General features: G+C 38.5%; 108 protein-coding genes (1 of these 108 only partly in view). 57 read left to right on the top strand and 51 right to left on the bottom strand.

The genetic code is table 11. The features are described 5' to 3' along the window. The first annotated feature begins 205 nt into the window (after positions 1-205). The gene (locus F936_RS06995; protein WP_004643428.1) at positions 206-676 is read left to right on the top strand and encodes an AnBLUF65 family BLUF photoreceptors; all 471 of its coding nucleotides are present in this window, start codon (positions 206-208) and stop codon (positions 674-676) included. Here F936_RS06995 and F936_RS19200 read toward each other — a convergent pair whose 3' ends face one another. From F936_RS19200 to F936_RS07025, 6 genes are all read right to left on the bottom strand, one after another. Next, a complete protein-coding gene (locus F936_RS19200) occupies positions 677-1,000 on the bottom strand; it encodes a hypothetical protein (RefSeq protein ID WP_004643427.1) in 324 nt (107 codons plus the stop codon). It abuts the gene before it with no gap. Positions 1,001-1,534: 534 nt separating this feature from the next. Continuing rightward, entirely contained in the window at positions 1,535-2,140 is a 606-nt protein-coding gene (locus F936_RS07005) for a LysE family translocator (RefSeq protein WP_005046155.1), read from the bottom strand. A 50-nt stretch (positions 2,141-2,190) separates the two neighbouring features. Further along, positions 2,191-3,024, bottom strand: a complete 834-nt coding sequence (locus F936_RS07010; RefSeq protein WP_005046158.1) for an AraC family transcriptional regulator — start codon at positions 3,022-3,024, stop codon at positions 2,191-2,193. Positions 3,025-3,149: 125 nt separating this feature from the next. Beyond that, positions 3,150-4,511: an MATE family efflux transporter gene (locus F936_RS07015; RefSeq protein WP_005046159.1), complete on the bottom strand. Its 1,362-nt coding sequence runs from the start codon at positions 4,509-4,511 to the stop codon at positions 3,150-3,152. Between the two features lie 1,075 nt (positions 4,512-5,586). Beyond that, entirely contained in the window at positions 5,587-6,867 is a 1,281-nt protein-coding gene (locus tag F936_RS07020; RefSeq protein WP_005046163.1) for an OmpP1/FadL family transporter, read from the bottom strand. 152 nt (positions 6,868-7,019) lie between these two features. Further along, positions 7,020-8,456 (bottom strand): efflux transporter outer membrane subunit, encoded by a 1,437-nt coding sequence (locus F936_RS07025; protein ID WP_005046165.1) that lies wholly within the window; start codon positions 8,454-8,456, stop codon positions 7,020-7,022. 127 nt (positions 8,457-8,583) lie between these two features. On the opposite strand from F936_RS07025, the gene F936_RS07030 reads away from it, so the two are divergent. The 4 genes from F936_RS07030 (at position 8,584) to F936_RS07045 (ending at position 14,319) form a co-directional block, all read left to right on the top strand. Continuing rightward, on the top strand, positions 8,584-9,204 hold the full coding sequence (locus F936_RS07030) for a TetR/AcrR family transcriptional regulator (protein ID WP_004643418.1): 621 nt from the start codon (positions 8,584-8,586) through the stop codon (positions 9,202-9,204). Positions 9,205-9,286: 82 nt separating this feature from the next. Further along, complete coding sequence (locus F936_RS07035; protein ID WP_005046167.1) at positions 9,287-10,411, top strand: efflux RND transporter periplasmic adaptor subunit; 1,125 nt, start codon at positions 9,287-9,289, stop codon at positions 10,409-10,411. After that, complete coding sequence (locus tag F936_RS07040) at positions 10,408-13,473, top strand: efflux RND transporter permease subunit (protein WP_005046169.1); 3,066 nt, start codon at positions 10,408-10,410, stop codon at positions 13,471-13,473. Before F936_RS07035 ends, F936_RS07040 begins: the two co-directional genes overlap by 4 nt. Before the next feature lie 39 nt (positions 13,474-13,512). Continuing rightward, positions 13,513-14,319: an oxidoreductase gene (locus F936_RS07045; protein ID WP_003650788.1), complete on the top strand. Its 807-nt coding sequence runs from the start codon at positions 13,513-13,515 to the stop codon at positions 14,317-14,319. A gap of 50 nt (positions 14,320-14,369) precedes the next feature. Here the strand turns inward: F936_RS07045 and F936_RS07050 are convergent, their stop codons facing one another. Next, complete coding sequence (locus F936_RS07050) at positions 14,370-14,744, bottom strand: winged helix-turn-helix transcriptional regulator (RefSeq protein ID WP_005046171.1); 375 nt, start codon at positions 14,742-14,744, stop codon at positions 14,370-14,372. Between the two features lie 109 nt (positions 14,745-14,853). On the opposite strand from F936_RS07050, the gene F936_RS07055 reads away from it, so the two are divergent. Further along, positions 14,854-15,603, top strand: a complete 750-nt coding sequence (locus F936_RS07055; protein ID WP_005046174.1) for an NADPH-dependent F420 reductase — start codon at positions 14,854-14,856, stop codon at positions 15,601-15,603. Positions 15,604-15,727: 124 nt separating this feature from the next. Here F936_RS07055 and F936_RS07060 read toward each other — a convergent pair whose 3' ends face one another. Both F936_RS07060 and F936_RS07065 read right to left on the bottom strand, forming a co-directional pair. Beyond that, positions 15,728-16,201, bottom strand: coding sequence for a hypothetical protein (locus tag F936_RS07060; protein ID WP_005046176.1), 474 nt, complete (start codon positions 16,199-16,201; stop codon positions 15,728-15,730). Positions 16,202-16,319: 118 nt separating this feature from the next. Then, positions 16,320-17,405, bottom strand: coding sequence for a hypothetical protein (locus F936_RS07065; protein ID WP_005046179.1), 1,086 nt, complete (start codon positions 17,403-17,405; stop codon positions 16,320-16,322). A gap of 238 nt (positions 17,406-17,643) precedes the next feature. Here F936_RS07065 and F936_RS07070 point away from each other — a divergent pair, with 238 nt between their 5' ends. Then, positions 17,644-18,267: a TetR/AcrR family transcriptional regulator gene (locus F936_RS07070; RefSeq protein ID WP_005046181.1), complete on the top strand. Its 624-nt coding sequence runs from the start codon at positions 17,644-17,646 to the stop codon at positions 18,265-18,267. A gap of 22 nt (positions 18,268-18,289) precedes the next feature. On the opposite strand, the gene F936_RS07075 is transcribed toward F936_RS07070, so the two are convergent. Beyond that, positions 18,290-19,309: an AraC family transcriptional regulator gene (locus F936_RS07075; protein WP_005046183.1), complete on the bottom strand. Its 1,020-nt coding sequence runs from the start codon at positions 19,307-19,309 to the stop codon at positions 18,290-18,292. Between the two features lie 107 nt (positions 19,310-19,416). On the opposite strand from F936_RS07075, the gene F936_RS07080 reads away from it, so the two are divergent. Then, complete coding sequence (locus tag F936_RS07080) at positions 19,417-21,657, top strand: fatty acid desaturase (RefSeq protein WP_005046187.1); 2,241 nt, start codon at positions 19,417-19,419, stop codon at positions 21,655-21,657. Between the two features lie 114 nt (positions 21,658-21,771). Here the strand turns inward: F936_RS07080 and F936_RS07085 are convergent, their stop codons facing one another. After that, positions 21,772-22,923, bottom strand: coding sequence for an alpha/beta fold hydrolase (locus F936_RS07085; protein ID WP_005046190.1), 1,152 nt, complete (start codon positions 22,921-22,923; stop codon positions 21,772-21,774). A 360-nt stretch (positions 22,924-23,283) separates the two neighbouring features. Here F936_RS07085 and gltS point away from each other — a divergent pair, with 360 nt between their 5' ends. After that, positions 23,284-24,519, top strand: coding sequence for a sodium/glutamate symporter (gene gltS, locus F936_RS07090; RefSeq protein ID WP_003650798.1), 1,236 nt, complete (start codon positions 23,284-23,286; stop codon positions 24,517-24,519). A 209-nt stretch (positions 24,520-24,728) separates the two neighbouring features. Continuing rightward, positions 24,729-26,555, top strand: a complete 1,827-nt coding sequence (locus F936_RS07095; protein WP_005046193.1) for a monovalent cation:proton antiporter-2 (CPA2) family protein — start codon at positions 24,729-24,731, stop codon at positions 26,553-26,555. Positions 26,556-26,680: 125 nt separating this feature from the next. Here the strand turns inward: F936_RS07095 and F936_RS07100 are convergent, their stop codons facing one another. Then, entirely contained in the window at positions 26,681-27,514 is an 834-nt protein-coding gene (locus F936_RS07100; protein ID WP_005046196.1) for an SDR family NAD(P)-dependent oxidoreductase, read from the bottom strand. Between the two features lie 50 nt (positions 27,515-27,564). Then, positions 27,565-27,942 carry a DoxX-like family protein gene (locus F936_RS07105; RefSeq protein ID WP_005046200.1) on the bottom strand — a complete coding sequence of 126 codons (378 nt, stop codon included), beginning with the start codon at positions 27,940-27,942 and terminating at the stop codon, positions 27,565-27,567. 847 nt (positions 27,943-28,789) lie between these two features. On the opposite strand from F936_RS07105, the gene F936_RS07110 reads away from it, so the two are divergent. After that, positions 28,790-29,344: a TetR/AcrR family transcriptional regulator gene (locus F936_RS07110; protein WP_005046202.1), complete on the top strand. Its 555-nt coding sequence runs from the start codon at positions 28,790-28,792 to the stop codon at positions 29,342-29,344. Between the two features lie 93 nt (positions 29,345-29,437). Here the strand turns inward: F936_RS07110 and F936_RS07115 are convergent, their stop codons facing one another. Together F936_RS07115 and F936_RS07120 are read right to left on the bottom strand one after the other, a co-directional pair. Then, on the bottom strand, positions 29,438-29,845 hold the full coding sequence (locus F936_RS07115) for a tautomerase family protein (RefSeq protein WP_005046204.1): 408 nt from the start codon (positions 29,843-29,845) through the stop codon (positions 29,438-29,440). Then, complete coding sequence (locus F936_RS07120; protein ID WP_004643395.1) at positions 29,836-30,153, bottom strand: carboxymuconolactone decarboxylase family protein; 318 nt, start codon at positions 30,151-30,153, stop codon at positions 29,836-29,838. The genes F936_RS07115 and F936_RS07120 overlap by 10 nt, the downstream gene beginning before the upstream one ends. Before the next feature lie 93 nt (positions 30,154-30,246). Here F936_RS07120 and F936_RS07125 point away from each other — a divergent pair, with 93 nt between their 5' ends. From F936_RS07125 to F936_RS07145, 5 genes are all read left to right on the top strand, one after another. Beyond that, the gene (locus F936_RS07125) at positions 30,247-31,131 is read left to right on the top strand and encodes a LysR substrate-binding domain-containing protein (protein WP_005046206.1); all 885 of its coding nucleotides are present in this window, start codon (positions 30,247-30,249) and stop codon (positions 31,129-31,131) included. Between the two features lie 278 nt (positions 31,132-31,409). Further along, positions 31,410-32,018: a paraquat-inducible protein A gene (locus tag F936_RS07130; protein WP_004643393.1), complete on the top strand. Its 609-nt coding sequence runs from the start codon at positions 31,410-31,412 to the stop codon at positions 32,016-32,018. Beyond that, positions 32,015-32,824 (top strand): paraquat-inducible protein A, encoded by an 810-nt coding sequence (locus tag F936_RS07135; protein WP_005046208.1) that lies wholly within the window; start codon positions 32,015-32,017, stop codon positions 32,822-32,824. The genes F936_RS07130 and F936_RS07135 overlap by 4 nt, the downstream gene beginning before the upstream one ends. A 7-nt stretch (positions 32,825-32,831) precedes the next feature. Continuing rightward, a complete protein-coding gene (locus F936_RS07140) occupies positions 32,832-34,499 on the top strand; it encodes a PqiB family protein (RefSeq protein WP_026070287.1) in 1,668 nt (555 codons plus the stop codon). Further along, on the top strand, positions 34,489-35,196 hold the full coding sequence (locus F936_RS07145) for a PqiC family protein (RefSeq protein WP_005046211.1): 708 nt from the start codon (positions 34,489-34,491) through the stop codon (positions 35,194-35,196). Before F936_RS07140 ends, F936_RS07145 begins: the two co-directional genes overlap by 11 nt. Before the next feature lie 59 nt (positions 35,197-35,255). Here the strand turns inward: F936_RS07145 and uraH are convergent, their stop codons facing one another. Beyond that, complete coding sequence (gene uraH, locus F936_RS07150) at positions 35,256-35,657, bottom strand: hydroxyisourate hydrolase (RefSeq protein ID WP_005046214.1); 402 nt, start codon at positions 35,655-35,657, stop codon at positions 35,256-35,258. Positions 35,658-35,668: 11 nt separating this feature from the next. After that, a complete protein-coding gene (locus tag F936_RS07155; RefSeq protein WP_080595422.1) occupies positions 35,669-36,136 on the bottom strand; it encodes a GlcG/HbpS family heme-binding protein in 468 nt (155 codons plus the stop codon). 125 nt (positions 36,137-36,261) lie between these two features. Here F936_RS07155 and F936_RS07160 point away from each other — a divergent pair, with 125 nt between their 5' ends. From F936_RS07160 to F936_RS07205, 10 genes are all read left to right on the top strand, one after another. Next, positions 36,262-36,933, top strand: coding sequence for a heavy metal response regulator transcription factor (locus F936_RS07160; RefSeq protein WP_005046218.1), 672 nt, complete (start codon positions 36,262-36,264; stop codon positions 36,931-36,933). After that, on the top strand, positions 36,930-38,333 hold the full coding sequence (locus F936_RS07165) for a heavy metal sensor histidine kinase (RefSeq protein ID WP_005046220.1): 1,404 nt from the start codon (positions 36,930-36,932) through the stop codon (positions 38,331-38,333). Before F936_RS07160 ends, F936_RS07165 begins: the two co-directional genes overlap by 4 nt. Before the next feature lie 96 nt (positions 38,334-38,429). After that, the gene (locus F936_RS07170; protein ID WP_005046221.1) at positions 38,430-38,993 is read left to right on the top strand and encodes a lipocalin family protein; all 564 of its coding nucleotides are present in this window, start codon (positions 38,430-38,432) and stop codon (positions 38,991-38,993) included. A gap of 120 nt (positions 38,994-39,113) precedes the next feature. Next, positions 39,114-40,085, top strand: coding sequence for an acyl-CoA desaturase (locus F936_RS07175; RefSeq protein ID WP_005046222.1), 972 nt, complete (start codon positions 39,114-39,116; stop codon positions 40,083-40,085). Continuing rightward, on the top strand, positions 40,082-41,344 hold the full coding sequence (locus F936_RS07180) for an NAD(P)/FAD-dependent oxidoreductase (RefSeq protein WP_005046223.1): 1,263 nt from the start codon (positions 40,082-40,084) through the stop codon (positions 41,342-41,344). Before F936_RS07175 ends, F936_RS07180 begins: the two co-directional genes overlap by 4 nt. Before the next feature lie 21 nt (positions 41,345-41,365). Continuing rightward, on the top strand, positions 41,366-42,157 hold the full coding sequence (locus tag F936_RS07185; RefSeq protein WP_005046224.1) for a DUF1365 domain-containing protein: 792 nt from the start codon (positions 41,366-41,368) through the stop codon (positions 42,155-42,157). Beyond that, positions 42,154-43,353 carry an SAM-dependent methyltransferase gene (locus F936_RS07190; protein ID WP_005046225.1) on the top strand — a complete coding sequence of 400 codons (1,200 nt, stop codon included), beginning with the start codon at positions 42,154-42,156 and terminating at the stop codon, positions 43,351-43,353. The genes F936_RS07185 and F936_RS07190 overlap by 4 nt, the downstream gene beginning before the upstream one ends. A gap of 29 nt (positions 43,354-43,382) precedes the next feature. Further along, positions 43,383-44,162: a DUF1295 domain-containing protein gene (locus F936_RS07195; protein ID WP_005046227.1), complete on the top strand. Its 780-nt coding sequence runs from the start codon at positions 43,383-43,385 to the stop codon at positions 44,160-44,162. 8 nt (positions 44,163-44,170) lie between these two features. Next, entirely contained in the window at positions 44,171-45,220 is a 1,050-nt protein-coding gene (locus F936_RS07200; protein ID WP_005046228.1) for an SAM-dependent methyltransferase, read from the top strand. A 29-nt stretch (positions 45,221-45,249) separates the two neighbouring features. Continuing rightward, positions 45,250-46,578 carry a sensor histidine kinase gene (locus tag F936_RS07205; RefSeq protein WP_005046229.1) on the top strand — a complete coding sequence of 443 codons (1,329 nt, stop codon included), beginning with the start codon at positions 45,250-45,252 and terminating at the stop codon, positions 46,576-46,578. Here F936_RS07205 and F936_RS07210 read toward each other — a convergent pair. From F936_RS07210 to F936_RS07220, 3 genes are read right to left on the bottom strand one after another with little or no spacing between them, the layout of a single operon-like run. Then, positions 46,575-47,270, bottom strand: coding sequence for a response regulator transcription factor (locus F936_RS07210; protein ID WP_005046230.1), 696 nt, complete (start codon positions 47,268-47,270; stop codon positions 46,575-46,577). The genes F936_RS07205 and F936_RS07210 overlap by 4 nt on opposite strands. Positions 47,271-47,287: 17 nt before the next feature. Beyond that, positions 47,288-47,782 carry a chalcone isomerase family protein gene (locus F936_RS07215; protein ID WP_005046231.1) on the bottom strand — a complete coding sequence of 165 codons (495 nt, stop codon included), beginning with the start codon at positions 47,780-47,782 and terminating at the stop codon, positions 47,288-47,290. Further along, on the bottom strand, positions 47,749-48,321 hold the full coding sequence (locus tag F936_RS07220; RefSeq protein WP_005046234.1) for a nuclear transport factor 2 family protein: 573 nt from the start codon (positions 48,319-48,321) through the stop codon (positions 47,749-47,751). The genes F936_RS07215 and F936_RS07220 overlap by 34 nt, the downstream gene beginning before the upstream one ends. A 249-nt stretch (positions 48,322-48,570) precedes the next feature. Here F936_RS07220 and F936_RS07225 point away from each other — a divergent pair, with 249 nt between their 5' ends. From F936_RS07225 to F936_RS07260, 8 genes are all read left to right on the top strand, one after another. Beyond that, positions 48,571-49,323, top strand: a complete 753-nt coding sequence (locus tag F936_RS07225) for an aspartate/glutamate racemase family protein (RefSeq protein ID WP_005046236.1) — start codon at positions 48,571-48,573, stop codon at positions 49,321-49,323. A gap of 136 nt (positions 49,324-49,459) precedes the next feature. Beyond that, positions 49,460-50,446 (top strand): quinone oxidoreductase family protein, encoded by a 987-nt coding sequence (locus F936_RS07230; protein ID WP_005046238.1) that lies wholly within the window; start codon positions 49,460-49,462, stop codon positions 50,444-50,446. 11 nt (positions 50,447-50,457) lie between these two features. Beyond that, entirely contained in the window at positions 50,458-51,306 is an 849-nt protein-coding gene (locus F936_RS07235) for a TauD/TfdA dioxygenase family protein (protein ID WP_005046240.1), read from the top strand. A 60-nt stretch (positions 51,307-51,366) separates the two neighbouring features. Further along, positions 51,367-52,419: a beta-keto acid cleavage family enzyme gene (locus F936_RS07240; RefSeq protein WP_005046242.1), complete on the top strand. Its 1,053-nt coding sequence runs from the start codon at positions 51,367-51,369 to the stop codon at positions 52,417-52,419. Between the two features lie 117 nt (positions 52,420-52,536). Then, positions 52,537-53,886, top strand: coding sequence for an MFS transporter (locus tag F936_RS07245; protein WP_005046244.1), 1,350 nt, complete (start codon positions 52,537-52,539; stop codon positions 53,884-53,886). Continuing rightward, positions 53,883-54,539 carry a DsbA family oxidoreductase gene (locus F936_RS07250; RefSeq protein ID WP_005046246.1) on the top strand — a complete coding sequence of 219 codons (657 nt, stop codon included), beginning with the start codon at positions 53,883-53,885 and terminating at the stop codon, positions 54,537-54,539. Before F936_RS07245 ends, F936_RS07250 begins: the two co-directional genes overlap by 4 nt. 14 nt (positions 54,540-54,553) lie before the next feature. Next, entirely contained in the window at positions 54,554-54,862 is a 309-nt protein-coding gene (locus tag F936_RS07255; RefSeq protein WP_080595420.1) for a Rieske (2Fe-2S) protein, read from the top strand. After that, the gene (locus F936_RS07260) at positions 54,855-55,865 is read left to right on the top strand and encodes a YeiH family protein (RefSeq protein ID WP_005046250.1); all 1,011 of its coding nucleotides are present in this window, start codon (positions 54,855-54,857) and stop codon (positions 55,863-55,865) included. Before F936_RS07255 ends, F936_RS07260 begins: the two co-directional genes overlap by 8 nt. Before the next feature lie 109 nt (positions 55,866-55,974). Here the strand turns inward: F936_RS07260 and F936_RS07265 are convergent, their stop codons facing one another. Further along, complete coding sequence (locus F936_RS07265; protein ID WP_005046252.1) at positions 55,975-56,985, bottom strand: AraC family transcriptional regulator; 1,011 nt, start codon at positions 56,983-56,985, stop codon at positions 55,975-55,977. A 291-nt stretch (positions 56,986-57,276) separates the two neighbouring features. On the opposite strand from F936_RS07265, the gene F936_RS07270 reads away from it, so the two are divergent. From F936_RS07270 to F936_RS07305, 8 genes are all read left to right on the top strand, one after another. After that, the gene (locus F936_RS07270) at positions 57,277-57,882 is read left to right on the top strand and encodes an RBBP9/YdeN family alpha/beta hydrolase (RefSeq protein ID WP_017390038.1); all 606 of its coding nucleotides are present in this window, start codon (positions 57,277-57,279) and stop codon (positions 57,880-57,882) included. 102 nt (positions 57,883-57,984) lie between these two features. Beyond that, positions 57,985-59,814 (top strand): DUF1302 domain-containing protein, encoded by a 1,830-nt coding sequence (locus F936_RS07275; protein ID WP_080631704.1) that lies wholly within the window; start codon positions 57,985-57,987, stop codon positions 59,812-59,814. 69 nt (positions 59,815-59,883) lie between these two features. Beyond that, positions 59,884-60,294 (top strand): PH domain-containing protein, encoded by a 411-nt coding sequence (locus F936_RS07280; protein WP_005046261.1) that lies wholly within the window; start codon positions 59,884-59,886, stop codon positions 60,292-60,294. Positions 60,295-60,364: 70 nt separating this feature from the next. Continuing rightward, entirely contained in the window at positions 60,365-61,738 is a 1,374-nt protein-coding gene (locus F936_RS07285; RefSeq protein ID WP_005046264.1) for a PQQ-dependent sugar dehydrogenase, read from the top strand. Positions 61,739-61,915: 177 nt separating this feature from the next. After that, entirely contained in the window at positions 61,916-63,193 is a 1,278-nt protein-coding gene (gene salA, locus F936_RS07290) for a salicylate 1-monooxygenase (protein WP_003652528.1), read from the top strand. 42 nt (positions 63,194-63,235) lie between these two features. Continuing rightward, positions 63,236-64,591, top strand: coding sequence for an MFS transporter (locus tag F936_RS07295; protein WP_005046270.1), 1,356 nt, complete (start codon positions 63,236-63,238; stop codon positions 64,589-64,591). A gap of 90 nt (positions 64,592-64,681) precedes the next feature. Continuing rightward, positions 64,682-65,572, top strand: a complete 891-nt coding sequence (locus tag F936_RS07300; protein ID WP_005046273.1) for a LysR family transcriptional regulator — start codon at positions 64,682-64,684, stop codon at positions 65,570-65,572. Between the two features lie 147 nt (positions 65,573-65,719). Then, positions 65,720-66,871 carry a sterol desaturase family protein gene (locus F936_RS07305; RefSeq protein ID WP_005046275.1) on the top strand — a complete coding sequence of 384 codons (1,152 nt, stop codon included), beginning with the start codon at positions 65,720-65,722 and terminating at the stop codon, positions 66,869-66,871. 38 nt (positions 66,872-66,909) lie between these two features. On the opposite strand, the gene F936_RS07310 is transcribed toward F936_RS07305, so the two are convergent. Next, a complete protein-coding gene (locus F936_RS07310; RefSeq protein WP_017390036.1) occupies positions 66,910-68,112 on the bottom strand; it encodes an MFS transporter in 1,203 nt (400 codons plus the stop codon). 134 nt (positions 68,113-68,246) lie between these two features. Between F936_RS07310 and F936_RS07315 the strand changes: the two genes are divergently transcribed. Together F936_RS07315 and F936_RS07320 are read left to right on the top strand one after the other, a co-directional pair. Further along, on the top strand, positions 68,247-68,819 hold the full coding sequence (locus F936_RS07315; protein WP_005046279.1) for a TetR/AcrR family transcriptional regulator: 573 nt from the start codon (positions 68,247-68,249) through the stop codon (positions 68,817-68,819). 446 nt (positions 68,820-69,265) lie between these two features. After that, positions 69,266-70,564, top strand: coding sequence for a dicarboxylate/amino acid:cation symporter (locus F936_RS07320; RefSeq protein WP_003652519.1), 1,299 nt, complete (start codon positions 69,266-69,268; stop codon positions 70,562-70,564). A gap of 167 nt (positions 70,565-70,731) precedes the next feature. On the opposite strand, the gene F936_RS07325 is transcribed toward F936_RS07320, so the two are convergent. The 11 genes from F936_RS07325 to F936_RS07375 all read right to left on the bottom strand — a co-directional run bounded on the left by F936_RS07325 (position 70,732) and on the right by F936_RS07375 (position 81,201). Continuing rightward, positions 70,732-70,935 carry a hypothetical protein gene (locus tag F936_RS07325; RefSeq protein ID WP_003652518.1) on the bottom strand — a complete coding sequence of 68 codons (204 nt, stop codon included), beginning with the start codon at positions 70,933-70,935 and terminating at the stop codon, positions 70,732-70,734. Positions 70,936-71,290: 355 nt separating this feature from the next. Continuing rightward, positions 71,291-72,022 carry a hydroxyacylglutathione hydrolase gene (gene gloB, locus F936_RS07330; protein WP_005046281.1) on the bottom strand — a complete coding sequence of 244 codons (732 nt, stop codon included), beginning with the start codon at positions 72,020-72,022 and terminating at the stop codon, positions 71,291-71,293. Positions 72,023-72,181: 159 nt separating this feature from the next. Then, positions 72,182-72,877, bottom strand: a complete 696-nt coding sequence (locus F936_RS07335) for a methionine ABC transporter permease (protein WP_003652516.1) — start codon at positions 72,875-72,877, stop codon at positions 72,182-72,184. Further along, positions 72,874-73,899, bottom strand: a complete 1,026-nt coding sequence (locus F936_RS07340) for a methionine ABC transporter ATP-binding protein (protein ID WP_003652515.1) — start codon at positions 73,897-73,899, stop codon at positions 72,874-72,876. Before F936_RS07340 ends, F936_RS07335 begins: the two co-directional genes overlap by 4 nt. 75 nt (positions 73,900-73,974) lie before the next feature. Continuing rightward, entirely contained in the window at positions 73,975-74,847 is an 873-nt protein-coding gene (locus F936_RS07345) for a MetQ/NlpA family ABC transporter substrate-binding protein (protein ID WP_005046283.1), read from the bottom strand. A gap of 489 nt (positions 74,848-75,336) precedes the next feature. Next, positions 75,337-76,620, bottom strand: coding sequence for a phosphoribosylamine--glycine ligase (gene purD / locus F936_RS07350; protein ID WP_003652511.1), 1,284 nt, complete (start codon positions 76,618-76,620; stop codon positions 75,337-75,339). 125 nt (positions 76,621-76,745) lie between these two features. Continuing rightward, on the bottom strand, positions 76,746-78,320 hold the full coding sequence (purH, locus tag F936_RS07355) for a bifunctional phosphoribosylaminoimidazolecarboxamide formyltransferase/IMP cyclohydrolase (protein ID WP_026055600.1): 1,575 nt from the start codon (positions 78,318-78,320) through the stop codon (positions 76,746-76,748). An 85-nt stretch (positions 78,321-78,405) separates the two neighbouring features. Then, on the bottom strand, positions 78,406-78,675 hold the full coding sequence (gene fis, locus F936_RS07360; protein ID WP_001086304.1) for a DNA-binding transcriptional regulator Fis: 270 nt from the start codon (positions 78,673-78,675) through the stop codon (positions 78,406-78,408). 376 nt (positions 78,676-79,051) lie between these two features. Further along, positions 79,052-79,897 carry a zinc-ribbon and DUF3426 domain-containing protein gene (locus F936_RS07365; protein ID WP_005039578.1) on the bottom strand — a complete coding sequence of 282 codons (846 nt, stop codon included), beginning with the start codon at positions 79,895-79,897 and terminating at the stop codon, positions 79,052-79,054. A gap of 13 nt (positions 79,898-79,910) precedes the next feature. Then, positions 79,911-80,816: a 50S ribosomal protein L11 methyltransferase gene (gene prmA / locus F936_RS07370; RefSeq protein WP_005039579.1), complete on the bottom strand. Its 906-nt coding sequence runs from the start codon at positions 80,814-80,816 to the stop codon at positions 79,911-79,913. Positions 80,817-80,970: 154 nt separating this feature from the next. Further along, positions 80,971-81,201, bottom strand: coding sequence for a hypothetical protein (locus F936_RS07375; RefSeq protein WP_003652499.1), 231 nt, complete (start codon positions 81,199-81,201; stop codon positions 80,971-80,973). 232 nt (positions 81,202-81,433) lie between these two features. Between F936_RS07375 and mnmG the strand changes: the two genes are divergently transcribed. Then, positions 81,434-83,314, top strand: coding sequence for a tRNA uridine-5-carboxymethylaminomethyl(34) synthesis enzyme MnmG (gene mnmG, locus F936_RS07380; RefSeq protein WP_005046288.1), 1,881 nt, complete (start codon positions 81,434-81,436; stop codon positions 83,312-83,314). Between the two features lie 376 nt (positions 83,315-83,690). On the opposite strand, the gene F936_RS19440 is transcribed toward mnmG, so the two are convergent. Continuing rightward, positions 83,691-84,698: a helix-turn-helix transcriptional regulator gene (locus tag F936_RS19440; RefSeq protein WP_003652496.1), complete on the bottom strand. Its 1,008-nt coding sequence runs from the start codon at positions 84,696-84,698 to the stop codon at positions 83,691-83,693. A 227-nt stretch (positions 84,699-84,925) separates the two neighbouring features. On the opposite strand from F936_RS19440, the gene F936_RS07390 reads away from it, so the two are divergent. Genes F936_RS07390 through F936_RS07405 form a run of 4 tightly spaced genes read left to right on the top strand, consistent with a single transcriptional unit; the run spans position 84,926 to position 88,628 of the window. Next, the gene (locus tag F936_RS07390) at positions 84,926-86,476 is read left to right on the top strand and encodes a circularly permuted type 2 ATP-grasp protein (protein ID WP_005046291.1); all 1,551 of its coding nucleotides are present in this window, start codon (positions 84,926-84,928) and stop codon (positions 86,474-86,476) included. 22 nt (positions 86,477-86,498) lie between these two features. Beyond that, on the top strand, positions 86,499-87,095 hold the full coding sequence (locus F936_RS07395) for an alpha-E domain-containing protein (RefSeq protein ID WP_005046294.1): 597 nt from the start codon (positions 86,499-86,501) through the stop codon (positions 87,093-87,095). 2 nt (positions 87,096-87,097) lie between these two features. Continuing rightward, positions 87,098-87,877 (top strand): transglutaminase family protein, encoded by a 780-nt coding sequence (locus F936_RS07400; protein WP_005046296.1) that lies wholly within the window; start codon positions 87,098-87,100, stop codon positions 87,875-87,877. A gap of 16 nt (positions 87,878-87,893) precedes the next feature. Continuing rightward, positions 87,894-88,628 (top strand): proteasome-type protease, encoded by a 735-nt coding sequence (locus tag F936_RS07405; RefSeq protein ID WP_003652490.1) that lies wholly within the window; start codon positions 87,894-87,896, stop codon positions 88,626-88,628. Positions 88,629-88,687: 59 nt separating this feature from the next. On the opposite strand, the gene alr is transcribed toward F936_RS07405, so the two are convergent. The 12 genes from alr to ppsA all read right to left on the bottom strand — a co-directional run bounded on the left by alr (position 88,688) and on the right by ppsA (position 101,092). Next, positions 88,688-89,758 carry an alanine racemase gene (gene alr, locus F936_RS07410; RefSeq protein WP_005046298.1) on the bottom strand — a complete coding sequence of 357 codons (1,071 nt, stop codon included), beginning with the start codon at positions 89,756-89,758 and terminating at the stop codon, positions 88,688-88,690. Positions 89,759-89,789: 31 nt separating this feature from the next. Further along, positions 89,790-91,235, bottom strand: a complete 1,446-nt coding sequence (dnaB, locus tag F936_RS07415; protein ID WP_003652486.1) for a replicative DNA helicase — start codon at positions 91,233-91,235, stop codon at positions 89,790-89,792. A 198-nt stretch (positions 91,236-91,433) separates the two neighbouring features. Next, on the bottom strand, positions 91,434-91,880 hold the full coding sequence (rplI, locus tag F936_RS07420) for a 50S ribosomal protein L9 (RefSeq protein WP_003652485.1): 447 nt from the start codon (positions 91,878-91,880) through the stop codon (positions 91,434-91,436). An 8-nt stretch (positions 91,881-91,888) separates the two neighbouring features. Beyond that, positions 91,889-92,116, bottom strand: coding sequence for a 30S ribosomal protein S18 (gene rpsR, locus F936_RS07425; protein WP_005046300.1), 228 nt, complete (start codon positions 92,114-92,116; stop codon positions 91,889-91,891). An 11-nt stretch (positions 92,117-92,127) separates the two neighbouring features. After that, on the bottom strand, positions 92,128-92,511 hold the full coding sequence (gene rpsF / locus F936_RS07430; protein ID WP_003652481.1) for a 30S ribosomal protein S6: 384 nt from the start codon (positions 92,509-92,511) through the stop codon (positions 92,128-92,130). A gap of 184 nt (positions 92,512-92,695) precedes the next feature. Further along, complete coding sequence (cyoE, locus tag F936_RS07435; protein ID WP_005046303.1) at positions 92,696-93,574, bottom strand: heme o synthase; 879 nt, start codon at positions 93,572-93,574, stop codon at positions 92,696-92,698. 10 nt (positions 93,575-93,584) lie between these two features. Next, on the bottom strand, positions 93,585-93,914 hold the full coding sequence (locus tag F936_RS07440; protein WP_005039594.1) for a cytochrome o ubiquinol oxidase subunit IV: 330 nt from the start codon (positions 93,912-93,914) through the stop codon (positions 93,585-93,587). Further along, positions 93,914-94,534, bottom strand: coding sequence for a cytochrome o ubiquinol oxidase subunit III (cyoC, locus tag F936_RS07445; RefSeq protein WP_005046306.1), 621 nt, complete (start codon positions 94,532-94,534; stop codon positions 93,914-93,916). The genes F936_RS07440 and cyoC overlap by 1 nt, the downstream gene beginning before the upstream one ends. 4 nt (positions 94,535-94,538) lie before the next feature. Beyond that, positions 94,539-96,530 (bottom strand): cytochrome o ubiquinol oxidase subunit I, encoded by a 1,992-nt coding sequence (gene cyoB / locus F936_RS07450; RefSeq protein ID WP_005046308.1) that lies wholly within the window; start codon positions 96,528-96,530, stop codon positions 94,539-94,541. Between the two features lie 3 nt (positions 96,531-96,533). After that, the gene (gene cyoA / locus F936_RS07455; RefSeq protein WP_003652473.1) at positions 96,534-97,568 is read right to left on the bottom strand and encodes a ubiquinol oxidase subunit II; all 1,035 of its coding nucleotides are present in this window, start codon (positions 97,566-97,568) and stop codon (positions 96,534-96,536) included. 316 nt (positions 97,569-97,884) lie between these two features. Further along, positions 97,885-98,640 carry an RDD family protein gene (locus tag F936_RS07460; protein ID WP_003652472.1) on the bottom strand — a complete coding sequence of 252 codons (756 nt, stop codon included), beginning with the start codon at positions 98,638-98,640 and terminating at the stop codon, positions 97,885-97,887. Between the two features lie 64 nt (positions 98,641-98,704). Continuing rightward, entirely contained in the window at positions 98,705-101,092 is a 2,388-nt protein-coding gene (gene ppsA, locus F936_RS07465; RefSeq protein WP_171066146.1) for a phosphoenolpyruvate synthase, read from the bottom strand. Between the two features lie 147 nt (positions 101,093-101,239). Between ppsA and ppsR the strand changes: the two genes are divergently transcribed. The 5 genes from ppsR (at position 101,240) to pgaD (ending at position 108,432) form a co-directional block, all read left to right on the top strand. Beyond that, the gene (gene ppsR, locus F936_RS07470) at positions 101,240-102,076 is read left to right on the top strand and encodes a posphoenolpyruvate synthetase regulatory kinase/phosphorylase PpsR (RefSeq protein WP_003652470.1); all 837 of its coding nucleotides are present in this window, start codon (positions 101,240-101,242) and stop codon (positions 102,074-102,076) included. A 386-nt stretch (positions 102,077-102,462) separates the two neighbouring features. Next, on the top strand, positions 102,463-104,904 hold the full coding sequence (pgaA, locus tag F936_RS07475) for a poly-beta-1,6 N-acetyl-D-glucosamine export porin PgaA (RefSeq protein WP_005046313.1): 2,442 nt from the start codon (positions 102,463-102,465) through the stop codon (positions 104,902-104,904). Then, a complete protein-coding gene (pgaB, locus tag F936_RS07480; protein WP_005046315.1) occupies positions 104,904-106,730 on the top strand; it encodes a poly-beta-1,6-N-acetyl-D-glucosamine N-deacetylase PgaB in 1,827 nt (608 codons plus the stop codon). The genes pgaA and pgaB overlap by 1 nt, the downstream gene beginning before the upstream one ends. Next, positions 106,730-107,977, top strand: coding sequence for a poly-beta-1,6-N-acetyl-D-glucosamine synthase (gene pgaC, locus F936_RS07485; RefSeq protein ID WP_005046317.1), 1,248 nt, complete (start codon positions 106,730-106,732; stop codon positions 107,975-107,977). The genes pgaB and pgaC overlap by 1 nt, the downstream gene beginning before the upstream one ends. Beyond that, positions 107,974-108,432 carry a poly-beta-1,6-N-acetyl-D-glucosamine biosynthesis protein PgaD gene (pgaD, locus tag F936_RS07490; protein WP_005046319.1) on the top strand — a complete coding sequence of 153 codons (459 nt, stop codon included), beginning with the start codon at positions 107,974-107,976 and terminating at the stop codon, positions 108,430-108,432. The genes pgaC and pgaD overlap by 4 nt, the downstream gene beginning before the upstream one ends. Positions 108,433-108,470: 38 nt before the next feature. Here pgaD and F936_RS07495 read toward each other — a convergent pair whose 3' ends face one another. The 5 genes from F936_RS07495 to F936_RS07515 all read right to left on the bottom strand — a co-directional run bounded on the left by F936_RS07495 (position 108,471) and on the right by F936_RS07515 (position 112,588). After that, positions 108,471-109,034 (bottom strand): NAD(P)/FAD-dependent oxidoreductase, encoded by a 564-nt coding sequence (locus F936_RS07495; RefSeq protein ID WP_005046321.1) that lies wholly within the window; start codon positions 109,032-109,034, stop codon positions 108,471-108,473. A gap of 148 nt (positions 109,035-109,182) precedes the next feature. Next, positions 109,183-110,187, bottom strand: a complete 1,005-nt coding sequence (locus F936_RS07500; RefSeq protein ID WP_005046323.1) for an LLM class flavin-dependent oxidoreductase — start codon at positions 110,185-110,187, stop codon at positions 109,183-109,185. 133 nt (positions 110,188-110,320) lie between these two features. Continuing rightward, a complete protein-coding gene (locus tag F936_RS07505) occupies positions 110,321-110,833 on the bottom strand; it encodes a glycine zipper domain-containing protein (protein WP_003652460.1) in 513 nt (170 codons plus the stop codon). Positions 110,834-111,069: 236 nt separating this feature from the next. Continuing rightward, positions 111,070-111,489: a glycine zipper domain-containing protein gene (locus tag F936_RS07510; protein WP_003652459.1), complete on the bottom strand. Its 420-nt coding sequence runs from the start codon at positions 111,487-111,489 to the stop codon at positions 111,070-111,072. Positions 111,490-111,685: 196 nt separating this feature from the next. After that, positions 111,686-112,588: a LysR family transcriptional regulator gene (locus tag F936_RS07515; RefSeq protein WP_005046325.1), complete on the bottom strand. Its 903-nt coding sequence runs from the start codon at positions 112,586-112,588 to the stop codon at positions 111,686-111,688. A gap of 119 nt (positions 112,589-112,707) precedes the next feature. Here F936_RS07515 and F936_RS07520 point away from each other — a divergent pair, with 119 nt between their 5' ends. From F936_RS07520 to prmC, 3 genes are all read left to right on the top strand, one after another. Beyond that, entirely contained in the window at positions 112,708-113,547 is an 840-nt protein-coding gene (locus F936_RS07520; RefSeq protein ID WP_005046327.1) for a type 1 glutamine amidotransferase domain-containing protein, read from the top strand. A gap of 293 nt (positions 113,548-113,840) precedes the next feature. After that, positions 113,841-114,929: a peptide chain release factor 1 gene (gene prfA / locus F936_RS07525; protein WP_003652455.1), complete on the top strand. Its 1,089-nt coding sequence runs from the start codon at positions 113,841-113,843 to the stop codon at positions 114,927-114,929. After that, positions 114,929-115,343: the 5' portion of a peptide chain release factor N(5)-glutamine methyltransferase gene (prmC, locus tag F936_RS07530; RefSeq protein WP_005046329.1), read on the top strand. It continues 398 nt past the right edge of the window; only the first 415 of its 813 coding nucleotides appear in the window; it begins with the start codon at positions 114,929-114,931; its stop codon lies off the right edge, out of view. The genes prfA and prmC overlap by 1 nt, the downstream gene beginning before the upstream one ends.

Raw genomic sequence — 115,343 nt, forward strand, 5'->3', positions numbered from 1 at the left:
CTAATCACTAATCACTAATCACTAATCACTAATCACTAATCACTAATCACTAATCACTAATCACTAATCACTAATCACTAATCACTAATCACTAATCAGTCATTTGTTAATGCTTAGCGTATGAAGAAATATAAATTATCAGGAATAGATATGTTAGATTGGAAAATCTTTAGATAAAGAAATTTTATATTTCACGGAATTGTTAATGAACGTTCGACTGTGTTATGCCAGCCAACGAAACGAAAAAAATGAAGATTTACTGCAAGATTTACGTGATATCCTAACAGAAGCTCGAAATTTCAATGACTTGAATCAAATTTGTGGCGTGCTCTATTATGCTGATAATGCTTTCTTTCAATGCTTAGAGGGTGAACAAGAGTTAGTCGAGCGATTATTTGAAAAAATTAAAAATGATCAAAGACACTACAATGTTAAATGGCTATGTACATATTCCATTGAGAAGAATTCTTTTCAGCGTTGGTCGATGAAATATGTACAGCGTAATACAAATATTGAATCTTTCTTTTTAAGTATGGGAGAAACTAGTTTTAACCCCATTCGTCTTGATGAGCAGAATTTAAAAATTTTCTTAAATGAATTATCAATTGCTGAGCAAAGCAAAATTAATACTGTTAAGAAAGTAGGAATGGTTAAGCGTGGGGTGAACCCTTTCTAGCTATTTGGCTATCACCGCAATATGGATAGTCTTGAGTTTAGGAATTATTTTAGTCATAACAAGATAGACAATAATTGAACTTGCGAGCATTAATACCACTTCTAAACTTTGGCTAATAACAAACATTGCCCAGTAAAAAAAGCTAAATAAGGCGAGACATAGTCCGCTACCTTTGAAATACCAAGTAATAAATATTCCAAAAAGTGCAGAAGAAAGCAGAAGGTTGGTTGTCTCGTTCATTCCTAGGTAGTTAAAGAAAATAATCAGTAAGCATAAAGCTAACATTGATAGTAAATATACAAATATATTTTTTGCAATAAACATTTTCTATATCCTATCTGATGACTAAAAAGTTATATTTCCTCTGTTTCTAGAGGAAATATAGTACACATTAATTTTTTGAGATTCTTTTCCTATTATTAGGAGTTTTTATATTAATAAAGATAATGTTACCGATTCTCCAGATCTCTTCATTAATATTCAGCTTTCTATTTAATAGTAAAGAGTGCTTATATGTACTGAAATTAATTATAGGAAAAACAATTGCTTATGATGTAAGTTTTGGCTTACATAGTTGTGAGAAATTACCTACATTTGTTTAAAAAATAGACAAAATTTACAGAATAATATTTAATATATATTTATATTTAACAATGGCTTATTTGGTTTTGTTGTTAGGTTGATTTTTACATAAATAACAAAAAGTAACATGTGTTTTAGGGAGCCTGTTTCTCAAAATAAAAAATATTAGGTCATTAAATGAGTATTAATTAAAAAGTTATTTTATGAAATTATAAGAATAAGTAGTTTTTAATATAGAAAATTAATAATAAAAATTTATATGACCTAATTTATACATTAAAAAGTAGATAGGACTGGCAACCATACAGAGATGAGTAGTGTTAGCGCCATCATTTTATTAAAAATGTTCATATGCTTTGTTTGTGAAAATAATCGATTGCTTAGCCTACCCGCTAAGGCCCACATGTAAAGGCAAGGAATAGCTATAACGAAAAAAATGAAGGATAAAATTGAGACATTTATCCAGATATCTTTACCTTGTTTTGTGTAGACACTAATCACTGCAAAAGCCATCATCCATGTTTTAGGATTAATTGCTTGCATGAAAAAGCCAGTAATGAAACCAATTGGACCTTTTTCTTTGTCTTGTTCGAAATGAATAATTGGGTTGTAGTTATATAATTTCCAAGCCAACGAGGTTAGCCAGATTAAACCAATGAGTGTCATTATTTTTTGAATAATTGGGTAAGCCAGAAGGGTTGAACCCAGTCCAATGCCAACGATGAGCACAAGTAGGGCAGCCCCGATGCAAGAACCTAAAATGACAGGAAACGTTTTAGAAATTTTATAACGGCTACTTAAATTTAAAATTATAAAATTAGTTGGACCGGGAGTAATTGAGGCAACAATAGCAAATAATGAAAATGCAGTGAGGTTTTCCATCTTGTCTACTTGAATTAATAGGGAGAGATAAGATGAAATAATTAAGATTTTTAATCTTGAAGATTTGTGCAGATTTTTCTATAGGCCGCAGGTGTTAAACCATAGCAGCGCTTAAACCAGCGACTTAAATGACTTTGGTCAGCAAAGCATAAATCTGAAGCAACTTGTGCAGGAGATATGCTTCTGGCGAGTAAATCACGCGCTCGTGTAAGTCTGAGTTGAATGAGATATTGATGAGGTGCTAAGTGAAAAGTTGCTTTAAAAATGCGGTGAATATGGTATCTGTCTAGGCCTATCATGCGAGCGATGTCTTCAAGCCCTATATCTTCAAATAGATGATCATGCAAAATATCTCGGATTTGGTGTGCGATTCGAGGTGTGTGAGTAGAAGATGATTGGTGAGCTTTTTTTAACCATTTCCCTTGTGCGATATGATGAATAAGTAGGTCTAGACTATTATCTTTGACAATATTCATTTCTTTATAGTGCAGATGCTGGAATGCTTGAGAAGTAATAATAGCGAGCTGTTCATCTGACTTTAATGGTGCATCAATCACTAACTCGTAGTGATCAGGGCTATTATGAAATAAACCTTGGATACGTTGTTTCAACCAGTCTGGATGTAGGTAGAGCATTTGGTAGGTAAAGCCATCAGATGCAGGAGCATGGCCATCATGGATTTCTTCTGGTTCAAGCATAAAGACTTGTCCCGCATGACTATTGATTTGCTTTTTACGACAATGAAATTGTTGAATGCCGGATTCAGTTACACCAATTAAATAGCTCGAATGCCAGTGGGGATCATAAGCATGACCAGTAAAATGGGCACGGATTGTTTCAATACCTGTATTGGTATCTTTTGAAATATCCACCCAGTTACTCATAAGAATCCACCCATAAATTTTTAAGTTTTGCCCTTAGAACGGTACAAAAGAGGTGAGTATAGTTCTAGAAGATTTGTGCAAAATCTTTAAGAAAGTTGAGCAATTTTTTTGAACTCAATGCAATTTTATCTATGGATAAAATTTGCCAAGCAGGACACCAAACCAAATATCAAAGCACTCAGGCCAATAACTTGAAAGAAAGTGGATAAACTTGCATCAAAATATAGAACAGCGATACTTCCGAGAACGGCTGCAATAATCATTCTGATGGTACCAGCTAAGATAGGGCCTAATAATCGTTTTGAACCTTGGCCTGCAAAATAAAGTGCCATACCTATACCTATTGCTCCGTAAAAAGGCGCAACATGCTGCAAGTAATTCGTTCCAGTCTGAAGAACAGATGGATCATGACTGAAAAAACCAAGCCAAATGGAAGGAAAAATACTAAAGAAAAGTCCTATTGAGCCAGTAATAAGAAATGTAATAAAAACCCCGATCCATGTGATATGACGTGCTCTTTGAAATTGTCCAGCTCCATAATTAATACCTACCATGGTCATGATTGCTGAACCGATGCCGAACATAAGCGGAACTTGCACGTAGTCTAGTCGGGAAGCAATACCGTACCCCGCGATTGCATCAGAACCAAATTGACCAACTAAGGTTGTTATGATGACAACAGTTAAATTGAGTTGAATTATTCCAATAGCAGACAGTGAACCAATACCAAGAATATCTTTGAAGAACTGAAAGTTGATAGGCTTGATCGATAATTTGATAATGCTATGTGTTGTTCGCATATGTCTAATTAAGCATATGATGGCAAAAATATAATAACTTAAGACAGCGAGCCCAGCTCCAGCTACACCCAATGAGGGAATGAATCCCCAACCAAAAATAAAAATAGGTGATAGGGGTAAAAGTAGTACTCCACCTAGAAGCGTTATGCGGGCCGGAGTTTTTGTATCACCTGCACCACGTAATGCGGCTGAGAGTAGGGCTACAGCCCATATAAGGGGGGAACCTATAAAAATAATATTGGAATATTTTAGGGCTGCATCTAAAGCTAAGCCAGTAACGCCCATTAAGTGATATATCATCTGGGCTGAGGTGAGCATAACAATACTAAAAACTCCTCCCAAAATGCCAGCAAGAATTACACCATGCCAGACAAGGGATTGGGCATCTTCTGATCGACCTGCTCCAGAAGCCCGAGCAATTGCTGAAGCTAGTCCTCCACCAAATCCACCATTCGCTAGCATTTGCATGAGCATAAGAATTGGGAACACTACGGCTACGCCAGCTATTACATCCGTTCCTAGAGAGCTAACAAAATATGTTTCTAGTAATCCAATCAGGGTTTGTACAAGCAAAACAGCTATGGTGGGTAACGCCAGTTTTAGCATTACTTGGGGAATTGGTCCGTTTAAGATCGCATGATTTAAATCATGTGTATTTAACGGCTGGCGTACTGATTGTTCCCGCATAATAATTCTCGCTTTATAAACTGCTACAGCAGCAAGGGCTGAATCAGTTTGTACCTGTACTTTTCTATCCGTGAATTGCAAAGCATTAGCTCATATTGGTAAGACAACGAGAGTTTTAGACAATATATTTATCCAATGTTTTGAATAATTATTAATAGTGACTATATTATTATATGGTCACTATTTGTCAATAATAAATAGGTCGAGTTAAACTGTCATTTTCAAAAAAGGGCCAAATAAAAATATGAATCTGGAAAAGAGTAGTTATCTTCTCCCGACGGGAGGACCAGAAGATCATGAGGTAAGAGATCAAATCCTAAGTGCTGCTACAGAGCACTTCAGTCGCTATGATTATAAGAAAACTACAGTTTCTAGTTTTGCAAAATCTATAGATTTTTCTGAGCTGATTTGTATAATTTAATTAATTTATGATTTTTAATCAGTAATTTATTGCGAGATAAGAAGACAAAAAATTATTGCACGAAATGATGCAAGAACGATGTGGTTTTGTTTGTTTTAAAAGAAGGAATTGAGTTTTTAAAGCAGTCAAAGTGACTTTCCTAGTGATCAACTTATTTATATCCATTATTTTGTAATAGAGAATTAATCATCAATGCGAATGTACTAAGGCTACTTTTTGATCTTGTATTAAGAAATTTATCGCCTTAATCGGTTTGTGACTTATTATTGATTTGGTTATTTTTAAATAGTTTCTTAAAAATTTTACAGGACGTTGGTTCTCATATGCTTTAGTGCCTTATTCCATTTACTGCAATATATTTAATTCCATTATTTTCGTTAAGTTGTGCTGATAATACTAAACAATACACAAATGACCCACGAGCTTTCACTGATAAGATATAAGTAGGATTGGAGAGTCTTAAATACATAAATCTAAAGATTTCTAAGGCCAAGAATTAAAGCAATTAATAAGCAGGACAAAACCGTGAAAGAACAAAGAATAAATTTAATAGACTGAGACCTGTACGTTACAGAACTCAGTCTAAAAAGCCGTTAAATCAAGCCAACTAACTTTTGGGCTCAGGTCATCTAAATGTTTTTTTAATATCAATCATTAGAACTTATAGCCCATTTTTAATCCATATGCGATGGCATGATTATCTTTAAACTCCGCAACATAATTTGGTGTATTAAATTGCGCACTAGTTTGTAACTTGGCATCACCTAACCAGAAATATTTTACCCCACCTGAAATAAACGTTTGTGGTGTTGGGCTGAATTGAGCACCTAAGCCAAGATTCCAATATCCTTCTGTGGGCCCTAATGCAGTCACAAGGTTACCTGCCCCAGAATCCCAACCTACAGAAATATTTCCTGTCCATTGGTCATTTAATTTACGGCCTATACCAATATTTGCTGACCATTGGTCATCACTATAGGCAGCTAGATCAAATCCATTTGGTTTGCCAACTGAGGGCCCTGCGATTTCTGAAGCTACACCGAATGCATAAGGGCGGATTGTGAAATCTTTCCAGTTCACCCAGCGCGCATTTGCAAATGCAACTGTATTCGCCATGATACCTGTTTGAAAATCTAGATTAACAGATTGAGGCGTAATAATTTTTGTTTGCTCCAAGCCATTATTCATATTAATAAAAGTGCCAATATTTTGCCCTAATGTTGCAATAGAACTCTCATTAATTGTCATTTCATGATCAATTTCAGAGCGATAAGTAACAGATGCTTTTAATGCAATTTCTGGAATTTGATATGCAATACCACCTAACCAGCCAACACCGCCAGTTTCTTTAATGTTGAGATTATATCCACCAAAGCTGTTATTCCCACCAAATGCTAAGCCACGAAATTGAGCATCACCTTCAATTGTTTGGTAAACGGGACCTGCATAAAAATTAAAATTTTCATTTGGTTGGTAGCCAAGCAACATTGAAATACTTTGGGTTTTTACTTCAACTTCCAGTGACTCTGTACCATTATGAAATAGTCCTAAGCCACCTGCCGCAACTGATGCTGTATCAGAAAGTGCATAAGTAACATCTGCGCCAAATGGTCGGTCATAAATTAGACCAAAAGAGAAGTTGTCTGTTACTTGTAGTTTTAGTGCAGCGCTAGGGAAGTAATAATCATCCCCCATGTCACTAATATTTGTATTTTGTAAACCAATCACGCTTGGTGGAGTTGCATTTGGTGAATATTCATTACGCACTTTACCTGAAACGTTTGGATCTAATATAGAAATACCCGCTTCAAAGTAATTACCTGGTTGCAAGAATGCAGAGATAGACTGACCTGAGCGGTCTAGAGATGCAGCCAAGGTCCCCGTCATTGGTAAAGTTACTAAAATAATTACTGTACCGAATGTTTTAAATTTCATTTGTGTCTTTCCTTGAAGTGAAAATGTTTGTTGGACATTTTGTGTTTATGTTTCCTAGAGAATTTGGTTAATCGAAATGAAATCATTGCTCCTGTAGGTATGAGGTTAATCCACCATCTCATTCAGTGATTTTAAATTTTTGAAATTTCATATTAATAATCATTGGGTTGCCAGCCGCCACCCAGTGATTTATAAACTGCAACAGCAGCAAGGGCTGAATCGGTTTGTACCTGTACTCTTCTATCCGTGAATTGCAAAGCATTTGAATTTGCTTGTAATACTTCTATGCGACTGTTAATTCCTTTTTGATAAGCAATTACAGCGATTTTCTGTGCATGGTGTAGCGCATTTTCACCATCTTGAAGTGCTACAAGTTGTTCTTGTCTTTTAGATAAAGTTGATAATGAGTTCTCTACATCTTCCGCTGCATGTAAGACGGCTAATTGGTAGGCTGCAAGCTTTTCGGCTTCTTGTCCCTTAGCTAAGCGAATTTCTGCATTAATTCGACCAAAATCAAATAAACGCCAACGTAAGCCTAATAAGCCAGCAGCCTGATTGGCTCCACTTGAAAATAAGTTTCCACTTGCTGTGGTTGCGCTACCTATCAAACCGCCTAAAGAAACCTTTGGGTAATATTCTGCAATCGCACTGCCAATACGTGCATTTGAAGCTGCCAGTTGCCTTTCAGCCATGATGAGATCTGGTCGTCTACGTAAAAGATCGCGGGGTGTTCCTGTTTCTGTAATGTTAGGAATAACTGGAATTGGTTTTACTTCCGCTAGTTCTGCTCGGTGAGTTCCTGGTACGGTTCCAAGCATGACGTCGAGTGCATTCATGGCAATGTCTAGATTCATTCCAAGTGCGGGAACTACGGCTTGAACTTGAGCAACATTTGCTTTAGCTTGTTTGACCTGAAATTCAGATGCCAATCCTTTGCTATATAAAAGTTGAATAATTGAAAGAAGTTTTTGTTGCGTTTGTAATTGTTGCTGGGCAATGTCTAATCGAGATTGTAATCCTCGAATATTAATATAAAGATTTGCTGTTTGTGCTGCGACCATTAAACGAACTGCTGATGCTCCTGCATTCGAAGCCTGATAGTTTGCTAGAGCACTTTCACGGTCTCTTCGAAGGCCTCCGAAAATATCTAATTCCCAAGTGGCACTTAGGTTTGCCTCATAAGAACTACCATGTCGGTCAAAATTAGGCATTGAATTTAAAACTTGCCCCAGTGGAGTTTCAACGGATTGGTAAGCTTTAGCTGCTTGTGCGTCAACACTACCTATTGGGCGTAAAGAAGCATGGACTGCCGATAAGCCTGCTTGAGCTTGAGTCACACGGGTATATGCTTGGGTCAGATCCAGATTTTGTTTTAATGCTAATGTGACATATCGAGTAAGTTGAGGGTCATTAAAACTTTTCCACCATACTTCAATATCTGCTTTGGTTTCGTCACTTGGTGAGTTTAAGCGAGCGCCAAGATATTGCTCGGGTAGAGATATACTAGGACGTTTATAATTAGGACCTACGGTACAAGCAGCAAGAATGCTGGTGAGTATTGGTAGGAGAACGATAGATCTAGATAACATATTTTCCCCAAGGCGAGATTTTGAACAATGGCTTAATTGTGACTATAATACAATTTAGTCACTTGTTGTCAATATCAGGGGCCAAGAGTTAAACTACTACTTTCACACAAAGGTTTAAATTGAAAATATGAGTAAAGAAAAAAGTAGTTATCCTGTTTCAAAGCGAGGACCGGAAGATCATGAGGTAAGGGACCAAATCGTGGTTGCTGCTACAGAGCATTTCAGCCGCTATGGTTATGAGAAAACTACAGTTTCTGATCTTGCAAAATCTATAGGCTTTTCTAAAGCTTATATTTATAAATTTTTTGAATCTAAACAGGCGATTGGCGAGATGATATGTGCCAATTGCTTGCGTGAAATTGAAGATGAAGTTAATGCTGCCATTCAAGAAGCTGAATATCCTGCTGAAAAATTGAGAGTGCTTTTTAAAGTAATTGTGGAAGGGAGCCTTCGTTTATTTTCTCAAGATCGTAAGCTCTATGAAATTGCAGTTTCTGCGGCCTCTGAGAAATGGGATGCTACGGTTGCTTATGAAAATCGAATTCTTAAAGTACTACAAAATATTATTCAAGAAGGTCGTCAAACTGGTGATTTTGAAAGAAAAACACCTATTGATGAAGCAGTTAAGGCTATTTATTTAGTTATGAGACCTTATCTACATCCATTACTTTTACAACATAGTATTTCATATAACGCTGATGCTCCAGTGTTGCTTTCTAGTCTTGTGCTGAGAAGTTTATCGCCATAATAAATTTGTGACTATTGACTAAATTGGTCACTTGATTAAAAATGAGTCTCCTGATTAATTTCTTCAAGGGGGGGACTCTAATATGCGTTATCGTCGCCTTATTCCATTTGCTGCAATATATTTATTTCCTTTTTTCTTGCTAGGTTGTGCTGAAAATACACAATCTGACCCCCGTACTTCAGCACCATTAGTACGAGTCGCAACTGTGCAGGAAGAAATTACTTCTGACTCAAGAGCATTTACAGGCACGATAGGCGCACGGGTAGAAAGTGATCTTGGTTTTCGTGTCTCTGGCAAAGTAATCAAACGGTTTGTTGAAGCCGGTCAGACGGTAAAACGCGGACAGTTACTGATGCGTATTGATCCGGTTGATTTAGAACTTGCTGCCAAAGCTCAGCAAGAAGCTGTAGGCGCAGCCAAAGCACGTGCTGAACAAGCAGAAAAAGACGAAGCTCGATATCGTGATTTGCGTGGAAGTGGAGCTATATCTGCTTCCGCCTATGATCAGATTAAGGCAGCAGCAGATACGGCGAGAGCACAACTAAGTTCAACGCAAGCTCAAGCTAAAGTCGCATTAAACGCCAGTCACTATGCCGACTTAACAGCCGATGGTGATGGCACAATTATGGAAACATTGGTTGAACCAGGGCAAGTTGTAAGCGCAGGTCAAACAGTAATTCGTTTAGCTCATTCTGGTCAAAGAGAAGCAGTTATTCAGCTTCCCGAAACTTTACGCCCTGCAATAGGAGCTATTGGTCAAGCCACTCTCTTTGGTAAAGAAAATATCAGTGTCCCAGCTAAGCTTAGACAGTTATCAAATACAGCAGATCAGCTCACTCGTACTTTTGAAGCACGTTTTGTATTAGACGGAGATTTGGCAAACGCTCCTTTAGGTTCAACCGTCACTGTACGTATTGGAGCTCAAAATCAGAGTTCACAACATTTTTTACAAGTACCGATTGGTTCACTACTTGATAAAGGAAAGGGAGCAGGAGTATGGGTAATTAATGGAAAAACTCAGAAAGTAACGTGGCGTTCTGTTGTTGTAAAACAGGTTGATGATGAATATGCGTATGTAACTGGCAATATTCAGCGTGGAGATCAAATTGTTGCTCTAGGTGCACATTTACTTCGAGACGGCGAGTTAGTCCGTATTGCATCACAGGCAAATAATCCTTCAATTGGAAATGAAGGAGGACACTCATGAGTGAGAAAGGTTTTAACCTGTCAGCTCTTGCTGTTCGTGAACGGGGTATCACTCTATTCCTGATTTTTTTAATTTCAATTGCAGGCATTGTTGCATTTTTTAAGTTAGGTCGAGCTGAAGACCCAGCCTTTACAGTTAAGGTCATGACCATTGTGACTGCTTGGCCCGGTGCAACTGCCCAAGAAATGCAAGATCAAGTTGCTGAAAAAATCGAAAAACGGATGCAAGAGCTGCGTTGGTATGATCGAACAGAAACCTATACAAGGCCTGGGCTAGCTTTTACGACACTAACCTTACTTGATAGTACACCTCCATCTCAAGTTCAGGAGGAGTTTTATCAAGCGAGGAAGAAAGCAAATGATGAAATGAGCAATTTACCTTCAGGGGTAATTGGGCCACTTGTTAATGATGAATATGCGGATGTGACCTTTACTTTATATGCTTTGAAGGCAAAAAATGAAGCACAAAGATTGTTGGTGCGTGATGCAGAAACAATTAGACAGCAGCTACTTCATGTCCCTGGGGTAAAAAAGGTCAATATTATTGGCGAGCAACCTGAACGTATCTATATTGAATTTTCACATGAGCGCTTGGCAACACTAGGCGTAAATCCACAAGATGTGTTTGCTGCACTTAATAATCAGAATGTACTTACTCCAGCTGGTTCTATTGAGACCAAAGGTCCTCAAGTTTTTGTCAGATTGGATGGTGCTTTTGATAAGTTACAAAAAATTCGAGACACACCTATAACTGCTCAAGGTCGTACCTTGAAATTGTCAGATATTGCGACTGTTAAACGTGGTTATGAAGATCCTGCAACATTCATTATTCGTAATGATGGAGAACCTGCTTTATTGCTAGGTGTAGTCATGCGTGAAGGGTGGAATGGATTAGACCTTGGTAAAGCATTAGAGAACGAAGTTGGCTCAATCAATGAAGATTTACCCCTTGGTATCAGCTTAAATAAGGTGACCGATCAAGCGGTAAATATTAGCTCGTCGGTAAATGAGTTCATGATTAAGTTCTTTGCAGCATTACTTGTGGTGATGTTTGTAAGCTTTATCAGCATGGGATGGCGAGTTGGACTTGTTGTTGCTATGGCTGTACCGCTCACATTGGCTATTGTTTTTGTGGCGATGTTGGCAACGGGCAAAAACTTTGACCGAATTACACTGGGCTCTCTTATTCTTGCCTTAGGACTCTTGGTTGATGATGCCATTATTGCCATTGAAATGATGGTCGTCAAAATGGAGGAGGGCTTTAGTCGAATAGCTGCTTCGGCTTATGCATGGAGCCACACCGCAGCACCTATGCTTTCTGGAACATTAGTCACAGCTGTTGGATTTATGCCAAATGGCTTTGCCCGATCTACGGCTGGTGAATATACCAGCAATATGTTTTGGATTGTCGGCATAGCCCTTATTGCTTCATGGATTGTTGCAGTCGTTTTTACACCTTATTTGGGTGTGAAAATGTTACCTGATTTTAAAAAAGTCGAAGGTGGACACCATGCAATTTATGACACACCACGATATAACCGTTTCCGTCAAATTCTTGAACGTGTGATTGCGCGTAAATGGCTTGTTGCTGGTAGTGTTATCGGATTATTTGTTTTGGCAATAGGTGGAATGACATTGGTAAAAAAACAATTTTTTCCAATCTCTGACCGACCTGAAGTACTTGTTGAAGTACAAATGCCTTACGGTACATCGATTACGCAAACTAGCGCTGCTACAGCCAAAGTTGAAGCTTGGTTATCTAAGCAAAATGAAGCAAAGATTGTGACATCGTATATTGGTCAAGGCGCCCCTCGATTTTATTTATCCATGGGACCTGAGTTACCAGACCCATCCTTTGCCAAGATTGTGATACGAACTGATAACCAAGAAGAACGGGAAGCCTTAAAACATCGCTTAAGACAAGCTGTTTCGAATGGGCTTGCTTCTGAGGCGCAGGTACGTGTTACACAACTGGTCTTTGGACCATATTCACCCTATCCAGTGGCTTACCGTGTTACAGGGCCAGACCCAGAAAAATTGCGTGTAATTGCAGCTCAGGTTCAGCATGTTATGAGTGCTAGCCCAATGATGAGAACTGTAAATACCGATTGGGGAACTCGTACACCAGCCCTTCATTTCACATTACAGCAAGATCGCTTACAAGCAGTTGGTCTCACCTCAGCTTCAGTGGCACAGCAACTACAATTTTTGTTAACAGGTATTCCGATAACATCTGTGCGCGAAGATATTCGTACAGTACAAGTTGTTGCTCGTTCTGCGGGTGATATAAGACTGGATCCTGCAAAAATTAGTGATTTCACACTCACTGGGGCAAATGGACAACGTATTCCTCTGTCACAAATTGGTAAGATTGAAGTGCGGATGGAAGAGCCTGTCATACGCCGTCGAGATCGCGTACCAACAATAACTGTTCGTGGAGATATTGCTGAAGGATTGCAACCACCTGATGTATCTACAGCAATTACCAAACAGCTTCAGTCAGTTATAAAAAATCTACCGAAGGGCTATCGCATCGTTGAAGCAGGTTCTATTGAAGAGTCGGGTAAAGCTACTAAAGCCATGCTTCCTATTTTCCCGATCATGTTGGCAATGACTTTGCTCATTATCATTCTTCAGGTGAGATCTATAGCTGCAATGATTATGGTGTTTCTCACCAGCCCGTTGGGATTAATCGGTGTGGTACCGACGCTTCTATTATTCCAGCAGCCTTTTGGTATCAATGCCTTGGTTGGGTTGATTGCATTGTCTGGAATTTTAATGCGAAACACACTCATCTTGATTGGTCAAATTCAGCAAAACAAGCAAGCTGGACTCGATCCGTTGGATGCCGTTGTGGAGGCGACAGTACAACGTGCCAGACCCGTCATATTAACGGCCTTGGCTGCTATTTTGGCTTTTATTCCTCTGACTCATTCGGTGTTTTGGGGAACGCTAGCTTATACATTGATTGGTGGAACACTGGCTGGAACCATTTTAACTTTGGTTTTCTTGCCGGCTATGTACTCAATCTGGTTCAAAATCAGAGTCAAACCAACAGCTTAATCATCAGATTCTTAAGTTTAAAAATTATTCGGAATTAATATGTCAAACTCACAAGTAGTGGTAATTACCGGTGTTTCATCAGGAATTGGTCAAGCCACAGCAGAAAAATTTGCAAAAAAAGGCCATAAAGTATTTGGAACAGTCAGAAATAAAGTAAAAGCCCAACCTATAGAAGGGGTTGAGCTCATTGAAATGGATGTGTCTGATGAGGACTCTGTCCAACTTGGGATTCATTCTATTATTGATAAGGCTGGGCGTATTGATATCTTAATTAATAATGCTGGAGCAAGCCTGACTGGGGCAGTAGAAGAGACCTCTATAAAAGAAGCAGAATTTTTATTTAATACGAATGTATTTAGTATTCTCCGTACGATACAAGCGGTATTGCCATATATGCGAATACAACATTATGGAAGAATCATAAATATTAGCTCGGTATTGGGTTTTCTTCCTTCACCTTATATGGGGGTATATTCTGCAACTAAACATGCAGTTGAAGGATTATCCGAATCTTTAGATCACGAGCTTCGTCAATTTGGGATTCGCGTGACATTGGTGCAACCTTCTTTCACCAAAACCAATCTAGATAAAAACGCACCTGTAGTAAGTTCTAAAATTCCTGAATATGACAATGAACGTAATTTAGCTACACAGGCCATATCGAATCAGATTAATCATGCATCCCAACCGGACGGTGTTGCCGATACGATCGTTACGGCAGCATTGAATGATTGGCAAATGCGTCGTACACCATCTGGACAAGCGTCTTTGTTAAGTAAGTTACGTCGCTTCATGCCAAGTGGCCCCGTTGATAAAAGCATTAGAAAGACTTTCGGTTTGAAATAACTTATTTTTATCTTATAAAAACTAAGCATAAAATTTATGCTTAGTTTTTATTATTTTGAGTCGCTATTTAATTTTTGATTTTTAAATTCTGCCCATTCAATAAGTGCTTCCATTGAAGGACCAAGTGCTAATCCTATTTCACTAAGCTCATATTCAACTTTAGGGGGAACTTGTGGATAAACAGTACGTTTAATAATCTCATCTTGTTCTAATTGTTTAAGTTGCTGAATCAACATTTTCTGATTAACGCCTTCGATAAGTTTTTCTAGTGTAGAGAAACGTAGGGGTTGTTTTGCTGCAAAAAGTTGACAAAGGATAATTATTTTCCATTTTCCTTCAATAACTTTAAGGGCTTCAGAGGTGATTTTTGCCCATACTATCCGCTGTTGAGGATCTTCACAATTCCAGTCACGTGCTGCTTTCATACTTACCTTTTAGGAATATACTTACTTTTTTGTGTGTACTTCCTATTATCTCAGCTTGTCTTTAAACTTAAAAGTGTTAACTGTATTAAATTTCTCAAAAGGCTGATATATGAAAATAGGTATTGTTGGAGTTGGTAATATTGGAAAGACCCTTGCACGTCTTTTAAAGGAAGCAGGTCATACTATATATGTTGCAAATTCTAGAGGTGTGGACGGTGTAAGAAAAATTGCGGATGAAATAAACGTAGAAGCAGTCGATATTTATGGAGCTGTTAATTCTTCAGATGTTGTTATTTTATCAATTCCTTTCCCAGCTATAAAAGAATTACCAACAGATTTATTTTACTCAGCAACTACAGACAAAGTAATTATAGATACCAGTAATTATTATCCTGATTTCCGCGATCCGCATATTAAAGAAATTGATGATGGAATGACAGAAAGTGTTTGGGTATCCAAGCAGATTAATCGTCCTGTTATTAAAGCTTTTAATAATATTTTAGCTTATTCACTTGCAGAATTAGGCCAAGTTGAAGGAAGTAAAAATAGATTAGCGATAGCTGTTGCTGGAGATAGTGTACCTTCAAAAAATGTTGTTATGAGCCTTGTTAATGACATAGGTTTTGACCCTGTAGATGCAGGAAGTTTGGAAGATTCTTGGAGACAACAACCATGTACGCCAGCATATTGCTGTGATTATGACCAGAAAATGATGAGGAAAGGACTCGCTATTGCTCAAAAAGGAGAGGCTCAAAAAAAGCGTGATCGTTTACCTGAACTCTTCTCAAGCTTAGGAGCTAATCCAACGCATCAGGATATTGTTCAAATGAATCGAGATTTAAATCCAATACTCGATTAACTTTTAAAGATTATTTTCTAAAACTTAATTTTAAAAATATAAAGGGCTTATTTTTTATAATTATTAAATAAGCCTAATTGTTTGAATTAATAAAAATTCTCTATTTAATGGAGTCTGGTGGTAACTATCTAAGAATTAAAAATTTATTGGTGGTAAAGTTTTGTATGAATAAAGATTTTTTAAGAGGGCAGATTAATGCTTTTTGGTTCATGATTCCATAAATTAAATATACATATTCTTGTGATGAACCAACTAATGCAAAAAGTTGATCTTGCTGATCAATACCAATAAGAATTTCATTGGTTAATTTTAACATATCAAAAGGTGAGGCATTTTTGTTGGCCTCAACAGATATATTGAAATTTTCAAAAGTTTTCTTGATATCAAGTAATGAATAATAGAAATTTTGCTGATTTCGTTGAGCTTGTAAATAAACAGCAATACGTTCTATATCTATTGGTTTATTGTGTTTTGCAGCAACCGCTGAAGCAAGAATAAAAGAAATATTTGAAGTATTTGAGTCTATTGAGCCCATTTTAAGTTTAGAAATAGAACTCTGGATATTATCAGGTATATGTTTGACGGAAGCTGAGCACATATTTATTGACCTATAGACTGTGGTAGCTTGGGATGTATTCAGCCCTGCTAATAGTGGTATGAAAACCATGAGTTGTTTTAATTTAAGCGTCATATAAAAGCTTGTATAAAGTTTTTACTTAGCAAAACTTTAAGTTTCCGTAGCAGTTTTTGATGCCTATCTGTCCAGAGTCAATAGGATTAATAATTAACTCTCTACCAACTAATCCTCCTAATGCCTCGCCAAGTCCTACATCAATCCGCTGTTGTGTTTCGATATCCGTGAGTAAAACTTTAGGTAAAGAAAGCCACCATCCTGGTTGAGCGGCAACAGTATTGTCGAAAGTTCCTGTACTTATTTTTTGCCAACGAATGGCCTCTTTTTGTAAGGATAGTGATGTGTCACTAGTAGGAATTGTTCCTGCTGCATCCTGAGCTAGTAAAATTTCATGGAAACCAGACAGAGGATAATCTTTTAATGTGGCATTACTTAGGGTTAAACCTAAAGGTAGATCTAAGAGACCTAATACTCTTAATGGACCAGTTTTAGCGACTACATTATCCAGCGTTGCGGATGTAGAGCGGTTAAGAATAAGCGGTTTGTTATAATCATTAATATGTGCTTCTGTAGAGATCAATCCATTTTCAATCACTACATTTTTCAGAACAGTATTAGTAAGCGTTAAATTCAAATCACCAGATAAAGAGTTAATTCCTCCTGTGTCATCAGCTAATGTTGTTAAATCCGTATTTGATCCCAATCCAAGTTTGCCTAATATGCCTAATGCCCCAAGTCGAAAGCCAACAATTTCTCGAGTAGAAGCACTGTTCGGCGATTTTATAGCAAACTCGATAAAAGGATTAGTAATAACGGCATCTGATCCTGCATAGCTACCATTTACGGGGAGGACACCTGCTAAACTAATATTTTCAATATCAATGTCACAACCCACTCCTTTAGTCCCACCGCAACCTAACTGTAAACGTTTAATATTGGCATTTAACTCTACTTGTGCTTCCATTCCGAGACGATAAAAACCCACATCTGTATTTGGATTACCATTTTGATTAGCTGCAATATTGGTTAGATTAAATAATGCTTGACCAGTTACACCAGATAAACTTTTGTCATCTAAGCGATTAAGTTCGGCGTTTACAAAGGAACTGACCAACATCAATGGTATTGTAAATAACAAAGCCTGTTTTATACTTCTAAGATTGTTCATATCAGTTCCTTTGCTTAAAGATAATTAGGCTCAAGAGAAAAGTTAAAAATTTACTTTATGAGCCCAGTATCCTTTGCTTCACAGCCTTATTGTTTGAGTGTGATTCTAGGTAATTGTTTTGTTTAAGCATTCTTACTGAACATAAATAGGATTTATCTTCTGGGGAGGATAAAACTACAGTAAAAGCATAATGTGTTCAGTGTACACATTATGCTTATAATATGTGCGCGGTGTCAACATGCCTTCTATACAATCTCAAAAGTCAAATTATCATCATGGAAATGTACGTGAAGAATTATTAAATGCAGGACTAGTTCATTTAAAAGATAATGATGCCGAGAGCCTTAGTTTTCGAGAAATGGCGAGACAAATTGGAGTAAGTGCCAATGCGGTATATCGGCATTTCGAAAATAAAGAGAGCTTTTTAGCAGCATTGGCAGCAAAAGGATTTCAGCTCTTGCAAGAGGAGCAAAGCCAAACGTTGCAAGATGCTAATTCTCAGCCAGAGGCATTAAAATTATTTGGTTTAGCCTATATTAACTTTGCAAAAAATGATCGAAATCTCTTTGCTTTGATGTTTAATCCTGACTTACAAAAGAATGAAGCACTTGAGTTAAAAGAGGCAGTGGGTAATACATATACTCAGTTACATCAATTAACTGCTTCAATATTGGGTGTGGATGAAAATGATGCTCAAGTTGAAGTATTAGCAATGTTGAGTTGTAGCCTTGTACATGGCCTATCTCATCTTTTATTAGAAGGGCGTTTGGCTGAATCAGAAGAAAAAGCGAATAATTTAGTCTTATTAATTATGAATTATGCAACGAGTTTGCTTACTGGAGCTGGCGCGGATAAGCATTAAAATATTAAATACAAATCTAAATTTATTTTTGCCACCTAAAATTTCGGGGAGAAATGCCTTTCCAACGTTTAAAGGCTCTGGAAAATGCTGAAACTTCGGAATAACCCAATTGAATAGCAACTTCTTCAACTGTTAAATTGGTGGTTTTAAGTAAGTCTTCGGCTAAGTCTTTACGAATGTCATCTATAAGCTGTTCATAGGTAACTCCTTCAATTGCGAGATGACGTTGTAATGTTCTGAGGTTGACCTGAAGATGGGCTGCCATTTCATCAATTCTGGGCATTTGTGAGGGTTGTTGGAGTAAAATATTTCTGACCTTTTGGCTATAGCTGCCTAGAGAACTTCTTCGCGTCCAAAGTTGTTGGCATTCTTCTTCATAACGTGCACGAATAAATGGGTCTGCTTGAGGTAATGGTAAATCAAGCAAACTGCTTTCAAAGATAATACAGCTACGTGGTTGATTAAATTGAATTGGATATCCTGTTAATTCGGGAAATTTATCGGCATACACAGGTGCAGGTAAAGCAACATTAATGCTCATTACAGGAAACTGTATAGGCAAGACATCTCGTTGAATTGATATAACAGTTATAAGATCTCTTTCAACCAGAAAACACGCTAAGTCATCAGGTAATTGGCTATGATCAAAAATCAGTAATGTATATATATCTTCCTGAATAACTTCTAAATTGCAAAAAATGGAACTAAGTTGAAAGTATCGCATAGCAAAATGCAAAGCTTCTTTCATTGTCTGACTACTAAGAATGGCAAAACCCCATGCACCAAATGTGGTTGTATGGTGCCTTAGACCTGCTTCTATACTCAAGGGAAGTGTAGGATCTAGTAGTTTAAGTAAGTTTCGAATAACTAAAAATTCTTGTTCTGCTTTTACCTCAAAGTTAGGTTGCGATAAATCATTCAAAGAAATATGCGTGTTTTCTATACAACTTTCAGATGTTAAGCCATGTTGCTGACCTATCATAAGCAATATGCGAATAGCACTGATACTGCGAGGAAAATCCCAATATAATTGTATAGACATGCTTTATGTGTCATGAAATGTCAAGTTTGGTAGTATAAAGTCATTCTGCTAATGTTCAAAACTTTATATCTTTTCGGATAGGATCAAATCCGATAGGGATATATAAAATGCTAAATAATAAAGACGGCAAGCACGAAAGTTTAACGGCAGCTTTAAAAGCTTTATATGATCAAACTAAAGCAAAAGTTGGTGATGCAGACCTAGCACATATCAGAAATGTTGCCGCTTACTCTCAAGCTATCAAAGCGCGTAGTAATGAGTTGATCCAACAAGGTGGAAAACCTAATGCCATAATGCGTGGCGCGATATTAGGTGCATTGCATACATTACTTGAGTTTTCTGAACTTGGTCATAACATCATGCATGGTAGTTATGATCATTTGTCAAATGCAGGGTCTTTCCATTCTGAACGGTGGGTTTGGAATTTTATGGTGGATCCTTATGAATGGCGTGTGATGCATCATCAAAATCACCATCCTTTTACTAATATCGTTGGCGTAGACCATGATTTGGGATATTCCTTTTTACGTATTAAGCCAGGTCAGCCATGGTATGGTCACCATACTTTGCAACTTCCACTGTTGTGGGTTTTATTATTAACAACACCTAATCTTGTATTTTCTCTTTTTACTGGAGCATCAGCCGCTAAAACAGAAGGGCATAAAGTACTTAGTCGAACAACCATTGAACAAACTTTAAAACTGACAAAAAAATATATTACTCAGCATTTTTGGAAAGATCCTCTTTCTGTTTCTCCTCATCGGATATTGCCGACATTTTTTGGAAATTATCTCAGTACAGTTTTGGGATATGATTTGACGGTTGCAGTCTTATTTTTGGAACACCATTCACCGAATGTTGAGTTATTTAGTGACCCGGGATTGAGTGAAACAGAAGAAGAGTATTTTCGCCGTCAAGTTTTAGCGACGAGTAATTTTACGCCTTATGCCCAACTTGATAATTATTTTAAAACATTGTTGGAAGAGGAAGTTGAATTCGATAATCCACCTGCATTTGATGTGTTTTATGGTGGATTGGACACGCACTTAGAGCATCATTTATTTCCAGACTTACCATGTAATCGTCAAAGAGAAATTCAGCCCTTTGTTAAAGAAATCTGTTTGCAGCATGGCTTACCTTACAATGTTATGTCCCTTGAAGATGTTGTGCCAGATATGATGGTCAATGTACTCAAATTGGCGAGTCCTGTAGGCGAGCAAGAAAGAGGAAATTTTTTTAAAATACTAAAAAATCCTAAGGAGTTATTACGTCGAGTCGTATATGGAGCCCAATATAAGCTGCCAGATAATATGACGTATTTAAATAAGCCTCTTTTTTATAATGTACCTGTTAAGGTCCTTGCTGTTTTTCCGCAAGCAGGAAATCAGGCATTAATGATACGTTTTGAAAAACCTCAAGGATGGGAGAGCGTAACTTGGGAAGCTGGTGCATTTATTTCCGTACGGGTGGAAGTCGAAGATGAAAGTCTGGTTCGACAATATAGTTTGTTAAGAGACAGTCACGAGGCTGATAATTGCTTGGAAATTGCTGTCAAACGTGTAGAGGGCGGACGTGTTTCGAATTATATCAATGATCATATTAAGAAAAATTCACATATGATTTTGGTAGGAGTACCGCAGGCCTCTCCCGATTTTATGATGAAAGAAGTACCTAAACAGATCGTTTTTCTTGCGGGTGGTGTTGGTATTACACCAATTTTGAGTATGTTACGTAAGGCACGACGTGAAGCTCCACATAGCCAAGTTAGGTTACTTTATTTTAACCGTAATGAGAGATCTATTATTTTTGAACAAGAATTACGTGAAGTTGCCAACTTATCTGGTTTTGATGTGCATTTTATATGTAATGAGATAGACCCTAATTATCCGATTTCAGGGCAAATGTATGAGGCGAAACTAAGTGCTGAATTACTAGCTAAAGTTGTTCCCGATATAACAGCACATGAAGTGTATGTTTGTGCTCCACCAGGATTTATTACTGCCTCAAAATCTATGTTACTGGATTTAGGATTACCTGAAATACAATTTCATACAGAGAGTTTTACCCCTCCGGTAGTAGAGCACCCAACTGATGGTAAAGACCATGTTATCCACTTTGCACGGAGTGGTATTGAGATTGTAGTTGATGGCGGAACAACGCTATTAGAAGCTGCACGTTTGGCTGGCGTTAATATTCCATCGGGATGTGAAAGAGGGTTATGCCGTGCTTGTGTCTGTAATAAGCTACAAGGTGTTACTACTTTAGATCAATACAAAGCACAACCAGATTTACGAATTACCACCTGCAACAGTTTGCCTCGTTCGGATAAGTTGGTACTGGATATTTAATATCTTTGAAGATGGAATTATTAATTTTTACTTTAAAGCTTAAGAGTTAATCACCACAATAATACAAACCAGCGTATGGCTTGCTACGCTGGTTCCCAATATTGTTTAAACGAACTAACCTGAACGCTCAACTAACCAATTACTTATTTCAGGCCAGACCGCCGTAGGTGCTTGGCTTCCGGAAACAACACCCATGTGTCCACCCGGTACGACCTTAAACGTTTTATCTTGGCTGCTAATTAAATCCATGAGTGGCTTAACAGCATCAGCGGTCACAATAATGTCCGTACTACCACCCAGTGCTAACACCGAACATTCAATATCTTTTAAATAGGCTGTAAGTTCACCGAATTTCACTACACCGTTGGATAATTCATTATCAATCCAGAAACGAAGGATGATGTCACGCATGACTCCACCCGGATACGCCAGCATGTTGTCGATAAATGAACTAGAAGTTGCGTGGTCAATAATAAATTCTCGGTTATCGAGATTTTTAAAAAGTTCCCAATACGTTTTTAGATTTCCAATCGGGTCAGTTAATTTAAAGCCTAGCGTGTTTTGCCATCCATGAATATGAAATGCCTTACTCGGCACATGGTGACGAATACGAAACGGCGTATGTTTGCGAACCCATTGGGCAGGTTTGGTTAAGCTGCCATAGAGTTTGCCCATATATCCGGCTTTATGCGTATCGATAGGGGAAGCTAAAATAATTAGGTTTTTAATATCTTTGTCTTTAAATAATGCGGTATAGCAGAGTGAAAGTGCACCGCCTAAACTCCAGCCATGTAAAGAAAGCTGTTGTTGACCACTGTGCAAGCGGACCTGCTTTAACATTTCAGGCATAAAGACTTTAATGTAGGTGCCGAAATTGTATTTTGCTTGATGTCGGGTGGGCACGCCCCAGTCAATCAGATATACATCAAAACCTTGTGCTAAAAAGAAGCGGACAAAGCTGCGTGTAGGGAACAAATCATAAATGAGCATGTTAACTGCTAGCGGCGGAACGATAACTAACGGTACACGGTGTTTAGGTGTAGAAGTATTCGTCTCATTTCTATAATGACGTAAGCTAATAATTTCATGCTTATAAATCACGTCAAAGGGCGTTTTTCCTGACAACGCAATTTGAGGACCTCTAAAAAATAGATCCGATGCATTGATCAGCATGAGAGGTATTTTTTGACCAGCACGTGTCTGAAGAGATTTTTTAATCGACTGTAGCTGTGGAACGTTCTGTCGAACTTTAAGCAATAAACTCATTGAACATAAAACCTATAAAGATGTTGCCCAGAACAATAACGAGCTGGTCTTTTAAGGATATTAAAGGGAATGAGAGCTAAGTTCAGTGACTTAAAAGACAGGATTTTTTGCTTAAGGTATCAAAGCATAATTATTTTTAATTGAGAATATTTTTGGTTAAGATTTTGAAATTAAATGATTAAATTGATCTTGTTGGGTGATTTTGTATAAAATATTTAAAAATTTAAGTTTTTCTTAAGAATGGTTGAGATTTAATGGTAGGGTAATTTTGTAAAGTTTGTTTGTGTTTTCTTTACATATTAAAAAATAAAATATAATTATTTTACAATCCGTTAGGAATGTAATTAGAAAGTAGTATATATGGAATTTGTTTTTAATGGTTTTTATACACTAATTTCGGCGGTCATCGTTCTATTGTTGGGCCGCTTTCTTGTCAATCGGATTGATTTTTTAAAACGCTATAATATTCCCGAACCTGTAGCAGGTGGTTTAGTTGCTGCGGTCGTCTCGCTACTTGTCCATACCATATGGGGATATAGCATTGTTTTTAGTAGCGAATTACAAACCAGCTTTATGCTCGTATTCTTTGCTTCTATTGGTTTAAGTGCCAATTTTATGAAGCTTAAAGAAGGCGGTATGGCTTTGGTTATCTTCTTAGTCTGTGTAGCGTCTTTTATTGTTGTGCAAAATGCGGTGGGCATGAGTCTTGCGACGTTGCTTGGTCTTGACCCACTCATTGGCTTAATTGCGGGTTCAATTACCTTAACAGGTGGTCACGGTACAGCCGGAGCTTGGGGTGAAATTTTAGAAACTCAGCATGGTATTCAGGGTGCTCTAGCTTTAGGAATGGCGAGTGCGACTTTTGGTTTAATTATTGGTGGTGTGATTGGTGGCCCATTAGCAAAATTGCTTATCAATCGTTATAGCCTTGCTCAACCAAAAACTAATGCTGAAATCCAACAGCGTGATGGTCATGTTGAACAAAATTCGGATGACCTTGCACCATTTGAAAACCCACATCAAGTACGTTTAATTACTGCCGATAATGCAATTACTACGCTAGGTATGTTTGCAGCGTGTTTGGCATTTGCTGAATTTATGACAGGCTTTAGTAAAGGTACTTGGTTTGAGTTACCAACCTTCGTTTGGGCATTGGGTGGCGGTGTAATTCTAAGAAATATCTTAGAAAGCGTGTTGAAAATTGATATTTTTGACCGTGCGATTGATGTTTTTGGTAATGCATCATTATCACTTTATTTAGCAATGGCATTGCTTTCATTAAAGCTTTGGCAACTTGCAGATTTGGCTGGGCCACTTGTGGTGATTTTAGGTGCTCAAACCATTACGATGGCGTTATATGCTGCTTTTGTGACCTTCCGTGTTATGGGTAAAAACTATGATGCAGCGGTGTTGTCAGCAGGGCATTGTGGTTTTGGTATGGGTGCAACGCCAACAGCCGTTGCAAATATGCAGGCGATTACTAACATGTATGGACCATCGCATAAGGCATTTTTAATTGTTCCGCTTTGTGGTGCATTCTTTGTCGACTTAATTAATGCGACAGTCATTCAGCTCATGTTGAAATTCGTTGTTTAATAAAAAAAAGCCCGTCAGGGCTTTTTTTACGAGTGCTTATTTATGAATATTAAGATAAAGAGATATTTCATTCATACATATAGGCTCAATTTTTATTTTCGGGTGATTTAAGTCATTTTATTTTTAGGATGCTTTTTCTCAAAAGTAATAATCGCCCTTAAACATAGTTTCACATAGAATAAATTGCAGATAAATAAAATGAGAAATGTATGAGCTCAGAAGCACATTCAATTAGCTTGGTTGCCCCTGTGGTTTTATTGGCAGCGGCTGTAATTGCAGTTCCTATTTTTAAACGTATTGGTTTAGGTTCAGTATTAGGTTATTTAATTGCAGGTCTGATTATTGGCCCATTCGGTTTCGCTTTTTTCCAAGATTCCACCGCAATTTTACATATTGCCGAGTTGGGAATTGTGATGTACCTATTTCTGATTGGTTTGGAAATGCAGCCGTCACATTTATGGAGCCTTAGACGCGAGATTTTTGGCCTTGGCACACTACAGATCATCATTTGCGCACTGGCTTTGACTGGCGTCGGGCTGTTATTTGGTTTTACGTGGCAAGTTGCTTTTATTGGTGCAGCAGGATTTGTATTAACGTCGACTGCTATTGTGATGCAGTTATTGGGCGATCGGGGTGACTTGACTCAACCTCGCGGACAAAAAATTGTAGCCATCTTATTATTTGAAGATTTACTGATTGTACCATTGCTCGCTATTGTTGCTTTTATGGCACCTAATCATGTTGTCGAAAGCACGTCTGTACGTTTAGAAAATATAGGCATTGGTTTAATCGCAATTGCAGGTCTTATTGCGGCAGGTTATTGGTTACTTAACCCATTATTTAGACTCTTGGCTGCTGCTAAAGCCCGAGAAGTGATGACTGCCGCAGCATTATTGGTTGTGTTGGGTGCAGCGTTGCTCATGCAAGTCAGCGGTTTGTCTATGGCGATGGGAGCTTTCTTAGCTGGCGTGCTTTTATCTGAATCAACGTTTAGACATCAAATTGAAGCTGATATTGAACCATTCCGAGGAATCTTGTTAGGCCTGTTTTTCCTTGGGGTTGGCATGTCATTGGATTTATCAGTGGTTGCTCAAAACTGGCAGCTCATTGTCAGTGGTGTAATTGCCCTCATGCTTGCCAAAGCTCTCATGATTTATATTGTCGCCCGAATAACGAAAAGCCCTCATACTGAAGCGTTGGACCGAGCCTTACTCATGGCTCAGGGCGGAGAGTTTGCCTTTGTACTTTTCTCTGCTGCATTAAGTGCCCAAGTCATTGATGGTACAATTAAATCTAATCTTACCGCTATTGTTGTGCTTTCAATGGTGTTGACTCCAATTGTCGGTATTATTTTTAAACGGTTTACTCAATTTAAAGCGAATGTTTCATTAGAAAACGTCAATATTGCCGAGGGTTTAAGCGGTAGCGTTTTAATGATTGGATTTGGGCGCTTTGGACAGGTCACCAGTCAACTATTATTGGCAAGAGGGGTAGATGTCACCATTATTGATAATAATACGGATATGATTCGAAACGCTGAAAAATTTGGTTTTAAAATTTATTATGGCGATGGCTGCCGCTTAGATATTCTACATGCTTCTGGTGCTGCAACAGCACAAGCGATTGTGGTGTGTGTAGACAGTAAAGAGACAACCAATAGAATTGTAGAACTCGTCACACATGAATTTCCTTTGGCGAAATTATTAGTCCGTTCATATGACCGCGAGCACTCACTGCATTTAGTCAAACAAAAAGTAGACTTCATGATCCGTGAAACGTTTGAATCTGCGATTAAGTTTGGAGGAGTTATTTTACAAGAACTTGGTGTGGATGAAGACGAAGTAGAAAGAATTACTGAGGAAATTCGAGATCTTGATAATGAGCGCTTTGAAACTGAAATTGCAGCAGATGATGTAAATGCGGGAGTAGGTATGCAATATACACATACGCATCCCCGACCAACAGCACCATTGATTCGACCAAAACGGGAAGGGCGGATTTTAAATAAAGAAGGTAGCTCAGATAACGATTCTTGATGGGTAAAGAGTTCAGTAGAAGCGCTCTTTAGAAGAACTTTTACTGAACAATAAACCTGATGCGCCTATCAATCAAACCATCTTAACTGAGTGAGATTAGATTTTTAGTCACATTATAAGCCCGACTACAAATGCTCTAAAGCTGTGCCTTTAACTGGGTTTCTACGCCAGTAATAATGCTGCAAAAATCTAAGGAAAAGCTTCCACGGCGTGATCCACGCGATGCGTCGGTTGGCTTTTTTATTTTGAATAATTTGTTTTGCTAAATAAGCACAAACAATTTCTGGCGGATCAATCACAAAGAAAAATAACCGTTTCATCTTTTTCCAGTTTTGGATGTTGCCATTGGTCCAAGAAGAAACTAACAGGTCGGTTGCGACCATGCCCGGGCTGAGTGTGCCAGTTAAAATAGCTGTCGATTTTGTTTCTTTATAAAGTGCTTTACTGAAATAACTTACAGCTCGTTTTGTGGTTGCATAAGGCGTCATGCCTGCACTCCATTCGCCGTTGCTTCCCCAGCCTTCCATATTAAAGATTTGACCATAACTTTGTTTAAGCATTCCCTGTAAAGCCACTTGCGACCCCAACATTGTGCCTAGAATATTAGTTGAAACGGCTGCGTTTAATTCATCAGGTTGAAGGTCAACAAAGTCTTTGGTTGGATGACAGCTTCCTGCATTATTAATCCACACATCGACTTGCCCGAAGCGCTCAATTGCACCATCCCATAGGGTTTGCACATCAGAAATTTGAGTCACATCGCAACACAGGCCAATGAATTTTTCTTTATTGAAATGAGTTTCTAAATGAGAAAGAGCCTGTTTAAGATGCTCAGGGTTACGTCCAGCAATGACAACAGAACATCCAAGATCTAAAAAAGCATGGGCAAGGGCTAAACCAATACCTTTTGTACTGCCTGTAATGACCACACTGCAAACTTCGGTTTTGGGTAAACTCATTGCACTCTCTATATAAAATCTTTAAAAATAGTTAAATGAATGGCTGTAAGTTAATTTTGCTCACTTAATAAGATGAGATAGACAATAGATAAACTTATCATTGAAAGATTCATTACGATAGGGTTGTAGGGCAAGATCAGGGTAGAGGGTATTAAAAAACCAATTAAAAGAAGCAGTCCAAGCAAACCCAAAATACTTAAATAATGAATATATTTATGTGCAGTAAATAGAAAACATAAACCAAAAATCATTTCAGCAATACCACTCGCATGGCCTGCAAGTTTTGCATGTTCAAGAGATAGTCCTACCCATTGCCACACAAAAATTTCATCAGAATTAAGAAATAGAAATTTCGGAACGAGACCCTGATAGATCCATAAAAAGGCTAGCACAAGGTTTATAAATTTGAAGATATTAATATTTTTCATGGAGGTACTCTAAAACTTTAAAATGTATATAATTCATATTCGTTATGGTAGGGCAGAAGAGGGACGCCTTGTGCGTGCTGGAGTCTAACCAGTCTGTCAACCCTCTTTTGCTCTGCTACCATTTATTTAAAACCATCAAAATCAGCAATATGCTGCCTTGTAATAAATAAAAAATACAGTTAAATATGCATCTTAAAATAAATTTTTTTAAATGTTTAGCAGAACTATCATTCAGCTTAATTAATGATTAGTTAAAGTATCTAATTAAATGAAAAACAATAATTATTTAACCAATTTCTAGCCAATATCACATTGACACTCTAAACCCTGCCGATTATCCTTTGCCTGCTGACCTACATTGTCAGCCGGCTTTGACAGGCTGTTTTTCATCTAGGGCACCAAGAAAGTAATTTTTTGGTGGCGAACTCGTTCGTCCCCCCTTCGTAGCGGTAGGACGGAGGTGGGACGCCTTGTGCGTGCCGGTTCCTAGATGACTGGTCTGTCAACCCACCTTCGTTCTGCCACCATAATTATTTGACAGTAATTCGGTAGAACTTCTATTTCATCTAGGAGTCCGCCATGCGTACTATTTCTTCTTATTTTTTGGCCTTTGCCAAGCTCTCTCTATCCATACCGCTCAACTGGTCTTTAAAACGGTTTAAACATTTATAGGTTTAGCCTTTAGATCGTTACGACTAAAAAATCATATCAACAATAAAGCTTGAGATAGGTTGGCGCATCCTTTGTGTGCAGCTTTCGCATGCCTGTTTTTAGCACTCATTTTAAGAGTGAAGGCCTTTCTATCTCTCTTATATACAACAAAAAATTATCTTTAAGCAGAATGTTTATGCCAAATTTAGAAAATTCATTTAGAGCATTAAGAGTGCTCCACGCGGCAAGAGATCTATTTAATCAACATGGTTTTCATAATGTAGGTGTCGACCGAATTATTGCTGAAGCCAGAATTTCCAAATCCACTTTTTATAATGATTTTCACTCTAAAGAAAAGCTCATCGAGATGAGCCTAACTTTTCAAAAAGATGCATTAAAAGACGAGGTGTTTTCAATTATCCATTCATATCGTGAACTCATGTTGTTTGATAAGCTCAAGAAAATTTTCTATTTACATGCAGATCTAGAGGGCTTTTACCATTTGCCATTTAAAGCGATTTTTGAAATTGAAAAGCTTTATCCAACCGCTTATAAGGTTGTAATTGACTATCGAAATTGGCTCATTGATGAAATTTATAAACTACTTTTAACACTAAAAGTTACAGCTTCAATTGAAGATGCTCACCTGTTTTTATTCGTGGTTGATGGCGCTATGGTTCAGCTTTTAGGGGAAAATCAGGTAGATGATCGAGATAGATTATTAAACTATTTTTTAACTATGGTTAATTAAGAATCGGCGAATGAAAAGCTCCTTATTTAAGGAGCTTTTTTTAGATCTTAATTTAAATATCTCACTAAAATAATGCATTGGGCTTGTATTTATTTATGGTGAATTCAAGCTTTTCAAATAAAGATCAGCACGTTGTGCATGACCAAAGCACCAATCTTCTGCACTATTTTGCACAATCACAAACATGACATCTTGTTCTGGAACATCAAAATTCTGTTTAAGCTGTGCTGTAACATGCAGCATTAAATCTGATTTTTGTTGTGCCGTTCGGGGCTTGCCTGAGGTGATATAAAGTAAGATGAACTTTTCAGTACGTGCGGTTTTAACCCAATAATCAGGATCAACAAAAACCTGTTCTTGCGGTATTTGCTCAAAAATATGAAAACAATCATTTTTAGGCGTATCGAAATAGTTTTCCATACAAGATTGCACAACTTTAGATATTTGCGCTTTTTCTAAATCGGTATATGGATAGCTGGTTGTAAAACGAATCATGGGCATGACCATATCTCCTCTGGCATATGTTCAAGTGCTGAAATAGCGGTGGGCAGTCCTGCATAGAAAGCAAGATGGGTAGTAACCTCAATAATTTGTTCCTTAGAGATCCCTTGGCTTAGGGCATTTTTGATATGCCATTCAAGCTGTGAATAGCGACCCTGCAAAATGAGCGCCGAGATTGTAATAAAACAGCGTGTTTGAGTATCAAGGATTGGTCTTTGCCAGATATCTGCAAACAAATAATCCTTGCCGAGCTCATAAAGTTTGGGAGCGACAGTTTCTAAATTGTTGATATCAATTTTTCTAAACATCTTAAAACTCTGGGTTGGGGGATGTTGTAGTGACTATGGCAGTTTGTTATATTTTAAAAAATCAAAACTTTTTGAACCTATAGTTCAGTTTTTATGAATGATTATGTGAAAGTACCCACTAACCTTGACTTAGATGCCTTACGGGCATTTGTAAAAGGTATAGAGCTAGGCAGTTTTTATTTGGCTGCTCAAAACTTATGTCGTTCTCCGGCTGCGATTAGTGCTCAATTAAAAAAATTAGAGCAGCAGACTGGGTGCCAATTATTAAGAAAAAACGGAAGATTGTTAGAGTTAACACCGAGCGGTGAATTATTATTTAGTCATGCAAAAACTGTGTTGGCAATGAATGACAGGGTACTTTTACAACTTCACCTGACTCAAGCGACAGGGGTTATTCGCTTTGGATTACAAGAAGATTTTGCTGAAGGTACGCTACAACAATTAATTGCTCAGTTCATGTTGCAATATCCTAAAGTGCAGTTTCAAATTCAGGTCGATCGAAATCTTAATTTATTAGAAAAAGTACAAAAACAAGAGCTGGATTTGGCACTCATCTGGCAACAAGATGAAGCCCGTGAAAATTTTTATGAATTGCAGAATGTAGAAACAGAGTGGTTATTTTGTTCTCATCCACACATCCAGCAGATTCTTGAAAATAAAGCTTCTATTCCGCTCGTGGTATTACAGCAGCCTTGTATTCTAAGACAAATGGCAATTCAGGCGCTTGAAGAGAAGGGCTTGGAATGGCACATTGCCTATGAGTGCAATTCTGTTCAAGCTTTGTGGCCTGCTGTACGCGCAGGCATTGGAATCAGTTTAAGATCATTGTTTCAAATACCTTCAGATATCAAGATCTTAAAAAGTGCTGAATTACCTCAACTTAAATCTTTATCGTTTGGACTTTATTCTAGTTCAAAATTAGAATCTGGTTATATTGTTCAGCAATTTCAAAAATATATTGAACAGCATCTTCAATAATTTTTCTGTCTAAAAAGTTGAATTTAATTAGATAGTCTTTGGTTTAATTTGTATTTTCATTTAACTTGGTAGCAAAGAGATTCTCTATAAATTATTTTGGGTAGCGGTAAAATAATCAAAATTTTCATTTTTCTTCTATCTTTCTTAACTTGAATGTTGATATACCAATGCTATAAGTTAAATTTTTGGAATGATATTTGCGTGTTAGGAGTCATTGTTTTAGGTAAAACAAGCTCGTTGAAGGATGTAATACAAATTATAAATTTCAGAGTATCACTATGAAGCTTAAAGAATTAGCAGGTTGTGAGGAGTGCGATACAGTCTATCGTAGAGCTCCGCTTGCTTATGGAAAAAGGGCTTATTGTGTTTGCTGTGGCGCAGAACTCTATCGGCACACCAAACCTTTTTCAACATTGTTAGCTTTGATTTTAACTGCCTTAATTGTATTTATTCTTGCCAATAGCTTTCCCATCGTAAAAATTGAATTACAAGGAAATACATCTGAGACTACTTTACTGGGGGCCGTCTGGGTGATGTTTCACTTTGATCGGGCATTCGTTGGTGTACTCATCTTAATTACCACTTTTATTGTGCCGCTTTCCTATCTTTTATTACTTAGCTATGTGCTCGGTACAGTGAGTATATTGAAAAAGAGGCCAACGTTTTTGGTGATGGCCTTACGCACACTTTTCTTTATGAGAGTGTGGGGAATGGTTGAGGTATTCTTAATCGGAATTTTGGTCACGCTTGTAAAGTTAGTTGGAATGGTCTTGGTGATTCCCGAGATTGCTTTATGGGCATTTGCGATCTTAAGTGTATTGTTGGTCTATATTACTTCTATAAAGGTAAGTGATATATGGAACGAAATTGATAGGTCACTGCCATGAAAACAATAAAAAATGTGACCCAAGCAAAAAGCTCGCAACACGGATCGGTACTTAAGCAATATCCACGAGCCAAAGATCTCTCATTAATTGTGTGTCATTGCTGTGGGGTCGTAAATTCTGCTCAAAATGAAAAAAGACGACGAGATAAAAGCCATCAAGTTTTACGTTGTATTCGGTGTAATAGCGTGCTGCATTCACGTAAACCAGCGAGTTTAAATCGAACTTTTGCTTTGGTAGTTGCTGCAACAATTCTCTATATTCCAGCTAATGTACTTCCAATGACGGTGACTGACTCACTTTTAGGCAGCCAGCAAGATACGATCATGAGTGGGGTAATTTACTTCTGGCAAAGTGGAGACTATCTGGTTTCAGTCGTTATTTTCATGGCCAGTATTTTTATTCCCATGTTGAAGCTGCTGATTTTGTATTTTTTATTATTTGCTGTATATCTACAGAAATCGGCAGGTTGGAAATTTTTACCGGAGCAATGCGTTAAATTATATCGAATTGTTGAGTTTATTGGGCGCTGGTCAATGATTGATGTTTTTGTGGTGGCACTTTTAACAGCCCTCATTCAGATTCAATCCCTTGCTACGATTTTAGCAGGGCCAGGTTCGATTGCTTTTGGTGCTGTTGTGGTGTTAACCATGTTCGCATCCTTAAGTTTTGACCCACGTATTATTTGGGATAATTTTTATGCATCCCAAAATACAAACAAACCGTCTTCTGTTGCTTCTGAAAAAACAACGATTATTCAGGCAGAACATCCGCCGTTGAGTAATGATTCTATTAATCCCAGTCAATAAAAGAACAATGAGTATGTCTGAAAATGAAATAACCACTGGTAACTCAGATCATCGTGATACAGATGTTGAACTGGATAACATGAATGATTTACCAGAGCCTCAAGAAAAGAAGAGTCGGTGGAAGCCTTTATTAATTTGGCTTATTCCATTGATCGCGCTTTTAATCGCGCTGTCATTAGCTGTAAAAGCGCTACTGTCTCATGGCCCTACAATTGATGTGTCTTTTAGAACGGCTGAAGGGTTAGTCGCTGGTAAAACAACAGTCCGTTATAAACAGGTGGATATTGGTGTGGTACGGCAGATTGATCTTTCAGATGATCGTTCACACGTTATTGCCAGAATTGATTTGCGCAAAGGTGCGAGTAACTTTGCAGCAAAAGATTCACGATTTTGGGTTGTGCGACCACGTATTGGGACAGGTGGAGTTTCAGGAATAGACACCTTATTGTCAGGTTCATATATTGAAGTGGATGGTGGAAAATCAGAAGAGGATAAGTTTGAATTTACTGGTTTAGAAGTACCACCGGTCATATCTTCAGATGTTCCTGGAAAAGTATTTTTCTTAAATGCAGATGATCTTGGTTCGTTAGATATAGGTTCTCCAATTTATTATCGTCGAATTAATGTAGGGCAAATTACAGCCTATAAATTGTCTGATGACGGTAAAAATGTTGAACTACAAACGTTTATCCGCGCGCCGTATGACAAGTTTGTAACCACCGATGCACGTTTTTGGCAGGCGAGTGGGATTGATGTGACCTTAAATGCTTCAGGCTTTAATTTAGATACTCAATCGCTGGCAAGTATTGTCGCAGGGGGGATTGCTTTTGGTTACCCTGAAAGTTCACATGCCACGATGGCAGCGAATCAGAGTCGTTTTAATCTTTGGGATTCAAAAGGTGAAGCATTAAAAGAACCTGATGGTCAACCACGCGGTGTGATTATGTACTTTGATCATTCATTACGTGGGCTTACGGTCGGTGCACCAATTGATTTCATGGGTATTGAAATTGGTAATGTTAAATCAATAAATGCCGAGTTTTATGACCACTATAAACAGATTCGTATGCGTGTTGAGGCAGTCATCTATCCTTCACGAGTTGAAAATGGTCAAGCACTTAACCCGAACAGTGAAATTTTTAAAGATTTTATTGAACATGGATGGCGTGCTCAAATGCGAACAGGGAACCTCCTTACTGGACAAAACTATATTGCTTTAGACAAGTTCCCTAAAGCCAAACCAGCCACATTACAGATTCTAGGTGATAACCGTGTGGTGATTCCAACTACACCAACCGAACTGAGTGGCTTACAAGCACAAGTTTCTCAGATTGCAGACAAGTTAACGAAATTCCCGTTAGTTGAAATTGGGCAAGATGTGCGTAAAACGCTTAACAATATGAACACAGCGATTGAGTCTACCGACAAGCTGGTTAAGCAGTTAGATGGCAAAGTTGCACCTGGTTTACAAGCAACTTTAGACGATGTTCGTAAAACTGTAAGGTCATCTGAGTCTATTTTGTCGAGCGATGCGCCGTTGCAACAAGACGTACGCAAAGCATTGCAGCAAATGACACGTGCCGCTGCCTCTTTACAGTTAATGTCAGACTATATTGAACAACACCCTGAATCAATTATTCGTGGTAAGACACCAGAGACCGATGATGAAAAATAAAAACCATCTATCTTTTCAACATCCTAAAGCAGCCAAATGGCTGCTTGGGAGTGGCTTGTTTTTAACGGCAGTTGCTATGACAGCATGTTCGAGTTCACCAACGCCAAACTACTATACGCTTACACCTAAAGTCACTCCGGTCACCAGCTCAACTGTGCAGGTGATTGAGGTGTTGCCAGTCGGGATTCCAGACCGATTAGACCGTGCGCCTTTAGTGCTCCAAGACAGTAGTGGTAAGTCTACGGTGCTAAACAATGAGCGTTGGACATCAACCATGGGTACGCAATTACGCGATACCTTGTCTGCGGGTTTACAACAAAAGCTAGGGGCAATTGACAGTTATAGCAGTGGGCTTGCTGGAAACAATCAGCCTTTATATCGAGTTTCTACAGACTTTTCTCATTTTGATATTGTAGATAAAAGCTATATTAATATTGCTGTATCTTGGGTGGTGAAGCGTCAAATACCGCCTACTCAATTAGAGTCAGCTAATGCAAAAGTCATTACTAATGCTGGATCTCAGTTAAATTGTCGAATTGCTTTTAAGCAGCCGATTGATCAAAAAGCTAAAAAAATGGAAGCAATTGTGAGTGCGTCAAGTGAGGCGATGACTCAAATTATTAATACGGTTTCTTCTTCAATTGTGGCGCTGGATTCAAATAAAAAATCGGTGATTAGCAATGGGGTTTGTTCGTAAACCAAATCGCTTTGAATTAACCCCTTTATTTGTGCAAAACAGATAAAGGGGTTTTTCTTTTAATTACCTCGATAGGTTGAATAGCCATAAGGGCTAAGCAGTAGAGGAATATGGTAGTGATTTACGCTTCCATCCACTTTAAAAATAACGGGTACTTCGGCAAAAAAAGTTTGTTGTTTATTCTTTTTGAACCAGTCTTCAGTTTTAAAGGTAACTTTATAAACCCCTTGCTCTAGTTTTTTATTTTCTGGATAGAGCGCAGTAATACGACCATTTGAATCGGTCACTTGCTGGTTGAGTTTAACCCACTGGTTATTGGTATTTTTTTCTAAAACGACTTCAACCTGAGAAGAAGGCAACCCCGTTTCTAGATTTAACACATGCACACTTAGCGGATTAGTTTGTGCAAATGTAGCCGAAGCAATAAATAGCGAAGATAAAGCAATAAATGATTTAGGCATGATGAAGTTCCTTATGAATGAAAAATGGTTTCAATGGCTTTGCTTGCACATTGATTGTCATTTTGTGCGCCGCCAGCACCTGCAACACCAATCGCTCCGATCACTTGGTTCTCAAAATGAACAGGTACGCCGCCACCTAACAAAAGTAAATTTGCTATGGTAGTTAAATTTTTTGCATCGGGGTTTTGATTACTATTTTGGCTTAAAATCAAGGTCGATGTTTTGGTAGATAACGCGGTATAGGCTTTTTTCTCGGCAGCCATTAAATTATGCGGACCCACCAGCTCATGCCGTTCGGCAGTTAAAGGATTACCGCCGCGATCTACAACAACGACTGCTATGTTTTGATTTATTTTTTTACATGCCTCTTTCGCACTATCGGCTAACAGATGGGCAGTTTTTAGATCTAACGAATAAACTTGATTCAAAGCAGGGGGCTGTGCAAAAGTACTATTACCGAATAGCACGGCTGCTAACATCAGCCAGTTCAATTTTTTCATAATGATTGCCTCTATGTCGCTTTGAAAATCTTAAACAAATTGCTTAACTTCAAGCGTGACAATCACATTACAAAGTTGTCATCTTTCAAATGAGTTTCTACAAAATGCGTATCCTTATTATTGAAGACGAGATCAAGATAGCCACTTATTTGGTCAAAGGATTAAAAGAGTCTGGATATCAAGCGGAGTGCGTTCATTTAGGGCTTCAAGGTTTGGAAATGCTAAAGAGAGATCAATATGACTTGCTTATTCTTGACGTCATGTTGCCTGACATAGACGGTTGGAGCGTATTACAAGTACTACGCCAGTTTTCAAAAATTCCGGTTATTTTCTTAACGGCAAAAGATCAGGTAATGGATAGAGTCAAAGGGTTGGAGTTGGGTGCAGATGATTACTTGGCTAAACCTTTTTCTTATATTGAATTGTTAGCACGTATTAAAAGCTTGTTAAGAAGACAGCAATATCTGCAAGAAAATGAGCTGTCTATTAGTGATTTAAAAATGGATTTGGTCGGTCATAAAGTATGGCGTAATGGCAACTTAATTGAGCTGAGCAAAACCGAATTTAATTTGTTGCGTTACCTGTTGCTTAACAAAGAGCAAATCGTGACGCGCAGGCAAATTGGCTCCGAAGTTTGGAATATTAACTTTGATACCGATACCAACTTTATTGATGTCGCTGTACGCCGTTTACGAAGCAAAATTGATGAAGGATATGAATTAAAACTCATTCATACCATCCGTGGCTTGGGCTATAAAATTTCGGTTAGCTTATGAACTTTAAATTTCTGCGTTCTCTTGAAGTCCGTATTACATTACTGGTCACGCTCTGTTCTGCCTTAATTTTGTGTTCAGTCGGCTTTATGACCTATTTAGGTATTAACCAAATTTTATTAAAGCAGCAAGATAAAGCTTTAGCAGACAGAATTAATCGCTTGGAAATTTTGCTACAAGATAGCGAAAATGTAGAGCAAATTATTGCGCGACCTAAGCTGTATCAAAACATGCTTGGCAACCAAGACAACTTGTTTTTGCTCATCCATAAAGACAAAGCTTTAATTAATATTAATCCGCTCCATATTCAGTTACCTCAACTTGCACAGCGCAACAGTCTTCAATTTCAAGACTTAGCCAACAACCCATATCCAACGCGAATTGCATGGAAAACCATAAAAATTAATCAGGAGCCTTATCTGCTCATTGCAGGTAAACAATGGTCAGAACGCATCAATATTCTTTTACCTTTTCAAGAAAGTCTCTTGATGTATGTGGTAGGAGGAGTGTTTGCAATCTTTGTGCTTTGCATTTTAGCGTGTCACCTAGGTTTAAGGTCGCTACAACAACTTCGCAAGCAAACCCATTCTATTAACGTAAATCAGCTCCAGAAAAGATTAAATCTCTTAAATTCACCTTTAGAAGTTGAGCTACTTTCAAAAGATATTAACCACATGCTAGAACGGATTGAAAAGGGTTATACGCAGCTCAACCGCTTTTCAGAGGATATTGCTCATGAGTTCCGTACGCCTTTAAATAATCTGATTGGGCAAACCGAGATTGCTTTAACTGGCGAACGCTCAGTTGAGCAATATGAAGATTTGTTGGTGTCTCATTTGGATGATTACCACAGATTAAAACGCATGATTGATAGCATGCTTTTTTTAGCAAGAGCCGATCAGAAAATGGTTCTTGTAAACAAACAAGAAATAAAGGTCCAAGATGTTATAGATGGGCTATGCCAGATTTTTGAATATCAGGCCGAGGAACAAGAGTGTCATTTTAGTTTCAACTTAGAAGCCCAAAAGTTATTTGCAGATCCTGAGTTATTTCAAAGAGCAGTCTACAACCTTGTTTTAAATGCGTTGGTACATGGTGGTGACAAGCGAACTATTTATATCGCCACTAAACATAAGATGATTAAGCATAGGCAATGGGTCAGCCTGACTGTTGTAACAGGTGGTATTTCAATTGCTGACCATCAACTCGAATATGTCTTTGAAAGATTTTACCAATGCCACTCAAGTCGAAGTGATGAGAACCAGACAGGTGGATTAGGGTTATCGATTGTCGCTTCAATTATGGATCTACATCATGGCCTATATCGGGTTTATAACACGCTCGATGGCGTATGTTTTGAGCTTGATTTTCCAATTGCAGATGCTCCAAAGAAATACAATTAAATCCTTATTAATGTTCTTTAATTTTTAAAATTCACACTTTGTTCACAACCCTCTGGCGTATGTTTAAACATATGAAATAAATAGAAGAGGGTCGTTATGAAATTATTATTTAAGTCACTTGTCATCAGCAGCAGTCTTGCAGCGGTTAGCTTAACGCTTCCTTTGAGTACCTTTGCTGACACAAATACGAAACCAGTGGCTGTTGATTCTATTGATATTAATAAATACGCAGGTAAGTGGTATGAGATTGCGCATTTACCTATGTTTTTTCAGCGTAATTGTGTAGCCAATACAACTGCAAACTATTCCATTAACGCAGACAAAACCGTTGGTGTTTTAAATAGTTGTACTAACAAAGATGGCAAAATGATTTCATCTGAAGGTGTGGCCTATTCGCAAAATGAAGGCAACAGTAAATTAAAAGTGAGCTTTTTGCCTTCAGGCCTAAGATGGATTCCTTTTACAAAAGGCGATTATTGGGTTTTAAGAGTTGACCAAGATTATCAGGTCGCTTTAGTGGGTGGCCCAAGCCAGAAATATTTATGGATTCTTTCTCGTAGTCCTCAAATTGATGAAGCGACATATCAGTCTTATCTACAAACCGCAAAAAGCTATGGCTACGATGTTTCTAAACTTGTTAAGACAACACAGTCTAAATAGTGACGTTGCTGGTTATGTAGATTCTTATATTTATCTCGTAATCGTATGAACTTCACATAAAATTCATTGCGCATTTTCTAAATTAGAACCAAAAGAAATGCTTTAGATCAGGAAGAATCAATGTCTAAATTTTTTCTGCGCTGGATCGATAGCTGGTCAGATTCAGAAAATGCGCAAGTGGGTACTTCTAGCGAATATGTCATTGAAAAGAAAATTCAATGGTTAAGAATAATTCCTTTTATTTTATTGCATATCGCTTGTTTAGCTGTGTTTTGGGTGGGCGTATCTTGGTTTGCAGTTGTCTTCATGCTGGGGTTTTACTGTCTTCGCATGTTTGCAATTACTGCTTTTTTTCACCGCTATCTTTCACATAAAACTTTTCAAACATCACGTATTGTCCAGTTCATTTTTATACTGATCGGAACCATGAGTGCACAGCGTGGACCGTTATGGTGGGCAGCGCATCACCGTTATCACCATCACTTTACCGACACCGATCAGGACCCACATTCAGCGAAAGCAGGCTTTTGGTATTCGCATGTAGGCTGGTTTTTGAATGAGCAGAATTTTGCTATTCGAAAAAAAGTGATTAAAGACTGGTTGAAATATCCTGAGCTGATTTGGCTGGATCGATTTAATTTGCCTATTGTGATTTTTACAGCTTTGGCAATTTATGGTTTTGGTTCGTGGCTTGCGCAACATTTCCCTGAGTTGGGAACTAATGGCTTACAGCTTTTGGTGTGGGGATTTGTGATTTCTACCGTTCTCTTAACGCATGCAACCTTATGTATTAACTCACTCGCGCATCGTTATGGTTCACGAGAGTTTAATACCCCAGATGACAGCCGTAATAACTTTTTACTTTCTTTAATTACCTTAGGTGAGGGATGGCACAACAACCATCACTTTTACGCGGGTAGTGTGCGTCAAGGTTTTTATTGGTGGCAGATTGATATCACCTTTTATGTGCTCAGACTAATGTCTTTATTTGGTTTGGTGTGGGGACTAAAGCCAGTACCAGCGAAGGTTTATCAATATAAAAAGATTAAAGATCTACCGATAGAAAAAATTGAAAATGGGGAAGTGTTATGAAAATTGCCATTGTGGGTTCGGGAATATCGGGACTTTATGCTGCATGGAAATTGTCAGAACAACATCAAGTTACCGTATATGAAAAAAATAACTATTTTGGTGGTCATACTGACACTCATCAGCTGGATATAGAGGGTTCTAAAGTTTCGGTAGATAGTGGTTTTATTGTGTTTAATGACTACAACTATCCCTTATTTACCGACATGCTTAAAAATTTGGGAGTTGAAACTCAAAGCAGCGACATGAGTTTTTCGGTGAATAATCTGGTCAGTGGGCTTCAATATAACCCCTCAAAAAAATGGTCGCTCTTTGCCCGTCCGCAGAACTTTCTAAACCGTAAATTTCTACAAATGCTCTCAGATTTGCTGCGTTTTTATGATGATAATAAAAATATTGATGTAGCAGATTTTGACTCTAATTTATCTATTGAAGACTATTTAGACCTACACAAATATAGCCATGAGTTCCGTTATGAGCATCTTTATCCGATGTGCGGGGCATTATGGTCGGCTCCGGTTGAGCAGGTAGGGAAAATTCCATATCGATTTGTCGTGAGCTTTTTTCAGCATCACCGCATGCTACAGCTAAAAGAGCGGCCACAATGGCAAACAGTCAAACACGGTTCAGCAAGTTATATACATGCTATTCAACAAAACTGTCCATCCATTGAGTGGAAATTTGCAGAAGTAAAAGGTGTGAGCCGTTCACAAGAAACCGTGTTTATCGAAACGACTGAAGGGCAAGCCGAATATGACTGGGTGATTTTCGCAAGCCATGCGGACGATAGCCTAAGTTTAATTAAAGATGCTTCATCGCTTGAACGAGAAATACTAAGTCAATTTAGCTATCAAGATAATCACATGGTGGTTCACCGTGACACTTCAATTATGCCTAAAAGTCGTTTGCAGTGGGCAAGTTGGCATGTACATGTAACGCCAACATCACAAGTTCAAAGCAATGAGTCCGACATACATTATGGTTTTACCTACTGGATGAATAATTTGCAGAATTTACCCTGCAATACTCAAGTTTTTTCTACTTTAAATCCGAATATGAAAATTAAAGCCGAAGACATCTTGGTTGAACGCCAATATCGTCATCCTGTATTTGATACAAAAGCGATTCAAACTCAATCTCGTTGGCAAGAAATTAACGGACAAAACAGAACTTCATTTTGTGGAGCGTATTGGGGCTGGGGTTTCCATGAGGATGGTGCCCGCAGTGCAGCACGTGTTGTAGAGCAAATTTTACACTTTTAAAATAGGTAAGGAGCTTTTCAAATGTTATTAAATAAACTTGCTATAGCTCCTACACTTATTCGTCATCGACGCTATAGCCCCAAACAGCATCAATTTACATCGACCTTAAATTACTTATGGTTCGATCCAGATCAATTAAATGAGATTGCAAAAGATTGCTCACTTTGGTCAACCAATCATTGGAATGTCTTAGAACTATCCAAAAATGATTTTTTAAATATGTATCACGGGTCTATAAAGGAAAAAGTAGAAAAAGCGATACTGCAAAATAACAACTTACATATTAGGCCAGACTGGCAAATCAGAGTATTGGCTTTACCTCGTTGTTTGGGTTTTCGGTTTAATTCGGTCGTCTTTTATTTTGTTTTAAATAAAGCCGGAAAACCGCTCTTTGTTCTTAGTGAAATCACCAATACACCTTGGAATGAACGAAAAGTTTACATACACGACTGTATGAATCAACACTCCCATGTAGGCGGTTATGAAAGTTTTGATTTTAACTTTGAAAAATCATTTCATGTCTCGCCGTTTATGCCCATGCAGTTGACTTACCGCTGGCGATTTAGTTTTTCAGACCAGCAAAATGTCATTCATATGCAGCTCTTTGAGGAACAAAAACAAGTGTTTGATGCAACTATGCGGTTTGAACTTGTGCCCATCACATTTCCTTCACAGCAGTATCGATATGCTCTTATGAACAGCCTAGCCCCTTTTAAAATGTTGTTTTCAATATATTTAGAGGCATTTAAGTTATGGCGAAAAAAAGTTCCATTTTATCGTCATCCTAAAAAGATCAAGGTAGATAAGACATGATAAAAACATTTCTTTATGGTGAAGATGACTCACTACCGTTACTGCTCAAGAGTCTTCTCAAACTACGTCATGGACAGATCACTTTTCAGGGCGCGTGGAGTGGTACGGTTGGCGAGGTTTCAGACTTACATGCTGTGATTGATGTTCGCAATCCTTTGCTGATGGATCTCATTTTAAAAAATGGTGTTTTAGGAGCAGCTGAAGGCTATATCCGTGGTGATTGGAGCAGCGAACAACTTGTAGAGTTGGTTCAGATACTGGCACGTAATCGAGATGTATTAGACCAGTTTAACCAGAATGTTATTGCACAGGCGAGCCAGTTTTTTCTGAAGGGTTGGTATAAAAATAGAAAAAACTCTATAAGCGGGAGCCGTAAAAATATTGCTGAGCACTATGACTTAAGTAATGACTTTTTTAAATTATTTTTAGACCCGTCGTTAATGTATTCGAGTGCCGTTTTTGAAAGTGAAAACATGTCACTTGAAGACGCGTCTGATTATAAAAAAGAGCTCATCTGTAAAAAGTTAGATTTAAAACCAATGGATCATTTGGTTGAAATTGGAAGCGGTTGGGGCGGTTTTGCAATTTATGCAGCCCAACATTATGGCTGTAGAGTGACCACCATTACCATTTCACAAGCTCAATACGATGAAGCCGTTACTCGTGTAACTGAAGCTGGGTTGGCACATCGAATTGATGTGCAATTAAAAGACTACCGCTTGCTCGAAGGAAAGTTCGATAAGTTGGTTTCAATTGAAATGGTTGAGGCCGTAGGTGCGCAATATTTATCAACATATTTTGATCAGTGCAAAGCGCTGTTAAAACCGAAAGGTTTGGCATTTATTCAAGCCATTACCATTGAAGATTTCCGTTATAAAAAAGCATTAAATACAGTCGATTATATTAAGCGTTATATTTTCCCTGGTAGCTTTATTCCTAGCGTGAGTGTATTGACTCAGACCGCCTCTGAAAGCGGTTTAAGGTTAAAGCATTTAAATGACATCGGTTTAAGTTATGCAAAAACAATTCATCACTGGCGAGCACGGTTTTTAATCGCACGAGAGGAAGTATTAGCTTTGGGTTTCGATGAAAACTTCATTCGCATGTGGGATTTCTATTTATGTTATTGCGAGGGTGGTTTTAAAGAAGGCGTGATAAGCAATGTTCACTTGTTGTTTGAAAGTACCAGTTACTAACTCAAACACATCAAGCAAGGAGACTGCTCATGTTTTGGAATTTACTGATTCTAGATTTAATGATCATGTTGCTGAGCTGGCTACTTGCCACAGCAAATGGTCGAGCTGGAATTGTAGATGCCGCATGGAGTTTCTGTCTGGCAGTAAACATTATTGTGTCTTCTTTACTCATTTCAGTTGCTCCAGTTGAAGTGCGACTTTTTGTCGGTATTTTTAGCGGCTTATGGTTTTTAAGATTATTTTGGCATCTATTAAGACGTTATCAATCTGAACAAAAAGAAGATAGTCGTTACGCGAACATGCGTCAAGCCATGGGAAAGTTCCAGCACGTTGGCTTTTTATTATTTTTTATCTTTCAAACCCTTTTGGTACTTTTGTTCTTTTTTCCGATGTGGACGCTACTCAATGTAGAAGCAACTACATGGAGTAGCGGATATAAAATCGCTTTAGTGATTGCTGCTGTCATCATGGTGATTGCCTTTATTGGAGAGCAGCTCGCTGATCAGCAGTTATATCGATTTAAATTAAATCCGGATCATCATGGCAAAACGATGGATCAGGGTTTATGGCGTTATTCACGGCACCCAAATTATTTTTTTGAATGGTTACACTGGTTTGCCTATCCAATCATTGGTTTAGCTGCGGGCCAGTATTTATTGTGGATTTATCCGTTACTGATGTGGCTATTTTTATACTACGTCACGGGTATTCCATTTAGTGAAAAACAAGCAATTAAAAGCCGCGGTCAAAATTATCTTGATTATCAACAAAAAACATCAATGTTTATTCCGCGAAAACCCAAAAAATAGGTGCGCATATGGATTTTATTGTTCATCAGTCTTTAAAAATTGTTGAAAGTGGTGTGATTCCAGATCATGCAATTCGGGCAGCAATCCGTGCTTTAAGCAAAAAGCGTTTAATTCAAGAAGGCCGTTATGACCCTGAACAAGGGGCACAGCGCTATATGGATGTGCTTAATATGCTGAAACGGAGCGAAATCGCCGTTGAAACGGATAAGGCAAACGAGCAGCACTATGAATTGCCGACTGAGTTTTTTCAGGCAGTGCTTGGAAAAAGACTCAAATATAGTGCTTGCTATTTTCCGACTAAAACAACAACTTTAGATCAAGCAGAGGAGCTCGCACTTCAGCTTTACTGTGAAAGAGCACAACTTAAAAACGGTCAACACATTTTAGAGCTAGGCTGTGGATGGGGTTCTCTAACTTTGTGGATGGCAGAAAACTATCCGCGCTCACAGATTACAGCTGTTTCAAACTCTGCAACCCAGAAAAAGCATATTCTTGGGCAAGCAAAGTTGAAGGGTTTAACGAATCTTGAAGTGCTCACATGTGATGTGAATGTGCTCGAATTAGACCAAGATCAATTTGATCGGGTTGTATCGGTTGAAATGTTTGAACACGTTCGTAACTATCAACGTCTTTTTGAGAAAATTCAGGGATGGTTGAAGGCAGATGGGCTACTTTGGTGTCATATTTTTTGCCATCGCTTTTTACATTATCCTTTTGAAGTAAAATCAGATTATGATTGGATGTCCAAGTATTTCTTTACTGGCGGTTTAATGCCTGCGACGTCAACTTTTTTGCATTTTCAAGAGCATTTAGAATTGGCTCAACAGTGGCAGTGGTCTGGCGAGCACTATATGAGAACCGCAAATGCTTGGCTTGATAATATGGATAATCAAGAAGTTGAATTGAAGCCTCTGTTTAAAAAAATCTATGGAAAAGATGCCAATATTTGGTGGCAACGTTGGCGTATTTTCTTCATGGCTTGTGCTGAGCTATTTGGTTTTGAGCAAGGACAAGAATGGGTAATTGGTCACTTTTTATTTAGAAAGAGATCATTGTAATTTCTACAGCCTATCCCGGCGATAAAGATATGATAAGAACTCGATATGATGGCAAATCTAGTCATCCATTAGCCAAAATGTTCAATCGATATTATTGGTTGCAGATTGGTCTGATTGCATTATCGATCGTGGTCGGGTTGGCTTGTAGTGCATGGGTCATTAAAGGCTCTTTACTTAAAACCGCTTTAGAGCAGGAAATGGAGCATTACTGGTTACGCATAGAACGTGACCCAAATGCAGATTTACCGGATACGAAAAATTTATATGGATATCGATGGAATACAGAGATTGCACCTCAACCATTTCGGGGCATGCATTTAGAAAGTGGGGTGCACCGAGTATTCGTTGATGGTAAAGAGCGAATGACAGTTTATGGTGAGCATAATGGTCAACATGTTCTGTTGGTATTTGGCGAGAGCAATGTCAATAAGCTGATCTGGCTATTTGGACTGGCTCCGCTCATGTTTAGTTTGTCTGTGCTATATAGCTTTTTATGGTGGTCAAATCGAAAAGCCAGACGCTATTTTTCCCCAATTACACGCTTGGCAAATGCTTTAGAAAATATCGATTGGGCACATCAAGACACGCAAGCATCTCCTTTTAGAGATATTAATACCAATGGCAATATGGAAGCAGAATATCTCAAACAAGCTTTGGAAAAATATCATCAAGTTTTAAGTGATTTTATTCGACGCGAAAGGGAATTTACGGGAGATGTGAGCCATGAGCTGCGTACTCCGCTAACCATTTTGAAAGGTAATGTGCAACTTTGTCAGGCTAGATATGGAGATGATAAAGCCTTAGTTCGTCTTCATAATACGATTGAGGATATGCAGTTATTAGTCGATACCTTACTGGCGATTGCACGTAATACAGTAAAAAGCTTACCGTCTGAGAAGAATTTTTTATCTAGAATTGTGAAGGATTTAGTCGAAAGTTTACAAGCAGTGAGTGAGAGTAAGGGAATACATATTTATATTCAACCCGACCTTTCTGAACAGCCGCGCTGGTTATATCCCTCTATGACTAAAATGGTTTTAAGCAATATTTTACGTAATGCACTGAACTATTCTCAAGGCTCACAAATCGATATTATTCAACAAAAAAACAGCCTAATTATTGCAGATAATGGAATTGGAATTTCTTTACCTAACGATGTTAAGGTTCAAGAGCTCAGTGACTCCCAACTTTCTTTAAAAGTTAAAGGCCACGGAATTGGTTTGCAATTGGTGCAAAAGCTTTGCAAACAATTAGGATGGCGAGTTGAGTTGTTTGATCGGCAGTACTATTTAGCTACTCATCCTGAGTTGGACTTAGAACAGGCAACAGGTTTAATTGTTGTGGTCTATTTGAGTTAACTTGCAGAACCTTCTAAAGCAATTTTTAAACCGACACCCGCCACTGTATGTAATAGTTTAGGGTCAAAAGGTTTATCGACCATTTTTCTTAAATTATATATGTGACTGCGTAATGCATCACTTTCAGGTTCTTCATCGCCCCATAACTCCATCATCAGTTCTTGTTTGGTCACCACTTTTGGCGACTGACGCATCAAAATTTTTAATAATTTAAATTGAATAGGCGGCAATTCGATATTATTTCCTGCACGAATAACTGTTTGGGTTGCGCTATCAAGAATTAAATCATGAATCTGAATTTTATGATGAGTGACTTCGCCAGCTGCTCTTTTAATTAATGCACGAATCCGCATCACTAATTCATTAAAATCAAAGGGTTTTACTAAATAATCATCTGTTCCAGCGGTAAAGCCTTTAAGTTTGTCATCTAAAGTATCTCTTGCTGTCAGCATAAGGACAGGAATATCAACACCTTGTTCGGTGCGGAGCCAGTTGCATAGGTCATAACCTGAGCCATCGGGTAAGTTTATATCGAGGAGCAAAAGATGATAATGCTGCGATTTGAGAAAGGTCCGTGCAGCATCTAAATTACGCGCATGATCGATGATATAACCATGCACTTCAAGAAATTCGCAGACGGTTGCTGCAAGTTCAAAATGGTCCTCAACCATGAGGATAAAGTGATTACCCATAAGATTCTATTAAGCCATTAATTTAATAGTTGTTGTTTTAATTTAGCATTAAATGGTTCGCTACCAAACCAGATTTTAAAATATTGATTTGCATTCGGATTGTTTAAAGAACCGAGTAGCTTCTGATTTAATTTTAGTTCTAGTTTTTGATTTTCCTGCTGGTAATACAAACTATATAAATCTCCATTTTTGATGGGTCTATAAAGTTCATTAATATGATTAAGCGGAGATTTTGCATCAAATCCACTAATATTTTTCTTTAAATAATGCGTTGCTGCGCGCTTAAATGCCCACTCTGGAATATCGCGATTATAGCTAAAGTCCATTTTGATGCTTTGACTCTGCCAATTTTTTAAGCAATCTTCAGCAAAGTAACTGACATTTCCCACTTTCTTACTCGTTATCATTAAAGGCGCTGAACTACATTTTTTCAGTTCAGCCGCGTTAGCTTGAGATACGATCAAGATTCCCAGAAATATTAAGACTCGACTTTTTTGAACGGTAATATCCATTTATAGACTCCTCCAAAGATTGGTAAAGAACGGTAGAGGCCATTCGCCGGATCCCAATAATCTTGCTGGAAAATAATTTTTTGTTGCTCATTAATCTTAATTTGACTCATTCCATAAGAAGCCATGGTTTTTGAGCGGCCTAGCATTTTAAAGTCATAGGTCATGTACCAATGGATGTAGGCTGTATCTTGATGGTGAGTTGCACTAATGAGTTTTACAGTGACATTACTTACTCGGGCATTCATGCCTTCAAAATGTTTGATCAGATCCTTTTTCTGAGAGAACTGCGAGAGTGTATCGTTAATATAAAGCTGATCAGCGTAGAGATTGCCAGCATTGCTTATAAAAGAAGGGGTGCCAAGTGTATTAAATGCGGCAACAAAACGATTGCCGATATCTAACGCCTGCTCGTCATTTAATGCTATTCCATTAATTTTTTGTTCAGCTTTGCCATAGTCACTTGAGTAACTAGGCACACTTTTACACGCTGTTAAACCTACCAAGGTAATCAGCCCTAGGGCTGTGGTTATAATTTTCATATCTATATCCGAGCCAACTTTATAAGATTAAATTAAAGAGCTGGTCGTGAAGTTTGCGTGAATTCTTATGTTTTATGATTGACGTTTAGAGGCTGGTTTTTCTTTTTGAAATACCCTTTATTAGATCTATTTAAGTTAGAAGTTTCTCTGGGCTCCACAAATTTTAGTATTAAGAAAGCAATTTTATTCTAGCTGCACTTTACCCATAAGAGATATAGATTACATTTGAATAAATAGGAAGTTTAAATAATGAAAACAATTGGCTTATTAGGCGGAATGAGTTGGGAATCCACAGCGCTTTATTATCAACAAATTAATAAAATGGTTCATGGTAAATTAGGAAAATTGCATTCTGCTAAAGTGATTATTAATAGTGTCGATTTTGAAGAAATCGCAACCTTGCAAGCGAAAGGCTTATGGCAAGAAGCTGGCGCATACTTAGCTGAGCAGGCGCTAAATTTAGAGAAAGCAGGGGCAGAGTGTATTTTAGTGTGTACCAACACCATGCATAAAATTGCACCGCAGATTGAGGATGCTATTACGGTCCCTTTTATACACATTGCCGATGCGACAGCAAAAGAAATTGTGAGTCAAGACATTGGTAAAGTCGCACTGTTGGGAACAGCTTTTACAATGGAGCAAGATTTTTATAAAGCTCGATTACAGGAGCATGGAATTGACGTGATAATTCCAAATGAAGCCGACCGAAAGATAGTACATCGTATTATTTATGAAGAACTTTGTTTAGGTGTAATAAACCCAGATTCAAGGCAAAAATACGAGACTATTGTAGAGGCGCTGATAACTGAAGGTGCAGAAGGAATTATCTTGGGTTGTACCGAAATTTGTATGTTGATTGGTGAGCTTAAATTCTCGGTTCCTTTATTTGATACGACTACCATTCATGCAAAAGAGGCGGTGAGTTTTAGCTTAAACGAAAATAAAAACTCTAATAGCGCCAATCTACATAGGTCTGCTGCAATTGCTGGGAGTATTCTTTAGCAATATTTCAAATATCCTTTGTCATTAATCGTTAAGCCTGTGTCGTCAAATGTAAAGTGGCACATATCCTACTTATTGTAGTTTTAGTTATTGCTTTTATAGGCACTTAATAAAAAACCAAAATATGGGATAGGACATGACGTTGACGAAAGCTATACGTTTCTATGGAACAGGAACGCCAGAAGTAATGCGCTACGAAGATGTAGAAGTAGGAGATCCAAAAGCTGGAGAAGTACGCCTACGTCATGTGGCAGTCGGCCTAAATTATGCCGATACATATTTTCGTAATGGAACGTATAAAATTCCAATGCCTAATGGCATGGGCGTCGAAGCTTCAGGTGTCGTCGAAGCTTTAGGCGAAGGAGTGACTCAGCTTAAAGTAGGTGATCGAGTTACTTATACAGGTTTTTTAAATACGTTAGGTGCATATAGTACCCACCGTCTAATTCCAGCAAATGCTTTAATTAAATTACCCGAAGAAATTTCTTGTGAAACAGCGGCAGCCATGACCATGAGAGGGTTGACCGCTGCTTATCTAATGCGCCGTATTTATGACTTTAAAGCTGGCGACTCGATTTTATTACATGCAGCTGCAGGTGGAGTTGGGTTGATTGTTTCTCAGTGGGCTAAATTACTTGGCTTGACTGTTATCGGTACAACGTCTTCAGAAGAAAAAGCTGCTGTAGCAAGAGCTCATGGTTGTGATCATGTCATTAATTATAGCCATGAAAATGTTGCTGAACGTGTACGCGAGTTAACAGGGGGCGTTGGTGTAAATGTCGTTTTTGATAGTGTCGGTCAAGCCACTTTCATGAGTTCATTAGATTCCTTAAAACGCCGTGGTTTGCTGGTCTGTGTAGGAACTGCGTCTGGTCCAATTCCTGCTTTTGATCCGGTATTACTTGCTGTGAAAGGTTCATTGTTTGTGACTCGTCCAGCTTTGGCTGATTACATTGCAGATCCTGCTGAGAAAAGGGAACTGGCAAATGAATTATTTGAGCACGTTCGACATGGACGAATCAAAATTGAAATTAATCAGCGTTATGAGCTAAAGGATGCTGTACAAGCTCATCGTGATTTAGAAGCACGTAAAACAATAGGTTCATCAATTTTTGTAATTTGAAAGGATTCCTTATGCAAATTGAACAACTAACTTGCAATATTGGCGCGGAGCTTAGTGGGGTAAAACTCGCTGATGCAATTTATGACGATGGTTTATTTGCTGAAATTCGCACTCAACTGCTTAACCATCGTGTTTTGTTCTTGCGAGATCAACATTTAACCCGTCAGGATCATGTCGCATTTGCAGAAAGATTTGGGCAGTTAGAAGATCATCCAGCGGTTGGGAGTGATCCTGATCATCCGGGTTTAGTGCAGATTTACAAACATCCGGAAAGCCCAGTCAATCGTTATGAAAATGCTTGGCATAGCGATGCAAGCTGGCGCAAGGCCCCACCTATGGGATGTGTGCTGCATTGTGTTGAATGTCCGCCTGTAGGTGGAGATACGATGTGGACCAATATGGTCATGGCCTATGAGTCTTTACCTGAAGATATTAAGGATAAGATTGCTGACTTACGTGCTTACCACAGTATAGAGGCGAGTTTTGGTGCTGCGATGCCACTCGAAAAACGCTTGGACTTAAAAGCAAAGTTCCCCGATGCTGAGCACCCGGTGGTACGTACTCATCCTGAAACGGGCGAGAAAATTTTGTATGTAAATGCATTTACAACACACTTCAGTAACTATCACACCAAAGAACGTGTCAGGTTTGGACAAGATGCCAATCCGGGCTCAGCTGAACTACTACGTTACTTAATTTCTCAAGCCTATATTCCAGAGTTTCAAGTGCGCTGGCGTTGGAAGCCTAACAGTATTGCAATTTGGGATAACCGCAGTACACAACACTATGCCGTGATGGACTATCCGCCGTGTCATCGAAAAATGGAACGGGCAGGCATTATTGGTGACGCAACCTATTAAGGCTATAGGCTAAATCATTTTATCTATTTGAAAATTCTAAAAATATATAAGGAGATGCACATGCAATTCTTTGATGACTCATTGCACCCAGAAAATATGGAAAAAGTAGTCATTACCGTTGCGCCGTATGGTCCAGAGTGGATGCCTGAAGACTTTCCAGAAGATATTCCTGTGACCATGGATGAGCAAATACAAAAAGCGGTCGAATGCTATGAAGCGGGTGCTACGGTGTTGCATTTACATGTCCGTGAGCTTGATGGTAAAGGCTCTAAACGCCTCTCAAAATTTAATGAACTCATCGCAGGCGTTCGTGAAGCTGTACCTGACATGATTATTCAGGTGGGTGGTTCGATTTCATTTGCACCAGAGAGTGATGGTGAGGCGGCACTATGGTTAAGTGATGACACTCGACATATGTTGGCTGAACTTACACCAAAACCTGATCAGGTCACGGTGGCAATTAACACCACACAAATGAATATTATGGAGTTGCTCTATCCTGAATATTTAGAAGGAACTTCATTGGCACATCCGGCGACTCAGGCAGCATATGCAGAGATGACTGTGCCAGCCGGTCCTGCATGGGTAGCCGAACATCTTAAACGCTTATGTAAAAACAATATTCAACCGCACTTTCAATTAACGGGAATGCATGGTCTTGAAACCCTAGAACGTATGGTGCGTAAAGGGTTGTATATGGGGCCGTTAAACTTAACTTGGATTGGAATTGGTGGTGGTTTTGATGGTCCAAACCCATTTAATTTCTTTAATTTTATTCATCGTGTACCTGATGGATGTACTTTGACATCCGAATCTCTGCTCAAAAATGTATTGCCCTTTAACACCATGTCGATGGCAATGGGGTTACATGCTCGTGTTGGAAATGAAGACACGATCATTGATCATCACGGACGCCGTTTTTCCTCTGTAGAGCAAATTAAGCAAACCGTTCGAATTGCCCATGAACTAGGTCGTGAAATTGCATCAGGAAATGAAGCCCGTGAAATTTACCGTATTGGGGTGCAATACAACAGTATTGAAGAAACCCTAATCGCAAATGGTATGGCACCCAACCGTCAAGCTGGGCAAAAAGGCATTCCCCAGCGTAAATAATGTGACAAGGTCTAACGGAGTTTAGACCTCAATTGTAGTGCAGCTTATTTGCTTTGATTTTAAAGACGCAATGCTGCACTAGCTAAATAGAAATTATAAAAAATACAAGGAGGTCTTATGAATGCGCATCAGTATTCAGATCAGATGAGCGATGTTGATACGTCAATCAGTATACCTCGTCGTTATGCATGGCTTGTTTTTGCTTTGACATTTGGCTTGCTCATTTCCGATTATATGTCACGGCAAGTATTAAACGCTGTCTTTCCATTGCTCAAAACGGAATGGTTACTCAGTGACAGCCAGCTAGGTTTGCTCAGTGGCATTGTCGCCTTAATGGTAGGTTTATTGACTCTGCCGTTATCTTTATTAGCAGACCGTTTTGGACGAGTTAAAAGCTTGGCCATTATGGCGGCATTATGGAGTTTGGCGACTTTAGGGTGTGCACTTGCTGAAAACTATGAGCAAATGTTTATTGCTCGTTTTATGGTTGGTGTAGGTGAGGCGGCCTATGGCAGTGTTGGAATCGCAGTGGTTGTAGCTGTTTTTCCAAGGGAAATGCGTGCAACACTTGCTAGTGCTTTTATGGCTGGCGGTGTATTCGGTTCATTTTTGGGTATGGCTCTAGGTGGTGTTCTGGCACAGCACTTTGGCTGGCGTTGGGCTTTTGGTGCCATTGCTTTATTTGGCCTCATTTTAGCTTTTCTATATCCGGTTCTGGTCAAAGAAAAAAGAATAGCTTCTTCACATCAAAATAAAAATCGTAGCAAAACCCTGCACATTCAAAGCCCTTTAAAAACTTTATATTCAAGTCGTTCAGTCATTGCCACTTACATTGGTAGTGGGTTGCAACTATTCGTTGGTGGCACGGTGATTGTCTGGATGCCGAGTTATCTCAATCGCTATTACGGCATGAGTACCGACACGGCTGGTGTAATGGCAGCGGTCATTGTGCTGTGTAGTGCGGTGGGCACAATTCTATGCGGCATGTTATGTGATTATTTGGGCCGTAACTGTCCTGATCGCAAAGTCAGTTTAGCCATTACATACTGCTTGGTTAGTTGTGTGCTTTTATTAATTGCTTTTACTGTGCCTGCGGGACGTAACCAGCTAATTCTCATCTGCCTAGGAATGTTTATTGCCTTAGGAACCAATGGTCCATCTAGTGCCATGGTGGCCAATCTCACACATAACTCAGTTCATGGCTCTGCATTTGCAACCCTTACTCTGGCTAACAATTTTCTTGGTTTAGCTCTTGGTCCTTTAGTCGTTGGCAAAGTATCTGATGTGATTGGATTACATAGCGCATTTCAACTCATGCCATTGGTCAGTATTGCAGCCGCAGCCGTATTTTTTTATGCCAAACGCCATTATCACAAAGATATTGCACGCTTTGAGCAGCAAGGAATGACTGAGTTTAAAAATCACTCAAGTAACCAAATACAAAAATGCGGGATGAATAACAAATGATGATTCGGCAATTACACATTGATGTATTTTTTGACTTTATTTGTCCTTGGTGTTTGATCGGAAAACGTCAGTTACTGATCGCTATAAATAGATTTTATCAGCTTCACCCTGGCGTCAAAGTTGTCATGCATTGGCGAGGTGTTCAGCTCATACCGGACTTGGCAGTCGAGGGAGTGCCTTTTCAAACGTTTTATTTGAAAAGATTAGGTAGCTTGACAGCAGTTCGCATGAGACAGGAACAAGTCTATAAAGCCGCAAATAAAGTTGGACTCAAGATCGATTTTGAACAAATTAAACGCATGCCAAACACGGCTAAGGCTCATCGCTTATTTGATAAAGCTTTAAAGATAGGCACTCCTGAACAGTGCAATATGCTGTTAGAACAACTCTTTGCTGCATATTTTTATGATGGCTTAGACATCGGCAATACCACCACTTTATACAAAATTGCAAAACGTTGTGGCTTCTCACCTGAGCTAATCAAAAATTTACTTATTCAAGATCATCAAGATTTTATCTCTGCCAGTACAGGAGGTAATGGTGTGCCTTACTTTATTTTTGATCGGGCTGCTGCATTAATTGGAGCGCAATCAGCAGATGCACTTTATCAAGCGATGCATGAGGCATTTGTTGTTCAGGGAGAATTAACGTGACTACTCGATTTGAAGTGCCTCTAGACAAAATACCGAATTCAGGCGAACGGGCTTTTTTAAAAGTCGGAGATAAAACTCTTGCGCTATTTAATATTGCGACTCAATTTTATGCAATTGATGACAGTTGTCCTCATCAGGGCGCATCGCTATTTAGCGGACGTTTAGAAGGACGGGTGATTCAGTGCTGTGCCCATGGTCTGCGCTTTGATTTAACAAATGGCTGTTTAGTTAATTCTTCTCAGCTCAAAGTTGCAACCTATCCCGTAGAAATTGTTAAGGAAAAAGTATTTATTGTGATGGGTTCTGGGGAAAATCATGGCTAGTTTAGTTTTGAAAAATTTTACCCAGCGCACACGAGAATTAGCACCTGGTTTTGTGGTCAGTTCGGTCGTTGCTGCGGCTGCCTGTTTTTTATCAGAGCACTATGGTGCCCCAGTCATGTTATTTGCCTTACTGCTAGGTATGAGCCTGAATTTTTTAGCAGCTGAGAGTAAATGTAAAGCAGGTATTGAATTCACCGCACGTACTGTGCTTCGAATGGGTATTGCCTTACTAGGCATGCGTATAACTTTAGGACAAATCACTGCACTAGGGTGGCAGCCTGTAGCCTTAGTCATAACTCTGGTTGTTGTAACAATCGCCGTCTCTGTGATTGCAGCTAAAATTTTAGGTTTCCAAAGACTATTTGGTATGTTGACCGGTGGATCAACCGCAATTTGTGGTGCTTCAGCTGCGCTAGCATTGTCAGCTGCCTTTCCGAATCATCCCCAAAAAGAAAAAGCGACCTTGTTTACAGTCATTGGGGTCTCTGCACTTTCAACATTAGCAATGATTGTCTATCCAATGATTGCGAAGTGGTTAGAACTATCGCCACAAGCTGCTGGTGTCTTTCTCGGAGCTACCATTCATGATGTAGCGCAAGTGGTGGGAGCAGGTTATAGCATGTCTACCGAAACAGGTGATACTGCGACTGTAGTTAAGCTTATGCGTGTAGCAATGTTACTTCCAGTGATTGTTTGTGCGGCAATGATTACCCGCATGCAAGGTGCAGATACAATGGGGGAGCGTCCACCATTACTACCTTGGTTTGCAGTTGGCTTTTTAATACTCGCTTGTATTAACAGTACAGGATGGGTGCCAGTAATGATTCAAAATGGAGTAAATGATTTATCACGCTGGTTTTTAGTCATCGCAATTAGTGCTTTGGGTATGAAAACTCAGTTAAAAGAATTAGCTTCTGTTGGGATTAAACCGATTCTTCTGATGGTCGGTGAAAGCATATTTTTAGTGGTATTAGTCTTAGCATTAATGCACTTTTGGTTTTAACTTAATTTTAAATCTTTAGAGGAGGTTTTGGGTTATTCACAAAACTTCTTCTTTTATTTAAAGCTGCGTTTGAATCAATTCATCTTCTTTACTCTAAATACACACGTGCTTAATTCAGTAGCGATTTGTTATGACTACGCCACATATTCGGTGACATCCCAAATTGACTAATGAACCAACGAGTAAAAGAACTCGGCATCGAGTAACCTAAAATATCAGACACTTGAGCAAGTGAATAATTTAGATTTTTTAAATAGCGAAATACGAGATCTTTGCGTACTTCATTGATTAAATCACTAAAACTCGTCTGCGCTTCTTCTAATCGACGCTGTAAGGTCCGGACATGAATACCATGTGTTTGAGCGACTTGATCAATCGTAGCGCGGCCCATTGGTAAAAGAAGATAAATACTTTTACGAATATCAAAAATCATGGTCGATTCATTACTATTCTGTAAAATATCTAAATAACGCTGTGCATGGTTGGCCATGGCCAGATTGGCTTGAGGATTTGTTGTATCAAGTTCGGCTGCGGTACAAACAATGCCATTAAAGTCACTGCCAAATTCTAAGGCACAGCCAAAAATCCGCCGATGGAGGGTTAAATCGCTTGGTGGATTATGCGTAAAGTGAACACTTAATGGTCGCCATTTTTGCATCATGAGTGCTGCACAAAAACGATGAGTGATCCCTAAAGCAAGTTCGGTTGCTTGGCGACTATACCCGCAAGTTGTGGTCACAACTTCTTCTCGAATAACAACCGTATCGTCAATTTCTTCAATATATATTTCAAGTGAGTTATTGAGTAAATTTCTATAACGAACAATTGTTTGTAGCGCTTCTCTCAAAGTATATTGGTAACTTAATAATAAGCTCAGTTCACCAAAATCAGCGATTTCACGTTGCTCTGCCATATATAAACCGAAAACATCGCAGCTACTCATTTGGGCTGAGTCTTCAAGCAAGGTAATTGCCTTATCTACAGGAATGCGTTGTTTAAGATCATTCAATTGAGCTTGGCTAAGCCCAACACGTGATAATAAATGGTAGGGGTTAATATCGAATTGTTGAGCAACTGCCAAATAATTTTTTAAAGAGGCCGTATGCGCAAGAGGTACCATTTTATTATCTCCTTGTTCTTAATCAGCCATATTCCTTACGGCTCATCTTTACTTATAACCAAAATATACACATTACAAAAGCTTTTATTTAAGAGCTTAATTGTTAAGTACGCTTAATGTGAAACTTCTTCTTTTAACTTAATTGTAATTACAAAAAATATTTTAATTAATTTACTAAATTTTAAAAAGATGTGTCGTCAAATGAAAAGTCCGTGACGCCTTATGTACACCATTAACTGAAATGAGCCTTTATTGTGAGTGGAGTTTTATAAAAACTCTTATGCATCCTAGATGGCAAAGTTCACAGGCGTCAAAATGGAAAAAATACAAACCAACGCAACAATTTTAATTATTCCGGGCTTACGTGACCATGTTCCCGACCATTGGCAAACGATATTAGAGACAAGACTAGCGAAGGTTCGCTCTGTACCACCTGTACAAACCAATAAACTCAATTGTGAAAATAGAGTTGCTGCTATACAAAAACAACTCGAACAAATACAAGGTCCTGTTATTTTAGTTGCCCACAGTGCGGGTGTTCTGATGACTATACACTGGGCTGCCAAACATCAAAGACCAATTCAAGGTGCTCTACTTGTTGCTCCTCCTGATTTAAACAAAAGTTGGCCTGAAAATTATCCGAGTTCAACCACACTTCATCAAGAAGGGTGGAGCCCTTTACCTCATCAAAAGTTACCTTTTTCCAGCATTTTAGTTGCAAGCACCAATGACCATTTAGCTCGCTATGAAGCTGTAAGTGAAATGGCAGAAAAATGGGGTAGCCAACTCGTAAATTTAGGTGAAGTGGGGCATTTAAACCCTGCATCAGGCTTTGGTTATTGGCCTTTAGCTGAGCAATTTATTCAACAGTTAGATCAGGTGGAACAACCTGCGTAGTACGAAAAAACATCTGCTTATATAAACCATTTAAAAGCCAATGGATGGCTTTGAGTAATAAGCAATAAATAAGAAAAATCATATTTATAGGGAGATAATATGATGAGGCATTACGTATATTTAAATCAAACAAACCAACATATTTTATATATTCAAAAAATAGGTGTTTCATTAAGTCTGATTTTATTCATGTCTAAAGCGAATGCAGCTAGTTTTGATGTTGATAAAGACTGGAAGTTCGATACAAAAACGACATTAAGCCTAGGCGCCAGTTGGAGTACACAAGATCCATCCGTTTCATTACTTTATCGGCCTGATGCAAACAAAATTGGTAAACAAGGCTCAAGCATTGATGTGAATGGTGATGATGGACGCATGAATTTTAGTAAATATGATGCCATCTCACAGATCATTAGAGGCATAACAGAAGTTAAGCTAAATGGAAAGCAGCAGGGTGCGGTCATCAGTACTAAATATTGGTATGACCATGCCTATGAGATAGGGGAAGGAGACTTTAAACCCTTTAATGATTCAGCGTGGCCAAGGCTCGCAAAGTTCAAGGGAATTGATTTATGGAATGCCTATATATGGAAAGATTTTGAACTAGGCGATGGAAAAAGCATAAATTTAAAATTAGGTAAACAAACATTAACTTGGGGAAAATCTCAGTTTTTCCAAAACGGTTTAAACTCGGTGAGTGCATTTGATTTTGCTGCAATCAACCGACCAGCTGGTGATGCAAAAGAAAGAATCATTCCAACCGAAATGTTTTCATTCGATACAAGCATTAATAAAAATTTGAAAATAGAAGGATTCTATCAATTTAAATTTAGGCCTTCAGTGGTTGATGGCAGCGGGACTTTCTTTGAGATTTCAGACTTTGTTCCCGAAAATGCGGGTCCAGTTCTGATTGCTGGAGGGGGTGATAAGTTATCTGATACGGCAGTGCGTTTAGGTAGTTATATTCCACGTGCAGAAAGCAGAAAAGCAAAAGACAACGGTCAATATGGTATTGCCTTAAAACAGACTTTATCAAACCTCAATAATGCTGAGTTAGGTATTTACTATGCGAATTATCATAGCCGTAATGCAAACTTTGATGGAACGGCTGTAACAGCATCGGGCCCCGAGCACTTTAATACCGCAAGTTATTTTTCTATTTATCCTGAAAATATCAAAATGTTTGGATTAAGTTTGACTGGGAAAGTTGGAACAACAACCGTTTTTAGTGAATTAACCCACAAACCTAATCAACCTTTGCAATTAAACGGTACCGACATTGTCTATGCTCAAGTGTTATCGGAAGGCACACCATTTGCACCGCCGGGGGAAACTGCTGACTTAGGTCAATATATTCAAGGTTATGTACGCTTACCTGTAACACAATTTTCAATCGGAGCAACTGACAGCATATTTAATATTTTGGGCGCAAATTCGATGACATGGTCTACAGAGTTTGCCTTAAACCATATTGCAGATATTGGTAATCATCGGATTGGCCGGACAGGAGCATTTGGTCGTAGTGAGCTTTCAACAGGTGCTTATAATCCAGAGACAGGAGCATTTAAATGTACGCCGTATGGTACAGCCCATCTTACAAATGCAGAAATAGACAATTTAAATGAACGTTTTTGTAATAAAAATGGATTTTTTAATGAATGGTCATTTGGGTACCGATTACGTGGCGCATTAACTTATCAAGATATTTTACCCTCTACAGTGATTACTCCAAGTCTTAGTTTCCGACATGACGTTTATGGATATAGCCAAAACTTTCAAGAAGGGCAAATGAGTGTAAGTACGGCGTTATCTTTAACTTATCAGCAAAAATATACAACAGAGATTGCCTATAATAACTTTTTTGGTTCTAATGAATTTAGCACGATAGATGATCGAGATTTTGTATCATTAACATTTAAAGCTAATTTTTAGTTCAATTATTTTATTAAAAAAATATAGAAATACTCTTTATAAATGAGATTTAGACGTGGAGGATAACTTTTGAAATTTAGATCAAAAATTGATTGGTGGCTTTTATTAATATTTGTTGTTATCACTGCCAATATCCTTATGAAAATTTATGAAGCAAATCATCATTATTCTTTAGCTTCAAATTTTCCGCATCTCATTATTTATAGTTTAATCATTTTTCTTATTTGGCTCCCCATCTTTAATACTTATTATGTGGTCGAAAACAACACTTTAATTATTAAGAGCTTGGTGTTTCGATGGAAAATTAATATTAATGATATTACCCAAATAGAGCCTACTCATAATCCACTTTCATCTCCAGCGCTCTCATTAGATCGACTCAAAATTTATTATATGAAAAATGGAGAAATTACTTCAGTGATGATTTCACCAAAAGATAAAGAACGTTTTTTTCAAGCCATAAACAAAAGACTCCATTAAAGTTGCTTGTTTAATTGCAAACATAAATTACGCTATTTCCATGACGACAAAAAATAAATGGAGATAACCCATGACGACACGTTTTTTACTGCCGATTTTTGGCACTACGGTTTTAATTACATTAGTTGGATGCGCTTCATCCTCTCAATATCCAATTACCGACAGTTATGGGCCAGATCCAAAACTTCCTGAGCCTAAATCAAGCCTATTACCAACCGTTAATATAGCTCCAGCAGAAGGCTGGCCGAGTGGTGTTATGCCAACACCGGCAGAAGGTCTGAAGGTAAAAGCATTTGCAAAAGGGCTTGAACACCCGCGTTGGCTTTATGTGTTACCAAATGGTGATGTATTGGTTGCCGAAACAGATGCCCCACCTAAACCAGAAGACGGTAAAGGGATTAAGGGTAAAATTATGACTTTCGTGATGAGACGTGCAGGATCATCTCACCCGAGTGCCAATCGTATTAGTTTGCTTCGAGACACTAATGGAGATGGCGTTGCCGATCAGAAAACGGTATTCCTTCAAAACTTGAATTCCCCATTTGGTATGGCATTGGTCGGTAATAATTTATATATCGCCAATACGAATGCACTTGTGCGTTTTCCTTATCAAGAGGGCGAAACTCAAATTACAGCCAGTGGAACCAAAGTATTGGACTTACCGGGCGGTCCTTTAAATCACCACTGGACCAAAAATGTGATCGCTAACCCAGCAGGGAGTAAGCTGTACATTACTGTTGGTTCTAACAGCAATGTTGCTGAAAATGGTATGGATAAAGAAAAAGGTCGCGCACAAATTATGGAGTTTGATATTGCAAGTGGTCAGTCACGTCCATTTGCAACGGGACTACGTAATCCGAATGGTATGGCTTGGCAACCTCAAAGCGGAAAACTTTGGACGGTTGTTAATGAGCGCGATGAAATTGGCAGTGATTTAGTACCTGACTATATGACTTCGGTTCAAGACGGTGCTTTTTATGGCTGGCCTTATAGCTACTATGGTCAACATGTAGATGTACGAGTAAAACCACAAAATCCTGAACTGGTCGCACGTGCAATTAAACCTGACTATGCACTAGGTAATCACACAGCCTCTTTAGGTCTTGCATTCTATGCAGCTGAACTCATGCCACAATATCGTGGCGGCGCATTCATTGGGCAGCATGGTTCATGGAACCGTAAACCGCACAGTGGTTATAAAGTAGTTTATGTACCATTTAGAAGTGGTCAACCCTCTGGTCCTCCACAAGATGTTTTAACAGGGTTTTTAAGTGACAAAGGCAAAGCTTATGGGCGCCCTGTAGGTGTAGCAGTTGATTTTTCAGGTGCAGTGTTAGTTGCAGATGACGTGGGCAATACGATTTGGCGTGTTTCACCAGTTGCAGAGACGACTTATGAAGCTCCGATGAAATATGCTATTGGAACCCCGCCAGGCACACCATAAAGTATACTAACGATCATTTATTAGCATGGGCGGTCTTTAAGCTTTATAGAGGCTCGTCCAACTGGCTATTATTTAATTTTTAAATAATTGAACGAAAAAAATACTAATTGGACTTTATAAGCCAACTTCTCAAAAATGAATATGTGAAAACAACAATGATGTTTAAGGATAAAACACATGAATACACATATTCGAATTGCCGTGGTTGGTGGCGGTATTGCTGGTCTGGCATTGGCAAGTAATTTAAGTAAACATGCTCATTTAGATGTCCAAATGTTTGAATCTGCACCTCAGTTTTCTGAAATTGGGGCAGGAATTTCTTTTGGAGCAAATGCAGTCAAAGCGATTGAACTGTTAGGTTTAGCCAACGAATATCACGCAATTGCAGATAAGGTATCTGCACCATTTCAAGATGTTTGGTTTCAATGGCGCAATGGTTATACCGATGAATATTTATCTGCATCGGTAGCGGCAGGTGTAGGACAGTCTTCTGTTCATCGTGCTGATTTTCTAGATGCCATTATTCCTCACATGCCTACGCAAAATGTCCACTTTTCTAAACGACTTGAGTCTATTGAAGAACAAGAAGATCAAGTCATTTTACATTTCAATGATGGCAGTCGCCATGAGTGCGATTATTTGATTGGGGCTGATGGTATTCGCTCTGTTGCCCGCCAATATGTTTTAGCTACTCATCATTTACTACCTGTTCAACCACGCTTTTCAGGAACTTGGGCATATCGTGGCATCATTTCACATGCTTCATTTAAAGAAGCTTTGCAGCAAATAAATGGCGATACAGATTTAGCAGATATTCCCCAAATGTTATTGGGTAAAGATAAGCATATTTTGACGTTCCCAATTCGTAAGGGTGAACAAATCAATATTGTTGCCTTTTGCTCAAATCGTGAAGATACGGTACTACCAGCCGATACACCATGGACACGCCCTGTCGATAAAGCTCAAATGCTTTCTGATTTTTCAGACTGGAGTGAGAGCTGTCAAAAGTTACTGGGTTTAATTGAGCAACCTACCATTTGGGCTTTACATGAAATTGAGGAGCTTTCCACCTACCAAAGTGCCTCGGGTCACGTGATACTTATGGGTGATGCCGCACATGCCATGTTACCTCACCAAGGGGCTGGAGCAGGGCAAGGTCTTGAAGATGCTTTGATCCTTGCAGCCTTACTAGCGACAAAAAACTTACACTCGGATCAACTCACCGATGTGTCTTCAATTTATGAAAAGCTGCGTGTAAAACGAGCTTGCCGTGTTCAACAAACCTCTCGTGAGTCTGGTGAAATTTATGAGTGCTATTCAACTCAGTACTCAACGTTTGCAGAAATTGGCGAGCACCTTGAACATCGTTTTGACTGGTTGTGGCAACACGATTTAGAGCAAGATGTTACAGATGCACAGCAACAATTAAAACAGCTAGGAATGGCGACTATTTAAATCATGTGATGCTTTATAAACAATTTGCTAAGGAAAGCAATTATGGAAAAACTAAATGCAAATCAACTCATTGATGAAGCAAAGTTAACGCCATTGCATTGGCGAGTAATTTTGCTGAGTGCACTTATTATTATTTTTGATGGATATGATCTGGTCATTTACGGTGTTGCATTGCCTAAACTCATGCAGCACTGGCAGTTAGATAGTATGACTGCAGGGCTTTTAGGTAGTGTTGCACTATTTGGCATGATGTTTGGTGCAATGCTGTTTGGAAGTTTAGCGGACAAATTAGAGTCTTATGGCTTTAGTCGTAAACGCCTTATTATGTTATGCATCATGATTTTCAGTGGTTTTACTGTGTTATGCGGTCTTGCCGATAGTCCCAAAGCGTTTGCAATATACCGGTTCATTGCGGGCCTAGGTTTAGGTGGTGTAATGCCCAACGTCATTGCCCTAATGACAGAATATGCCCCAAAAAAGTTAAGATCTACCTTAGTTTCACTGATGTTTAGTGGTTATGCCATTGGTGGTATGGGCTCGGCACTTTTAGGCATGTGGTTGGTACCTAATTTTGGTTGGCAAATCATGTTTATTTTGGCAGGCATTCCGTTGGTTCTATTACCGATTATTTGGAAATATTTACCAGAATCGATTGATTATCTAATTCGCCAGAAGAAGTGGGATGAGGTACGACATTTACTTCAAAAATTGGCCCCAGAACAAAATATAAGTGTCCAGACCAATATTGTTTTACATCAGGAAAACCAACAAGTTGCTGCTCGTCCGTTGGTTGCTCTATTTACCGAGAACCGTGCTTTAGTCACTGTGTTTTTCTGGCTGAGTGTATTTATGGCTTTACTGATGGTGTATGCGCTCGGTAACTGGATACCAAAACTCATGGTCGAGGCGGGATATGATTTATCAACCAGTCTAGTCTTTTTACTGGCATTAAATTTAGGTGGAATGCTTGGTGCGATTGGAGGTGGTTTCTTTGCTGATCGTTTTCATCTCGGCAAGGTCATTTGTTCACTGTTCTTAGCGGGTGCAATTTCACTTTACTTATTAAGCTATGCTTTACCTATGGTGATTTTATATCTCTGCATTGCTGTTGCAGGTGCAGCTTCTATTGGAGGGCAAATTTTATTACTGGCTTATATGGCTCAGTTTTATCCTTCTCCAATTCGTAGTACTGGCATTGGTATGGCTTTAGGCGTAGGCCGTATTGGCGCTATTCTGGGACCGATTTTATGCGGTTGGCTTTTAAGTCTGCATTTACCAATTGAATATAATTTTATTGCTTTAGCCATTCCGTGTGTACTTGCCACATTGAGTGTTATTGCCATAAGTATTTGCAGTCGAACCAAACGGGTCATGCTGAATTCAAGCATATCTCCATAAGAATTAAGTATTTTTTATCCCAATAAAACAAACTAAACTCTAAACAAAGAAGTTAAAGCCTTTGTTTAGAGTATTTAAAGGATCAGAACCATGGATTTAGGTTTGATTAAAGTTTTTGTCTGTATTTATGAGTCTCGTCATATTAGTAAAGCTGCTGATAAATTAAATTTAAGCCAGCCTTCGGTGACTTATAATTTGAACCGATTACGCCGTCAGTTGAATGATGAGTTATTTACCCGAAGTCGCGGTGGCGTCGAACCGACAAAAGTCGCTCATGAACTTTATCCAATTTTCCATCAAGCGATTTTTAACATTGAATCGGCGATTGCTCAAGCACAGGAATTTCATCCTGAAAACTCAAATAAAACTTTCCGAATTGGACTGTCAGATGCTGGTGAAATTTGTCTTTTGCCTAGTCTTATGGCTTTTTTACAAAAAGCAGCCCCACATATTCAAATTGAAATTGAAGAGATTCGATCAGATAAGGTTGAGCAGTGGCTCATTGATGGTTTTTTAGATCTGGCTGTCTTTAATAGTACGCAGACAATAATGCCGAAAATAGAAACACGTACTTTATTTGAAGAAAGATATGTATGTATTGCCAGAGCTAACCATCCGAGGCTACAACAGCAACTGACTTTAGAACAGTATTTGCAAGAAGATCATGTTGCCATTAAATCATCGACAGGGCATATCCAAGTTGAGCAATATTTAAAAACAATGGATTTTAAGCGACGCATCCGTTTAGAAGTCCCGCATTTTAGTGTTTTACAAGGCGTTTTACAGAGTTCAGATATGTTGGTGACATTACCGTCACGAGCAGCTCGACATTATCTAGCTCATGGTAATGTCCAAATGTTTGAATTACCTTTCGCTATGGATTCTTTTAAAGTGAGCTTGAACTGGTTTAATCGTAGTGATGATATTATTGCCAGAAAATGGCTGATTCAATCTGTCGGTCAAATATTTGAAGTTCTATAAAACCATTAACATCTGTGTTGAAAGTTATATTTAAAATTTAATTTTCAGGTTAATGGATCTGATCTGAGAAGTTAAAGTTCTTTCCAATTTATTATTAAATTTTGATAGCATTCGCGGTATACACAATAAGAACTGTTGATACGAATTATGACCGATCAATTAAGAGCAAAATTTGAAAATTTAGAACTTAACGCAGGTTTAGGGAAAATCAGCGCCTTTATTTCAATGTCACTCAGCTTGCTTTGCTTATTTGGTGCTTTATGTTTTTTATTTCCCAGTGTATTAACCACCCCAGAACTTCGTCCTCTTTACGCAAAGCACTATAATCTTTTCTATTATGGCCTGATCACTGGCATTGTGATTAGTGCAGGCTTTGGTGCATTTAGCGCGATTGTTCGTCAAAACCGATATGGGTTCTACGGGCTATGTTTCTCACTTGTTGCAGCAGTTTTGGGTTGCGGCGTAATTGAAGCACCCGTTTTACCAAGTGTACCGTTTTATGCAGGTATCGATTATTTTGTACTAACCCTATTCATTTTAGCGTTTGTTTTTATTCCGCTTGAAGGTTTTTTTGCTAAAAATCCTGAACAAAAAATATTAAGAGTCGGTTGGGTGACCGATATGAAATATTTCATGGTCAGCCATGTTGGGATTCAACTATTCAGCTTTTTAACGGTTATGCCAATTCAATATTGGATTACGCACCTGCCTGATAACCCGATTGTACCTTATGTACAAGCTCAACCAATTTGGCTTCAATTTATTGAGTTACTGATTGTGGTGGATTTTACGGTGTATTGGTTGCACCGTGCTATGCATGAAGTTAATTTCTTATGGCGCTTTCATGCGATTCATCATTCGACTGAATATATGGATTGGTTAGCATCTTCTCGTTTGCATGTCATAGAAGTATTAATGACTCGCTTTATTGCGACTTTACCGATTTTCCTGTTGGGTTTTCATACTTCAGCTGTTTTTGCTTATTTAGTTTTTATTTCGTTTCACGCTATTTTTATTCATTCCAATGTGCGTTTTCGCTTTCCATATTTGCGCTGGATTATTGCAACACCAGAATTCCACCATTGGCATCACTCTTCAGAAAAACCAGCGATTGATAAAAATTATGCTGCTTTTATCCCACTCTATGATGTTATTTTTAAAACCGTCTATATGCCTAAACATTTGGCAAGTGTATATGGAACGGTTGGCTATAAAATCCCAAATAGTTTTGTGAAACAATTTACTTGGCCTTTTAAAAAGTATGTAAAGCGGTTTTTAAAACCTTGGCGTGATCAGTAAAGTTAAAAAAAGCCTCATTAGAGGCTTTTTTAAAATCATTATTTGCTTTTAATATTTTTAAAAATCATCACAAGGGCAATCAGAGCAAGGCCAATAATTAAACTCATATAAATATTAGCACTGTTCATAAGTCCAATTTTACCCACAAAATAACCTGCAAGAATTGCCGGAATACTAAAAGCCAAATAGCTTTCAACAAAAAATGCGGCCATAAGTCCTGCACGTTCTTCTGGTAACGCAAGCGGCATGACTGTACGAATTGCTCCCATAAAAGCGGTACCAAAACCCACTCCAGTAATAATAGAGCCTAAAAATAAAACCACTGCACTTGTAAAATTAATCGCCAAAAATAAAATGGTTGCCCCAATAATGATGGATAAGGTACCCGTGAGCAAAATACGAAAATTTGTAGATTTTCTTAGGGTTAATATGCCGGCTGCACCTGAAAGTGCAAGCGCCATAAACATAATTCCGTTTAACCATGCAGAAGAGGTTTGAAAAATCTTTGCGAGTAAAGAGGGCATAAGTGATAAGAAAAAACCACTGACCATCCAAAGTGCAATGTTAATAGGGCTAATGCTTAATAAAGCACTTCTCGCTTGAGGAGGAATAGCCATGTTGGGTTTTAAAGAAGCAAGTGCACCCGATCTTTTTTGTGCAGTTTCAGGATTAAAAAAACTTAAAATGAGTTGGAATGCGAAGAGAACACATAAAAGCTCAAAAACGAGCTGCAAAGGTTGAGCTGAGAATTGCAAAATAGTACATGTAATAAAGATGCCAGCTGCCATACCGACCATTGGAGCAATACTATTAATCAAGGAGCCCTGATGTTTGCTGAAATCTAAAATTGCGGCTCCTATGGCAGAAACAGCAAGTCCGGTCGCGATGCCTTGCAGCCCACGAGCAATAAATAGCATAGAAACATCTGAGGCAAAAAGGAAAAAGCTCATTGAAACGATTTGCAGAAAAATTGCAGAAAGAATGACAGGTCGACGTCCAATATAATCAGATAAAGAGCCAATAATGAGTAAAGAAGCAAGTAAGGTAAACGCGTAGGTCGCAAAAATTAAGGTTAATGTAACAGGCGAAAATTGCCATGCTTGCTGATACAAGCGATATAGAGGAGTCGGTGAGCTGGACGCGGCCATAAATGTCATGAGCGTGATCGTGTTTAAGGTCAATGCAACTCTTGAATCTAACTGAAAAACAGATCTAGACCGTTTCGAACTTGAATTGTTCATATAAGATGAATAACATAAAAGCGAATATTTAGCTTTTATACATTATTTTTACACTAAAGCAAATCCTTAGCTTTAGTGTATTTTGTATATGCAAATAATATTTTAATTGTTTTTTATTGAAGTAGAGCTGATTAATGGCAAAAGTTGTTACTGGGTTACGACCGGGCGGCCGTAGTGAAAGAATCCAAACTGCGGTACATCAAGCAGTCAAAGAGCTTCAAAAAACATTGGAGCAAAGCCAAATCACCATACCCATGATCGCTCATGAGGCAGGAGTAACACCTTCAACAATTTATCGCCGTTGGGGAGACATTAATCAGTTATTTTCAGACGTTGCTCTAAATGAACTCAAACCTGATATGGAGCCAAAAGATTTAGGTTCATTTCAACTTGATGTTACCGCTTGGGTCGAACAGTATTTTGAAGAGTATTCTTCTGAAGTAGGACAGGTCTTACTACGTGATGTGTTATATGCAGCAGAATCTTCAAATGCCCGACAATGCGAAACCTTAATTATTCAGCAACTCGATATTATTCAAGCTCGAGCAAGACTACGTCATGAACCAATCATATCGAATCAAGAAATTATCGAAGCAGTCATTGCCCCAATGCTGTTTAGAATCTTATTCACTGATCGCACCTTATGCTTAGACTATGTCCATATTTTATTAGAGCGGTTATTTAAGGCTCATTCCAATTTTAATTAATTTATAGCGGCCTATTAGTCTAAATATTTAACAAGAAATAGACGCGGGTTCTCATTAAGAAATCATATATCAGTTTTTCTTATTATTTTTAAAATAAATTTTCATAATTTATAATTTATATGTTTTATATAAAATCATTTATTTAATAAATGGTTGGCTTGATGTAGATAATGAAGTACGCATGGTGGGTTTTATCACTATTTATGGTATAAAATATTAATATAAATAATAGCTTATTTAAAAAATTAACTATTTTTACGATATTTAAAGCCTAAAAATAAAATGTATTCTATACAATTTAATGCATGATTTTTGAATTTAACATTTTTTAAATTTATGACACAGGGTGTTTTTTATTCTTTACAATGGCTTTTCCTTGTTAGAGCAGCTTGTGGTGCTTGCTTTATATTTTATTTTTTTATCCCCATCGAAAAGGTATTTAGATAATGGATTTCAATACCCTTGACCAAGAAGCAGTACAGAAAAAACAGAAATTTCACCAAATTTTGTATGTACAGGTCATTTTTGCAATTATTTTGGGCATTTTAATTGGTCATTTTTACCCAGAACTTGGCGAAAGTTTAAAACCACTTGGTGATGCATTCATCAAGATCGTTAAAATGATTATCGCTCCCGTCATCTTTTTAACTGTTGTTACAGGCATTGCCAGTATGACAAACATGAGCCGAGTCGGCCGTGTAACTGGTAAAGCTATGCTTTATTTCCTTACCTTTTCAAGCTTGGCGCTTGTGGTTGGTATGATTGTGGCAAATATTATCCAACCGGGTAAAGGCCTTAACATTGATCCAGCTACCTTAGTCAACGACAAAGTAAATACTTATGTTGAAAAGGCGCATGCAACAAATATTACCGACTTCTTCATGAATATTATCCCGCAAACATTGGTCAGTCCTCTGGCTGGTGGCGAGATTTTACAGGTGTTATTTGTAGCGGTGCTATTTGGTATTTCTTTGGCTGCTTTGGGTGACCGAGCACGTCCAATTACCGATTTTTTAAATAACTTAACAGCTCCAGTTTTCTACTTGGTTGGTATGTTAATGAAGCTTGCTCCAATCGGTGCTTTTGGTGCAATGGCTTTTACGATCGGTGCGTATGGAATCGAATCAATTGGTAATTTATTACTGTTAATCATGACGTTCTACATTACTGCTGTGTTATTTATTCTAGTAATTTTAGGTGCAGTAGCTCGCTATAACGGTTTTTCAATTATTCATTTAATTCGTTATATCAAAGATGAACTTTGGTTGGTTTTGGGAACAAGTTCTTCTGAAGCAGCTTTGCCATCTTTAATGGACAAAATGCAAAAAGCAGGTTGTGAAAAATCAGTTGTAGGTTTAGTCATTCCAACAGGTTATTCATTTAACCTTGATGGTACAAATATCTATATGACTATGGCGGCTCTGTTTATTGCACAAGCTTGTAATGTAGATTTATCAATTAGTGAGCAAATCGCATTGCTTTTAGTCGCAATGGTAAGTTCTAAAGGTGCAGCAGGGGTGACTGGTGCAGGTTTTATTACTCTAGCTGCAACTTTATCGGTTGTACCAGCTGTTCCTGTCGCAGGTATGGCTTTAATTCTTGGTATTGACCGCTTTATGTCTGAGTGCCGTGCTTTAACAAATCTAGTGGGTAATGCATGTGCAACAATTGTTGTGGCACGTTGGGATAAGGCTTTAGATAAAGATCTTCTTGATAAAGCATTAAAGAACCCTAAAGCAGATTAACCTTACAAAAAAATCTGTAGCTAAGGGCAATTTGGGAGAATAGCCCAGCTACAGATTTTTTGTTTAATATCTAAAAATATATTTTTAATTAAGCCATTCTAAAGTTCTACAACATTACTTATCTTTCAGCAAAGACCAGACAGTAATTTAAATCAAGTCGTGAAAAATTATGCTTTTAAGTGATCCTCAAACTCTTCACCTAATTGCATCGCTAATGAATTACCTGCTAACTCACAGGTCACCAAACCATATTCTTTTTTAAAACTAAAAGTAAAACCTTTCCCGTCAGCAAGATTTTTAACTGAATACCCTAACTTTTCTAACCAAATGCGAAACGCAATCAAATTTTTAGCTTTAACAACCTTTTTCACGTGAGAACTCCTTCAATCCGTGGCATTACATCTTATTTATTAATAGGGTTTTAATTAGATTTTTTAAAGGGGAAAAACTTTTTTTTATTTTGCAACTTGTAAAAAAAGTAAGATAAAGAAATAAAAGATTTCATTTTTATGAAATTATTAGTCTGTTATGTAGCTAAAAAATAATAACTTTTTATTTAAAGAGCTATTTGTGTGATGGTTTTTAAAAATTATAAATTCAACGTTGTTTTTAGAATAATGAGCAAATAAAAAACAGAGTAAATGTAAAAAATAATTACAGGCAACAGGTAATAAGCAAAAAGATACAGTTCTTAAATGAAACCATATCTTCTTTGAAAGCTTAATTTTAGAAATTATCTTTAAGAGCACGCAGGTGGGCGAAGTCTTCAACATTTTCTGCGCGTAGAAAAGGGTTGGTTGCTAATTCAAGTTCAATCGTGCTTGGTAGGGTGATTAATCCTTGTTTACGTAGCTCACGGACTTCTTCAGCTCGTTCTGATAAGGCATGGTTATGCGGTTCTACCGTTAAGGCAAATTCGGCATTTGAAAGCGTGTATTCATGCGTACAATATACTTTTGTATGGGTTGGTAATGCTGCTAAACGGCTCAGTGAGTGATACATTTGTTCAGCTGTGCCTTCAAATAATCGACCACATCCCATTGCAAATAAGGTATCACCGCAAAATACAGCCTCTAATTCTTCAATAAAATATACAATGTGCCCTAAGGTATGACCTGGGGTTGCAATAATCTCTACTTTTAAATCATTGAATTTTAGATGATCGTCATGTTGTAAGGAGTGGGTAATTCCCGGAATTTTTGTGAGCTCATCACGTGGGCCATATACAGTAATATTTTGGGCAGCAGTTAAATCAGCAACACCACCGATATGGTCTTTGTGCCAATGAGTAAGCCAGATTTGTTTTAAATTTAACTGATGATTCTGACAAAATTGAGTTACCAGTTCTGCTTCTGTTGGGTCGACTGCAACAGCTTCTTGGGTTTCAGTATCTTCTAAAATCCAGATATAGTTTTGGAGGGCATTCTGCACATCAATAAAATGAATTCTATAACGCATTGTTTTATCCTGAAACTAAATCCAAAGAGTAAATGAATAATGACTAATTCTGATCATACCAGAAAATGGTATTGAGCCATGCTCTCAACTGTCTTTAAGAACAAGGTGATATAAAACAAAAAAAGCCCTCTAGAAGAGAGCTTTTTTTGTATGGATGATTTAACGGAGCTTGGCGAGCCAGTTTCCTAGCGTTTGTACAATCTGTACTAATAGCAATAGGATAATAACTGTTAAAATCACAACGCTAGTATCAAAACGTTGATAACCATACGAAATTGCTAAATCACCAATACCACCTGCGCCAACTGCACCAGCCATGGCGGTTGCACCAATAAGACTGATTGTCGCTGTGGTAAGGTTTAAAATGAGTGAGCTGCGTGCTTCCGGCAAAATAAAGCGAGAGATAATTTGCCAAGGTGTAGCACCCATCGCTTGAGCAGATTCAATAATTCCTTCATTTACTTCAAGTAATGAAGTTTCAATCAGACGTCCCATATAAGGGCCAACATAAATAGTCAATGGAACAATAGCTGCCCACGTACCAATTGAAGTACCTACTAATAGCTTAGTAAGAGGAATCACTGCAATGAGTAAAATAATAAAAGGAAGAGAGCGTAAAGCATTTACAATAGGATTAAGTAAATGATAAATCACTTTATTGGGTAAAATGCCTTCTGGACGGGTAACTAATAAAATAATTCCCTGAATAAATCCCCAAATGCCGCCAAACAAAAGTGCGAAGAAAACCATATGAAAGGTTTCTTGCAAAGCTGTAACGAACTGATCAATAGAAAGGGAACTGTGCCAGAAAGGTTGAGTAAGTTCAGTTAACCACTGTACGATTAAATCTCTCATACTTGATCTCCTGATTGAACTACACCTACTTCATTTTGTTCCAAAAACTCAATAGCTTGTTTAATTAGCTGAGGATCACCTAAAAGCTGCACAAACATTTGACCAATGACTGTGCCATTAATTTCAGTCATGTTGGCAAATAAAATATTTAAGCTAATATCGAATTTTTTAATCAGTGACTGAATTACAGGTTCTTGAGCAGAACGCCCTAAAAACTGTAAACAGTAAATACTATGATGATGCTGGTTTTCGAGCTGATTTAAAATATTCACAGGCAACTGTTGGTGTAAAACAGTTTGAATGAAGTTTTTAGTAGTTGGATGTTGAGGTTTACTAAAGATATCAATCGTTGAACCTTGTTCAATGACTTTACCTGCTTCCATCACAGCCACATGATCACAAATAGTTTCAATGACATCCATTTCATGGGTCACCATAACAATCGTGATTTTTTGCTCTTGATTAATTTTCTTAAGTAGTTCTAAAACTGACTTGGTTGTTTGCGGGTCTAGGGCAGAGGTTGCCTCATCACATAAAAGAATCTTTGGATGATTTGCCAAAGCACGGGCAATACCGACACGTTGCTTTTGTCCGCCAGAAAGTTCATCTGGATAAGCATCTTTTTTATGCTTAAGATCAATGAACTCTAATAACTCATTTAAGCGCTTTTCACGTTCTACTTTATTGTAATTCAGTAGTCGCATTGGCATTTCGATATTTTCAGCAACCGTCTTAGTTTGTAGCAGATTGAAGTGCTGAAAAATCATGCCAATACTTGCACGTTCCTGACGTAATGAGCGTGCATCCAAAGCGGTGAAATCTTTCTGATTAATAATGATTTGACCTTCTGTTGGTCGCTCAAGTAGGTTGATCAGGCGGATTAAGGTACTTTTACCTGCACCACTATAGCCAATGATGCCAAAAATACTGCCCTCAGGAATCTCTAAATTGATTTGGTCGAGTGCGCGTATGGTTTGACTTTTGAGCTGATAGTGCTTTGAAATGTTTTTAAATTGAATCATATCGTCAGAAGCTATGCTGGAAAGAAAAAACAGGCAAAGAGAGTTTGCCTGTTTCACGTTTCCGCTATTATATTACTATTTAGCTTCTGAGAGATAGCTGATTGGTTGATCTACGTCAACTTTTGTTCCACCAAAACGCTCTGTTACATACTTTTTAGCTGCTGCACTGTGATATAGCTGACCAACTTTTTGCAAAACTGCATCATTTTTACGTGAATCAGCAGTTGCGAGAACGTTGACATTAAGTCGTGTGCTTTGATCAACAGGCTCATAGAAGATAGAATCTTTGAGTACGTTCAAACCACCTTCCATTGCTAAGGTGTTACCTAATACAACGGCATCAACTTCGTCTTTAATACGTAATGCAGTTGCCATTTGGATTGGTTTGATATCGATCTTTTTACTATTTTCGATGATATCGTTTGGACTGCCTTGAGCCGGGTTAAAATCAGCTTTAAGTTTGATTAAGCCAGCTGTTTGTAATAAAAGTAAAGCACGAGCTTCGTTGGCAGCATCATTTGGGATTGCAATAATTGCACCCTCTGCGAGCTCATCAATTTTTTTGTGTTTACTTGAATAGATACCCATTGGCTCAAGATATGTGGTAGAAACCGGTGCAATTTTATCTTGGTTTGATTTATTAAATGCAACAAGATAAGAATAAGATTGGAAAGCATTCAGATCTACTTCTTTGTTTGCAATGGCTGCATTCATCGAAACGTAGTCTGTGAAGTTTTTCACTTCTAACTTTAAGCCAGCAGCTTGGGTTTCTGGCAACGTTGCGATATAACGCCAAATATCAGCATCTGAGCCTGTAGAGGCAATTACTACTGTTTGTACTTGGGAGCTATCATTGTTTTGGTTTGTTTGTGGAGCACTTTCTTGTTTACCACATGCTGCCAATAGTACTACTGACATACTTAAAAAAAGACTGATCAGCTTTTTCATTTAAAAAAGTCCTGATTGAGGAGATATAGAAAAATAAGTATTGATCTATATCTATATGAAATGGGAGGAGTTGGAATTACAACTGGTTTAAACTCTGGTATCTTTTGGTGGGGTTTCATAATTTGCTTGCATATTTTGGCGGTAAGAGAGGGTAATTGTTTTATAAACAAAAACTGTTTCCCCAAACAGTTAATCCCCAAACATTAGCCAAACGAGTGTTCATAAACTTAGAACATTAAAAACTCTCTACAGTCATAATGTGTAGAGCAAGTCGCTATGAAAATTATTAAAACAGCAGTGTTTATTGACAGTTCCAACGTTATGCTAATCATATCAATAAAAGTGTGCTTGATATAGGGGGCTTCTTTTCTATTTGTTGATATCTTTAGAAATATAATAAAGATTTATACGATTTGCTTATATTGTGGCACATGATAGAAAAGCCTCTATATAGAGGCTTTTCATTAAAGTTTTAAACTTGTGAAGTTTTTAAGCTTTTTCACGTGCGATTGCGCGGTAGCCAATGTCGCTACGATATTGCATACCCGTAAAGTTAACTTGTCCGCATACTTCTAGCGCGTTAATTTGTGCTTCCAGAACGCTGTCGCCTAATGCTGTTACACAAAGAACTCGGCCACCAGAAGTCACGATGTGACCATCTTCACGAGTTGCAGTGCCTGCATGGAAAATTTTAGTATCTTCAGGTGATTGTCCGATACCTGAAATTACATCGCCTTTGCGTACACTATCAGGATAGCCTTCTGCTGCGAGTACAATACCGATTGACTTGCGTTCATCCCATTCAGCTTCTTTTGGTAAGTTGCCAGCAATACCGGCTTCTACCAATTCAACAAGAGATGATTTTAAACGCATCATGATCGGTTGAGTTTCAGGGTCACCAAAACGACAGTTAAATTCGATCACACGTGGTTGACCTTGCTCATCAATCATTAGACCAGCATATAAGAAACCAGTGTAAACATGTCCGTCAGCAGCCATACCTTCTACGGTTGGGTGCATGATTTCAGACATAACACGTTCGAAAATGTCAGAAGTTACAACCGGAGCAGGAGAGTAGGCACCCATACCACCTGTGTTAGGACCTTGATCGCCTTCAAAAATACGCTTGTGATCTTGTGAAGTTGCCATTGGTAAAATATTTTTACCATCAATCATACAAATGAAAGAAGCTTCTTCACCTGCAAGGAACTGTTCAATCACAACGCGTGAACCAGCATCACCAAATTTGTTGCCTGCAAGCATGTCATCAATTGCTGCAAAAGCTTCTTCATTGGTCATTGCAACGATTACGCCTTTACCAGCAGCAAGACCATCAGCTTTAATTACAATTGGTGCACCATTTTTCTCAACATAAGCTTTAGCTGCATCTACTTCAGTGAAAACGTCATAGAAAGCAGTCGGAATGTTGTGACGCTTTAAAAAGTGTTTGGCAAATGCTTTTGAGCCTTCAAGCTGTGCTGCATATTGAGTAGGTCCCCAAATTTTTAAACCTGCTTCACGTGCAGCATCTACCACACCATTAACTAATGGTGCTTCTGGACCAACAATAATAAGATCAACATTATTTTCTTTAGCAAAAGCAATAATTGCTGGATTGTCTAAAATATCAAGCTGAACATTAAGACATTTGTCTTCTGTTGCAGTTCCAGCATTACCTGGTGCAACAAAAACTTGAGTAACATTGGTATCTTGCGCAATTTTCCATGCTAAAGCATGTTCACGACCACCACTACCTAAAACTAAAATATTCATTTTTAATTTGTTCCTTAACTTTAATCCTTTTTCATCCCCCTCTATCCCTCAAGGTGGAGAGTTAGCTCCATTATTGTGGAAAACCCTCCTGAATGAAAGGAGGGTTAGGGAGGACTAAATTTAAATTAGTGGCGGAAGTGGCGCATACCAGTGAAGACCATTGCAATACCAGCTTCATCAGCTGCCGCAATAACTTCCTCATCACGCATAGAGCCACCTGGTTGAATAATGCATTTAATGCCAGCTTTAGCCGCATTATCAATACCGTCACGGAACGGGAAGAATGCATCAGATGCCATTACAGCGCCTTCAACAACCAAACCAGCATGTTCAGCTTTAATGGCAGCAATACGAGCTGAGTTAACACGGCTCATTTGACCAGCACCTACACCAATAGTTTGGCGGTTTTTCGCATAAACAATTGCATTTGATTTTACATATTTCGCAACTTTCCAAGCAAAGATGAGGTCATCAATTTCTTGTTCAGTTGGTGCGCATTTTGTTACTACTTTAAGATCATCTTTAGTAATCATACCTAAGTCTTGATCTTGAACTAATAAACCGCCATTAACACGTTTGTAGTCAAGTTGTGGTGCACGCGCGTCAATCGCAGGTAATTCGCCGCATACTAAAACACGTACGTTTTTCTTAGCGCCAGTAACTTCAAGCACGCCATCAGCAATACTTGGAGCAATAATTACTTCAACGAATTGACGTTCTACAATTGCTTGAGCAGTTGCAACATCTAACTCACGGTTAAATGCAATAATACCGCCGAAAGCAGATTCTGGGTCAGTCGCATAAGCTAAATCATAAGCAGCTTTAATGCCGTCTAAAGAAACAGCAACACCACAAGGATTGGCGTGTTTTACAATCACACAAGCAGGTTTTGCAAATGATTTCACACATTCAAGTGCAGCATCTGTATCAGCAATGTTGTTATAAGACAATTCTTTGCCTTGTAACTGTTTTGCCGTAGAAACTGACGCTTCTTTTGCATTTTCTTCAACGTAAAATGCAGCAGATTGATGTGGGTTTTCACCGTAACGTAAATCTTGTGCTTTGTTCAATTGAGTATTGAACGTACGAGGGAATAAATCAGCTTCGCCTTCGGTCTTGCCAACGCGAGCGCCTAGGTAAGAAGCGATCATGCCGTCATATTGAGCTGTATGTTCAAATGCTTTAACAGCTAAATCGAAGCGTGTTTCATAAGAAAGTGAACCAGCAGCTTTTAATTCAGCAATAACTGTATCGTAATCTGAAGCATTTACAACAATACCGACAGAAGCGTGGTTTTTAGCAGCAGCACGAACCATTGTTGGACCGCCGATGTCGATATTTTCGATAGCATCAGCAAGTGAACAGTTAGGTTTTGCAACTGTTGCAGCGAATGGATAAAGGTTCACGACAACAAGATCAATCGGATCAATGTTGTGTTCTTCCATTACTGCTTCGTCTAAACCGCGACGAGCGAGAATACCGCCATGAATTTTTGGATGTAATGTCTTAACACGACCATCCATCATTTCAGGGAAGCCAGTATGTTCAGATACTTCAACCACAGCGATATTATTATCTTTAAGCAACTTGTATGTGCCGCCTGTAGATAATAGTTCTACCCCTAAAGCTGCAAGGTTTTGAGCAAATTCGACAATTCCTGTCTTGTCAGATACAGAAATCAAAGCACGTTTAATAGTCATGATGTTTAATTCAACAATTTCAAGTCTACGGATTAAAACCAATAAGCATAAAAAAATGCCCACGACGTCGTGAGCATTTTATCATTTATTCACTCATCAAACCGTGAGCTTTTAACTTTTTGCGTAAAGTGCCACGGTTGAGTCCAAGAATCTCTGCAGCACGGGTCTGATTACCACGTGTATATTCAAGAACTACAGATAAAAGAGGTTTCTCCATTTCTGCTAGCACCATGTCATATACCTGAGATGGCTGCTCACCTTGCAATTGTGCAAAATAATGACGAACTGCGCGATCCACGTGGATGCGAAGAGCAACATCAGATTGTGCAGTAAAAATAGGAGATTTGCTATTCATGCGAGTTAATCCGAAAATCAAATACTAGCTTGGATAAAGTAGTATATAAATGTGGTCTAAAAATACGGAGTCCTGTTTTAGATCCTAAAACAGTGACTCTAAAACATAAGAACAATTAGCTTGCCATATTTCTTCGTATTGAATAAAAAATAAGCGTAACAATAGTTAAATATTTGTTACAGCTCCCTCAAAAACAAAAAAAGTTAGGCTATGTGCTTAATGTAGAAAAGCACACATGCTTAACAGTATTTTTTTTGGATTGAGAGCGAGGAGTATACGAGTCAAAGCTTTCGTGGCGCGTATCATACCATTGTCTAGGAAAAAGTGAGCAAATTAACTGCATTTTTTTTTATTTTTTTTTCACTTTTTTTACATTTTAGGGGTGGACAATTTCTAATCGATAATTTAGTAGGCTTTTTTTGCTTCTGTTTAGCTCAAATTGGAATCGGAAAGGGGTATTTGAGGGAATGCGCTGGATACCTCGTAAGTTTTCAACAAGATACTGTTGAGGAGTCAATATAATTTCTTCTGTTTTGTTTGACTCTGTTGCGAAACTCAACTTTAAGTTAGGAAGTTCAATACTTTTATCATTCTGATTAAGCAATATGCCTGAAAATTGCGTATGACTTGTGTCAACTTTGCGAAGTTTTAACTTTTCTATATAAATAAGTTGATATTGTTCAGCTGACTTATTGCAGTGCAGTATTTCACATACATAGTTAAATGCATGGCTGACGGTTGGGCTTGCATGCATGAGCTTAGGATTAAACCAAAGAATTTGAAAAGTGAAGACTAAAATTAAAATAAGGTTGGCAGAGCTCCATAGCGTGTAGTACAGCCAACTATGCTTTTTATTATTATCTTGTTCTTGTGAAGATGTTTGTTCAGCTAAATTAAGATTTGGTAGAGCGTTAATAGGTTCGTTGTGAAAATAATTTAAGTTGTTGAGATAGGTTAAAAGATCAATATTCGAATTCTCAACTTTTTGATCAAAGATATCTAACACGTGAGAATGTGTCATATATCTATTTTGCATTGAACCGTTGACTAATGTAGATGAGTTAATCGTAACAGGCTGTTCAATATTAATCAGATGGGTGAGTGCATTAAAGCTCGAATCACATTTAGGGCAACAAACCATACCCTGAGCAACCGTCAATTGAGTAAGAGACACTTTATAGACTGTTAAGCATTTAGGGCAGCGGGTTTGTTTTTCATTCATGAGTTAAAAAATCTCAATTTATTGTTTTACGTTTTCCTGAAATGCGACACCAATTTTCTTCGCGTTTTTCGACATCTAATATATCAAAAAATTCAGAATAAACACGTGAAACATCAGCAACTTGCTCTTCAATTACACCTGCAAGTGCGAACTCGCCGTCAGATTTAAGTAAATTTGCAAACTCAGGCGCAAGTGCCATTAATGGACCCGCTAAAATATTTGCAACTAAAACATCTGCCTGTTGAGGTTTAAACTCTTGATCAAATTCTTCAGGAAGACCTACATATAGTCGATCTAATACGCCATTCAGTTCAGCATTTTGTTTTGTTGCTAAAACAGCCTGAGGGTCAATATCAGTGGCATATACTTTTTTAGCGCCTAGTAATAAAGCTGCTACGCCTAAAATGCCTGAACCGCAGCCATAGTCAATGACGATCTTATCTTTAACGTCAGTTTTACCTAGCCATTGTAAGCATAAGAATGTGCTTGCGTGGTTACCTGTACCAAACGCAAGACCTGGGTCTAATTTAATGTTGGTTGCATCAGCTTCTGGTGGCTCTAGCCATTCAGGTACGATCCAGAACTTTTCCCCAATTTGAATTGGCTCATAATAGTCCATCCAAGCGCGTTCCCACACTTGATCTTCAAGTTCTTCATGACGGATAGGGGCGTCTGGAAGTTGAGCTTTTAAAAAAGCTTCTAAAGTATCGACATCAATAGGGTCTTGTTCGTCTTGTTGATAAATGCCTGTCACAATCACTTTATTCCATAAAGGTGTTTCACCTGGTAATGGTTCAAGTAAAGCCTGATCTTCAGCATCATCCAGAGTTACGCTTACCGCACCTAGAGACATTAAAAGTGTTTCTGTGAACTCAACTTGTGCTTGATCAACGGTAATGTGTATTTGTAACCACTTCACGAAAAGGACCTAAAAATTTTATTTAAAGGCATATTGTAGCTGACTAGACAGTTTTAAAAAAGAAAGCGGCCCATCTTTAATGGACCGACTTTAAAAATACTGAGGAGGCTAGCGGCAAATAAATTGCTTCTTCTATGCCTCATGTCGAAATAGATTAAGGAGCAGGGGCTTTAAATTGTAACTTACCATTTTCATTTGGTTGGCAAGTACCATTAAAGATTACGCCGTTATGGTTGTAAGCTACCCATTCACCTTGCTGTTTTTTTACACAGACTCGAATTTGTTTTTGCATTTCGGCTTTGCTCATATCAGCAGCATGTGTAAAAGTTACGCCTGAAAAACAAATTAGAGATGCAGTTAAGATTTTTAACATAGTCGTTTTCATTTTGTATTCCTTCTTGTCGCGTTAATTTTAAAGTCATAGAAGTGCTGTACATTTTTTATTCTAAGATGAATTTGTTTTAATAACATTCACTTTGTATTGAGTTCATGAAACAAAATGTCAAATCATGTGGCGTACCGTAAATTATGTGAAGACGATTTTGTAATTATGTACATCAATAGGCAGATAATTTTGATATAATGTTCCGTCTTTTTTTTTCTGGTGTTTTGTACTCATGCACTACCCTAAAGTTTATGATGTTATCGTTATCGGTGGCGGTCACGCAGGTACGGAAGCGGCCCTTGCTGCTGCGCGTATGGGACGACAGACTTTGCTTTTGACCCATAACATTGAGACTTTGGGTCAAATGAGTTGTAACCCAGCAATCGGTGGTATTGGCAAGTCACATTTAGTACGCGAAATTGATGCGCTTGGCGGAGCAATGGCTTTAGCTGCCGATAAAGGTGGTATTCAGTTCCGTATTTTAAATTCACGTAAAGGTGCGGCAGTACGTGCAACACGTGCTCAGGCTGACCGCGTTCGCTATAAAGCTGCCATCCGCGATACTTTGGAAAATCAAGCAAATCTTGATATTTTCCAGCAAGCGGCTGATGACCTGATTGTTGAAGGCGATACCGTTAAAGGCGTTGTTACCCAAATGGGTATTCGCTTTGACGCTAAAACTGTTGTGTTGACTACTGGTACATTCTTGGGTGGGGTAATCCACGTTGGTTTACAAAAATCAAGTGGTGGTCGTGCGGGTGATCCTCCTTCAATTGCACTTGCTCAGCGTTTACGTGAATTAAATTTACCTGTGGGTCGTTTAAAAACGGGTACACCTCCACGTATTGATGCGCGTTCGGTTGATTTTTCAGTCATGATTCCGCAGCCGGGTGACTTCCCATCGCCGGTTATGTCGTTCATGGGTGATGCTTCTATGCATCCTGAACAAGTAAATTGTTATATCACGCATACCAATGAAAAAACCCATGACATTATTCGTGGTGGTTTAGATCGTTCACCAATGTATACCGGTGTTATTGAAGGTGTAGGACCACGTTACTGCCCATCAATCGAAGATAAAATTCACCGTTTCGCAGATAAAGACTCGCATCAAGTATTTTTGGAACCAGAAGGTTTAGATACACACGAGCTTTATCCAAATGGTATTTCGACTTCGCTTCCATTTGATGTTCAGTTCGAGCTGGTTCGTTCTATTCGTGGTATGGAAAATGCCCATATTTTGCGTCCAGGCTATGCTATTGAATACGATTATTTCAATCCACAAGCTTTGAAATTCACCCTCGAAACTAAAGCTATTAACGGGTTGTATTTTGCTGGCCAAATTAACGGTACAACAGGTTACGAAGAAGCAGGTGCTCAAGGTTTACTTGCTGGTTTAAATGCTGCACGCCGTGCGTGGGAGCAAGAAGAGTGGACGCCTAAACGTGATCAGGCTTACATGGGTGTATTGGTTGACGACCTCATCACTTTAGGTACTAAAGAACCATACCGTATGTTTACCTCACGTGCTGAATACCGTTTAATGTTACGTGAAGACAATGCGGATCAACGTTTAACGACTGTTGGTCGTGAACTTGGTTTAGTTGATGATGTGCGTTGGGCTGCTTATTGTGAAAAAATGGAAGCGGTTGAGCGTGAAACTTCTCGTTTACAACATTTGTGGGCAGCACCAAATAACCCTATGGGTAAAAAATTCGTTGAGATGACTGGCGCTGACTTAAGTAAAGAATGTAGTGCGATTGATTTGCTTAAACGCCCTAATATTAACTTTGGTCAAATTGCCGAACTTACGGGTTCTGAAGTTTCAGAGCACGTGGGTGAGCAAATCGAGATTGCTGTGAAATATGAAGGTTATATTAACCGTCAGCATGAAGATGTGGCTCAGTTAAAGCGTCTTGAAGAGACCAAAATTCCTACCGATTTTAATTATGATATTGTGTCTGGTTTATCTCGTGAAATTACCCAGAAATTAAAAACGGTTCTTCCGGAAACATTAGCTCAAGCGAGCCGTATTCCTGGTGTTACACCAGCAGCTGTTCAACTTGTAATGATCACAATTCGTAAAAATAATATGATTAAGAAAACAGCTTAATCTTTTAAATGTGAAAAAGCCCAGTTAAGACTGGGCTTTTTTATTTTCTGCTCAAAAATATATGAAAACTTCCTAAGGAAGAAAATAGATTTCGCTTCCTTTTTTTCTTATTTCACATATTTCAAGCAGCCAGTTATATTAAATTCACGTTCAAACAAGAGGGCTTTAACCATGACAATGAAATCAATTCGCTACAATAGAGATGAAATGGCATGCCAATGCTTATGTTCAAAATAGCGCAAAAGAAAAAGCAGGTCAGTTTTGTAGGGGGAGAACACATTGATCTGAAAACAAGTATAAATATAAGAGCCAATATAAAATTAAGAAAATTATAATTCAAAATCTAAAGAGAACCTTATGGTTCTCTTTTTTATATCTATTTATTCTCAGATTCAATTTCTCGTACAGCATTGTGTACTTGTATAGGCTCGATATGCAGTAACTTCTTGCCAAAACTACGCAACCACCACACCAGTTGAGATGTAAAAGGTACGGTCGCTGTAACTTCTACGATATTTTCTTCAAGTGGAATTATAGTTTGGTCCTTACTTAACTGACTTTCATAGAAAGTTCTAGCAGTTTGCTCTGTCATGGTTAATGTGAGTTGAATTGACTCAGTTGGCTGCTTGTAGTCCACTCTAAAGCCTAAAGCGCCTGAATCGATATAATGATCAATATCAAAATTGACAGGATGCAGTGCTCGACTATCTAAGACTTTTGCTGATTTAAAACGGTGCAAGGCAAACGTTTGAACTTCAGTTTTATCATGTCGTGTGCAAATTAAATAAATTACCGCACCTTTTTGTACCAAAGCCAAAGGATTTAAAATATAAGTTTTATCCTCGCCCTGATTTACTCGTGCCCGATAAATACATTCTATTTGTTTGTCTTGGAGTAGACCTTCATAAATTGCTTGTTGAGCATTTCGATCGACTACAGGTGGGATAAGAGGTTGGCTGGCAGGTACGATGCGTACTCGGTTAATCCATTGCCTAACATTATTTTGTGTAGAGAGACTGCGTTTAGCCAAATCAAACCAAGGCCCCATCTCATCAAGCAGACTTGGTGGAAGTAAGTGTTTAAGATGTTCCTCAACCATCATAAATGTTACTGCCTGAGAGCTAGTCATGTGAGGTAAACTCTGAATAGGCGCATCGGATTGCCACCGCCAGCCTTGAGGTACAGCCTTATTACTTTCTATTGGAAAGCGCTGAGCAATTTGGTTTAAATCACGCTGAATAGTCCTTAAACTGATATCAATACCTTCACGTTCAAGCATTTCTTGTAATTCTCGAGTCCCGATCCATTTACCGGTAGGGAGGCGAGATAAAATCTGCCATTGGCGATATAAACTATTTGAAGTTTCTTTTTCTATTACAGACATAAGCGTAATACATCTATATCCAACTGCTTTGGTGTCAACACAATAAAAAATCTTTACACATTTAGCAAGTTTGTCAGATTCGGTTTATAGGTCCTTTTACAATCAATGTTAAGATTTAGAAGAAGAAAGTTATAACAAAGCACCGTAAAAATATTAAAGATATATAAATGGCACTGAAATTGCTTATTTAAAAATGAAATATAGATAAATGATAAGACGAGGTGGTTATGTCAGAACAAGAGCATGAATTACATATAGATAATGATTTTTTTATACAAGAGCAGACGACTACGGCACACATTAACCCAACCTCTTTTTTAGAACATATTTCCGTACAAACCAACCTATTTGAGCAGCTAAAATCACAGTTTTTTAATGAGATGCTTGATGATGTAACATCCAATGGTGCGGCTTCTAAAAAAATTGAGCAATGGTTGAGTATCCGTACTTTAGATGAATTAAAAGAATTGAATGCTCAAGCGAAACAACATTTTCTTTATCATGGGATTACTTTTAACGTATATGGTGATAAAGAAGGTGCAGAGCGAACAATTCCTTTTGATTTAATTCCAAGGGTGATTGAAAAAAAACAGTGGGAGAAAATAGCTTCGGGCTGCGCACAGCGTGTTAAAGCTTTAAATTACTTTTTAGATGATATTTATCATGGACAACATATTTTAAAAGAACAGCTCGTTCCCGAAGAGCAAATTATGGGTAATGAGGCTTTTCAGCCGCACATGCTTAAACACTCTTTAAAGGGTAAAATTTATTCTCAAATTAGCGGGATTGATATTATCCGTGATGGTGAAGGAGAATTTTTTGTATTGGAGGATAATTTAAGAACACCTTCTGGCGTATCTTATATGATCGAAAGCCGAAAAATTAGCCAAGAATTGATGCCGGAGCTATGTGCAACCAATAATTTACAGGGAATTGAGCATTATCCAAAACTTTTAAAAGAAATATTGCAGGAAAATTCACCTGCGGACAGACCTTTTATTGTGGTGCTAACCCCAGGGCGTTTTAACAGTGCTTACTATGAGCATGCTTTTTTAGCACGTGAAATGGATGTACCACTGGTTACAAATCGGGATTTATTTGTAGAAAGTGACCAAGTTTTTGTTAAAACCATTCGTGGACGTCAAAAAGTAGATGTAATTTATCGCCGTCTAGATGATGATTTTCTAGATCCTTTGGCATTTCGACCAGATAGTGCTCTTGGAGTAGCAGGTCTGATGTCTGCCTATTTGCAAAAAAATGTTGTAATTGCGAATGCACCTGGGACAGGGGTGGCTGATGATAAATCTATTTATCCTTATGTTGATCAAATGATTCAATATTATTTGGGTGAAACGCCAATTCTAAAAAATGTACCTACTTACCAATGCCGTAAAGAAGAACATTTAGATTATGTTCTTTCTAATCTTGAGCAATTGGTGGTTAAAGAAGCACAGGGTTCAGGGGGCTATGGCATGTTAATTGGCCCTAAGGCAAGCTCGTGTGAGATTGATGACTTTAGAAAAAAATTGATTGCTACACCCCACATGTATATTGCGCAGCCTACATTGGCTTTATCCGTTGCTCCTACGCTAACAACTGGCGGGGTGGCTGAACGACATATCGATTTACGTCCATTTGTATTAAGTTCACCTTATCGTACAGAGATAGTGCCAGGGGGCTTAACACGTGTAGCTATGCAGGCCGGATCCTTAGTTGTAAATTCTTCACAAGGCGGTGGCATAAAAGATACATGGGTGGTTGAAACGTTACATTCCTAATTGTGGGTTAAAGAGGAACTTTATGGTTTTACTCAATTCGAGTGCGCATCAAATATATTGGTTAGGCCGTTATTTAATGCGAGTTAAATTTGCGGTCTATTATTTACCTTTTACAGAAGATGAGAAAGCTACACAATTTGCAGCAGCATTTGGTTTGGTAATAGAAAATGCTGAATTACTAAATCACTATATGTTAGACAAGAAGCAAACATTTTCATTACTGAACCAGCTCGTTATTGCTAAAGATAATATTCAGGCACTAAGAGGTATATTGTCATCAAATGCTTATGCAGAATTAAATCATGTTATTAACACGCTTCAAGCCCAACCAGAGGCTTTGAGAAATGCTGTTGAGCAATGTACTCATATACTAGAAGCGGAGAATGAAGATGTTTGTTTATTTCTGCATTTAGGTCAAAAAATAGAGCAATTTGATATAGAACTACGTTTTGGGCAAGATTTATCAGGCCTCGTGTCAGAGCTAGATGTTGTGGTGCAACGGCTTGTTAGCTTAGGTTGGGAGAATATAGATCAAAATTGGCAAGTACTAAAGCATCAGCTAACGTGGGACGCTTATTATACTTTTACACAGCAGCTGGAAAATATGTTTGAGGTCTGATTATGAAATTGATGGTGAATCATCAAACGCATTATAGCTATACTGAAACTGCTCAAAACAGTATTCAGTATATTAAAATGATGCCTCAAACATCACCGCATCAACATGTTATGAATTGGGCAATTAGCGTGCCGGGTGACAAAACGATAAAAAGGGACATATTTAACAATGTATGGATGACGGCTAGTCAGCGTTATCAATACCAACATCTTACATTTATGGCTCAAGGAATCATTGAACTTCAAAATGTAGAGCTAGGTTGTGTAAATCTATCTACACCTACAAATTTGTTTTTGCAGATGACAAGTGCAACCCGATGTGATTTGGCAATGTTGGACTTTGCCAAAAATATTGTGGGGGTCAAAGACCGACAGCATATTGCATTATTAAGTGAACATATTTTGCAGAAAATACTCTATCAGCCTGAAAGTACTTCGGTTCAGACAACTGCAACTGAAGCATTTCACGCTGGACAGGGTGTATGCCAAGATCATGCTCATGTTTTAATTGCGATGTGTCGTGCGCTACAATTACCAGCACGTTATGTTTCTGGTTATCTATTTGATCAAAACTATCCGCACCTTGCCAGTCACGCTTGGGCGGAAGTATTTTTAGAAAATCAGTGGTATTGTTTTGATGTAAGCAATCAGTTGTTTACACCCAAACATCATATCTACCTTGCAGTAGGCCGTGACTATCTTGATGTGGCACCAATTCGTGGTGTAAGAGAGCAAGGTGGGGTGGAAAACATGATGTCTGTGGTTCAGGTGTTGGCATGTTGAATGTAAAGAGAATGAAATGACCTATTGTTGTGCGCTTAGATTGGAACAAGGTTTAGTGTTTATTAGTGACACGAGAACTAATGCAGGAGTTGATCATATTTCTGTGTTCCGAAAATTGCATACTTTCGGCATTACCGGAGAGCGTTTCATGGCCTTACAAACAGCAGGTAATTTGGCGACGACACAAGCTGTTATAGGTCATTTACAAAATGCTCTCACTTTGCAGCAAGAACCTAACTTATATAGTGTCAATACGATGTTTGAGGCTGCTGAACTGATTGGTAAAACCTTAAAAAGTGTTTTAGAGGATATTAGTTCAGACACTCAAGAACAAATGAATTATGCGTGTAGTATTTTAATAGGTGGGCAAATTAAAGGCGGTGAAATGCAGCTTTATAATATCTATCCGCAAGGTAATTTTATTTGTGCAACTACGGATACACCCTATTTTCAAATAGGAGAAAGCAAATACGGAAAACCTATTTTGGATCGTGCTCTATATTATGCGATGCCGCTAGATGATGCATTACGTTGTAGTTTGATTTCTTTTGATTCAACCTTGCGTTCAAATGTTTCTGTTGGCTTGCCGCTTGATGCATTGGTTTATAACAAAGATAGTTTTGTTATTCCGATGGGGAAACGAATTACCGAAGATGATCCGTATTTTTCACAGATTAGTAAACAATGGTCCGATACTTTACGCCGTGGTCTGCAAGAATTACCAAAACCGACTGATGATTACTGGCGATAAAATTTTTAAAAGCTGATAAAAAAATCCAAGCATGCTTGGATTTTTTTATATTTTATTATTTAACTGCTTTTACGAATAGGGCGATTACTTAAGCGACAGAGTAATTCATATCCTATTGTTCCGTTTGCATCGGCGACATCATCAACTAAGCGGTGTGTTCCCCAAAGTTCGACTTGAGAACCTAATTTAACTTGAATAGCTGTAATGTCAATTGCAAGCATATCCATGCTGACTCTGCCGACTAAAGGACATAATTGCCCGTCAATCGCCACATAATTTTGTTTAATATAAGCTCTAGGGTATCCGTCACCATAGCCAATAGAAACTATTGCAATATCCATTTTTTGTTGCGCACAGAAGGTTGAACCATAACCTACATGTTCTCCAGCTTGAATATGATTCAATGCAATCACTTCTGCTGTAAAGGACATGACTGGTTTTAGGTCAAGATCATGTACTGTTTTATCTGCAAAAGGCGAAGCGCCGTAAAGCATAATACCCGGGCGTACATAGTCAAAATGTAATTCTGGCCATTTATAAATAGCAGCAGAATTACAGCAAGATGCTAAAACAGGATCACAAGCTTGTTTAACCTGTAAAAATTGTTGTTTTTGTTGCTCGTTGAGTGGATGGTCCACATCTGCATTTGCGAAATGCATTGCCAGTACACAGGTAAATCCTTCAGATTTTAAAGTTTTAATGACCTCAATAATTTCAGGAACTTTAAATCCTAAACGGTTCATGCCGCTATTGAGCTTAATCCAGACTTTTAGGCCTTGAGCGATGTATTCTTGCTTATGTTTAATTAACCACTCAAACTGCTGTTGATGGTGAATCACACATTCAAATTTTTGCTTAATTGCAATAGGCATTTCATCTTCAGAAAATGCCCCTTCAATTAAAGTAACAGGTTGTTGAAATCCAAGTTCGCGAATTTCTAAACCTTCTTGTAGGCAGGCGACACCAAAGGCATCTGAGGCATTTAAGGCTGCTAAACAGTCTTTGATTCCATGTCCGTAAGCATTAGCTTTCACCATACTTACAATTTTTGAATTTGCTGCGAGTTGTTTGACACGGTTTAAATTATATTGAAGCGCATGGCGATCAATATAAACTGTTGCTTGGCGCACCCTCATTACTCCTTTGGGCTAGAGATAGAGTTTATTCTTCATCATCATATTGGCTGTAATACTCAGGAGAGAGATTACTAAATCGGGTATATTGACCTTCAAAGGCAAGGCGAACTGAACCAATTGGACCGTTACGCTGTTTGCCAATAATAATTTCTGCGGTACCCGCTTCTTTCGACTCTTTGTTATAAACCTCATCACGGTAAATAAACATAATCAAGTCGGCATCCTGCTCGATCGCACCAGATTCACGTAAATCTGACATTACTGGGCGCTTATTTGGTCGGTTTTCCAGACTTCGGTTGAGCTGGGAAAGTGCGATAACGGGGCAGTGCATTTCTTTTGCTAAGGCTTTCAAGCTACGTGAAATTTCTGAAATCTCACCCACGCGGTTATCACCCATGCCAGGAACTTTCATGAGCTGTAAATAATCGACCATGATACAGCCGATTTTACCATCATGCATTTTGGCAATGCGGCGAGCACGGGCACGAAGTTCCGTTGGAGGTAGGGCGGATGAGTCATCAATATACAAATGCATTTGTTGAAGCTGCAAAATTGTGCCAGTAACTTTGGTCCATTCATCAGCATCTAAGTTCCCCGAACGTAAATGTCCTTGGTGAACTTTACCCATTGCAGAAATAAGACGCATTGCAATTGAGTCTGCTGGCATCTCCATTGAGAATACCAGAGCGGGTAACTTGTTATATTGTAGAACGCTTTCAACCAAATTCATGGCGAAAGTGGTTTTACCCATAGATGGACGCGCAGCAACAATAATTAAGTCACCAGCTTGCATACCAGATGTTTTATTATCAAGTTCTAAGAAACCTGTGGTTAAACCAGTAATATTGCCATCTAGTTTTGAGAGTTCATCAAGTTTACTAATTACATCGGCGGTGACAGAGCTAATAGATTTAGGGCCTGCATCTTTTTTATTGTTATTGTGTTGTTCTGCTAGAGAGAAAATACTAGTTTCTGCTAGATCTAGAATTTCACTAACACCTCGACCTTTTGTGTCATAAGCATTCTGTAAAATTTCAGTACTGACTTTAATCATACTACGAAGCGTAGAGAATTCTTTAATTTTGGTGGCATAAGTTTCCAAGTTGTAGAAACTTGATGGTGAATCAGCCATAAGCTGCATTAAATATTCTTCGCCACCAATAGCATCAAGTAAATTTTGTTTTAAAAGCCAATCGTTAACTAAGACCGCATCATAAGGTGAATTTTCTTGTGCGAGTTTTTCGATTGCACGGTAAATATATTTATGGCGAGTCGCATAGAAATCATTTTCTTTTAACATATCACTAACTTGCTCGAAAGATTCGGCAACTGTCATTAGTGCAGCAAGTACAGCTTGCTCAATGGCTAAATTGTGTGGGGGAGTGCGAAACTCTTTAAGTTGGCCGGATTCACTCGTCTTATTTTCTGTTGGAGATGAACGGGTTAAAGAACTGGCATTCGCCTGAGACATAATTAGACCTGATGATAAAGAAAGGTGTACGCAAATAGCCTGTAAGGCCGAGAACTATCTTAAAACAAAATTAAATAAACTACCTAATTAAAAAACCAATTAAACTAAAGAATTGATCAGGAATTAATATATCTTATTTTAAAAATAGGGCACATAAAAAAAGAGCATGCAAAAGCATGCTCTTTTTTTGATGAGAAATTACTCAGATACGATTGTAACGAGAACTTCTGCAGCAACATCATGATGCAATTGGATTGCGATGTTGAATTCACCAGTGTGACGAAGCGCGCCATTCGGTAAACGAACTTCTGCACGGTCAACTGTAAGACCAGCATTCGTTAAAGCGTCAGCGATGTCACGAGTACCGATAGAACCGAAGAGTTTACCTTCGTCACCAGCTTTAGCAGTGATAACGATGTTAACTTCATTCAATTGTTCAGCACGTGCTTGAGCAGCAGCTAAAATTTCAGCTTCTTGCTTTTCAAGTTCAGCGCGACGAGCTTCGAAAGCAGCAGTGTTAGCTTCAGTAGCTGCAACTGCTTTACCTTGAGGGATAAGGAAGTTACGGCCGTAACCAGCTTTAACTGATACTTTATCGCCTAATTTACCAAGGTTTTTAATGCGTTGTAATAAGATAACGTCCACAGATCACCTCACTTATGGTTGTCAGTGTACGCAATCAAAGACAAGTAGCGAGCTTGCTTGATAGCAAGTGCTAATTGACGTTGATAACGAGCTTTAGTACCAGTGATACGGCTAGGAACAATCTTGCCGTTTTCAGTGATGTACTGTTTTAAAGTGTCGATATCTTTGTAGTCGATGTACACAACATTCTCAGCTGTAAAGCGGCAGAACTTGCGACGACGGTAAAAACGTACCATTGATGTTCTCCTTATTCAGCTTCGTGAGTAACTTGCTGTGCTTCTTCGCGTTGAGCTTTACGCGCACGCTTTTCTTCAGCACTTTTAGCAAGCAATGACTCTTCAGTGATTGCGTGTTCACGACGGATGATAAGGTTACGAATGATCGCGTCGTTATAACGGAATAATTCTTCTAGCTCATCAAGCGTAGTTTGACCACATTCAACATTCATAAGAATGTAGTGTGCTTTGTGAATTTTGTTAATTGGGTAAGCCAATTGACGACGGCCCCAATCTTCTAAACGGTGAATTTGACCTTCAGCTTCTTTGATCTGAGAGATATAGCGTTCAACCATACCTACAACTTGATCGCTTTGATCTGGGTGTACTAAAAGTACGATTTCGTAATGACGCATTGTCAGCTCCTTACGGTTTAAACAGCCCCTAATAAATAAAAAATTAGAAGCAAGGAGTCATAACTTAATAAGTTATGTCGCAAAATTTGCGAAGGCTGAATTATAAGTAAAAGTTAGACTAAAAACAAATCTTTTGATGAGAAAAGTAAAACTTCTTTACTATAAGGAGGAAATCCTCCCTTATTTAAAAGAGAGGAAGATTTGGAGCAGGGGACTGATAGGTAAAGCTAAAGCTCAAACTTAACAGGGTAATTAATATGACCGAGTAAAGGAAAAAACGTTTAGCCCAAAGTTGGTCATTTTCAGCTTTAAATCCAATAATTGATAAATATAACCAATATGCTGTTAATGCATTAAAGGTTATTAGAAAAAATATATTGGTATAACCAAAACAATATAAACCATTCAATACGGCTGCAAACAACAGAATATAAATGACACACTCTACTTTCGTGCGATAAATAGAACGTGCAACTGGCAGAATGGGGATTCCCGCATTTTTGTAATCGTCAAAACGATAAATAGCAATTGCCCATGAATGTGGCATTTGCCATAGCGCATAAGCCAAAAACAAAAGTAAGGCGGCTACATCAAAATGATGAGTTACTGCTGTATAACCAATAACAGGAGGACTCGCTCCGGAAATACTACCAATTACGGTTTGATGGATTGAGGTACGTTTTGTCCACAAACTATAAAAACCGACATAGACAATAAAACCAATTATTGCAAACAAAAAAGCGTAAGCATTTACACCGAACCACAAAATACTAAAACCGATAAATCCCAGAACAAATGCATATATAAGTGCAATAGTAGGAGAGATGGTTTTTTTGACCAATGCACGGTTTTGCGTGCGCTGCATTTTGATATCGATATCTTGGTCTATAACATTATTTACAACACAACCAGAAGCTACAACTAAAGTTGTTCCAAGTAAGGTGAGTAGTAATAATAAGATGTCTATAGAGCCTTGGGCGGCTAAGAAAAAGCCGCCCAAGGTGGTAATGAAATTACCGAAGAGAATTCCTGGTTTAGTCAGGAATAGATATTTTTTCAACATGACAATCAGTTTAGATCATCATATTGTAGTGAAGGTAATTCATAATCCACACAGAACCGATTAAAAGTACCGCGATACATAAGATTGTGTAGATAAATGCAATCATATTCCAACGTTGTTCAGATGATGTATTCATGTGTAGGAAGTACACAAGCTGTACAAGAACCTGAGCAACAGCAGTGATTGCAATTACTGTAACTAAGATGCCACGACTGAAACCACCCGCCATCACCATCCCGAATGGGATGATGGTGAGGATAACAGAAAGGATAAATCCAACAGTGTATTGCTTAAAGTTACCGTGTGACGCACCTGCAGCATTATGATCATGACTACTCATTAGAGAACTCCCATTAAGTAAACTACGCTGAATACACAGATCCAAACGATGTCAAGGAAGTGCCAGAACAAGCTTAAGCAAGCAAGACGACGTGTATTCGGTAAAGTCAAACCATTCTTTTTGATTTGATACATCAGCACTAACATCCATACTAAACCAGAAGTTACGTGGATACCGTGTGTACCAACCAAAGTAAAGAACGATGATAAGAATGCACTGTGAGTTGGACCATGACCTTCATGTACAAGGTGATGGAACTCATAGATTTCCATTCCGATGAACGTTGCACCAAAAAGGAATGTAATAAATAACCAAGTGATTACTTGATTTACATTCTTTTTATAAGATGCAAGTACAGCAAAACCGAAAGTTACCGATGAAATCAATAAGGCAAATGTTTCAGTTAACACGTAGCCTAGTGAGTCATGGAACAGGTCATATGCACTTGGAGTTCCTGGTGGAATATGACTGCTTAATACAGCGAACGCAATGAAGAGTGATCCGAAAAGAATCAAGTCACTCATCAAGTATGTCCAGAAACCAAAGACCGTTAAATCGGTATCATCATGTTCATGATGACCATCGTGGCCGTGGTTGTCGTGATGAAGTACTTCAGCCATTTCCTTAGTCCTTCTTCAAGTGTTTTTCAAGTAAAGCATAGCGTTCGTTTTCAATACGCTCAACTTCAGCAGCTGGAACGTAGTAATCAACATTCTTAGTGAATGAGCTTACGATCAAGCTAACAACAGCTGAAACGAATGAAACAACAACGAGCCACCAAATATGCCAGATGAGTGCAAAGCCAAGGATCGTAATGAACATTGCAATGACAAAACCAGCAGCACGATCAGTCGGCATGTGGATGTCTTCATATTTAGTGTTACGGGCGTATGCTACACCATTTTCTTTGTCAGTCCAGAAACGGTCAATGCCGCTTGCATCTGGTTCATGCGCAAAGTTATAGAACGGAGCAGGGGAAGCAGTTGCCCATTCAAGCGTACGTGCATCCCATGGATCGCCTGTAAGGTCCATGTTGTCTTTGCGTTGTAAGAAACCAACAATGATTTGCATTAAGAAACATGCAATACCAATCGCAACGAGAACAGCACCAAATAATGCAATTGCAAGGTAAGGATCCCATTCTGGGTTGTCATATGTATTCAAACGACGAGTCATACCCATGAAACCAAGGATATAAAGTGGCATGAATGCAAAATAGAAACCGAAGAACCAGAACCAGAACGCAGCTTTACCCCATGCTTCATTGAGCTTCCAACCAAACATTTTTGGCCAGTAGTAAATGATGCCGGCAAACATACCAAACACCACACCACCGATAATTACGTTATGGAAGTGAGCGATCAAGAATAATGAGTTGTGTACAAGGAAGTCCGCAGGTGGAACAGCCATAAGTACACCAGTTAAACCACCGATACCAAATGTTATAAGGAAGCCAAGCGTCCACAACATTGGAGTAGTAAAGGTGATGCGACCTTTATACATGGTGAATAACCAAGAGAAGATTTTCACACCAGTAGGAATCGCAATAACCATGGTCATGATACCGAAGAACGCGTTAACATTCGCACCAGCACCCATGGTAAAGAAGTGGTGAAGCCATACAACGAACGCAAGAACAGTAATCGCGATAGTTGCATACACCATAGACTTGTAACCGAACAACGCTTTACGAGAGAAGGTTGCAACGATTTCTGAGTATAGACCAAATGCTGGTAATACTAAGATATATACTTCAGGGTGGCCCCATGTCCAGATCAAGTTCACATAAAGCATTGGGCTACCGCCAAGCTCATTTGTGAAGAAATGGAAGCCGAAGTAACGGTCTAGAGTTAACATTGCAAGTGTACCTGTTAATACAGGGAACGATGCAATGATTAATACAGCCGTACAAAGTGAAGTCCACGTAAAAATAGGCATATCCATCAATTTCATGCCAGGTGCACGCATTTTGATGATGGTAACGAAGAAGTTAACACCAGATAAAAGCGTACCTAGACCAGAAACCTGAAGTGCCCAGATATAGTAGTCAACACCTACACCAGGAGAATATTGAATGCCAGACAGAGGAGGGTAAGCCATCCAGCCAGTCGCAGCAAATTCGCCTAATACAAGTGAAAGCATCATCAAACCAGCAGCACCAGCGAATAACCAGAAGCTTAAAGAGTTTAATAATGGGAATGCAACGTCACGAGCACCAATCTGTAAAGGTACAGAGATGTTCATCATACCAACAACGAGACCCATTGCTACGAAGAAGATCATGATTACACCGTGTGCGGTGAAGATCTGGTCGTAATGGTCTGGATGTAGATAACCTTCGCCGCCGCCTTTAGCGAGGAAAAGTTGTAGACGCATCATAATTGCATCGGCGAAACCACGCAAAAGCATGACCACAGATACAAGAATGTACATGATACCAATTTTTTTATGGTCTACCGTAATAAACCACTCATTCCACAAATATCCCCATTTTTTGAAATAGGTGATACCGCCAAGCACAACAATTGCACCAAGTGCCATAAGGACCATGGTGACAAGCACGATTGGCTCTGTCGGGATAGAGTCCCAACCCAGTTTACCAAAAATCATATCCATGTCTTATTCCCCTTGAGCAGCGTGTTCAGCTGTTGCATGCGCAGCAGAGTGGTCAACACCATGATAGTTACTCATATAATGGTTGATAATTGTTTCAAACAATTTTGGTTCAACTGAAGAGTAATAAGTCACAGGGTGTGGCTTAGTCGGGAACGGTTTCATAGCTTCAGCTTTAGCAAGCGCTTCTTCGTCACCAGCAGCTTTAGCACGATTTACTAAATGCTCGATTTGGTGCTTAGAACGATCGCCATCACGTAAGGTTGCTAATTCAGCTTGGTCAAGCGTAGTTTTTTGAACTGCTTCTGGATTAATAGTAGAACCATTACCTGCTTTTACAGCTGCTACCCATTCGTTGAACTGTTGCTCTGTAACACTATGCGCCTTGAAACGCATTTGAGAGAAACCGTAACCTGAGTAGTTAGAAGAGAAACCACGATATACGCCAGGTTCATTTGCTAACAAATGAAGATGAGTTTGCATACCTGCCATTGCATAAATCTGGCCGCCTAACTGTGGAATGAAGAATGAGTTCATTGTAAAGTTAGAAGTGATTTTAAAGCTTAACGGAGTTTTTTCAGGGAAACGTACTTCGTTAACTGTTGCAATGTTTTGTTCAGGATAAATAAAGATCCACTTAAACTGCTCAGCAACAACTTGAATAGTTAAAGGTGCTTTATCTGATTCTAAAGGACGGTATGGGTCATACTTGTGGGAACCCCACCAAGTTAACCAAGCTAAAATACCAATAATAATGACAGGGATACCCCATACTACAACTTCAATTGTAGTTGAGTGTGCCCATGTAGGTTTATAGTCTGCATCTTTATTTGACGCGCGATATTTCCAACCAAACCATAATGCCATGATGATTGAAGGAATCACCACAAGTAACATTAAATAGATCGCAGTCATCATAAGGTCACTTTGACCTTGACCAACTGGACCTTTAGAGTTTAGAAGTACCATATCACCACCACACCCAGTCAAAAGTGCGGCAAGCGTTGATAAAGACAATACAGCTAAAATCGTTTGTCTCATTTTACAACCTCGGTGAAGAGTCCCATTCCCTAATTAAATATGGGATAGCGATTAAAGTGTCGCATGATTGAGAACGCTAATCCTTAAATTTAGACTTCTCAATTATATGACACCGCTACGTTGTAGGGCATTATGCCTCATATCGACAAACTAAGCTATACATAAAGTAGCCTGAAATAATTGTTTTAAAACCCGATTTTTTTTGTAGGGTATCTAATCTCTATAGAGCTTTTATTTAAATATCAACTCTCTATAGAAAAAAGGAGGCGGGGTGCCTCCTTTTTTTTTAGACCTTAAATGAATGAGTCATTCGCTATCATTTGATCACTTTTGTTCTTGCAATTTTGTCATGTAGTGCTTGTCGCTTTTGCCCTAATGCAAAAGCATAGTCAATAATTGTACTAATAGGCATAAATAGCAAGTTGAGTATGATGAAAACAATACTTCTTAATAAGAAGATGCGAGTTAAATTAACTTTACCATTGTTCTCGGCATCTACAATTTTAATTCCAACAATTTTCTTCCCTATACTTTGCCCAAACTTTGTTAAAAGAAAGGCTTGAATTGCAAGCATGATTACGACGTAAACAAGCATAGAATGCCAAGCTTCTATAGGGATTAAAGTGAAAAGCTGGTGTTGTAGTTCTGCTGCTTTAGTTGAAGCAACTTCAGTTGATTGCATTTGTTTTTGCAATTCAAATAATTGCTTATACTGAGATTCACTAAAGAAAAAAGAAGGAATTGCAGCTATTGGTAACCAAAGCAATAAATCAATAATTTTTGCCAAAGCTCGAGATGGAATAGAGGCAAGTTCGTGAATTTTAGGCTCTACACGAATTTGACGAATCGTTTCATTAGGTGAGCTGTTTGTGTTTGTGACAGGTGCAGAATAACCGATAGGTTGATATACAAGTTTACCTTGGGTTAATTCTCCTAAAGCTTTCCATTCTGTCATGCCTTCATGCCAAGCTAAATCAGTTAACAAAATTTGTTGGCTAGCCAACATTTGATTTACTTGCTCTAAGGTGTAAGGCCCAGCTTGTTGATTATTACGTGCCAAGTAAATTTGCATAAATAAAAATTCTCTGTTCTAAAGATGAAAAAAGACCCACGGATGGGCCTTTTTTTATAACATATTAGATTTGTTTGATTTTTTCTTCAGCAAGGAAGAACCATGTATCTAAAACTGAGTCTGGGTTAAGAGAAACAGACTCAATACCTTGTTCCATTAACCATTTTGCAAGATCGGGATGATCTGAAGGACCTTGACCACAGATACCTACATATTTACCCGCTTTACGGCAGGCATGGATTGCCATTGAAAGAAGTGCTTTAACTGCTGCATCACGCTCATCGAACAGGTGTGAAACAATACCTGAGTCACGGTCAAGACCTAGTGTTAACTGAGTTAAATCATTTGAACCGATAGAGAAACCATCGAAGTGCTCTAGGAATTGTTCAGCTAACAGGGCGTTAGTTGGTAATTCACACATCATGATTACTTTTAAGCCGTTCTCACCGCGTCTTAAACCATTTTGTGCTAGTAACTCAATAACGCGTTTTGCTTCAGATACAGTACGTACAAAAGGAATCATGATTTGAATATTGGTTAGACCCATTTCATCACGAGCTTTCTTAAGTGCACGGCATTCTAATTCGAAACAGTCACGGAAGTTATCAGATACATAACGGCTTGCACCACGGAAACCGAGCATTGGGTTTTCTTCTTCAGGCTCGTATAACTTACCGCCAATCAAGTTTGCATATTCATTTGATTTGAAGTCAGACATACGAACAATAACTGGTTTGTCACCGAACGCAGCAGCAAGAGTCGCAATACCTTCAACCAATTTTTCAACATAGAAATCTACAGGTGAAGCATAACCAGCAGTACGAGTCAGAACTGCAGCACGAGTTTCACGAGGTAGGCTATCAATGTTGAGTAGCGCTTTAGGATGCACGCCGATCATACGGTTAATAATGAACTCAAGACGTGCAAGACCAATACCTTCATTTGGAATTTGAGCAAAGTCAAACGCGCGGTCTGGGTTACCTACGTTCATCATAATTTTGAACGAAAGCTTAGGCATAGATTCAATCGAGTTACGTTGAACTTCGAAATCTAAAGCGCCTTCGTAAATGAAACCAGTGTCACCTTCAGCACAAGAAACAGTTACTTCTTGACCATCAGTCAATACTTCTGTTGCGTTACCACAGCCTACAATAGCGGGTACACCAAGTTCACGTGCAATAATTGCCGCGTGACATGTACGACCACCACGGTTAGTAATAATTGCTGCTGCACGTTTCATTACCGGTTCCCAATCAGGGTCGGTCATATCTGATACAAGAACGTCGCCTTCTTGAACTTTGTCCATTTCTTTAATTGAGCTAATAATGCGGACTTTACCAGAACCAATACGTTGACCAATTGAACGACCTTCACAAAGAACAGTGCCTCTTTGTTTAAGAAGATAGCGCTCCATTGTGCCTACATTTTGACGGCTTTTTACAGTTTCAGGACGAGCTTGAACAATATAAATTTGACCATCATCGCCATCTTTTGCCCATTCGATATCCATTGGCGCACCGTAGTGCTGCTCAATAATAAGCGCTTGTTTAGCTAGTTCTTGTAACTCATGATCATTTAAAGCAAATTGTTGGCGCTCTTGTTTCTCAACATCAACAACGACAACAGATTTACCAGCAGAACCTTCTTCATCATAAATCATTTTCTGGTGTTTTGAGCCAAGGTTGCGGCGTAAAACTGAATGTCTACCAGCATTTAATAGTGGTTTAGATAAGTAAAATTCATCTGGGTTAACTGCACCCTGTACAACCATTTCACCTAAACCATAAGATGCGGTAATAAATACAACTTCGCGGAAACCAGACTCGGTATCAAGTGTAAACATTACACCCGCAGCGCCAGTTTCAGAGCGAACCATACGCTGAACGCCTGCAGAAAGTGCAACGACGTCATGGTCAAAACCTTGATGTACACGGTAAGAAATCGCACGGTCATTATATAAAGAAGCAAATACTTCTTTAATCGCAATAAGAACGTTATCAATACCGCGAATATTCAAGAAAGTTTCTTGCTGACCTGCGAATGAAGCATCTGGTAAATCTTCAGCAGTTGCAGATGAACGAACGGCAACCGCGATTTCTGGGTTGCCGTTAGAAAGTGTTGTAAAAGCGGCGCGAATTTCTTGTTCTAGGCTTGCAGTGAGTGGAGTCTCTACAATCCATTGACGAATTTTAGCACCTGTTTCTGCAAGAGCATTTACGTCATCAACATTGAGTTGAGCAAGTTCTGCTTGAATTCGAGCGTTAAGACCGCTTTGATCTAAGAACTCACGATAGGCATCAGCAGTAGTTGCAAAACCGCCTGGTACCGATACACCAGCATTTGCTAAATGACTGATCATTTCACCCAAAGATGAGTTTTTCCCACCTACGAGTTCGACATCGTGTTTCCCTAATTTTTCTAGACCGATTACGCGCGCTTCCAAAGTTTTCACTCCACTTTTGCAGTATTAATGTCTATCTTGGCATGAAATTATAAAAATAAAGTGCTTAGTTGAGAATTATACTAAGCGACAGTCATGTAAGATCAGTTTACTATAAAGATTATATAGTACTAAGACAAATGTTTAAGGAGAATTTTAATGTCAGAAAGTAAACAATTTAAGCGAAGCGTTTTTTTTATTTCTGATGGAACTGCAATTACTGCAGAGACTCTTGGACATTCGTTATTAGCACAATTTCCCAATGTAGATTTTGATATTCATATCATGCCGTATATTGCAACCGAAGAGGCTGCAATGGAGATTGTAGTCGAGATTAATCGATGTCAAACCAAAGATGGTTGTCTGCCTTTAGTATTTGATACTTTAGTTGATCCACATGTGCGAGAAATCATTAATACTGCTAAAGCAGTTAATCTTGATGTATTTGAAGGTTTAATCAGTAAATTAGAACAAGAACTAGGTACACCACCCACTACATTAGTTGGACAGACACATGCCGTGACTGATTCTGAGTCTTATAAAGCCCGTATTGATGCTGTTCATTTTGCGCTTGATAATGATGATGGAGCACGTACTCGCCATTATGATAAAGCCGATTTAATCTTAATTGGAGTTTCTCGTTCGGGGAAAACGCCGACCTCTATTTACTTATCGCTTCAATTCGGTATTCGTGTTGCAAACTATCCACTAACAGAAGAAGATTTGGATGATAACCGTTTACCAGCAGTACTAAGACCACATCGTAATAAATTGTTTGGTTTAATGATTGATGCTGAGCGATTAGTTGCGATTCGTAGTGAGCGTAAAGCTAATAGTCGTTATGCAAGTTTTAGTCAATGCCAAATGGAACTTAGAGCAATTGAAGGAATCTATATTTCAGAAGGGATTAAATATTTAAACGTGACTGAAATGTCGATTGAAGAAATTTCAACGCGTGTTTTGCAGATGACAGGATTAAAACGTCGTATTGGTTAGTTTAATCAACTGCTTATTTTAACCATTCGATTTATGTATATTAATTTATAGATAAATTGAGTGGTTTTTTAAATATAAATACAATAAAAATAAAAGTTTTGAATATAAAACCAAACATTATTAAATGTTTTTTATTGGTTACAAACCTGTACTTCTTTTGCAACTCATTTGTAAATTTAAATAATACTATTGAAAAGAAGTGTATGTATTTTATTGTGCTGAAAAATGGTAATTGTTTAATTTTACTAAATATTTTTAAAAAATAATCAAAAAAAATCCATAATTCAAAAATGTTAACTAGATCACACTATTTTACTGTTGTGTGATTATTTATTTATTTTTAATTATACTTTCCCACCTCGATATGGGACTATCCGATTATCAAAATGCTAAAAAAATGTGTTTTTTCATTGGTATACATCTTGCCTCTCAATTTATATGCTGCTCAAGTGGATGAATTGAGAGAGCAGGCTATTCACACTTATAAAACTGGACAAACTCACCAAGCAATATTTCAACTGGATCAATTGCTAAATAAATACCCGCATGACCAAAAATTGCTAGCTGATTATTTAGTTGTAATGTCAAATGAAAAAAATGATCTAGTAACTTTTTCTCAGCATTTAGCAAATATTAATCCGGTTACTTTTCCACAATATGGACAGTTACCTTTAATACGTAATTTTCGTGATTTTAAACACTTTAAAAATGCGATTGATTGGTCGGATAAATTTAATATTCAGAAAACACTTGATGGGCAGATTTTGTTAGCAGTTTTATACGCTGAAGCTCAAGATGTTGTAAAAGCCAAAGCACAGTTAGCAAAAATTAATAGTAAAAATTTGAAGACTGATCAGCTTGTGCAAATAGCTTATGCCTATCGTCTTATCAATTTACCTGTAGATGCTTTATCTGCAATTGAACAAGCATATAAGCAGCAGCCTAAGTCTTTTGCAGTTTTACAAGAATACAGTTATGACTTAGCGGCTGTGGGGGCTTATAACAAGGCTCAGCAGTTATTGCTTGGCAGCGATAAAAATGCAGAAATAGAATCTTTACAACACTGGCTACAAGTCAGTGAGTTTTCTCAACGTGTAAATAACGCAATTGCTCGCTATAAATATTTAAATCGAGAAGGCATGTCAGATAGTGAAGGTTTTGCCGAACTTGATGCTGTGTTGAAGCAAGGCGAGCAAATGCAGCCTTTGATTCAACCATCAGACCCTAATTATTTAAGATTCCATTATGACTATATATATGCGTTAGATTTCCGTGGGCGTACTCGTACAGTCCTAGATCAATTTACTAAATTAAATATACCTTTAGAAAAACTACCTGCCTATATTCGTCATGCAATAGCTGATAGTTATTTAGCTGAAAGACAGCCACAACAAGCTGAACTTGCTTTTAAAAGCTTGCTTACTGAAAAAAACTATCCAGATATGACGGTATATACTGGACTGTACTATTCATATATTGAACAAGAAAAATATAAACAAGCTGAACAATTTTTGAGTGAGGTTGATCGACTTGTTCCGATGTATAAATATAGTCAGGCAAAAGGGGTAGACAAAACAAGTCATCCTGATCGTGATGACTATATTACTTTACAGGGCATGCACTTAGCTTATGCAAATCATCTTGATCAAGCAGAAAAGCATTTTCAAAAACAAGTAGATCTTGCGCCTGCCAATGAAGGTTTAATTAATAATCTGGCTCGTGTTGAGCGTTGGAGAGATAAACCTCTACAGTCCAAGCAAACTATTTCTCGTTTAAATGGTTTAACACCTGTTGCCAAAGATACTCGAATTAACCAGATGCAAAATGCTCAGGCTTTAGGAGATATTCCAGAATGGCGTAAAAATACTGAAAGTCTTTTGGAATATTACCCTGAAGATGGTGGAGTAATTAAAAGTCGAAAAGAGTTAGATGACCGCAATAGACCGACAATTTCTCACTCAACAACTTTGGGGCAAAGTAAGGCAGATAGTAGTAGCGATTCTGTGAGTGGTCAGAATGGTTTAAAAGATCGTGAAATGGAAACTCGTCTTAATAGTCCATGGATCAAAGATAATTATCGTTTATTCGCTTGGCATCAAGATCGTTACGGAGAATACCGTTTTGGGGATGTACATGACCAACGCTATGGTGTTGGGGCTGAATGGCAAGCAAATCGTAAGGCATTGTCGGCAATTTTGTCGCAGAGTACAGATGGTGGACAAGCAGGTGTTCGTCTCGATTGGTCGCAATGGTTAAATGACCATTGGCAGTATCAATTGCAATATGACAGCCAAGCTAATATTCCATTACAGGCAATTGATGCTGGTGAAGATGGACAAGCTTACCGTGCTGCTTTGACATGGCAAAAAGATGAGTCACGTCAGATTGGGGCGAGTTATGGTCTAACTGATATTAGTGATGGTAATAAACAACAAGAATTTTCGACTTTTTGGCGCGAACGATTATTTGATGCACCGCACCATATTACCTATGGGACCGTTCGTGGATTTTATGGCAGCAACAGCCAAGATCAGACTGCTTATTTTAGTCCCAGCAACCATTACAGTGCTGAGTTAAATTTAAGTCATGACTGGGTAACTTGGCGAGAATATGAGCGCTCATTTAAGCAGCATTTTGAAGCTGGAGTGGGCCTCTATAAACAAGCAGATTACTCAGCTAGACCGACATACTCTCTGCAATATCAGCATCAATGGCAGCTCTCACGGACTTGGCAACTTAATTATGGAATTGGTTGGCAGTATCACCCATACGATGGTCATGATGAACAGCATACCTACGGTATTTTCGGATTTGAAGGGCGTTTTTAATGAATAATATGATGTCAAAAATGTTGAGCTGTGTGTTTGCTTCAACATTATTACCCGTACAATTTTCCCATGCCCGCATTGAAACTGAACTACCAAAAAATCATACGGTTTCTTTAACTTTTCATGATGTGCGAGATGATGTGTTAAAGGAAGGCGACCGAGATGTTTATGCAATTCAGACAAAAAATCTGGCACAGTTTTTAGATTGGCTGAGTCAATCTGACTGGAAGCCGATTCGTTTAAAAGACATTGAGGAAGCTCGTAAGCAAGGTAAAGAATTGCCTCATAACTCTATTTTATTGACCTTCGATGATGGTGCTTTAAGCAGTTATAGTCGAGTTTTTCCATTACTTAAGCAATATCAGATTCCGGCAGTTTTTGCTCTTCCGACCAGCTGGATGAATGGCAATACACAGGCCGGTTATGAAGCCTATGGTCAAGGTAACTTGCTGAACTGGGCTCAAGTTCGTGAAATGCAAGCATCTGGTTTAGCTGAGTTTGCAAGCCATAGTGATGATTTGCATCATGGCGTATTGGCCAATCCTCAAGGTAATGAGCAACCCGCTGCGACTTCGTATGCATATTTAAAATCGCAATCACGTTATGAAACAGATGCAGAATATCAACAACGTATTTTGCAAGATTTGAAAAAATCTTATGCGGCTTTAAAAAAAGAAGTCGGTGTTAATCCTAAAGCAATTATTTGGCCTTATGGCGCAGTGAATGAGCAACTGGAAAAACTAGCGCAGCAGGCAGGTTTTGAGTTTTCTTTCAGTTTGGGGCGTGATGGGATGAATCGGGTGAGTGATTCAACATTTAAACGCAGCCTAGTTGTGAATAACCCTACAGCTGAACAATTGACTGAAGGCATGTTAAGTATTCTGAGCTTCGAAGAATCAGATTTATTTAAGCAACCGCGTCACTTTGTGAGTATGGGTTTAAAGCAGTTAGCAGCTCCACAAAATACCCAAACAGATGAAAAATTAGGACAGTTATTATCAAAACTGTATAGCTTAAAAAACAATGCTTTAATCTTAAAACCTTTGGAAGATAAAGATGGCGATGGGCAATATGATGTTGCTTATTTCCCTACAGATAAAATGCCTGTTCAACAAGATATTTTAAACCGGAGTTTATGGCAGGCACAAACTCGTGCGGGTCAAGCTGTAATATTAGAGTTGCCTGCTTACCCTCAGAAAGATAAGCCATTTTTAACTGTAGATCTGGCTAAAGATATTGCACGCTTAAATAGTAATTTAAGTGGTATTCAGCTTAATGCGGGCACATCTTTAAATTGCGAAATGCAAACAGTAACTGCGCAAGAGAATAGCTGTATTGAACAATCAAAATATCTCGCTCAACTCAGTCAGCTTACCAAAAAAGCTGTAAAGCCTTATTTAAATATGAGTAACCAAGGGCAGTTTATTTTATTGCTTACTCCTGATCTAGATCATGTAGAAAATCTACCAGAGCTTTTGAAAACTCTTTTATTACAACATGATTTGATCAATTTAAAGTTCGACATGATTGGCAAGAAAAAGCAATTTAATCAGTTGTTAGCACTATTAAATACGCTTAATGAAAAAGATAAGCAAAGAATAATGATGACTTTAGTGTTGCCAGAAAACGCTTCAAAGACGAGTTGGGAAGAAGTACAACAAGGGCTCTTTTCGATTCAGCGAACAGGGATTCAGAAATTCGGGATTGATGGCTATAGTTTCGAAAAATCAAAAGATGTACATCAGTATTTATATAATCCACTTAGTTTGAATTATAGCCCTGTTATGTATCAGCCTTTTGCCGGATTAGTAGAGGGGAAAAAGTAATGAGAGTATTACTCGATATTCTATTTGCTTTTGCCTTTTTATATCCTTTACTCATGGCTTGGACGTGGATGGTAGGAGGACTTTGGTTCTTTTTTAAAAGAGAATACCGCGAACAAGCGCTTCCTGAACCAACCAGCGAAGGGTGCAGTATCATTATTCCGTGTTTTAACGAAGAAGCTCAGGTACGACAAACCATTCGTTATGCACTGCAAACTAAATATCCTAATTTTGAAGTGATTGCCGTCAATGATGGAAGTAGTGACAAAACAGCTGAAATCCTTGATGAATTGTCAGCGCAAGATTCGCGACTTCGGGTTGTACACTTAGCAGAAAATCAGGGTAAGGCCGTAGCTTTAAGATCGGGAGTACTGGTCAGTAAATACGAATATCTTGTTTGTATTGATGGCGATGCACTGTTACATCCGCATGCTGTACTTTGGTTAATGCAACCATTTATTAACTTCCCGCGAATTGGTGCTGTAACGGGTAATCCACGAATTTTAAACCGATCAAGTATTTTAGGAAAATTACAGGTTGGCGAATTTTCTTCGATTATTGGTTTAATTAAACGTGCACAGCGTACATATGGTCGTATTTTTACAGTGTCTGGTGTGATTGCAGCATTCCGTAAAACAGCGCTCGTTCGAGTCGGGTTTTGGTCAGACGATAAAATTACCGAAGATATTGATATTTCATGGAAGCTACAGCTGGACCATTGGGATATTCAGTATATTCCACAAGCGCTTTGTTATATCTATATGCCCGAGACATTTACAGGTCTATGGAAACAGCGCCTTCGCTGGGCGCAAGGTGGGGTAGAGGTTCTTTTAGAATATATTCCACAAATGTTTAAGCTACGTGTACGTCGTATGTGGCCAGTAATGCTTGAAGCTCTAGTTAGTATTATCTGGTCTTATGTGATGATTATGATATTCACTCTATTTTTTGTTGGACTGTTTGTTGAGTTACCTCTGCAATGGCAGATCAAAACGCTTATGCCACAGTGGTACGGTGTAATATTAGGCGGAACATGTCTAATACAGTTTTTGGTGAGTTTGTGGATTGACCAGCGTTATGACCGTGGTCGCTTCTTTAGAAACTATTTCTGGGTTATTTGGTATCCGTTGTTTTTCTGGTTACTTACTTTATTTACAAGTGTTGTCGCGGTACCAAAAACTTTATTTAACACTAAAAAGCGTGCCCGCTGGGTGAGCCCAGACCGAGGCTTCCGTGGAGATAACCCATGAAACCTGAGGAAAACAAGGATATAGAGATTTTAGATATCCCCGAATATATTGACCAGCCAGAATATGTGAAAAATAAAACGGCAAACTATACATTACAAACCATTGGTTGGTTTTGTTTGATGTGGTTGCTATTTCCATTGGTTTCACTGTTCTTATGGGTTTTTGAAGGGCACTTAATTTATGATTATGTCTGGGTTGACCATATATCAGAAGTTAAAACCTTACTTCATTTAGCATTACTCATCGGAATTAGCGCGCTCATTTTAATTTTGTGGGCGAGTTATAACTGGATTAGGTTCAGTGGTGAAGACCGACGGGCAAAAGCGCCGAATAGTTCAGTTGAACTGCTAGCAGCCCAATTTTCGGTTAGTCCCGAGATCTTGAGTGAATTGCAAAAGAAACAACGCATCATTTTGCATTACGATGATCATGGCAATTTGCAAAAATATGAGTAAATGAGAAAAAGCATGGCCTAAAGCCATGCTTTTTATTTTTATGTAGTTATTCTGATAATGATGTCGACGGGTTGTTCTAGACCATCCATGCTTTGAATTGATGTATTGGTTACCTTAACAATAGGCCAAGTTTGTAATTTACAGTTAGATTTTTGGAGTGCAGCATAATAACTATCAGATTTAAAAAATACTTTTTTAGTCGTTGCAGTATTGGGTGTTAAAAGGCGCTTAAGCCATGTTTCATTTACTTGAGTTTCAAGAAAACGTAATGCCAGAAGACTTTTTACACGATTGTTAAATAATCTCCGGTTTTTAATAATGAGTGGATGGGTAATTAACTTGTGTGTGCCCATTTGACTATGAGGCAAAATAAAGTGAGGCGTAATTTGAAATACGGTGACAAATTTTGCTTGTTGGCAGATTTTTTCAAGATGAGTCACTGTGTCTTGATTTGTACCGATAATCGCGACACATAAATGTGAAAAATCAAATTCTTTAATTGAGGTTGATGAAATAACTTGACCAGTAAAATCTTCAAAATCTTGAGCCGTATTTTGAAAAATTACTGATTTTGAAGCGTTATTTTTAATATGAATACTCATTTTCCAAAAGTCCTTTTGGTTTTTCAATCATGATGTTCTTATCGTTTTAATATAAATAACCAAGCAGGAAGTTGGGGTAAAGTCTTTTCAGATAGATGGTCATCCCATACTCGAAATCAATTCAAGTATGGGAAAATCAAGTCGAGTTTTAATGTTCTGTTTTTACATTCATGAGTTGCGTAAAACTGTCTAGACGCTTCGTTGTGTCGTATATATCACATGTAAAAATAAACTCATCAACATCGTATGTCGCTAAAAGTTTTTGTAAACCAGTGCGAACAGTCTCAACCGAGCCAATCTGTGCCATTGCATAGAAGTTTTCAACGGAAAGCTCTTCTGCTGTATTCCAGAGTCCCTGCATTGATTCAACTGGTGGTTTCAGCTTTAAGCTTTCACCACGAATTAAGCCTAATACACGTTGATATGCACTTGTTGCTAAAAATTGTGCTTCTTGATCAGTCTCTGCTACGACAACAGGCACACCCATAGAAACGTAAGGTTTATCTAAATAAGCAGAAGGCTCAAAGTTCTCACGATAGAGTTGGATGGCTTGGCCTAGCATACGTGGTGCAAAATGCGACGCAAATGAGTAGGGTAGACCAAGTTTTGCAGCCAATTGCGCACTAAAAAGGCTAGATCCAAGTAACCAAACAGGCACATGTGTATTTTGCCCTGGCGTTGCAATAATTTTTTGTCCTGCTTGCGGTACATCAAAATATTTTAAGATTTCGACAACATCTTTTGGAAATTGATCTTCTGTTTCTTGATGCCCACGACGTAAAGCTCGCATGGTGAGTTGATCTGTACCAGGAGCACGGCCTAAACCCAGTTCAATACGATTTGGGTATAAAGTAGTAAGTGTTCCAAATTGTTCTGCGACAACTAAAGGAGCATGGTTAGGAAGCATAATTCCGCCTGAACCTAAGCGAATATGCTGTGTATGTGCTGCGATAAAACCGAGTAAGACAGCCGTAGCAGAGCTCGCGATTCCATCCATGTTGTGATGTTCTGCAAGCCAGAAACGTTCATAACCTAGTTTCTCTGCATGTTGTGCTAATTCTAATGCGTGACGTAACGAAAATTCGATGGTTTTATCATTACGAATAGGAGCAAGTTCCAAAATTGAAAACTTGGTATCTTGAATTGATCGCATGCGATATTCTCGAATAAGGGTATATCGAAATACTACGATATATAGGGATTAATGTATATCGTTTTTTTTCGATATTGGGTTTTATCTCTCAATAAAAAAGCACCCGAAGGTGCTCTTTTGATTCATATATGAATTAGCGGTTTTTGTACCAGCCGCGATGTAAACCATTGTCATGACGGCGATGACCACCTTTACTATAGTAACGACGGTCACCATCGTCATATCTACGATCATCTCGATCATAACGACTACCACGATCATAGCGATCATTGTAGTTACGATCTTCAGAAACTTTACGACCTAGTGCTGAACCACCAGCAGCACCTACCGCTGCACCAATGTAACCACCGTTGGTACCGCCCATATTTTTACCGACTGTATAACCAGCTCCACCACCTAAAGCACCACCAATCGCAGCTTCGGTACGATTGCGACGGTCACTCGCTGCGGCTGCACCACCAGCACCACCTAAAGCCGCACCAATTGTAGCGCCTGTTGTGCCACCCATGCTTTTACCAATTGCAGTACCCACAACACTACCTAACGCAGAGGTTGCAGCAACACGGGTACCATTATCTGCATGTGCAACTGTCACCATAGACGATGTTGCAATTAATGCACTAGCTAACCAAATATTCATTTTCATCTTGCAGCTCCATGTCCTTTTTACTGAAAGGACAGTATTTTTATCTTGAGATAAATGTAATCAAAAATTTCGTGATAATTATGGAGAACCCCAAAGGCGATACGCTAGTTTTGTGTCTGTTTGTATTGTTTCTATTAATTTATGGATAAATCCTGAGCAAAAGAGAGGTGGTGAATATTTTTTGATCCTAATAAAAAAGCACCCGAAGGTGCTTAGTGATGTTTCATCAAATTTGATTAGTGATGACGACGGTGTTTTTTCTTCCAGTGCTTAGAAGATCTGTCAGCATCGCGGTCTTTAGAAATCTTATTACCTAGAGCAGAACCACCCGCAGCACCTAAAGCAGCGCCAACGTAACCACCATTTGTACCGCCCATACTTTTACCAACGGTATAACCAGCACCACCACCTAAACCACCGCCAATTGCAGATTCTGTACGGTGACGACGGTCACTTGCAACTGCTGCACCACCAGCACCACCTAAAGCCGCACCAATTGTTGCGCCAGATGTACCACCCATGCTTTTACCAATTGCAGTACCAGCGACACTACCTAAAGCAGAAGCGGCTGCTACATGTGTTGTATTGTCAGCATGAGCTACAGTAACCATAGAAGTTGCTAAAACAGCGCTACATAACCAAGCATTTAATTTCATTTTTTACTCCGTGTCCTTAGCAGCAGGACCCTATATCTTTTGTTACGGCAAATGTAACAAAACACGTTTCTTAAAATATGGAGAACCATCAATTCATTATTGTAGTTTAGTGTCAGGTTTGTATGTTTTCTATTAAAATAGAATGTTTAATACTCATATAGATAAATATGAGTCTCATTTAGTTTTAATGAGTTCATTATTCGCCATCTGAACAGAGAAAATTGATCAAAGCTCTTGTAGCAGAAGACATATGTTTATGTTGTGCGTACAGTAAAGAGAAGGGACGTGTGTGACCTGCATAAGCCTCGAGCAAAGGTAGTAATTTTCCTTGACGAATTTTTTCATTAACAATAAAGCTATAACTCTGACATATCCCTAATCCACTTTCAGCAAGAGAAACTACGCCTAAAATATCTTCTTTTACTAAAATTCGATTTGTTGGTGTCCACTGAATTTCTTGATCTACATCTTTAAAGAACCATGGGGTTATCTTGCCACTACTTGGTAATTCAAAGGCAATACCTTGGTGATGATTTAATTCTTCTAAGCTTTGAGGAATACCTACGCGCTTTAAATAATTTGGTGAAGCAACCAGTTGAAGAGGGGCAAGTTCTAGTGGTCTGGCTACAAGAGAGCTATTAGGAAGATGGCCTTGGCGAATAGCTAAATCAAAACCCTCAGCAATTAAATCAACATTGCGATTAGAGATGCTGATCTCAATTTGAATGTCTGGATATTGCAAAAGAAATTTTTCTAATAAGGGTGGTAAGCGATAGTGTCCATAAGTTGTAGGAACGCTTAATTTGATTTTTCCAGAAATTTGCAGTTGTTCACCTTGAACCACACGTTCTGCATGGTCGATTAGCTGAAAGGCGTGCTGCATTTTCTCATAATAAAGTTGACCTGCTTCAGTCAAGCTTAAATGACGAGTAGTTCTTCTAAAAAACTGGATACCCAACTTTTTCTCTAGCCGTGTAATTGTTCTACTAATGACTGAAGGTGTGGTAGACAAATGAATTGCAGCTGCACTAATAGAAAGCTTTTCAGCCACAATTAAAAACACTTCAACATCGGCAAGATGATCAAATTGACGAGACATTTTGTCCTCAAACGCAAAAAAGATTTGTAAATGTGGTTGTTTTTCTACTTTGCTGGCAAAAATAGAATATATCCATCCCAGTTATAAATCCAGCACAAGGCTGGAATGAAGGTTGAATGATGAAATCTCTAAATAAAATAATGCTTGCAGTAGTTACCGCTTCAGCAGCATTAAGTGCAAATGCTGCTCATGTATTAGTTGTATTGTCTGATGAGGGGCAGTTAGAGCTAAAAAATGGTCATATTTTTAAAACAGGCTTTTATTTAAATGAGTTAATGCAGCCTACAAAAATGCTTTTAGATGCAGGGCACACAGTAACTTTTGCTACACCAAAAGGGAAAGCCCCAACCTTAGATGAGTCATCAAATAGTGTGATGTACTTTAATCAAGACGAAAAGGCATTAAAGCAGTACGCAGGCTTATTGCATGATCTAAAGTTAACATCGTCTCAAGCTTCTCCAGTTTTGAGTTTGTCGCGTATTGAGCAAATTGGTATTGATCAGTTTGATGCCATTTATATTCCGGGTGGACATGCACCTATGCAAGATCTATTAAAAGATAAACAACTTGGGAAAGTTTTGACGGCTTTTCATAAAGCTAAAAAACCTACAGCTCTGGTTTGCCATGGCCCTATTGCATTGATGTCAACGTTACCTAATGCTTCTGAAGTCGTTCAGCAACTTGAGCAAGGCAAAACCGTAAAAACTGGAGAGTGGATTTATAAGAACTATCGGATGACTGTGATTAGTAACCAAGAAGAAGAACAAGCGAAGGTTCTGTTAAAAGGTGGTGAAATGAAGTTCTATCCACAAACGGCATTACAGTCAATTGGTGGTAAATATCAAAGTAATACGAATGCTTGGACTCCAAATGTCGTGGTGGATCGTGAACTTATTACAGGACAAAACCCAGCCTCGGCTGTTCTGGTGGGTAAAACATTATTAGAAAAATTAAAATAAATAGACATGGGAAAGAGGTTTTATAAATAAAGCCTCTATTGCCTTATTGGGTAAAAAGATGACGTATTATTTCCTATTAGAGAAAGCTAAATTATAGGCGAGTAAATAAATCTCATCTGAAATCATTATATTTATAAGTTGTCACTTACTGTGAAAGTTGATGAATTGGCTGATTATATATGTCATTTAAGCGGCATAATCTGTAAACTATGCGCTATTTTTACGATTTTGCTTATCTTCTATATTTACATAGCGTTCGATAAGCTTTTTGGACTTTTGAGATATTTCCTCTTATGAAAGCGTCACTCCGTTTACGACTTGATCAACTCTGTGATCGACATGAAGAACTTACCGCGTTGCTTGCAGATGTGGAAGTCATCTCCGATAACAAACGTTTCCGTAAATTGTCTCGTGAACATAGTGATTTATCTGAAATTACCGAAGTTTGGGGCAAATACCGTCAAGCAGAAGAAGATATTGAAACTGCTGAATTGATGAAGTCTGACCCTGACTTTAAAGATATGGCAGAAGAAGAAATTCAAGCGAATAAAGCGTTGCTTGGAGAGTTAGAAAGCCAGCTCAATATTTTGATGATTCCAAAAGATCCAAATGATTCTAATGCAGCTTATTTAGAAATTCGCGCCGGAACGGGTGGTGATGAGGCTGCAATTTTCTCTGGTGATTTATTCCGCATGTACAGTAAATATGCCGAGACACAAAATTGGCGTATAGAAGTACTTTCTGAAAATGAAGGTGAGCATGGCGGCTTTAAAGAAGTCATTTGCCGTGTGGACGGTGATGGAGTGTATGGCCGCTTGAAGTTTGAAAGTGGTGCGCATCGTGTGCAACGTGTACCTGCAACTGAGTCACAAGGTCGTGTGCATACATCTGCTTGTACAGTTGCGATCTTGCCTGAGATTGATGTCGATACAAATGTCGAGATTAACCCAGCAGATTTGCGTATTGATACTTACCGCGCATCTGGTGCAGGTGGTCAGCACATTAACAAAACTGATTCGGCAGTGCGTATTACCCACATTCCAACAGGTACAGTAGTTGAGTGCCAAGAAGAACGTTCACAGCATAAAAACAAAGCCAAAGCGATGGCTCTTTTGGTGTCACGTTTAGAAAATGCAAAACGTGCAGCCGCTGATGCAGCAACTTCTGAAATGCGCCGTGACTTAGTGGGTTCTGGTGACCGTTCTGAACGTATCCGTACTTATAACTACCCACAAGGTCGTATGACTGACCACCGTATTAACCTCACTTTATATAAGTTAGATGCCATTATGGAAGGTGATTTAACTGAATTACTTGATAGCTTGCATCGTGAATATCAAGCAGATCAGCTTGCAATGCTTGCTCAGGAAAATGGCGGCTAATGAATATTGCTCAAGCGCTTGCAATTCGTGGTGAACCTGACAGTTATGAACGTCAGGAAAATGCTTGGTTACTTGAGCATTTTCTAAAAATCAATTCGCTTGAATTAAAGTTTAGACTTGAGCAAGAGTTAACTGTCCAGCAAGAGCAAGACTATGTAGCTGGTCTTGAACGTATTCAAAAAGGTGAACCTTTAGCTTATGTAACAGGTTCACAGCCATTTTGGACACTCGACTTAAAAGTGACTTCCGATACTTTAGTGCCACGACCTGATACTGAGGTTTTGGTTGAAACCGTTTTAAATCTAAATTTGCCAAAGAATGCAAATATTGTGGATTTGGGAACAGGGACAGGTGCCATTGCGCTTGCATTAGCAAGTGAACGTCCAGATTGGCAAGTAACAGCAACTGATATTT

The sequence above is a fragment of the Acinetobacter calcoaceticus DSM 30006 = CIP 81.8 genome (assembly GCF_000368965.1).
Lineage (GTDB): Bacteria > Pseudomonadota > Gammaproteobacteria > Pseudomonadales > Moraxellaceae > Acinetobacter > Acinetobacter calcoaceticus.

Coding starts and splice junctions, on each gene's coding strand:
- F936_RS07230 (WP_005046238.1), top strand. CDS start 49,460: ATGACGTTGACGAAAGCTATACGTTTCTATGGAACAGGAACGCCAGAA.
- pgaD (WP_005046319.1), top strand. CDS start 107,974: ATGAAACCTGAGGAAAACAAGGATATAGAGATTTTAGATATCCCCGAA.
- F936_RS07245 (WP_005046244.1), top strand. CDS start 52,537: ATGAATGCGCATCAGTATTCAGATCAGATGAGCGATGTTGATACGTCA.
- F936_RS07315 (WP_005046279.1), top strand. CDS start 68,247: ATGGCAAAAGTTGTTACTGGGTTACGACCGGGCGGCCGTAGTGAAAGA.
- F936_RS07055 (WP_005046174.1), top strand. CDS start 14,854: ATGAAAATAGGTATTGTTGGAGTTGGTAATATTGGAAAGACCCTTGCA.
- F936_RS07075 (WP_005046183.1), bottom strand. CDS start 19,309: ATGTCTATACAATTATATTGGGATTTTCCTCGCAGTATCAGTGCTATT.
- F936_RS07260 (WP_005046250.1), top strand. CDS start 54,855: ATGGCTAGTTTAGTTTTGAAAAATTTTACCCAGCGCACACGAGAATTA.
- F936_RS07365 (WP_005039578.1), bottom strand. CDS start 79,897: ATGAATGAAAAACAAACCCGCTGCCCTAAATGCTTAACAGTCTATAAA.
- F936_RS07070 (WP_005046181.1), top strand. CDS start 17,644: ATGCCTTCTATACAATCTCAAAAGTCAAATTATCATCATGGAAATGTA.
- F936_RS07305 (WP_005046275.1), top strand. CDS start 65,720: ATGACCGATCAATTAAGAGCAAAATTTGAAAATTTAGAACTTAACGCA.
- F936_RS07250 (WP_005046246.1), top strand. CDS start 53,883: ATGATGATTCGGCAATTACACATTGATGTATTTTTTGACTTTATTTGT.
- rpsR (WP_005046300.1), bottom strand. CDS start 92,116: ATGGTACGTTTTTACCGTCGTCGCAAGTTCTGCCGCTTTACAGCTGAG.
- F936_RS07110 (WP_005046202.1), top strand. CDS start 28,790: ATGCCAAATTTAGAAAATTCATTTAGAGCATTAAGAGTGCTCCACGCG.
- F936_RS07050 (WP_005046171.1), bottom strand. CDS start 14,744: ATGAAAGCAGCACGTGACTGGAATTGTGAAGATCCTCAACAGCGGATA.
- F936_RS07060 (WP_005046176.1), bottom strand. CDS start 16,201: ATGTGCTCAGCTTCCGTCAAACATATACCTGATAATATCCAGAGTTCT.
- F936_RS07160 (WP_005046218.1), top strand. CDS start 36,262: ATGCGTATCCTTATTATTGAAGACGAGATCAAGATAGCCACTTATTTG.
- F936_RS07200 (WP_005046228.1), top strand. CDS start 44,171: ATGGATTTTATTGTTCATCAGTCTTTAAAAATTGTTGAAAGTGGTGTG.
- F936_RS07125 (WP_005046206.1), top strand. CDS start 30,247: ATGAATGATTATGTGAAAGTACCCACTAACCTTGACTTAGATGCCTTA.
- F936_RS07340 (WP_003652515.1), bottom strand. CDS start 73,899: ATGATTCAATTTAAAAACATTTCAAAGCACTATCAGCTCAAAAGTCAA.
- F936_RS07030 (WP_004643418.1), top strand. CDS start 8,584: ATGAGTAAAGAAAAAAGTAGTTATCCTGTTTCAAAGCGAGGACCGGAA.
- F936_RS07015 (WP_005046159.1), bottom strand. CDS start 4,511: ATGCGGGAACAATCAGTACGCCAGCCGTTAAATACACATGATTTAAAT.
- prfA (WP_003652455.1), top strand. CDS start 113,841: ATGAAAGCGTCACTCCGTTTACGACTTGATCAACTCTGTGATCGACAT.
- F936_RS07500 (WP_005046323.1), bottom strand. CDS start 110,187: ATGCGATCAATTCAAGATACCAAGTTTTCAATTTTGGAACTTGCTCCT.
- F936_RS19200 (WP_004643427.1), bottom strand. CDS start 1,000: ATGTTTATTGCAAAAAATATATTTGTATATTTACTATCAATGTTAGCT.
- uraH (WP_005046214.1), bottom strand. CDS start 35,657: ATGCCTAAATCATTTATTGCTTTATCTTCGCTATTTATTGCTTCGGCT.
- F936_RS07215 (WP_005046231.1), bottom strand. CDS start 47,782: ATGGATATTACCGTTCAAAAAAGTCGAGTCTTAATATTTCTGGGAATC.
- F936_RS07440 (WP_005039594.1), bottom strand. CDS start 93,914: ATGAGTAGTCATGATCATAATGCTGCAGGTGCGTCACACGGTAACTTT.
- F936_RS07510 (WP_003652459.1), bottom strand. CDS start 111,489: ATGAAATTAAATGCTTGGTTATGTAGCGCTGTTTTAGCAACTTCTATG.
- F936_RS07085 (WP_005046190.1), bottom strand. CDS start 22,923: ATGAGTTTATTGCTTAAAGTTCGACAGAACGTTCCACAGCTACAGTCG.
- F936_RS07515 (WP_005046325.1), bottom strand. CDS start 112,588: ATGTCTCGTCAATTTGATCATCTTGCCGATGTTGAAGTGTTTTTAATT.
- F936_RS07020 (WP_005046163.1), bottom strand. CDS start 6,867: ATGAAATTTAAAACATTCGGTACAGTAATTATTTTAGTAACTTTACCA.
- F936_RS07195 (WP_005046227.1), top strand. CDS start 43,383: ATGTTTTGGAATTTACTGATTCTAGATTTAATGATCATGTTGCTGAGC.
- F936_RS07100 (WP_005046196.1), bottom strand. CDS start 27,514: ATGAGTTTACCCAAAACCGAAGTTTGCAGTGTGGTCATTACAGGCAGT.
- F936_RS07400 (WP_005046296.1), top strand. CDS start 87,098: ATGAAATTGATGGTGAATCATCAAACGCATTATAGCTATACTGAAACT.
- F936_RS07140 (WP_026070287.1), top strand. CDS start 32,832: ATGAGTATGTCTGAAAATGAAATAACCACTGGTAACTCAGATCATCGT.
- purH (WP_026055600.1), bottom strand. CDS start 78,320: ATGACTATTAAACGTGCTTTGATTTCTGTATCTGACAAGACAGGAATT.
- F936_RS07130 (WP_004643393.1), top strand. CDS start 31,410: ATGAAGCTTAAAGAATTAGCAGGTTGTGAGGAGTGCGATACAGTCTAT.
- F936_RS07205 (WP_005046229.1), top strand. CDS start 45,250: ATGATAAGAACTCGATATGATGGCAAATCTAGTCATCCATTAGCCAAA.
- F936_RS07010 (WP_005046158.1), bottom strand. CDS start 3,024: ATGAGTAACTGGGTGGATATTTCAAAAGATACCAATACAGGTATTGAA.
- F936_RS07040 (WP_005046169.1), top strand. CDS start 10,408: ATGAGTGAGAAAGGTTTTAACCTGTCAGCTCTTGCTGTTCGTGAACGG.
- gltS (WP_003650798.1), top strand. CDS start 23,284: ATGGAATTTGTTTTTAATGGTTTTTATACACTAATTTCGGCGGTCATC.
- gloB (WP_005046281.1), bottom strand. CDS start 72,022: ATGCGTTATAGAATTCATTTTATTGATGTGCAGAATGCCCTCCAAAAC.
- F936_RS07180 (WP_005046223.1), top strand. CDS start 40,082: ATGAAAATTGCCATTGTGGGTTCGGGAATATCGGGACTTTATGCTGCA.
- F936_RS07175 (WP_005046222.1), top strand. CDS start 39,114: ATGTCTAAATTTTTTCTGCGCTGGATCGATAGCTGGTCAGATTCAGAA.
- F936_RS07165 (WP_005046220.1), top strand. CDS start 36,930: ATGAACTTTAAATTTCTGCGTTCTCTTGAAGTCCGTATTACATTACTG.
- F936_RS07275 (WP_080631704.1), top strand. CDS start 57,985: ATGAGGCATTACGTATATTTAAATCAAACAAACCAACATATTTTATAT.
- F936_RS07210 (WP_005046230.1), bottom strand. CDS start 47,270: ATGGGTAATCACTTTATCCTCATGGTTGAGGACCATTTTGAACTTGCA.
- F936_RS07520 (WP_005046327.1), top strand. CDS start 112,708: ATGAAATCTCTAAATAAAATAATGCTTGCAGTAGTTACCGCTTCAGCA.
- F936_RS19440 (WP_003652496.1), bottom strand. CDS start 84,698: ATGTCTGTAATAGAAAAAGAAACTTCAAATAGTTTATATCGCCAATGG.
- F936_RS07460 (WP_003652472.1), bottom strand. CDS start 98,640: ATGCAAATTTACTTGGCACGTAATAATCAACAAGCTGGGCCTTACACC.
- F936_RS07300 (WP_005046273.1), top strand. CDS start 64,682: ATGGATTTAGGTTTGATTAAAGTTTTTGTCTGTATTTATGAGTCTCGT.
- F936_RS07185 (WP_005046224.1), top strand. CDS start 41,366: ATGTTATTAAATAAACTTGCTATAGCTCCTACACTTATTCGTCATCGA.
- F936_RS07025 (WP_005046165.1), bottom strand. CDS start 8,456: ATGTTATCTAGATCTATCGTTCTCCTACCAATACTCACCAGCATTCTT.
- dnaB (WP_003652486.1), bottom strand. CDS start 91,235: ATGTCTCAGGCGAATGCCAGTTCTTTAACCCGTTCATCTCCAACAGAA.
- cyoC (WP_005046306.1), bottom strand. CDS start 94,534: ATGGCTGAAGTACTTCATCACGACAACCACGGCCACGATGGTCATCAT.
- F936_RS07295 (WP_005046270.1), top strand. CDS start 63,236: ATGGAAAAACTAAATGCAAATCAACTCATTGATGAAGCAAAGTTAACG.
- F936_RS07495 (WP_005046321.1), bottom strand. CDS start 109,034: ATGAGTATTCATATTAAAAATAACGCTTCAAAATCAGTAATTTTTCAA.
- F936_RS07035 (WP_005046167.1), top strand. CDS start 9,287: ATGCGTTATCGTCGCCTTATTCCATTTGCTGCAATATATTTATTTCCT.
- F936_RS07310 (WP_017390036.1), bottom strand. CDS start 68,112: ATGAACAATTCAAGTTCGAAACGGTCTAGATCTGTTTTTCAGTTAGAT.
- ppsR (WP_003652470.1), top strand. CDS start 101,240: ATGTCAGAAAGTAAACAATTTAAGCGAAGCGTTTTTTTTATTTCTGAT.
- F936_RS07320 (WP_003652519.1), top strand. CDS start 69,266: ATGGATTTCAATACCCTTGACCAAGAAGCAGTACAGAAAAAACAGAAA.
- F936_RS07345 (WP_005046283.1), bottom strand. CDS start 74,847: ATGAAAAAGCTGATCAGTCTTTTTTTAAGTATGTCAGTAGTACTATTG.
- F936_RS07155 (WP_080595422.1), bottom strand. CDS start 36,136: ATGTTAGCAGCCGTGCTATTCGGTAATAGTACTTTTGCACAGCCCCCT.
- F936_RS07135 (WP_005046208.1), top strand. CDS start 32,015: ATGAAAACAATAAAAAATGTGACCCAAGCAAAAAGCTCGCAACACGGA.
- F936_RS07220 (WP_005046234.1), bottom strand. CDS start 48,321: ATGAAAATTATAACCACAGCCCTAGGGCTGATTACCTTGGTAGGTTTA.
- pgaA (WP_005046313.1), top strand. CDS start 102,463: ATGCTAAAAAAATGTGTTTTTTCATTGGTATACATCTTGCCTCTCAAT.
- F936_RS07270 (WP_017390038.1), top strand. CDS start 57,277: ATGGCAAAGTTCACAGGCGTCAAAATGGAAAAAATACAAACCAACGCA.
- rpsF (WP_003652481.1), bottom strand. CDS start 92,511: ATGCGTCATTACGAAATCGTACTTTTAGTACACCCAGATCAAAGCGAT.
- F936_RS07190 (WP_005046225.1), top strand. CDS start 42,154: ATGATAAAAACATTTCTTTATGGTGAAGATGACTCACTACCGTTACTG.
- F936_RS07095 (WP_005046193.1), top strand. CDS start 24,729: ATGAGCTCAGAAGCACATTCAATTAGCTTGGTTGCCCCTGTGGTTTTA.
- F936_RS07405 (WP_003652490.1), top strand. CDS start 87,894: ATGACCTATTGTTGTGCGCTTAGATTGGAACAAGGTTTAGTGTTTATT.
- F936_RS07265 (WP_005046252.1), bottom strand. CDS start 56,985: ATGGTACCTCTTGCGCATACGGCCTCTTTAAAAAATTATTTGGCAGTT.
- cyoE (WP_005046303.1), bottom strand. CDS start 93,574: ATGTTGAAAAAATATCTATTCCTGACTAAACCAGGAATTCTCTTCGGT.
- F936_RS07105 (WP_005046200.1), bottom strand. CDS start 27,942: ATGAAAAATATTAATATCTTCAAATTTATAAACCTTGTGCTAGCCTTT.
- F936_RS07335 (WP_003652516.1), bottom strand. CDS start 72,877: ATGAGAGATTTAATCGTACAGTGGTTAACTGAACTTACTCAACCTTTC.
- F936_RS07505 (WP_003652460.1), bottom strand. CDS start 110,833: ATGAAAATGAATATTTGGTTAGCTAGTGCATTAATTGCAACATCGTCT.
- F936_RS07115 (WP_005046204.1), bottom strand. CDS start 29,845: ATGCCCATGATTCGTTTTACAACCAGCTATCCATATACCGATTTAGAA.
- mnmG (WP_005046288.1), top strand. CDS start 81,434: ATGCACTACCCTAAAGTTTATGATGTTATCGTTATCGGTGGCGGTCAC.
- pgaC (WP_005046317.1), top strand. CDS start 106,730: ATGAGAGTATTACTCGATATTCTATTTGCTTTTGCCTTTTTATATCCT.
- F936_RS07045 (WP_003650788.1), top strand. CDS start 13,513: ATGTCAAACTCACAAGTAGTGGTAATTACCGGTGTTTCATCAGGAATT.
- salA (WP_003652528.1), top strand. CDS start 61,916: ATGAATACACATATTCGAATTGCCGTGGTTGGTGGCGGTATTGCTGGT.
- F936_RS07225 (WP_005046236.1), top strand. CDS start 48,571: ATGAAAACAATTGGCTTATTAGGCGGAATGAGTTGGGAATCCACAGCG.
- F936_RS07080 (WP_005046187.1), top strand. CDS start 19,417: ATGCTAAATAATAAAGACGGCAAGCACGAAAGTTTAACGGCAGCTTTA.
- purD (WP_003652511.1), bottom strand. CDS start 76,620: ATGAATATTTTAGTTTTAGGTAGTGGTGGTCGTGAACATGCTTTAGCA.
- F936_RS07240 (WP_005046242.1), top strand. CDS start 51,367: ATGCAATTCTTTGATGACTCATTGCACCCAGAAAATATGGAAAAAGTA.
- pgaB (WP_005046315.1), top strand. CDS start 104,904: ATGAATAATATGATGTCAAAAATGTTGAGCTGTGTGTTTGCTTCAACA.
- F936_RS07395 (WP_005046294.1), top strand. CDS start 86,499: ATGGTTTTACTCAATTCGAGTGCGCATCAAATATATTGGTTAGGCCGT.
- fis (WP_001086304.1), bottom strand. CDS start 78,675: ATGAATAGCAAATCTCCTATTTTTACTGCACAATCTGATGTTGCTCTT.
- cyoA (WP_003652473.1), bottom strand. CDS start 97,568: ATGAGACAAACGATTTTAGCTGTATTGTCTTTATCAACGCTTGCCGCA.
- F936_RS07120 (WP_004643395.1), bottom strand. CDS start 30,153: ATGTTTAGAAAAATTGATATCAACAATTTAGAAACTGTCGCTCCCAAA.
- cyoB (WP_005046308.1), bottom strand. CDS start 96,530: ATGGATATGATTTTTGGTAAACTGGGTTGGGACTCTATCCCGACAGAG.
- F936_RS07065 (WP_005046179.1), bottom strand. CDS start 17,405: ATGAACAATCTTAGAAGTATAAAACAGGCTTTGTTATTTACAATACCA.
- F936_RS07170 (WP_005046221.1), top strand. CDS start 38,430: ATGAAATTATTATTTAAGTCACTTGTCATCAGCAGCAGTCTTGCAGCG.
- F936_RS07285 (WP_005046264.1), top strand. CDS start 60,365: ATGACGACACGTTTTTTACTGCCGATTTTTGGCACTACGGTTTTAATT.
- F936_RS07390 (WP_005046291.1), top strand. CDS start 84,926: ATGTCAGAACAAGAGCATGAATTACATATAGATAATGATTTTTTTATA.
- F936_RS07145 (WP_005046211.1), top strand. CDS start 34,489: ATGAAAAATAAAAACCATCTATCTTTTCAACATCCTAAAGCAGCCAAA.
- F936_RS06995 (WP_004643428.1), top strand. CDS start 206: ATGAACGTTCGACTGTGTTATGCCAGCCAACGAAACGAAAAAAATGAA.
- F936_RS07005 (WP_005046155.1), bottom strand. CDS start 2,140: ATGGAAAACCTCACTGCATTTTCATTATTTGCTATTGTTGCCTCAATT.
- F936_RS07375 (WP_003652499.1), bottom strand. CDS start 81,201: ATGAAAACGACTATGTTAAAAATCTTAACTGCATCTCTAATTTGTTTT.
- F936_RS07235 (WP_005046240.1), top strand. CDS start 50,458: ATGCAAATTGAACAACTAACTTGCAATATTGGCGCGGAGCTTAGTGGG.